Raw genomic sequence first — 115,343 nt, 5'->3', positions numbered from 1 at the left:
GAGAATCTTATTTTGAAGTGAAAAATCGAATTGGTCGTATGCCATTTTTATACGATTTTATAGAACAGCAATCTTTAGATCCGGAAGTCATTATTAATTATGCTGACAACTACTATAATTTTTTAGAAAAAGTGAAGGAAAACCCTTATTCCTTTTCTGAATATGAAAGTAAAGTGTTAACAATGATTTCAAAAGAGTTTTTAAATGGGAAACGAGTCCATGAGTTAATTCTTTTACAACTTTTAACTCGTGATACGTCTGTTACGAAAGAGCAATGGATAGAAGCGCTTCAACAATTTGATACTTATATTGATGCAAATACTATTTCATCTGTTGAAAAAATCTTCACCTTAGAATTTCATGGGCTAAATGATCAAAAGAAGTTTGGTGAAAAACCATTACTTACTTTTGAATCCCATAGCATTCGCTGGAATGAGGAGGTTGCAAGGAGCCTTCAAAATTTAGATTTTAAAGATTTCATTAATGACATTATTCAATGCGGTTTAGAAAAGCATAAAGTATATGATTCTAAAACACCTTTAACACTTTATAAAAAATATTCACGTCGAGATATTTGCCGATTATTAAATTGGGATAAAGATGTGTCATCCACTATTTACGGGTATCGTACACGCCATAACACTACTCCCCTTTTCGTCACTTATCATAAAAAGGATGAACTTGAATCAAGTACAGCATATGGTGACGAATTTTTAGCACCCGATTTATTTAGATGGTATTCAAGGAATCGGTTAAACACGGAATCTAAAGAAGTACAAGTCATTTTAAATCACCAAGACTTGGATAATGATATTCATTTATTCATTAAAAAAGATGATGGCGAAGGGTCGGACTTTTACTATTTAGGGGAAACTCATGTTGTAACAGAAACCGCTAGAAATGAAACAATGCCTGATGGAAAACCTGTTGTGACAATGAATATGGTACTTGAGCAACCTGTCCAATACGACATCTACCACTATTTAGTAGAGGAATAAAATAAAGCAAGGTGTAGCCCAAGTTTGGGTCACACCTTGCTTTTTCTATTGATTATTCTTTGCCCCTAAATATCTCCCGCTTATGCCACTTGAAATATTTCTTGTTCTCTTCTACTCTTGCAACGCGCATTTTTTCGTGAATTCCGTACTTCACGTAATCCATCTGATCAATTTCAGAGGAAATATGGATTTTCCCGGTTCCATCAAATGCAATATAGCCTTGGTCGTATAACGCATCATGATTATGACAAAGTAGAATACCATTGTATGGATCAAGTCGTTCGTCATTTGTTGCATCTTTCCATGGTTTTGAATGGCTTGCGCGTAATAAGCCAGGTAACGAGATGCCGCATAGCGCACATTGATTATCCCATAACGGCATCAGTTGCTTTCTGAATTTTTGCTGGCCTTTACGGATTTTCACCTTTGCTTCGGCTTCTGTTTCTATTAATACAGGCACAAGTGTATTGCGTTCTTTTTGCGCAATGAGACCCATCGCAAATTCCAGCTGCTCTTCATTTTCCTCATAAATATTCCCATCACTCATAAGCTCCAGCAGCTTGATGGCGAGCATTTCATTACAAGGATATAAAAAGCCCTGGTTGCCGTCACCATTATGTTGGAATGGTGAATATTTAACTGGGAGCAGCGGCTCGATTTCATTAAAATGTTCTTTTACCGAAATCGGGAAGTGAAGCTCCTCATACATGGCTGGAAATTGATGCCCCACCTCACCTGATTGATCAAAAGGATTAACCCCTTCTCCACAATCTTCCTGAGCGGTACTGATCGCGACAATTTCACCTTTCACACAGTGAAAAATCGCATCGCCCTTCTTAACTTCCTTCATCCGCTCCCAAGAATGTGGTGTTTGTCCACTATTATCTAAAATCGAGCACCATACGACCTGCTTTTCCTTCGCCTCATCGTATGTACGCCCTTGCATTACTATATAAAAATTCATACGTACACCTTCGCTTCTTTGCTTTCTTTTAGTGTACCATTTCTTTTTTCTTATCATAACTAACATGTCTTATAAATAAATGCCACTTTCATAATATTATCCTTAACTCCTTCCATAAGATTAAATTTCAATCCCCCACTATTTCGCCTCTCGAAAAGCTCCCAAAAAATGTTATAATCCCCATAAGAATCATTTTCACTACTATCACAACCGGTTGCACTCAGTTTTGAGTTGTTTAACAGAAAGGACTAGAAATGCTAGCAAGATTTTTTACGTATTATAAGCCGCATAAGCGATTGTTCATCATCGACTTTTCGTGTGCGGTATTTGTGGCCGTTTTGGAATTACTGTTCCCGATGGCTGTGCAGTGGTTTATCGATGATCTGCTCCCGACAAACGATTGGGGCATGATTACAAAAATCAGTGCGCTTCTTTTACTGACGTATATTTTAAGTACGGCAATGAACTTCGTCGTGAACTATTTGGGGCATAAGCTCGGGGTCAATATCGAAACCGATATGCGCCAGCAGCTGTTCAATCATGTACAGCGCCAGCCTTATACATTTTTCGATAATATGAAAACAGGTCATTTAATGAGTCGTATTACGAATGACTTGTTCGATATCGGGGAGTTTGCGCACCATGGTCCGGAAGATTTGTTCATCGCAATGATGACCTTTATCGGGGCGTTTACGATTATGTTCAATATTAACGCGACACTTGCGACAATTATTCTGATATTCGTTCCATTTTTAATTGCGGTCATGTATTGGAGCAATAGACGGATGAAAAAAGGCTGGAGCGTTATGTACAGTGAAATCGCAAACGTCAATGGCCGTGTGGAAGATAGCTTCTCGGGTATTCGCGTCGTGAAATCATTTACAAATGAAGAATTCGAAACGAACCGCTTCAAAGACCAAAATGCTCTTTTCCGTAAAGCGAAAATCTATGCCTATAAAGTAATGGCCGGTACGCATTCAAGCATTTACTTTTTAACACGTCTATTGACATTGCTCGTGCTTGTTGTTGGCGCGTGGCTTTCATTTAACGACAATCTATCAGCCGGGGAGTTTGCAAGCTTCATTTTATTTACGAATGTATTAATTAGACCAATCGATAAGATCAGTGCATTGCTCGAAATGTATCCAAAAGGAATGGCCGGCTTTAAGCGTTTCTGCGATCTGCTTGACCAGGAGCCGACGATTGTCGACCGTCCAAATGCGATTGATGTTGACCATTTAAACGGCGATATCGAGTTTAAAAACGTCGACTTCAAATATGCGGACAGCAAGCAAGTACTGAACAATCTATCATTTAAAGTGGAAGCAGGAAAAACGGTTGCCTTTGTCGGTCCATCCGGTTCCGGGAAAACGACGATCAGCGCACTCATCCCCCGCTTTTACGATATTACGGGCGGTGCGATTACAATTGACGGGTACGATATCCGTGATTTAACACAGCAGTCACTGCGTAAACAAATCGGGACAGTACAGCAGGATGTATTTTTATTTACAGGTACTATTCGTGAAAATATCGAATATGGTAAATTAGGCGCGAGCTTCGAGGATATTAAAGCAGCAGCCGAGCAGGCAAACTTGCTAGAGTTTATCGAGAATTTACCGGACGGTTTCGAAACGGAAATCGGTGAACGTGGTCTGAAATTATCGGGCGGTCAAAAGCAGCGTCTTGCCATTGCGCGCATGTTCCTGAAAAACCCGCCAATTTTAATATTGGATGAGGCGACATCTGCACTAGATACAGCGACTGAACGAATTATCCAGCAGTCGTTGAATGATTTGGCGAAAAACCGTACGACATTGATTATTGCACACCGTTTAGCGACAATTCGCGATGCGGACTATATTTTTGTTGTCACACCAGATGGTATCGAAGAGCAAGGCACATATGAAGAGCTTGTCGCAAAAGGCGGTATTTTTGCAGGGCTCCATCATGCATAGAAATTAAAGTTAGGATGAGGTGGATGATTGCGGTCATTCACCTTTTTTCCACCAATATGGAGGGGGTTTTTTGATGAGTTTTCCAGTAATTGACCTACATTGTGATGCATTGTGGCGTATGCAGCAGGACGGCCACCGGTTTAACGATGGTCTGCTTGATGTAAATGCAGATAAGCTTCGGGCAGGAAATGTAATGGCACAGGCATTTGCGATTTTTGTTTACCCAACGTTAACATTGGAGGAAAAACGGGCCGCTGCTTTGAAACAAATTGTACATTTCCAGCAGGAAGTGCTAAGTGAACAAGTTGTGCACATTAAAAAGTGGACGGATTTCGAGAAACTTCAGCCAGGACAAACCGGCGCTTTTTTAACGATTGAAGGCGTCGATTTTTTTGGAGGCGATATTGATTTTTGGCATCAATTCCGTGAGCTTGGCGTGTTGTCGATCGGGCTTACATGGAATCATTCAAACGAAGCTGCAGACGGTTTACATAGTACATCACAGATTGGCGTTACACCGTTTGGCAAAGAAATTATTAAGCTGAATAATGAGCACCGGCTGTTCACCGATGTCACCCACCTGCATGAACGAAGCTTTCGGGATGTCATCGAGCATGCCGATTATGTAATTGCTTCTCATTCAAATGCCATGGCTGTTTGCAACCATGAGCGCAATTTGAACGATGCACAAATTAAAGCGATGATAGAAAAAAATGTGCCGATTCATGTTGTGTACTACCCTGAATTTATAAACGGTACAAACACAGCAAGCATGACAGACTTGATTCGTCATATTGACTATATTTGCTCGCTTGGCGGGAAGCATTTGATTGGTCTTGGATCCGATTTTGATGGAATCGATGCGAAGATTCCCCACCTTGAACATTCCGGAATGCATCAAAATTTCGTTAATGAGCTGTTAAAGTATTACAGTGAACAGGACGTGCGTGGTTTTGCATATGCGAATTTCTTGAAGCATTTGCCGAAATAGGCTGTAACATCAGGTCCTCTTCGGTTTCGTGCTATACTAGAGAAACTTATGAATGAGAGGACGTTTTACTATGAACGGCAAAAACCGAAGCGATGTCTATCCAGGCTTGGAAGTGGATATCGTACTAAAACAAGACCAGCGTACAGGCAAAACAACACGCGGTATCGTAAAAGACTTACTGACAAACAGCAGCTCCCACCCACATGGCATTAAAGTAAGACTGACTGATGGACAAATCGGACGTGTGTGTCAGACTTATCCGAAGTAAGTTTTATGCTATCCTCACTTGTTGTGACGCAAGTGAGGATTAAATTTTATTTTTGAGGATTATCTGCAGGTAAGTGAGGATTATCGTTATATAGTTGAGGATTATCCTATTGCAAATGTGGATTATATTTATTCCCTGCTAAAGGGCGGCGTTTTTTTACCGAAACAGCTCATACAGAAAAGGAGCAAAAGATTCCATGACTAAGAATCTCTTGCTCCTTTTCATATGTTTTTATCTTTGAGTATCCAATGTATCCCAGAAACTAGTATCTGCCGTTTCAATTGAACGATCTGCTATCGCTCGAACCGCAGCATCCAATGTTGTAATCGTCTGCTTGATTAAGTAACCATTACTTTTTTGACCGATAACTGCCGATTCATTGAAATGATCGGACATTCCGCGCATTTCAAAAAGGAGTGTCGCAATATCATATTGAACTGCAGCACCATTACGACCGATATTCTCACCATTGCCGCCATTATACTTCGCTAAATGCCCCCATCCCGTTGAATCAACGGCATTAAATACAACAGAACCTAGTTTTTTCGATTTCTCTAATACTTCCGGCTTCACATTTTCATTTGTAGGATAAAGCATAGATCCTGACACAAGTTTCCCGTCACGTCTTGCCTGAGTTCCTTGATGATGCAGGTCAATCATGTAGTCGATATCATACTTTTGTAAAACATTTTTATGAAGAGCCTGCGTTTCCGGGTGCACTTTATCAACATGGTCACGGTTTAAGTCGGCCCCTACCGCATTGTATCGCGTTAAATTACGTCCACCGTCAGCGATATAATCATCAAGAGAAAAGTCGACATCCCCCATTGCACCATCTGCATTTAACATAGGTACAATAAGAATATTGACTTTATCCAGCACACCCTTTGTTTTACCTGTGCCAAGATGTTTAATAAATTCCAATGCGCCTTCAGTCGTTAATTGTTCATTCCCGTGCTGTTGCGTCAAAAATAGGATTGTCGGGTTATTTGGATTTGTAATATATTTTGCCAAGTAAATATCTCGTTTTTTTACCGTTTGTCCGATCACTTCAAGCTGCATTGCATCTTGTTTCGCGTCTTGCTTCTTAAGATAATTCACCATTTCATCGTAAGTATATAGGATTGACGTTTGAATCGATTCATTTCCACCATAATTCGGCCCTTCACCTACAGCATAGGCAGTTAATGAAGCTGGTGCCACAGCGCCCAGTGCCAAAATGCCGGTTAAGGATAGTGCTAATGCTTTCTTTTTCATAAGACCCCTCCATCACGTTAATTTTCTAATTATTGAAGTAATAATTCATACTTTAAGAATATCTATCAATTTGTTAATCGTATATAGAGGGAATCTATCAATTTACTTGCCTCCAACATAGAGCGATTGTTTTAATTTTCCATTAATGGTGTATATTTATTTACTCACTCTTTCGCTGTTTCTTTCACTTTTTATAGAGTAAAAGTCACTTAGCTGTTGTCCGGAAATAAAAAAATGCACAAAAAGCTAATCTGCTTTTTGCGCATTATCTTTATAGGTTCACTTCAAAACTTGCCTCTGTTTTTTCCTGCACTTCCTCCAGTGTTACCCCGTCCTGAAGCTCCACCAGCTGCATCTTGCCATCTTGAAAATCAAAGACCGCCAAATCAGTAATTAACCGGTGAACAACACTTTTGCCAGTCAACGGCAATGAGCATTCACGTTTTACTTTCGACTCACCGTACTTGTTCGTATGTTCCATAATGACGATGACTTTTTTCGCACCGACAACTAAGTCCATCGCCCCGCCCATTCCTTTTACTACTTTTCCGGGAATCATCCAGTTGGCCAAGTCTCCCTCTTCGGAAACTTCCATTCCACCAAGAATGGCCAGATCAATATGCCCGCCGCGAATCATCGCAAAGCTTTCTGCACTATCAAAATAGGTTGCACCTACTTTTGCTGTGACCGTTTCCTTCCCGGCATTGATCAAGTCTGCATCAACTTCTGCTTCTGTCGGGTACGGCCCGATTCCGAGCAGCCCGTTTTCTGATTGCAGCATCACGTTATAATGCTCAGGAATTTCATTAGCGATCAAAGTTGGCATGCCGATTCCTAAATTTACATAGGTTCCATCCTGAATTTCCTTCACTGCGCGTCGGATAATTTTCATGCGTGCATCCATTATGCTTCCTCCCTTACAGTGCGGCGTTCAATGCGTTTTTCAAATGACTCGCTATGGACGATATGCTGCACATAAATGCCCGGCAGATGAATTTCGTCCGGATCCAGTTCGCCTGTTTCGACAAGCTGCTCCACTTCGACAATTGTCACTTTACCTGCTGTCGCACAAAGCGGGTTAAAGTTGCGCGATGTTTTACGGAACACAAGATTTCCGGAACGATCCGCTTTCCATGCTTTTACAAGCGCAAAATCCCCAGTAATCGCGCGTTCAAGCAAGTATGTTTTGCCGTCGAATTCCTTTGTCTCTTTTCCCTCTGCGATTGGCGTACCAACACCTGTTGCTGTATAAAATCCTGGTATGCCCGCACCGCCAGCACGAATGCGTTCTGCCAATGTGCCCTGTGGTGTCAATTCCACTTCCAGCTCGCCGTTTAAATATTGCTGTTCGAATGTTTTATTTTCCCCTACATATGACGCGATGATTTTCGTAATCTGCTTGTCTTGCAAAAGAACACCGAGCCCGAAATCATCGACACCACAGTTATTGCTGACAACCGTCAAATTTTTTGTACCTTTATCTTTTACTGCCTGAATTAGATTTTCCGGAATACCGCATAACCCGAATCCCCCTACTAATAATACAGCTCCATCGTCTATTGCCTGAATCGCCTGTTGTACAGAAGCTACTACTTTATCCATGTCCTTATCCCCTTTCACATCCATACAAAATATTCTACAAAAGGACGGAATTCCCTTTAAAAATCTATTTTTCTTAGGCGGGTGGTGGATTTTCTAATAAACTTTGATATGTTCTAATATAATTTTATTTGTTCTAATAAAATGCCGGTTTTCTAATATATTACCGAGATGTTCTAATAAGTCCACGCTTTGTTCAAATATCCTCGGCGCATTTTCTAATATCCATCGGCGTTGTTCTAATAACCTGCTCAACTGTTCTAATAAAATCGATCCCCGTCTTCTCCTGCCCGGTCATGCGGAAAAAATTGAAGGCATCTTGCCCTGAGTCGAACCCATCTTCTAATAACCTCGCCAGATTTTCTAATAACACCTCAACTTCTTCTAATAACTCATTCAATTGTTCTAATAAATCCCCACCCCCACAAAAAAAGCCAAACTGCCCTAATTGAACAGTCTGACTTTGCTTTTAGTTTTGTTTTTCATGCGGTGCTTGGTAAATGCCGATTTCCTTTGTATTAGGGTCGCGGACAATGCGCTGATCATCTTTTAACGGAATAATATCCGGATCTTCTGCATCACTGCTCCGGCCAAAATCTCCTGCAACAGTTGTATTCGGCAGCGGTTCATACTTTTTCTCAGGTTCAAATGGTACTGGACGTTCATCCATTACCTCTTTGTTAATAAGGTTTGACGGATTGGAACGGTTTGTAATCCAGTCATCGAGTGTATGGCCTGTCCAATCTTCTTCATCAAATGGGTCTGTACCTGTTATGAGCAACTTCCCGCCCTCTTCAATGATTTTTTCGTATTCCAGCCGCTTATTTTCAGGTAAACCGAGGCGGCGAATTTTCTCTTCAATCGGCGATTCATTTGTCAATGCGGTTTTCACTATGCTGCGGACACCATTTGTTGTAATAAGCGATACTTGCTGATCACGTGCGATGGAGTGAAATTCGTCTACATCCTTTGTTAATAAATAAATATGTGTACCTTCCAACTCATTGTCCGGTCTACGTAATTCCTGGAGTTTCTCTAGCAATTCCTGTTTCGTATAGGCAACATCAATTTTCTGCTTCGGCTCATCAAAAAACATTTGCATCCCTCCATTTAAATTATTCGTAAGTACCTTTTCCCCATATCCCCCATACAAAACTTATTTTAAAATAGCATCCGGTCGTTCTACCGCTAAATCAAAATGCATTTTTTCGCTCTTTTTAATACTTATTTACTCAAAAACACCATTTCTCCCTCTCTACTCAACACCTTAAAATATTCTGTTGATTGCTTCATATGTCGATTCATTTTAAACTAAACACAGTAATCAACAAGTTGTTCAATACTTTTTCAGGAGGAATTATATATGAATAAAAAATCAAAAATTATTTTAGCCGCTTCACTTGCCATTATTGCTTTTATGATTGGAAAAGCGTTTATTTTGGATGAGTCCAGCAAGATGTATTTAATCATCTTCTCCTTTGTCGGATTAGGGCTAGCTATGCTGCGCCTCTTTATTAATGGGATGATTAAAAAGATGAAAGGTAAACCTGTCGGAGTAAAAGTATTATTCTTTGCCGTTCTTCTTGGCTGTGGTATTCCGTTTCAAAACTGGTTCCGTACAGATATCCTGCTTTCAATGAACCGCGAGTACTTAGTGCCTTGTATTATCGTAACTGTTGCTAGTGTATTTTTCATGACAGTTCTTTCCGGCGTGATCTCTAACCGTAAACGCGCACCAAAGTCAGAAGAGCTTTCTATTGAAGAAATGGCCATATAAAAACAGCAAAATCCCGTTACAAAGCTACTTTGTACGGGATTTTTTTACATATATCAAGTTAGTGTTTCGATTTTCTCATAAATTTCTTTCAGCATAATATCATAACGATCCCTGTTTAAATAAAAGTTGAAAACATAAATCCCTCTTTTTCTCTCTGCAAATTCTTCCCCTGCCGGTATTTCGTTATGTAAATAAAGTGTTGAATGTGAACCGTTTATAAGTTTTTGAAAATGCAGTGTATCGTACGTTATGTTTTCTTTTGTAAAAGCAAAATGCCCTTTTGCTGCATCATAATAGATGATTGGAATGATTGCCTCTTTATAAACTTGAATGTATTCATCCTGGGATGCCTGTCCAAATACAGTTGGCGTAATAAAAAGTGCATCAAATTGTAACGTGGCATCCGTAACCGCTTCTTCAAGTGCGTCGAATGTAATTTCTACAATTTCTATATTTGTATTGTAATGATCTTGGAACTCCCCTAAAACAGCAATTTTTAACGGCATTCCCTCATACGCGACTATTTCCTCCGAACACCCTGCCAATAATAGAAGCCCGAACAGAAATAATACTCTTTTCATACATATCTCATCCTTTCTAAGATGAATTGTATAATAGGTTGCGATTAATCCATGCAAATTATTCGTCAGGGAATAATTAAAGGAGCTGCCAACACAATGCGGCAACTCCTTTTGCTAAATGCACAAGGAAATCATCGTTTCCTCATGCATTCCATCATATTATTGCCCAAATTCCGTTACGAATTCAGAAAGCTCTTTTCGTGTTCTTACATTTGGCACATTATCGTAATAGCCGAACTGGAACATTGAAATGACACGTTCATGTGGCTTTGCGTTTAATGCTTCACGGAATTTCGGGTTATCTAGGAAGCCCGGTGTTTTCCAGCAAGTACCGATGCCTTTTTCCCATGCAAGTAGCTGCACATTTTGTAAATAGCAAGCGGCTGCCGCATAGTCTTCCAATCGTTCTTTTTGACGAACATCTTCTGTCACAAGCACAAATGCGTATGCACCGGCCAATGTGAATTTTTTCATTTGAATTGCAAGGGCATCTTCTGAAAGCTCCTGCCATTTTGGAACTGCCATGTCTCGTAGCAGTTCATGTACTTTTGGCAGCTGATCCTCTGCACCTACTACAATGCGCCATGGCTGACGGTTGCCGTGGTTCGGTGCCCATTTTGCATCATCCAAAATTTCCATTACTGCCTTTTTGTCAACTTGCTGTCCATTAAATAGTTTAATCGAACGGCGTTGCAATACTGCGTCTCTTACTGATAAAGTCATCGCCAAATCCTCCTTCAATTACTACTATTACATTAGCATGAATGATCTCTATTTAACATATAACATGGTGTGAATTCTATATAAAAAGTTCATTATCAGGCAGGCGATCACAATACGATTAAGTAATGGCCCTAAAAAGCAGAAAAACTCCGCTTATTTCACCGCTCTCACCACAATAAGAACGATCAAAACTGATCCGCTATATGGTAGTAATAATACTGCATATTCGGCGTGTAGGCAGTGGAGTCTTCGTACGTATAGAGGCGATCGCTGCTGTTCGATGTATGAGCATTCACATACGGAACCCCCTGCTTGATACGCGTCACAATTGTGCTGTGATCGATACGGCCGTCCCCCGTAAAATCGTAAAAAATAATATCCCCCAGCTGCAGTTCACTTGCCGAGTTTACCCTTGTCGCGCGAAGGCCCTGTGTGGATGTTTCCAAATACCAGCGTAGGGAGTGTGCAACAGACCAGCTATAACTCCAGCGCTCCGGTTGCCCGATCATCCACCAGCCCTGCCCCCGATTCGGCGCTCCCCGCATTGGTGCCCCTCCAGCACGTAAACATTGGGAAATAAAATTTGTACAGTCATCCCGGAATACCGGATATTCAGGATTAAAGCTGTCCCACCATCTATTTGCATAATCAACAGCAGCCGCCCGATTATAAGTAGACAACGATCTTCTCCTTTTTTCACAGCGTATGTCGATTACTTTCTAATTATGAAAGTGTTGTGAATGTAGAGCAAAAATCCCCTGTTTTTGTAAATGTCTGCTACAATTATTTTATTGAAATTATGAAACGGTTAGGGGGAATTATGAATGACACAACATGCAGAAAGGGAAATTTTTCTTCCTATAGCCCTTTGCGATAAAAAAGGTAATTTAAACCCGGAAGCAATCGGTTTTGCAAGAAGACCTATTATCGACAGTAATTTGTCAGGGCATTTTATGCGCAAGAAAAAGTGGAATTACTGGTGTGTATATGGCGAGGAGATTTTATTTTCCGCGACAATCAGTCATATGGATTACGCAGCTGTATGCTTTGTTTATTTCCTCGAATACGAAACACAACGCTACTTTGAAAAAACAATTTTAATTCCGCTTGGGGCAAAAGTAAAAATGCCGACACAAGTGCTGGAAACAATTCAATATAAAAATTCCGAAATGTCCATACAACTTACATACTTCAACCGCGAGACCCATTTAACCGTAACCGCTCCTGATTTTGACGGTGATCCTTTACACGCTGAGCTGACGATTGCACATCCGAAAGACGATGACTCCCTAAATGTAGTCATTCCATGGAATCGCCGAACTTTCCAATTCACGGCGAAACATCACACATTGCCAACTACGGGAACTGTAAAAATCGGCAATCGTACCTTTACGTTCACACCGGAAGAAAGCTTTGCTGTGCTTGATTACGGCCGCGGTGTATGGCCGCGTGAAGCAATATGGAACTGGGGCATGGCATCACAGCGTGTGCGTGGGCAGCGGATTGGATTAAACTTTGGCGGTAAATGGACAGACGGAACAGGCATGACTGAAAATGCTATCTTTATCGACGGTCAAATGACGAAAATACATGAAGATGTTTTATTTCACTATGACCGCACTAATTTCATGCATCCGTGGACGATCAAAACGAAATTTACCGGTCGCGTCAACTTAACTTTCACTCCATTTTTTGAACGTGTGGCAGAAACAAATGCAAAACTCATCGTTTCCTCGGTTCATCAGATGGTCGGTTATTACGATGGATTTATTCAACTCGATGATGGCGAAACACTGCATATCCAGCAAATGCTTGGCTGCATTGAAGAACATGTTGCAAAGTGGTAGCACGTTAGGGGGGAATTTTAATGACAGCGCAAGATTTTAAGCAGGAACAACAGCGTCTGCACGAAACGATCCATTATATGGACCAGATTTTAAATAGTTCGAAAAAAGATATTGAAACGGCACAGGAAAATATCCGTACTGCGATGGCCAATGTGGAATATTTGGACTCCAGTGACAGCTTCCTCAACATTTTAATGAATACACGTTTTTTCGAGCTTGCCCGTAATCAAAAAGAAGGGTTGGAAGCGATTCGGCAAAAACCGTATTTTGCACGTATCCATTTCCAGCGTGAAAACGAAAATGAGGAGTTTCTTTATATCGGAAAGACTTCACTTTTCCATAGTGAAACCCATGAGCCGATTATTGTTGACTGGCGCTCCCCTGTCGCAAACGTCTATTACGATGGTCGCCTTGGCGATATTTCTTATGATGTCCGGGATGAAACACATTCCGGTCATTTGTTTGCCAAGCGCCAATATAAAATTGAAAACGGCGAGCTGATCAATTATCGCGACGTCGATTTAACTACAAATGATGAACTTCTGCAGGAAGCGCTGGAAGGAAAAGCCGATGTCCGCTTAACGGAAATCGTTTCCACTATCCAAAAAGAACAAAATGAAATTATCCGTGCGCATCTTCGTCAGCCGATTCTTGTACAAGGTGCAGCTGGTTCAGGGAAAACAACGATCGCCCTGCACCGGATTTCGTATTTCCTTTACACGATGGGCGAGCATTTCAATCCAGAGCAGTTGATGATTCTTGCACCAAACCGGTTATTTATCGACTATATTGCCGATGTATTACCGGAGCTTGGCGTCGATAAAATTTGCCAAACAACATATGCACAATATGTGCTGGATGCACTGAACCTGAAACTAAAACTGCAAAATCCGAATGAACAGCTCGAGCAGCTCATTGCGAACCCTTCCGTCCAGCAAGAGAGCGCCATCCTTTCGAAAACAAAAGGCAGTCCATTTTATGAGCAGATGATGAACCGCTATATCGAACACCACGAACAGAAGCTTGCTGCATTGTTTGATGATGTCTTCATTGAAAAATACCGTATTATGAAGGGCGAGCATTTACGAAAGCTATTTTTGGTGGAATTTCATTATATGCCTGTCGAGAAACGGCTTGAACGTATTAAAAAGGTAATCCAAACAGAGGTAAAAAGGAAAACCGCAGCAGTGCTCGCGACATTGAATTCGCGCTATGAAGATGCGATCGGCCGTGCACTAAGCGGCATGCGTGATGCAGATAAACGCCGACGTACAGTGACAAAGCTTATCGATGAACGGGATGCCCGCATTCCAAAAATTAAACAGGAAGCAAAATCCGTTGCAACGGTCTATATGAAAAAATTCCAGAAAGTAAAAGTGAAACAGATGTACCGTGAGCTTTTGACGAATCGGGAATTGCTCGGTGAAGTTGCTCCTGAATGGCCTTTTGAAGAAGTGGCGCATTTTATAAAATCGCATCAGAAAGAACGTTGGGTGCTGGAAGATTTGGCCGCCCTTTACTTTTTACAGGCTAAAATCAAAGGCATCGATGACAAGTGGAAAATGCGCGTCGTCTTTATCGATGAAGTTCAGGACTACAGCTATTTTCAACTTGCTGCCTTAAAAGCCGGTCTCGAAACGGATATGTTCACAATGGTTGGCGATCTTGCACAAGGGATCCACAGCTATCGGTCACTGACAGAGTGGCAGCCGGTACTCTCTCTTTTTCCGCGCGCAACATATGCAACACTTCAAAAAAGCTACCGAACAACAATTGAAATTATGGATGTCGCCAATGAAATTCTGATGCAGATGGATGAGGATTTACCGCTTGTTGAACCGGTTGTCCGTCATGGGAAAGTACCTGAATTTATTGCCGCAGAAAGTTTTGATGCCGCTATTATTCAAGATGTCCTTGGAAAAATTCGCGCCAATCAGCATCAATCCATTGCACTTATTTGTAAAACAACAGAAGAAGCCGTCCAGTTAATCGAACAGCTGGAAAACTCGGATATCCCCGCACAGCTGCTCGATGAAAATTCAGCAATCGATCAGCAAAAGCTTCTCGTTATTCCAAGTCACTTGGCAAAAGGCTTGGAGTTTGATGCGGTCATTCTCACATCCTTTGACACACCTTATGATGACAATCCGCTTGACCGGAAACTGCTCTATGTTGCCTTAACCCGTGCCATGCATGAGCTTTATCTCATCGGTCCATCAAAAGAAGCTTTTTTAATGAAGTGAGCGAGGTAATAACTTAAAAGCACCAATCGCATGCTTTGAATGCGCTTGGTGCTTTTTTAGTAATGACCATCATAACCGTTCTTTTTCTGCATAAAAAAAACGCTCAGGTAATCCTGAACGTTTACTTTGTAAGCAGTTGAATCCAATCTGCTTATGATCCAATATAAATGTAATAATCAAGCTGGGATGACTTCATAAAGCCGGCTTTTTCATATACGTGAAGGGCTGCCATATTTTCGACTTCCACATCAAGTAAAATAGTTTTATCACCTGACCGAAGCGCATAGTCTTTCACTAAATTTAAAATTTGCGTACCGATTCCTTGGCGCTGTCTGTTCGGAGATACCGCAAATGCCGTAATCCACTGTACTTCGCCTTCTTTACGGGTCGTTACTGTTCCAACAACTTCCCCATCCATTTCGGCTGTCCACATAACTAGGCCTTCTGTCGTTGTATTAAATTCAATCAGTTCCAGCGATTCCTCACGAATATCACCAAACGCTTCGCTGAAAATCGAGACAAGTGCTTCTGTGTCCTTTTGCATAAACGGGCGTAAAGTAACAGGGCCTTCTTTTGACAGAACTTCCGCCTGGGCTTCCAATGTGGCTTCGGAAAAGCTGTATAAATACCCGTTCTTTTGAAGAAATTCTTTACCATAATGCGAGCCTTCCATGATTAATGCAAGCTCCCCTTCACTTTCACGCATCATTAGTCCTTCTTTCAGCACGTTCAATATCGCTTTTCCGATTCCAAGTTGACGATACATCGGTGCAACGAGCATTGACCATTCATACGTATTTAACCCCATTAAATCGACTGCAGTACCTGCTCCGACAAGCAAATTCTTTTCATCATCATATACAAGAACATAAAATCCTCGCATTTCATAGCTTTTTGCTATCGGTAAATTCATGACTTGATTTAATAGTACGCCATCACAAACGGCCGCAGTTTTACATAATTGCTGTACTTCTTCATATGTTTCTTCATCTAAAGGAAACGACACTGTTATTGCCGATAAATTCATTCTTTCTACTCCAATTCTAACTACTATAATTTCTTTATTTTAGTAAAGCTATCGAAGTAACGCAATACTCACGCATAAATCCTTTAAAATTCTCTTTCCTTAAATATTATTTTCATTAAAAATAAAACAAATTCATGATACAATTTTTCTAGTAAAGATGCATAATTTTAACTACTTATTACCCAATAATAAGGTATAATAATCCTATGCATGATTATTTTTTACAAATAAAAATTCATCTTAAATGACTAAACGATGTTATTTAATTATAATTGCAATATGAATTAATTAATTAAGGAGACTTAACTTATGACAAAAGAACAAATCTATTCTACTAGTACTGAGCCACTACTAGATACCCCTTTTCCTTCTTTTGTACTTTTACCTAATGGTACACTCGTTCATGGAAATATCCGTCAATTAGACTATCCAACAAAAGATACAAAAGAACTAATCGGAAATTCCATACACGATACGCTATTTTCAGAAGTAGGTGACGATGTCATTGAATCTATTTTAACAAGTTCGGTAGCGTTATGTTTGCACAACATTCCTCTTTCACTGAAAGGTCAATCTTCCAAAACTTGCACTCTTTATACGAAGCCGACTGTCTTTGCAAATGAGCAAGCAATTTCTGTTCTTTGTATTCCAAATGAAGAAGTCCGTTTAATGGATGAAGAACAGCAGCATTTAGTCGACCTTAAAAACGGGATCCACCAATCATTCATGACCGTTACACTTGACCAGGACGGCTTTATTACTCAAACAAATCAGCCATTTTTAACAGCAAGCCGCTGGACACCAAAACGGGTCATCGGGAAAACATTGTGGCAATTGTTTCCGCAAAATCCGGAATCGGAAAAATTAGTCCTGGAAATTTGGAAAACGTTGCAAAATGGGCAAGTTTGGCAAGGTGAAGTTGAGAAATTAACAAAGGATGAGCAGCTTTACTGGGTACACTTAACGGCGATTCCGATGATGGGTAAAACATCTGAAAAGAACGAGTATTTGCTGATTGAGCGGAATATTACAAAAGAGAAAAAGATTCAGTTCCAACTGGAGAAAATTGCATATATCGATACAGAAACTGGAATGATGAATGTCCACCGTCTGGAACAAATCATCGGGGAAATGATTGAAGAAGAGCGCCATTTTTCATTCGTTTACTTAAGTATCGATAAGTTTTACACAATTAAGGATTTACATGATGGCGTAGCCGGAAATTCCCTTATCCTGGAATTTACGAAACGCATGAAAATGTATTTCCAAGATAGTACGATGGCTCGTATTAATGAAAGTGAATTTGTCGTAATTACACCATTACCAGAATGGTTTACACAAGGTTTCCTGAATTACTTACAGCAAAATCCAATCTACAGCGGTAACGTAGCAGTTCCACTTTCATTAAGCGGCGGGATTACACGCTTCCCGGAAGATCAAATGACATTCTCCCAATTGATGAAGGCATCTTTGGCTACGATCGCTTCTGTACGGAGCGCGGGCGGTGACAGCATCGTTTCCTTATCAAAATCTTCGCATGCTGCATTAAACCGCAGATCGATTGTCGAAAAACGATTACTGCTTGCATTAGATCAAAAAAACCTGCATGTTCTCTACCAGCCTCAACTTGATTTAAGAAGCGGTAAAATTACTGCTGTCGAGGCATTAGTCCGTTGGGATGATGAAGAAATCGGCACTGTTTCGCCTGATGAACTGATCCCTATTGCGGAAGAGACAGGTCTCATTAATAATATCGGTTCGTTTATGCTTGAGAAAGCATGTGAACAAGCGGTCCTATGGAAAAATGCGGGCCATCCGATCAAAGTGAGCATCAACTCTTCTGTACGCGAGTTCCGTGATAAAAATATGGCCAAGTCCATTTTGGAAACACTTGAACGTACTGGATGCCCGGCGAATTTACTGCAAATCGAAATTACCGAAAAGTTTGCATTGGAAGCTGAAGCTGAAACAGGCATTATTAAGCAAATGCGGACACTTGAAAATGAAGGCATCGTCTTTGCACTAGACGACTTCGGTACAGGTTACGGTTCGTTCCGCTACATGCAGCTTCTGCCGATTTCGATTTTAAAAATCGACCAGACATTTATCCGCTCGCTGAAATCGGAAAAAAACCAGCAGCTCGTAAACGGTATGGTACAGCTAGGAAAATCAATGAATCTTACGGTCGTTGCAGAAGGTGTGGAAACAGAAGAACAAATGCAGTTCCTGACAAGCATCGGCTGCGAGGTCATCCAAGGTTACTACGTAAGCAAACCAAGCTCTACAGAAGAAATTTCATCATTATTAGGTTAAATAAAAGCTCGTAAGGCAACTGATATTCAGTGCTTTACGAGCTTCTCTTTTTTACTTTTGTAAAAGATTGAATCGAAGTTCTCCCTTTTCTCATTAAGCGCAGGATAATCTGCATCATGACTTCCGCAAATACAAGTCCCATCGCAATTGCGCCCGAAATCATAAATGCCCGGATTCCATTTTCCAGCCCTGCAATATAATCAAGCTCCATCACATTGCGCATCGTACTGTATGCAATGCCCCCTGGTACGAGCGGAATTATTCCGGAAACACTAAATATGATCATCGGCATCCTAAATTTACGCGCAAAGAAATATGCTACTAAAGAAACGACAAATGCCCCAAGAAAGGATGCGCGAACATCATCCAGTCCGCCTTCGAACAGAACATAATATACCGCCCACCCGACAGCGCCGACGAAACCACATGCCGGAATTGTTTTAATCGGGGCATTAAAAATAACACCAAAACAGGCGGTCGCAATAAAACTGATAAAGATTTGAACTAACACATGTTCCACCAACGAACGCTCCCTTCCAATCGATCATACCTTGGAATGATCACACTCCGAATTGATCCAAAAACTTATAGCGAAAGCACAAGTGCAATACCTGAACCGATCGCAAACGCCGTTAAAAAGGCTTCGGCACCTTTTGCCATCCCAGCCGTGAAATGTCCTGCCATTAAATCGCGGACTGCATTCGTAATGAGCAGACCCGGCACGAGAGGCATGACCGAACCGATAATAATTTTGTCTATTTCCGTACCGACATTAAAATGTACTGCGATATATGCAACAGCACCTACCCCTACCGATGCTAAAAACTCGGAGAAAAATTTAACACGTGTCATATTATGAAGAATCGTCACAATATACAGGCCGACACCACCTGCAACAAAGGCTGCCGGGATATCCGAAATCGTCCCTTTAAACAGCAGTAAAAAGGCACTACTCGCTAAACATGCCGCCAAAACTTGAACAAAAATCGGGAGGAAATAATTTGTTTTTTCTATCTTCTTTAACTCGTCATACGCCTGCTCTAATGTTATCATTTGAGATGTAAGCTTACGTGAAACATTGTTTACAAGCACAATTCGATGTAAATCCGTAATTCGTGTTGGAATCGATGTAATTTGTGTAGGCTGCGTTTTACCTAGAGAGAAAATAATACCTGTCGGCGTCACATAGCTTTGTGCATTCATCATATTTTGAGAACGGGCCATTCTGAGCATTGTATCTTCCACTCGATACGTTTCAGCACCGCTTTCAATCATAATACGACCTGCAAGCAAAAAGCAGTCGAGCGCCAGTTCCGTATTTTCAGCATTCATTCAAGGGACCCCCTTCCACTTCTTAGCTCATATTACTTGAAGCAATCGGAAAATAACAGTCTTTTTTCGTACAATTTATGCTGACAGAACAGTGTATTTCCTTAAAATTCACAATGACTTTCATTCTGGAAACAGATAATAGATTATCCCAATTAGAAAGGAACCCGGTACATCATGACAAACCCTTACAGAAAACGGCGTGGTCCTTGGATTGACTTACTTCTTATTGGCGCGATCGGTGTTTTAGGTGCCATTATCGTGTTTTTAACTTTTATAAGCGATGACCCGATTTTCCGGCAAACCGATAAAACATCCGCTAAAGAACATACGATCACAGAGGAAGCATCAAAATTCCCTGGTATAAAAATTGTCACTGATCAGTCAGATGACAAGAAAATGCCCTATACCGTTCAGTATCCGCTAACGGAATATGAAGCTTTTAATAGCGCGGTAACGACATATATAGAACAATCAAAGCAATATTACATAAGCATGATGCGCCTGCAGCAGGACTCAAAGAAGTTAACAGGCGACCTTACGATAACTGTTGAAACATTCGAGCATGATCATTATTACTCCTTTGTTTTAACGAATAATACGGTTTTAACTACCGAAGAGAAGCAAACAACGATCGAAACATTTCTCATTGATTATGAAACAGGCGATTTGATCGATATACGTGCTCTTTTAAATGAGGATTTAGCCAGTCTGAAAACTTTTGCAGCACATGTGCAATCGGAAATGCTTAAAAACCCAGCTTATAAAGAGTATGTATTAGAAAAGGAGCTCGCATTCGCTACCGAGCCAAAATGGCGTTTATTTAAACGTTTTGCTTTGAAAGACGACTCGCTTTTTATTTATTTCAATGAAGGTGAAGTGACAAAACCGGAAGCAGGTGTTCCGGTAGTGGAAATTCCTTTGTCATTCATCAACCCGCTTCTGGCTTCTGATTTCCAAATAGAAATGCAATCTGAAACTACGATTATTCCTACTGATAAAGAATCATCGAAAAAACGGATCGCCCTTACATTTGATGATGGTCCTCATCCGGAAGTAACGAAGCAGATTTTAGCGCTTCTGGAAAAGTACAATGCCAAGGCCACTTTCTTTATGCTTGGAAGCCGGGCGCAATATTATCCGGGCTTAGTACGTGAAGTGCTGGATAGTGGGCATGAACTCGGTAATCATACGTGGTCACACCCTGTTTTAACGAAAATGACTCCAGCTGAAATTGAAAAGGAGTACAATTCTACCGAGGAAGCAATTATCCATGCGACGGGTGAAAATTCAACTGTTTTCCGTCCTCCTTATGGGGCGATTAATGATGATGTGCGAAACACGATTCCATGTAAATCGGTCAACTGGACGATTGATACACTTGACTGGAAGTACCGCGATTCGGAAAAATTGTTCCCGATGGTGAAAAAGGCATTGCATAATAATGCAATCGTTTTAATGCATGATATCCACCAATCTACGGTAGATGGACTGGAACCTGTCCTTGCCTACCTACAAAAGGAAGGCTATGAATTTTTAACGGTTTCAGAGATTTTGCCGTATCATTAAAAGTGACTTAAAAAGAGTGACGATATATAATCGCCACTCTTTTTTGCATAAGCTTGAACTTATTCCTCAATTAAGAGTAATTAATCCTCACTTTTATTGGGTTAATCCTCAAATTCTTACACTTAATCCCCAATTGAGATCAATTAATCCTCACTTAAATGCTTTAACCGCTACCCCCTGCTGTTCCAGTTCCAGACGTGCGCGTTTTGCAAATTGCACGGCATGTTCACCGTCTCCATGTACACAAATACTATGAGCCTGCAATGCCACTTTCGTATGATGAACAGAGGTAACGGTCCCCTCCTTCACCATTTCAATAATTTGAGCAATCGCTTTTGCCTCATCTGTAATGAGCGCATTTGTCATAGAGCGGGATGTTAATGTACCATCCGCCTGATATGTACGATCCGCAAATACTTCATGGATTGTTTGTAAGCCGTATTTTTCACCGGCAGCCGTTAACTGACTTGATGCCAAACCATATAAAAGAAGTCCTGGTGATACATCATGAACAGCCTTTGCAATAGCATCGGCAAGCTCCTCATTTACCGCCGCCATATTATAAAGCGCTCCGTGCGGTTTCACATGCTGCATCTTCACGCCTTTTGCTGTCAAAAAACCTTGTAGTGCACCAATTTGATAAACAACCAGATCATATGCTTCCTGCCATGAGATTTTCATTTCTCTTCTCCCGAAACCGTTTAAATCCGGTAGTCCTGGATGCGCACCGATTTGTACATTATTCTTAATCGCAAGCTCTACCGTTTCACGCATGACAGACGGATCTCCTGCATGAAATCCGCAGGCAATATTGGCGGACGTAATATAACGAAGAATCTCCTCTTGCTCCCCCAGCCTATAACGTCCAAAGCTTTCTCCCAAATCACAATTAATATCTACTTGAAACATAATGTCTCCCCCAACTTTGGAATTATCTGAATGTTATGCTATTATCATGCCATACATAAGGATTCATTCCAATAATGAGGTGACATTTCATGCCGGCACTGCAATTTAAACAACTTAGCGACCAAGCACTGTTCGTTCAGTTCAGTTCGACGATTAATGAACAAACCCACCAGCAAATCCAGCAGGCAATTGCGATTTTACAGGAACATCCATTCCCGGGACTAATGGAAATTGTGCCAAGCTATACAAACTTCTGTGTGTATTACGACCCGTTTACAGTGCGGAAATCTTTGCACCAGGAGCATAATACAACGAGCGCCGAAAAAGTTCAGCATTATATTAAAAGTCTGCTTGAGCATCAACATCAGGAAGCTCCCCATGAAAGCCGGTTAATTGAGATTTCCGTACTTTACGGGGGTGAATATGGACCCGATTTAAACGAGGTTGCGGACATCAACGGCCTAACACCTGAAGAAGTCATTGCAATCCATACATCTCAGGAATATCTTGTCCACATGCTCGGCTTTGCACCAGGTTTTCCGTTTTTAGGCGGGATGGACAAAAGAATCGCAACACCGCGCCGGGCTATACCAAGACTTGAAATTATGGCTGGTTCAGTCGGTATCGCAGGTGAGCAGACAGGCATTTACCCGCTCTCAACACCAGGAGGCTGGCAAATAATCGGTCGTACGACGACACCGTTATTTTTACCGGAACAAAATCCGCCGTCACTACTGCGAGCAGGTGACCGTATACGCTTTGTCGCTATTAAGGAGGGACCTTCATGCTAAAAGTAATCAAACCCGGATTGTTCAGCACTGTTCAAGATGCAGGGCGTACGGGATATCAGCAATACGGTGTTATTGTAAGTGGTGTCATGGATGCAATCGCTTTTCGCATCGGAAATGCCCTACTGAAACAGTACAATAAAGCAGCAATTGAAATGACATTAATTGGCGGCACATTCGAATTTCTGAAAACGACTGCAATTGTATTGGCGGGCGGAAAAATGCACGCAACAGTTAACGATAACCCGGTCCCGATGTATAAAGTAATCCCCATCAGAAGAGGTGATGTATTAAAATGCGGTGCCATTGAAAACGGCGCAAGAAGCTATTTATGTATTGCGGGCGGCTTTTCTGTTGAGGAAATACTCGGCAGTTGCAGTACTTATATAAAAGCAAGCTTTGGTGGTTTTCTTGGACGAACGCTTCAAGTGAATGATTTGATTTCTTATGAAGAATCGTTCAATCCGTATCATACATATCAAGTAAACACAGATCAGTTTTATGAACGAAAGCACATCCGCCTATTAAAAGGGACCGAATGGCATGAATTCAGCCCTCAAATGCAGCAACGCTTCATCGAACAGCACTATACCATTTCGCTTGAAGCCGATCGAATGGGTTACCGGCTGGAAGGACAAAATGTAATTTCACTGGAAAAACCATTTAATTTGCTTTCTGAAGCCGTTACAATTGGGACGATTCAGCTCCCTCCAAGCGGACAGCCTATTTTACTGATGGCAGATCGACAAACAACAGGCGGCTATCCAAAAATCGCTCAAATTATTTCGGCCGATATACATAAAGTTGCACAGCTCAGACCGAAACAGCCACTTCATTTTGAACTGGTCACACTCGAACAGGCAGAACAAGCGTATTTTCAACTCGAACAACAGCTGAGATTATTGGAAACCCTTTTGAAAAACTAGCCATTTCTAAAAATTCACGAGTATAATCGCTATCTTCTATAAGACTTTTGTAACTTTTTTTCATTTTATGTTTTAAAGTGTTGAATAAAGGTTATAAAACACTATCGCGAAATAGTTACAATAAAAAATAGGAGATGAAAATTATGAGTTTTCTTTGGTTTTTAATTATTGGTGGAGTTATCGGTTGGCTTGCAGGAGTTATTTTAGGTAAAGATATCCCAGGCGGAATTATTGGTAATATTATTGCAGGTATTATTGGTGCATGGATTGGTGGTATGCTTCTAGGAAGTTGGGGACCTAAAGTTTCTGATTTCTATATCTTCCCTGCTCTAATAGGTGCGATTATACTTGTATTCATTGTAAGCTTTATCATGAAATCAATGCGTAGAGCTTCATAACAATTATTGAAGCAGCTTAAAGCGGTCCTTCCCAAATTTGGGAGGACCGCTTTTTGCATTCATGAATTTCTGACCACAGTATAGAAACTGTAACTTTTTTGTAACCCTTTCTCCAAAACCATTTCCTATTATTAAGAGGCGATATTATATCCAATAAACCGCTGAATGGAGAGAATTTAAGATGAAAAACTTAACAATTTTAATAATGGCCCTTGTTTTTATCGGGAGCCTTTTTGTCATGAACAATGAAAATGCTCAAGCCGCTGATTTTGAAAAAGCTTTTGCAAAGAAAACAATACTTGTAAAATCTGCACCAGGCGAATCCTATAAAACGCTCGGTAAACTTAAAGCGAAATCTTCTGTAAAAGTATACGGCGGTGTTCCAATCGGTACGGATCAGGAAGACACATCATCAGCTGATCAGTATGGATGGTCAAAAATTAAGTACAATGGCAAATATGCATATGTTCCAACACATGACCTGAAATTTGAGCATCCATCTGCTTGGGCGCCGGGTGTAAAAGCAAAGGCTATCGCGGAAATCAAGGAACAATTCGTTTCGAAAAACGATAAAATACGTTTAGTGTATGATAGAAATTCTTATTATGAACTGTTTATTCAAAAGGATGGCAAAGGCGAGTATCAATATTTAGTCTATATCAATTGTAAAACCGGTTGGTGGCACGGGTGATTTGTATTCGGTCCAGCCCCGCTTCAAGGTAATAAACGGTGTTCCCTCTTGAAAGGAACTTATATTAGAAGAAATTTTGGTTTTTTAGTCAATCCCGACTCGATATTAGAACATCAGAAAGCGATATTAGACAACCGGGGACACTTATTAGAAGAAGCGCGGGATATATTAGAAAATCGAAAATTTATTAGAACAAATAAAAATATATTAGAACATTTAAAGATTTATTAGAACTTTCAGCCGCCCAGCACCAGCTTTTTCCAAATACGTAAAAGGACCAAACAATACTGATGTTTGGTCCTTAAATCCATTCTATAATTCCTGTCTTAACGCCTGCATAACTTCAATTTTCGTTGCTTTACGTGCGGGGCGTAAACCTGAAATCATTGCCACACCAATACTGATCGCTGCTGCAATCACTACAAGCTGCCAAGGAATTGCTGAAAATTGAACATTATTGAATCCATCTTCGCCAGTTGCTGCCTTTAAAATAATCGGCAATAGCGCATTCGATGCAAAGCTTACAACATATGAAATTGCAATTGCAAGAACAGTTCCAATAACCCCGATAAACGTACTTTCCATTAAAAACAGTCGTTGAATCAGTTTCGGGCTGGCACCAATCGCTTTTAATACACCGATCTCACGCGTACGTTCTGTTACCGCCATTGTCATCGTGTTGAAGATACCGATTGATGCAATCAGTACAGCGATTGTTCCTACAAAAACAAGTCCGGCTTTCAATACTAGGAAGAAGACATTCAACTCATCCAACTGTTCGGTAACGGAATACACACCGTAGCCTTTTCCGCGTAATTCTTCTAAAATCGGCTTCACATATTCCAAACTATCCGCATAAATATCGAAGCGCTCAGAAAACAGTTCAAAATCACTGGCAACCTCTAGATCGGCAATTGCTTGGCTATACATATTTTCAATCACTTCACGTTGCTCATCCATCATATAAATTCTGTTTTCAATTGCCCACTCATAAGCCGGCTCAGGCATAACACCGACAATCGTATATGTCTTACGATCTGACAGTACATCTGGCTGTTCATGTGTACTTAGGGTAATTTCCACTTCCTTACCAATAAGCGAATCCTTATACCCTTCTTCAGCACCATCGTAATAAGTGCCTTCTGCTTCTGCTGCCTTTGATTTTTCCTCAACTAATTTGCGGTCCGCTTCATTCAATAATGTTTGGCCGAAATGATAGCCGACAATAATTTCATTTTCGTTTACAGGGTATTTCCCTTCCGATAAAGGTTTCGATACAGCTGCATAATCAGTAAAGTCAACTAAACGCAGTGATGTAGACGTGTCACGGTCTCCCATATAGCCTGCTACATTCGCATCCACACTTGTCGTTTTTAATACCGTCTGGACATTTTCTACCCCTTCGATATCTGCTACTTCCTCTTCAGTAAACAACGCTTGGCTGCCAAGCACTTCAATTTTAGTCACCGTTTCACTCGATAGAATCTCATCTTCAATTGAATCCTGTAAGCCAAAGCCGATCGAAGCAAGTACGATTAAAAATGCACAGCCCATCGTTGCGGCAAGTACCGTCATAAATACACGCAGTTTATTTTTCTTAATATGCTGCATCACAAAATTTACCTGATCTTTAAAAAGCATTGTGTTCACCTTCTTTCACCAATTGACCATCGTGCATGCGATAGCGCTTGTCCGCAATCATCGCAACTTCCTCATCATGCGTAATAATAATGAATGTCAGATCCAATTCACGGTTCAACTGCTGGATCAGCATTAAAATATCCTGTTCTGTTTCTGAATCGAGGCTCCCTGTCGGCTCATCCGCCAACAAAATCGGTGCGTTCGTCACAAGGGCACGTGCAATACTAACACGCTGTTGTTGACCGCCTGATAATTCATTCGGATAATGGTCCGTCACTTCAGTTAACCCGACCTTTTTCATAATCACTTCAACCCGTTTTCTGCGCTCCGATACATTCATCCCTTGCAGCTTTAACGGTAGTTCAATATTTTCAAAGGCCGTCAAACTTGGCATGAGCTGAAAGTTTTGAAAAATAAACCCGAAGTTTTCTAAACGGAATTTTGCACTCTGAACTTCATTAAATGCCGCAATTTCCTGTGCATTTACTACAATCGAACCGTGTTCCGGCTTCATAAAACCCGCCAAAATCTGAAGCAGTGTCGATTTACCTGATCCACTTTTCCCGACGACTGCGACGATTTCCCCCTTCTTTACATCAAATGATACATCTCTCAGTACCGGAACCTGTCTTTCCTTTCCGCGTTTACCGATGGAAAATGTATGTTGTAAATTCGTTACTTTAATCATCATCGTTCACTCCTTTTCACTTAACTTCATTGTAAAGGGCAAATCTTAATATTTAGAAAGGCTAAATATGAAGAAATTCTTAAGAAATCCTGAATACCTCCTTTATGTGAACATGAAAAAACCACAAACACCATTCCACCTGTGCTTGTGGTTGAATCTTCATTAGAAACCTATCACCTTTTGCTTTTTAAATGTTTTCCCGTTGAAGCTCGTCACTTTTGAACGAGACACGGTAAACAGCTCATCATCAATATAAAGAAGACGTTGTACAACATTATACGAATCTTCATATTGTTCACCAGGACGCGCCTTTTCGATCATGTCCGCTGCAAGTTCGATTCCTTTAGGCGTTACTTTGTAAATATAAGCACCTGTTCCTTCGTATTTCAGCTGGTCTTCCTCATCTGTTGGCGAATAAATCGTAACCGGGAAGCCGTAATAGTTTTGACGTGAATCTCTGAACAGTGCTTTATGATCGTACTGTACAGGAGAATAAGTACCACGACCGCCGATTACAACTGCCTGCTGTTCTTTCGGGTTATTGAAATCCGTCACATCAAACAGGCTCAATTTCATGCCTTTTGTATAGACAACCGGCTCTTTTGAACCTTCCTCCATCCGCACTTCCGTATCGTAGCCAATACCTAACAAGTGATTTTCGCCAATTGGATGCAAGTAATTACTGAAGCCAGGAATTTTCAGCTCTCCCAATACTTTCGGCGCTGTCGGATTTTTCGTATCAATGACAAAGAGCGGATCCGTTTCTTTAAATGTTACTAAATACGCTTTGTCACCCATGAAGCGAGCGGAGTAAATGCGTTCCCCTTTCGCCAGATCATTGACCGCACCTACTTGTTTTAAGTTTTCATCCAAAATGAAGAGGTGGTTTTTCGAATTGGCCGTTGTTCCCCATGCACTGCCTTCTGTAGTAGCGATGCGAACATTCCCGTCGTGTTCATCCATTGAAAATTGATTCAAAACAGAACCAGGCACTTTACCTTGCGCTGTCATTTTTACCGCTGTTTTATCAATTGAAATTTTATAAATTGTCGTTTCATCGTTTTGATTTACCGGCATTGTACTGGATACCGTGTCTTCAAGAGACGTGCGCTCCATTAATGGCCAGAAACGGTAATGATTCATCGAAGCAATATAGATTGCGTTTTCCGACATATACATTTGCCCGCTATTCCCTAGGAAGCTCTCTGTTTTCCATGCGTCCGATTTTATATTGCTCACATCGATTGCTGATACGATTAAATAATTCGGTTCATTGCTTTCAGGCAGCATACGAATTTTATCAACCTGCATAACAGTTTCCTTCTCCCCGTCATAAGTAGATGGACGGAGCTCTACATCCGGTGTTTCCTGCAGCAGCCAGTAGTTCGGCATACGACTGGATACAACGTAAAGGTAATTGCCCGCTTTACGGATACTTGTAATATCCCCATCATGCCCTACTTCACGTACTAACGTTGGATTTTTTGCATCTTTTACATCATAAAAGGCAATTTTCGTAACTGATTTCCCGTCATAATACGGTTCTCTTTGTGTTTCCACATACTGTGTGTATCCGACGATCAATGTTTGATCATGCAGCATTAAATGTGATGGATAAATATCTTTGCCGACCTTTAAACGCTTTACTACCTTCATCGTTTTTGCATCAACAATGACTACTTTATTGTCGACAATCGTATAAATCGATTGGCCGTCCGTAATCGTTATATCCCCTTCTTCAATGCCTTCCACCTGGTTGTTCGTTGTAGAGTAACTCGGCCCGCCACTGCCTAAATCTTTGCTTTCCATCGACATCGATGATTCCATTTCTACCATATTATTAGAGCTGCTCGATATCGCATTTTCCTGGGCGATAAATGCCCTAAAGTAATCTTTTAAGTCTTCCGTTGAAGTAAGTTTTTCCACTTTCCTAACAACTTCAAGTGCTACCGACTGTTCCTGCTGCGACTTCGCTTTTTTCGTGTAGGCTGTTTGCTTAATCTGTAGTGTATATTTCCCTACACTAAGCCCATCAACAGACAAAGCAGTCCCGGCTTGATCAACCGATAATTTCACTTTCGCGTTATTGCCGTTTTCATCGACAACAAGAATGGACCCATCCGTTAAACTTTTTCCTGTAATAGGCTGTTTTAATGTAATGGAATACGTTTCCCCTTCGAATAAAATACCCGTTGCCTGCACTTCGGTATTTTTAGCCAACATAAAATAACCGAGCGCAATAACCGCAACAAGCGTAGCGACTAGCCCCATCCCGAAAAGTTTGCCGTTTTTCATGTAAACCCCTCCCTTTCCATACTTTGTATTGAATTAGACTGAGGTAGAGTGCAAAAGTTACAGAATTTTTTAAAATTTATAGAAAGAAAATCTATTTAAATAAGCCTCGCATTTGGATGAATAGATCATCGAAATGCGAGGCTTTTTTGCAGACTGTCATAAAAGCTCATTATTTAAAGAAAAGTTTTAAAATAGGTGTTGTAATTTCTTCAAATGACAAGGAATTCTTCCCTCGCCTGTTATACCACTTACGAACGCTTTCAACTACCGTGATTGGTACAGATTTTCCGTCAATTAAATGATAGTATTGCTCATAACCTTTTTTTAAATGTTCCCATCGAAAATCATTACCGGACATCGTATATTCGGAAACATCGATGATTTTGGCTCTCCCGTTTTGCAGCAGTACATTTTTCAAATGAATATCACGCGGGTTCAGCCCCTTGCTGCGCGCATATTCTCTTGCTTCTTCAACATCTTGTATTACCTGTTCCGGAATATGGATGCCTTCAAGAATGCAGTCAAAGAGCGTTTTCCCTTCCTCGTAACTTAATACAAGACAATTGCCGTTCGAGCCATAGCATGTTGAAAAGAAAGGCGAATTGCCTAACTTCCGGTAAACATCTTCTTCCAACATTACTTTCGCTGCCTTGTCTTTCGCATACAGTTTGAATGCATATGCCGGGGCATTTTCGGACCAAAAAACTGCCGCATCAGTCCCAATCCCTACACATCTTATACCTTCTGCTTCACCAATGATTGTTACTGGCTCATTATTCGGATTGGATATAACATTTATTTTTGAAAGGGAATCCATTACTTTTTCGAAGTCCTTTACCATACCATCTCTCCCTTCATCAGCGTTAAAGAAAACTACATAATCCAATTACTTTTAAAGGGATTCTATATCGCTCATAATAAAATTCGTTTTTTTATATTAACTATATGTTTATTTAATGAGTTTAACATTAAAATCGCTAGTTCATGTAATCTCCCGCTTTGTCCAATATGTAAAAAGCCCTTCACACCATTATGTGAAGGACCTTGCCTATTTATTAACTACGCCATTATTATTTTTACATTTTATTGTACAGGGGAAAGTTCACTTTCTGTTACCCATTTATGATGTGTTACTTCTTCACCTGTTTCGGTATCTTTATAGCTCACCATATACACGGTCGTTTGCTCAGCCGAATCGATTGTAGCTGTCGCGCCATCCATCCCTTCCATATGATCCGCATTTAATATGACCTCTTCACCGGTAGTGAATGGTTCTTCTCCGGCATCCTCAAGTTCTTCATGGACGACCCATTTATGATCTTCAACTGGCTCACCACCAGTTGTTGGGATATAAGTAACCATATAGACAGTTGTATCAAATGCACCGGTAATTGTTGCTGTTGCACCGTCCATACCTCCCATATGATCAGCGTTTATCACTGCTTCACTACCAACAGGATATGTAGGGTCTTTCGCATCAGCCAGTCCTTCTGGTACTTCACCTGAACTTGAATGGTCCATTTGGGTATGATCCATTTGTGAATGGTCCATTTCTTCCTTGGATTTTGAATCTTCTTCATTTCCACCGCAAGCCGCTAAAACAAACGCTGTACATAAAACAAGCGCACCTTGTACTAAACTTTTTCTTTTCATCGCTTCATTGCTCCCTTTTTTCAATTTTATCCCCAACTTATTATACCCCTATAAGGTATGATATAACCTTACAATTTTTTAGGAATTCTTTATGTAAGTTTACCGGACAGAATTAAGGGAAATTTAATGGGGACAAACTGTAATGAGGAGGAATAGGCTATGTCACATGAGCAACATCAACAATTGCTGCAAACTTTACATGAATGTATGGCAGCATGCAATCACTGTTTTGACGCCTGCTTAAAAGAGGATCATGTTCAGATAATGACGGAATGTATCCGTTTGGACAGAGAATGCGCAGATATTTGTAACTACTTGGAACAGGCGATTACTAGAGGTACACCGTTTCTTTCTGAGCTGGCTGCCGTTTGTGCAAAAATTTGTGAAGCATGCGGAAGTGAATGCAAGAAGCACGACCATGACCACTGCAAAAAATGTGCGGAAGCATGCTTTAAATGTGCAGAAGCATGTAAACAAGTTGCCTGAACATATAAAAAGTTGCTCCAGGTTCATTTACCAAAGGAGCAACTTTTTTTGTTTAACTATTAATTTCCACTGAGCACTTTTCACAAATGAATTTACCTTCCAGATTCAGATAAGCTTTGATTTCCGTAAACCCTTTTCGCTTCGGGTAACGCAGTTGGACCAACACTTCTTCATCATCTTTAATTTCATTATTGCATTTCATACATTTTGGAATAATTAGGGCCACCCAATCCCCCTCCTTCATGGATACATATTAGCAAAGCAATGATAAAAATACTCGACATTTTCAGCTGAGAAAAATCGGATTAAATTTGTACAAATTATGACACGCATTGTTTATTCGAGAGGTAAATAGGGTATTCACACTTATTAGTAACATACTTAGCAAAATAGATTGCAGAAATACATGAGAGGAGTTGATACGCAATATGCGGTTGGAAAAAAAGTTAATATTGATATTCAGTTTTATCGCGGCCTGCTTCTTATCTGCTTGTGCGGAGAAGGAAAAGCTTGCCGACGGATCTGAACTGATACATAAAGATCAGTTTGTTTTTGCTGCATCTGGCGAGTTTAAACCATTTAGTTATGTAAACGATGAGGACCTTTCGATGTCAGGCTTTGATATCGAAGTTGGTGAAGCGATCGCAAAAGAACTCGGTCTAAAACCGGTTCAAAAGCGGATCAAGTTTAAAGGTATTGTAGAAGGAGTCAAGACTGGCCGTGCAGATGTTGCGGTTGCCAGCCACACGATCAATCCACAGCGAAGCAAACATGTTGCTTTCTCTACCCCCTACTATTATTCTGGACCGCAGATTTTTACCCGACCAGAAAGTGAAATCAAAAATGTTGATGATTTAGCCGGAAAGGAAGTCGCTGTAGCTAAAGGGTCAACCTATGCTGATACAGCCTCCAGATATACCGATAATGTTAAAACATATGACAGCGATATCACTGCTTTGCAGGCGTTAAACAGCGGTCGTCATGATGCGGTAATCACCGATTTTGTTACCGGAAAGAACGCTGCAAAAGAAGGGTTTAAAGTTGAAGGGCAGCAGTTAATCGAACGCAGTGAGCAAGCGATTGTACTTCCTCAGGATAACCCTAACCTATTAAAGCGAGTAAACGAGGCGCTGGAAAAACTCCGGGAAGATGGAACCCTTACTCGGATTAGCATGAAGTATTTTGGTGAGGACATTACAAAAAAACCTGAATAATTCAATCCTCTAAATAAGAAAGGACGTAGGTACAGTGCCAAGTTTTTCACATTTTCTAGAAGTATTAGTAGATACAAAAGATGTTTTCCTTAAAGCCATGCTCTTAACATTGGAGCTGACGGTTGTATCCATTTTAATCGGTATCGTAATCGGGCTTTTCTTTGCATTAATGAAAATTTCCAAATTTAAAGTATTAGAACTCATTTCAGATATTTATGTCTTTTTAGTTCGTGGTACACCGCTAATCGTTCAAATCTTTATTCTCTATTTCGGACTAAGCGGAATTTTCCTTCTTCCTGATTTCTGGGCAGCTTCACTTGCCTTGGCGCTTCATAATGGTGCATACATTTCTGAAATTCTTCGAGGTACTATCCAAGGCGTTGATAAAGGGCAGATGGAAGCAGGCCGTTCTTTAGGTATGACAAAAGTTCTGACATTAAGAAGAATTATACTTCCGCAGGCATTTCGCCGTGCGCTCCCACCATTGGGCAACCAATTTATTATCGGTTTGAAAGATTCATCGTTAGCTGCATTTATTTCGATGAATGAACTCTTTAACGTAGCGACAACGCTTGGATCTAATAACTTTGACGAAATGACTTATTTACTGATCGTAGCGATTTACTACTTAGTGTTAGTGGCATTATTAACATTCTTAGTAAACCGTTTCGAAAAGAGATTAGCAATTAGCGACAGGTAGGAGGCGTAAACAATGGAAGCAAGAGAAATGATTAAAGTTAATCAATTGAATAAGTCTTTTGGAGACTTACATGTATTAAAAAATATCGATATGACCGTTTTCGAAAGTGATGTTGTTTGTTTAATAGGATCGAGTGGTTCAGGAAAAAGTACGCTCCTTCGCTGTCTTAACTTTTTAGAAAGAAAAGATAGCGGTAGCATTATTATAGGAGGCAAAGAAGTCGATCCTAAAAACGATAACCTTAACAACATACGGGAAAAGGTAGGAATGGTATTTCAGCATTTCAATTTATTCCCCCACAAAACTGTTTTGGAAAATATTATTGAAGCTCCGGTAATGGTTAAAGGCATCGACAAAAAAGAAGCTATTTCAAAAGCCAAACAACTCCTTGTAAAAGTTGGCTTGGAAGATAAGGCCGATGTTTACCCGAATAAACTATCCGGGGGGCAAAAGCAACGAGTAGCGATTGCCAGAGCACTTGCCATGGAACCTGATATCATGCTTTTTGATGAACCGACATCAGCACTTGATCCAGAGCTTGTCGGCGAGGTTTTAACAACGATGAAGGAATTAGCTCAAGAAGGAATGACGATGGTTGTTGTTACCCATGAAATGGGCTTCGCTAGAGAAGTGGCTGACTGGATTGTGTATATGCATGATGGGGAAATTATCGAGCGCGGTGACCCTGATCAATTTTTCAACAATCCGCAAGAAGAGCGAACAAAAGAATTTCTAAAAACGACAATGCTTAAATAAATGAACGAGGGTCCTGTCTAAATATTTAGACAGGACCCTCTTCTTGCGGAGTTTTCCAATTATATAGGCAAATATTAAAATATGGATTCCTTCTATTATATAGGGTGGAAGAATCAGCTCGGTACAGAACTGAATTGATCAATCCACTGTATTGTTAATAAATTCGGCAATGTCGATATTTCATGGTGAATCTGAATATATTTTTTACACTTTACCGTTGCGACACATTCAATATAAGAATGGCTATCTTCAATCAATACTTTATAATTACCTATATCAGGCAGAGAATAATTCGGTAATAAACCATTCTTTTTACAATACTTAGTTTGATAAAAGTCGCCCAAAAGGCTGGGCAGTTCTCTAAGTTTTCGTTCTTTTAAGTGCTTTCGTATTAAAGATGAACTGATTTTTTGATTATTCCATTTCAGTTCTTCTACAACAGTCAGTCCTACTTGTTGTTCGGCCGCATAAACTGCTAATGTTTCAACCGTACCACTGGCTTTTGTTCCATATGTGTAGTCAAAACCGCAAATAATCTCTTTTGCATTTAAACCTATAATATAATCATTTAAGAAATCGTTAGCTTCTACTTTTGCTAATTTCTTTGTAAACTCTACAATATAAAAAATGTCTACTTCAAGATTTTTAAGTTTTTCAATCTTTTGATCTAGTGGTTCCAGATAGGAAACTTCTACGTCAGAAAATATCACACTTTTAGGATGCGGAAAAAATGAGAGAACCGCCAATGATAAATTCTGTGCATTTGCTTTTTCTTTAGCTGTTTGTATTACTTTTTGGTGTCCTAAGTGCACACCATCAAAATAACCAAGTGCCATTGCAACATGGGGAGCTGATTGTTTAATCTCTTGTAAGTTATTAGCATTCACATAGACTACCTTCATGCGATCCTCTCCTTTTTCTTATCTTGTTAGATTTTGTGCTACTTCATAAATTAAATCTTCTTGACCACCGACTGCTTTCATTTGTCCAATTCTCATTAAAAGATCCCGCTCATCGACACCGAATTGTTTTGCGGCTTTTTGTGCATGTAACAGGAAGCTTGAATAAACACCTGCATATCCTAAAGTTAAACTGCTGCTCGTTATTTCTTGGGATTGCTGCATGAGCGGTGCAATTACATCATTTGCTAAATCCATTAATTTATACAAATCAATACCAGTTTCATAGCCTAGTCGTTCTAAAACCGCTACCATCACTTCTGTTTGCGTATTGCCGGCACCAGCACCTAAAGCTCGCATACTTCCATCAATATAAGTCGCTCCAGCTTCTACCGCTGCAACTGTGTTCGCCATTGCCATCGATAGATTATTATGGGCATGAAAACCAATATCACACTGTAAATTTTGCTTAAGAGCCTTAATTTTTTCCGTTACATCATTAGGTAACATCGCTCCTGCAGAATCCGTTACATACACAATTTCTGCTCCATAGCTTTCAAATAACTTTGCTTGCTCTACAACTTTTTCAACACTTGCCATATGGCTCATCATTAAAAATCCGGCAGTTTTCAATCCTAGGTTCCGCGCTAGTTCGATATGTTGTGCCGCTACATCTGCTTCGGTTACATGAGTTGCTACACGAACCATTTTCGCTCCTAATTTCGATGCATTTTCTAAATCTTTTTTTGTACCGATTCCAGGTATCAACAACACGGCAACTTCAGATGTCGTACACTCTGAAACAGCAACTTCAATAAGCTTCAGTTCATCTGTTGCAGACAAACCGTATTGTAAAGAAGATCCTCCCAAACCATCTCCGTGTGATACCTCAAAATAGCGTACACCTGCTGCATTTAAACCTTTTGCAGCAGCCCGGACCTGTTCTTCCGTAAATGAGTGACGTACCGAATGGCTTCCATCTCGTAATGATACATCTAATATATTTAAGGTCATAAGATGACCTCCTTTTCAAGTTGTAAATGGTGACGTGCGATTTCATTGCCGACTTGGACTGCGGCTGCCGTCATAATATCCAGATTTCCAGCGTATGCAGGCAAATAGTCAGCTGCACCATTTACTTCAACAAATACAGATACTTTTTTGCCTTCAAAAATTGGTGATGCTTTTAATGTATATCCCGGTACATAAGACTGTACTTCCTTTACCATTTCCAAAATCGATTTTTGAATTGCTTCTTCGTGGCCTTCTTTTTCTACTAAAACATGAATTGCATCACGCATAATAATCGGCGGTTCTGCAGGGTTTAATATGATAATGGCTTTCCCTCTTTTTGCGCCTCCAACTACTTCGATTGCTTTTGATGTTGTACTTGTGAATTCATCAATATTTGCTCTTGTACCTGGACCTGCAGAAAGACTCGCAATCGTTGCGACAATTTCTGCATAGTCTACCGGCACAATACGGCTGATCGCATGAATTATCGGAATAGTTGCTTGACCGCCGCAAGTGACCATATTCACATTTGGTTTTTCGATATGTTCTTTTAAATTTACTGGAGGAACAGTAAATGGTCCGATTGCAGCTGGTGTCAAATCGATCACTTTCTTGCCTTTCGCCGTCAATAAATCGCTATTATGCTTATGGGCATAGGCACTTGTTGCATCATATACGATATCGACTAATTCAAGGCGTTCCATTAACCCTTCAATTCCATTTGAAATAATATTATAGCCGCGTTTTTCCGCACGTTTTAATCCATCAGATTCCGGATCGATCCCTACCATAACACTCATTTCCAATAATGGACTGCGCTCAATTTTATACATCAAATCTGTTCCGATATTTCCGGATCCCAGAATCCCTACTTTAAGTTTTTTCATTTTTTCACCACTTCCTTCGAAATGACAGCGTTTACTTTTCCAAGCACTCCAAAATCAGCCTCGAATTCATCGCCTGCTTCGAAAGGAACCGCTTTCGACAAAGCTCCTGATAAAACAAACATGCCCGGCTTAACAGAAATGTCATATTCACTCAGTTCATTTGCCAACCATACAACTGCATTGAGCGGATTCCCTAATACAGCCGAACTTGTCGCTTCATCTAACAACTCTCCGTTTTTCTTTACAACCATTCGTATATTTGCAATATCCTCTATATCTTTAAGCAAAGTTCGTTTTTTCCCTAAAATTGCACCTGCCGATGAACCATTGTCTGCTACTGTATCTTCAAATTTTATTTTCCAGTCTGCAATACGGCTATCGATTACTTCTATTGCCGGTACGACATAAGCCGTTGCATCAATTACATCCTGCACCGTCACATTCGGCCCTTTTAATTCTTTATTTAAAATAAAAGCAATCTCAAACTCTACTTTTGGTTGAATAAATAAGTCAGTAGATAAACCTTCGAATTCATCATACAGCATCGTGTCCAGAATAAAACCGTAATCCGGCGTATAGACATTTAACATTTCCTGCATCGCCTTACTTGTCAGACCGATTTTCAGTCCTTCTATTTTCGCGCCGGCGTCAACCTTTTTGCGGATTTGTGATAATTGTACTGAATACGCATCAGCAACAGTAATATTTCCGTATGTTTCAGTTAATGGTGCAATTGGCTGTTTTGTATGTTCCGCCTCTGCCAATGCATTAGCCATTGTTTGTATATTCATAGGTTACTCCCCCTTTATGACTCTACCGTTTCCAATTCAGTTAGTTTGCGGTACTTGCCTCCAAAGAATAATAAAGGATCTTTTTCTTCAAGGCGTAAATCTACTACTTTACCGATGAATAATGTATGATCCCCCTCAACATGTTCCGATACAACTTCACATGTGAGTTGAGCAATAGCCCCTTTCAATACCGGTTGTTCAGCTAATGTTTCAAATTCCACTGCATCCCCCGGTCTGCCGGCGAAGTGGCGTGAATAGTGCTCTTGATCTTCTGCTAATATATTTACTGTATATTTTTTCGATTGTGATACTTTCTCCAAAAATTTTGCCTTTTCACCAATTGAAATTACAACAAGCTTTGGGCTCAATGAAACTGACATGAAACCGTTCGCTGTCATACCATGAATTTCTCCCTCATTTTCTGTCAGTAAAACTGTTACTCCTGTAGCAAACTTCCCCATTGCATCTCTAAATAGACGATCATCCATCTCCATTCCTCCATCCATAACTGATTAATTCAATCATAAAGGAGTCCACTTAAAATTATCATTACGTTTTTTATTGAAAATTCTGATAAAAACAATAAAAATTACATGTTACCTCAGTTGTGTAATTTATAAATAATTTTTATTAAAATTTCAGCTTTATCAGTATTTGATTAGTTCATCAACCTGGAAATTATTATTCTTTTTTCTCTAAATTTTGTTTTATATTTTCTCGAAAATACATTTAAGCAACATTTTTTTATCTTGTAAAACTATTTTTTTTCACATAGAATTCTTTTCATGAAAGGTTCGGATTCGAATTTTTCTATTAGGCACATAAAAAAATGCCTGGAAATTTTGTAGAAGGTACAAGCATTTAAAGTATTTTGTAAACGCTATCACTTGTCTCGTATTTACCGGAAAGAAGAAAATAGCCCCATTTTCAGTTTAGTATGAGGGCGAATGGAGGTGGGAAATTGTCCTAGCAGTTTATCGAACTTACTAGTGTTTTGTCTGTTAACAAGGTGATGGAAAATAAGACAATACAAGGGGGATTTTCACATGCGTTGGGTTGTATTAGGATTTTTATTCTTACTTTCTGTTTTAAACTATACGGATAAATCTGTTCTAGGATTAGCTGCAGAGCCAATAATGTCCGAACTGAATTTAACTTACGACCAGTTTGGATTAGTCGGAAGCAGTTTCTTTGCTGCATATGCTATCGGAAGTATTGTTTTAGGAACATTAACGTATCGCTTCAATTCGAAATACCTTCTAATGATGATTGCAGTTGGATGGACGGTTTCATTAGCAAGTGCTTATTTTGTAGAAACATTGACGCAATTAATTATTCTGCGTGTTGTTTTAGGTTTCTTTGAAGGTAGTACGCTTAGTATGTGTCTCGTCCATCTTGCACGGTGGTTTAATAGTTCACAACGGGGGCTCGCTACTGCCATTATGACTTCCGGTACAACGGTTGGTACTTATTTAGCTGCTCCACTGTTAGTTATGGGGATTACAAACTTTGGCTGGCAACATACATTCGCATTGTTAGGGGTAGCAAGCTTAATATGGGCCATTTTCTTCTTCTTTATGAGAGACGAACCAAAGCAACCACTAGTAGAAGATGTTAAATCGCTGGCTTCAAACAAAGAAGTGCCTTTCAAGCATATTTTAAAAGTATTCATTAATCCTTATGTACTATCAATTTTAGTGGTAGGTTTCGTATCGATGTGGATTACTACTTGGGTGCTTACATGGGCACCTACTTACCTGACTCAGATTGTCGGCCTTGAGCCGAAAGATATGAGTCTAATATTTGCCGGTATGGGTATTACCGGGACAATATTTGCAATTTGCGCAGGTAAATTTACAGACTTTTTATTTAAGAGAAATAAAAGTCTCATTAAATCATATGACCGTGTATTAGTTACCGTATTAATTGTCGGTGCAGCTTCCTACGCGATGACAACAATTGTATCATCTCCTATTTTAGCATGTGTTTTCTTAGGCATTGGTTTAATAATGAATACAAGCTTACTGCCGTTGAATGCCGCGATTAAAACACTAATCATTCCGAAAAACTTAGTAGGATCTATAACTGGTATTTCATTGTCCATCTCTAGTATGGCAGGAATCATCGGACCATGGATAACGGGTTACTTAATTACAATTGCAGGAGATGATGTCCGCTCAGGCTTCAATGCAGGGGTAATTGTTATCGTCAGCTTATATGTTGCAACTGCAATCATACTGCTAGCTACACGTAAATTAAAAATTACAGCTACCGAAAAAGAAAATGAAAGCAGAATGGCTGAAGAACAGGCAAAATTGGAAGTCGCTATCGATTAATAAAGTATACTAGATTGATCACATAGAAAAAGACTGTAAAGAAGCTCAAAAATGAGTTTCATTTACAGTCTTTTTTATGCGCAGTTACCAAATAAATTCTTATCTTTAACGTTCAAATTCTTCAAAATTTAAGGAATCTGATAGTATTAAAGCCTGAATGACTAATAAAGTATAGGCTGCAGTTGAGGCATTTTTCAGAGAAATTTGCAGTTGATCCTCGATTTGCTTTATACGATATTGAATACCGCCAATCGATAATGCCAATTCATCCATCGTTTCTTTTAAGCGCTGACTGTTTAATAAATAAACGTAAAGTGTATGCAATAATTCTTTCTTGCGGGAATCCTTGAAGTTATACAACTCTTTCAATGTCTTTTTCGCCATTTCATGTAACTGCTCAATACTCATATGTTTTACAATATCTCCAAGCATTCCTAAATGCTCGTATGTCGTTAGTAGCTTTTGGTTTGGGAAGCGCTGCGCTGTACGTGCTTCCTGCAAAGAGCCTTCAAAATCTTTAAAATTACTGAATGTCCTGCTGAGACCTATTGAGTATTTATACTCACTGTTCTGTTTTTCCATTTTATTGAATATTTTTGTTATTTTCTTTTCCCATCCTTGCTTGTCACTACTTAGCGAATTGAGGATTGCAATATCTTCTCCAAGTACTGCAAAAATACAGGGCAAGTCCCATTCTTTTGCCAGCATCGACAGCTGTGTAAGCTGATCGTGAATATCAATAATCTCATTGTTTTTCTTTTTCTTTTTTACACTAATGATCCCTGTTGAAAATGGCGGCTGAAATTTAAAGGGTAAAAATTTATAGTAAGATTCAATATCCTTAATATTACGGTTATGGATTAAGCGTTCCAATAACGAACTGCGCATCCGTTGCTGTTCTTCAAACTGCGCTTCTTCGTATAAAATGCATAATGCCACTACTGTGGAAATACGTTCTAAAAATAAATGGTCATTTTCCTCTATATGATTTTCACCAAAGTAAAAAAGTGAACAAGTAGCATAGTTTCTTTTATTTATCAGAACGGGTGCTGTCAGCTTCCAATATTGATCCCCTTTATACTGTGAAATATTGTGTTTACTATCGAACTCCGATAATTTCACTTTATCATTTTTTATTAAGAGTTTCTGTTCTTCTTCAAAACCTGTTTCAGATAAAGGATTACCGTGAATATCTTCGATTAAAATCGGAATGTTCAACAAGTCATAAGCAGTCTCTATAACTTCATTCAATGAATGTTTTTCAGTTACTTTTTGCGTAAGTTGACCGTGAAACTTTGATATTTTTTCAAGAACCTGTTTATGATGCAAAAGCGAATCATACGTCATTTCGAGCTCCGATAAAATATTATCATTTTGATAAAGGTTGATCAGTTCTTCTTCCTCTTCCATCCAGTCACGTTCCAGACGGACTTTAAATTCACAGCATGGATCCCCCTTTGCCATACACTTATATTCAACAGCAATAATTGATTCACCATATTCATACGTCAATGCACCACTTGCAAAACCGCACAGCATATGACAGACACATTCATCTGCCACACCGTAATTTTTAAGATGCAGTGCTGCTTCAAATGATTCTACCCATTGTCCCCATGTATTATTACATTCAATTGTGCCGTCCGGATGAGTTATAATTTCCCCCATGAAAATAACATCTTTAACATGACCTAAGCGCGAATGTCTTTTACCGACAAGATCTTTGGAACCTTTATTCTGAAGGGTACTTTTTGCGGATTCCATCCCAAATTCTTTACCGAAACGGAATAAAAAGCCTTTCGTTTTATGGGACCCTATATTGTTTACTAAATTGTTTTTTAATGTGTGGAAGGCATTTGCCGACATTAAAATATCTTTTGTTTTACTAGAATCGAATGCAATTTCACTCATTAAATTCACATCCCCTTTGATTTTCTATTCCTCATATTACAAAAATAAACTTTGTTTTTCAATAAATTTTAAAGATTCTTACTATTCATTCAATAAAAATCGCTATGACTTTTAAAATTTTTAACAGGTATACTCAAAGCAGAAAATAACTACTTATCAGCACAAGGGGGTAAAACAATGACAATTTTTGAAGGATTTCATAATAGTTACGTATTAGCAAATGGTGTACGTACACATTATTCCTGGGCCGGAACAGAAGGACCGGCAGTGATATTACTACACGGGGCAGGACCTGGAGCTTGTGGCGCGGCTGGATGGCGCTTTATGCTGCCGGCTCTGGCAAAAGCAGGTTTCCGCGCATATGCAATCGATCAATTATCAATGGGTTTCACAGATGTACGCCCTCATGCATGGCCAGTAAACGGACATCAAAGTTTAGTAGATCATGTACATGATTTTATTGAAGCCCTATGTCTGGATGAAGTATCACTTGTCGGTAACTCACAAGGTGCTTACGTTGCAGCCAAATATGCAATCGACCATCCCGAAAAAGTAAATAAAGTAGTTTATATCGGCAGCAATACCATTTATCAGGCGATGCAAGAAGTACCTGAAAGAAAGCTCCGTTCGTTCCTGGAAGTAATTGGTTACGATTACACGGAAGAATCATTACGCAAATTTATGTATCGTAACTCGAATGAAGACACAGTCATTCCGGAAGAGTTGATTCAACTGCGTCATCAAGCCGCAACACGCCCAGGCGTAAGAGAATCCAATCAAGCATTTGATGCATACTTGGCAAGAATGAATGAGGAACCGAAACTTTGGGATCGCTACTGCATTAAAGATTCATTACCAAAATTAAAAATTCCTGGCTTATTTATCTGGGGGAACCAGGATGCTGTTGCACCAGTTGAGACAGGTTATAAACTTGAAAAACTATTGCCTAGCATTAAATTCGTATATATCGAAAACTGCGGTCACCAGGCACAAACTGACCAGCCGGAAATCGTTAACAAACTGGTCACAGATTTTTTAGCAGTTGAAACAGGACAAAAGGTTACAGCCCAATAAACTATCTTTGAAAGGACTGATTAAATGGTTACAGTAGTTGAAAATAAAGATCTTTATGAAGAAATAATGCAAAAAGCAAAGCGTATTGGTGAAGCTGCAGAGCTGGAAGCAATTGAAGCAGATCACAACTCGACAATTTCTCCCCGTATAGCTGATATTATCCGGGAGGAGGAAATCCACCGTTTAATTTTACCTAAAGAGTTTGGCTACCCACAGCTTGATTGGCGCACATTCGTTGATATGGTAAGTACAGTTGGTTACCACAATCTTTCAGCTGCATGGTTAACGTACTTTTTCTCGGCTCATAACGCTTGGGTGTGCTACTACCCTAAACATATCCGTGATGAAGTCATCAATCAGGGCGGTTTTGTAGCGGACGTATTTGCCCCAATCGGCAAAGTTGAAAAGACAGAAGGCGGTTATCTCGTTTCCGGCAAGTATAATTTTGTAAGCGGTATCAACTATTGTGATTGGGTGGGCATTGGTGCAATGATGAAATTTGATGACAGTGAAAAACCAGAACGTGTAGGGATTTTACTGAAAGTTTCTGATTTGGAAGTTGTAAAAACGTGGGATTCACTTGGACTTCGTGGATCGGGCAGCAACACGTTAATCGTCGATAACATTTTTGTAAAACCTGATGCCATTTTACGTTTCAGCAAAATAATCGAAAACAGCCAGCCGCCATATGAAGATTTTGACCAGAATTATTTATACTACAATACACCTTTCTACCCTGGATTCTATGTTGGTTTTGCAGCGATGGCTGTCGGTGGTGCCGAGCGTGTGCTTGATGAATTCGAAAAACATACAGCGGGACGCGTACGCTTTTCTGGTGTAAACGAAAAAGAGTCCCCTACGAGCCAACGTGTGCTTTCAGAGCTGAAGCTTGAATTACTTTCTGCCAAAACACTATTAAATGAATATATCAATATGATGCAGACGGATAAAGGCGGTTCCTACGAAGGGGCCAAATATAAAGCGATCCGTGCAAAAGTTATCGATAAATGTACACAGATCGGTGTAAAGTCATTGCTTACATTAGGCGGTCATGCGTTATTAAAAGGTCATCCTGTAGAGCTATTCACTCGTGACTTGATGGCGATTGCGACCCACATTACTTCTCTTTATGAAGATGGAATTTTAGGTTACGGCAGACACCTATTCGGTGTTCATACAAACATTCAAGGCTAATAGGCAGGATTGAAAAAGAAAAGATTCAGATTACCCTTTTAAAAAACAAATATCTTATGAGGTGAATATAAATGGAAAAATTTCTTTACGCACCGGAAATCGCAAAATTAGGGCATGTTGCTTTAGTATCAGAAGACCTTGAAAAATCTTTATGGTTCTTCCGTGACACAATCGGCTTGGAAGAAACAGAAGTTGTAGATGGTGTACACTATTTGCGGGCTTGGGGCGATTTCGAACACCATACATTGTCAATTACTGCCGGTGAGACATCTTATATCGACCATATCGGCTGGCGCACAAAACGACGCGAGGATGTAGCAACATTTGCCCAGTTATTAGAAGATGCAGGTACTGAAGTACGCTGGATAAAAGCCGGTGAAGAAGTTGCACAAGGTGAAGCCATCCGCTTTGAACTACCAAGTGGCCACCGTTTTGAACTTTACTATGATATGGAAAAGACGCCTGCGGATGAATCACGAAAATCCGTACTTAAAAACCAAACGTATAAATCATGGGCTAAAGGGGTTTCTCCACGTCGAATCGATCACGTAAATTTGCAAACTTCTCATGACAATGCTGAAATTGTGCAATATTTAAAAGAAGCTTTAGGCTTTAATTTGCGCGAATATTTCGTCAATCCGGATGATGTGCAAGTTGCAAGCTGGTTATCGGTGACAAACTTAGTTCATGACGTTGCAGTTATGTCTACCCCACGCTCAAAAGAGCCAAATGAAATGCACCATATAGCCTACTGGTTAGATAATGCTCAAGACTTGCTGCGCGCTGCCGACATTTTATGCGAATCTGACGTACAATTCGTAGGTCCAGGAAAACATGGGATTTCACAGGCAATGTATATTTACGTTAAAGACCCAGGAAGCGGTTTACGCCTCGAAATCTTTACAAACGGCTACTTAATCTTCGAACCGGACTGGGAGCCAGTAAAATGGACTTATGAAGAATACCTTAAAAACGGTTCCGCATATTGGGGAGACCGCCGTCGCGACGATGTTGACCGTGAGGCACAAGTAAAAGAATTAGCGAAATCATAATAACTGTACCACCAGTATTCATAATAATGAAAGCTGGTGGTTTCTTACTCATAATCATAGCTATGCATACTTCTATAGAAAGGGGTGTTACTGTTGAAGGCAATGCTAAAGGTATTAATTTTATCTTTAATCGGGGGTTATATTTTTAACCTGCTACACATCCCTATTCCATGGATGCTCGGCCCGATCGTTATCGTCATGCTAGCACAATTCATTTATAAAGGGCCGCTCAAATGGTCTGGTCAAATGCGCGATGCAGGTGTCGTCATTGTAGGTACCGTGATCGGTGTACAATTTAACACTAATCTGTTCGGCATGATAGGTTCTATTATATTTTATATGTTGCTGTTAAACGTTATTTTAATAGGCGGCTCAATCGGGATTGCTTATTTAACAAGCAGATGGGCAAAAATCCCGATAAAAGCTGCAATTCTGGGCGCTATCCCGGGAGGTTTAGGTCAGATTGTCATATTTGCTGAAGAGGAAAAGGTTCAGGAAATCGGCGTAATTTCATATTTTCAAGTAATCCGGCTATTATTAGTTGTTGTATTTGTTCCATTTATCGTTGCTGGTCAGGTAATAAGTAAACCTTCCACAGATGCTACGCTGACAATCAGTTTAATATTGTTAATTGCGCTGGCTTGGGCATGTTCCCATTTAATGAAACGCGTCCATTTACCCGTTGCATTTTTTATTACACCTATTATATTACTAATTACACTGCAGCTCACTACACCACTTGCCATGCCACAAGTACCAGGTATTGTTATGGATGTTGCTCAGCTTCTTATTGGTGCGCATATTGGTTTAATGCTCAAGCCACACATGATAAAGCTGCCAGTACGTGTACTCGCAGGCGGTATTTTCAGTGCATTGGCACTAATTGCGCTAACATTCGGATCAAGTTTCTTAATGTCATTGGCATTGGATACGACATTTGCCACAAGCTTCCTAAGTACGGCTCCAGGCGGTCTGGATCAAATGGTGTTATTAGCCGATGCTGTTAATGCTGCGGTCTCGCTTGTTTCAATGTTCCAAACCTTTAGGCTACTATTTATTTTTATTATAATCATGCCTTTAATGAAACTATTTTACCGTTGGCGAGAAAAAAAAGAGATTGCCTACAATCAAGAAAACGGTGTTGTAAAGTATTGATATATATAATAGAAGAAACTACAACTGTTATATTGAGAAATCAACGAATAAGCAAGTCATACAGGTGTTGAATTTGGATGTACAGGAAAAGATCGGCACTTTCCTGCACATTCAAATTATTCCCCACTTTTATTAATTTCCCGTTCATTTATCGGCTGAACAGGACGGTGGTTATCCGGAAAAATTTGCTGGAATGCTTTTATTTGTGCTTTTGACATTTCAATCGGCTGTTCAAAAACAATCCACTGTACTTCTTCGGTACAAGGCGGTGTCGTTAATGAACCGGAGTATTGGAAAGTCGTTTCATTTTCAGGCAGTAGAGCCTGTAAGTCAATTACATGCTTTTCGGAATCACCTTTTGCCGTTTTATCTGTCGGTAATTCATTCCACATTGAAGCAAGCAGTTTGTTTTCATTTCCTTCTTGAATCATCAATCCAATAACAGCCAGCTTTCCATTCTCGTCACTATGTACTAGATGAAGTTCCATATCATAGTTTTGACCGTTAAACTGGTGCTCGCTTGGTGTATGGAAATGAAATTGTGAAAGCTTGTACTCATTATTTTCAATAATAATGTGATTGCTTTCTGTTACCGCATTCGCTTGTATCGTATGGCCATTATTTTCTAATGTAAACGGTGTTGGTTCATAGTGAATCTCATTCCCTTTTAAATTTTCATCTGCTTTTACTTCAGGAATTTCAACATTAATCGGCGATTGTTCGCTTCCATTCACACATGTTAAATTTTTGGGATCAAGTTTCCCCCAGTGTTCAGGTCCAGTCGATTCCTCATAAGACCAGTCACTCTGATTAGCACTTGTTGTAATTACTTCTTTTTCTTCACTTTTTTCTTCCGCGCATGCAGCAAGCATCAAACTTGAGAACATCGCCAAAAATAAGTATCTATGTTTTTTCATCTCCTGTAGCTCCTTTAATCTCTAGAATAATAAAATTATTCCATATATAATTATTTTATCCAAATAAATATACTGGAATATTAAAATTCGGTTAATATAACCTATTCTTTATCCGTATATAGAATCATAACCTACACTTCTTTTAGTCATTTATATTTCATTTAGCATTCGCTCTTTTAGCTTATTTATAACTTCGAATGGCAAATTTGCTTCATAAAAAAAGAGCAAGCTCAGTATACTAAGCTCACCCTTTTCACTCTATAAATGCCCAAAGACGCTCCGTTATTTTATTAAAGCTTGCATCTTTCAATCTCAGCAGCACCGGAAACATTGCATAATCAAAATCTGCAAGTGGAATGTAATCTACCTCTTCTGATTCACTCGAAAATAGGTGCATATTCGGTACAATCGTTGCACCAAGCCCCTTTTCCACCATTCGGATTGCGACTGCAATATCTTTACACTCCATAATTGTTTGCGGCTTAATTTTTTGTGCAGAAAAATGATGCTGTAGCTCATGAGTTAAATAAAAGTCCTTCATTTCACCAAGAGCAATAAATGGGTGTCCATGGAATTGGCGCACGTTCACCTCATTGCCCCAGTTCCAGCTTTTCGGCACAACGGCTACACAATTTTGTTCACGTAAAACTTTATAATCATAGAGCGTTACATTTTGCGGCTTTAGCATGAATGCGATATCAACTGCCCGTTTTTCTAATTGTTTTCGAATATTTTCAGAAGGGCTAGTTGTCAACAGTACTTTCACATTTGGAAATTTTTCTAAAAATGCTGCGTAATAATCGATAAACAAGTGTACACACGATGTAGCAACACCGATGCGAATCGTTCCTGTAGCCCCGTTCTCTAACTCGTTAATTTGGTTCGCCATAAAGCTGAAATTATTTAACGTCGTGATCGCGTAGTCATAAAACAGCTTCCCCGCCTCCGTTAAATCCCATTTCTTCCGGTAACGTTCGATGAGGACAGTACCTAAATCATCCTCCAGCTTTCTCAGCAGCTGACTTAGCTGTGGCTGTGCGATATGTAGTTTTTCGGCCGCCTTTGAAATACTGCCGTGCTTCACAATTTCAACATAATACTGTAAGTGCTGATGATCCATTTTCGTCCTCCTTTTATAACAAATTTATTATACCATTATAAAATTTTATATATTATTTCATATAAGTAAAACATGATAGACTAAATTAATTAGCATTGGAGGTATTTATGAATCAAATCACAAAACGTATTTTTATTTACATACTAGGTACATTTTTGCTTGGCATTGGCGTAACCTTTTCAATTAAGGCCGATTTAGGAGTCTCACCCGTGTCCTCGCTCGGTTATGCAATTGCGCTCATTACGTCCATTTCTGTAGGGACTGCCGTATTTTTATCAAATCTCGTCTTTATTGCCGTTCAATTTTTGCTGTCAGGGAAATTTGAAGCAAAGAATTATTTGCTTCAACTCATAAGTTCAGTGCTTGTTAGTGTATTTATTGATGCGACATTAGCACTCGGTATCTTTTTACCAGACGCGACAAACTGGACATTAAAAATTGTTTATTTAGTAATTAGCCTGTTCATCATTGCACTCGGTGTCTTTTTATATGTAAACGCACGTTTGCCTCTCGCGTCTTATGATGCACTAATTCCGATTGTCGGTGAAAAATTGAAGAAACCGTTCGGTAAAGCTAAAACGATAAGCGACCTCGTTAACATAACCATTTCTGCCCTGATCTGTTTACTGTTTATCCAAACATTCGGTTCAATTGGCATCGGTACACTTATTGCCGCATACTTTACCGGCAAAATTGTTGGGGTCATTATTAAATATTTCAAAGCGCCATTATATAATTGGCTCGGCTTTTCACTTTAACATTAGAAACCATAGCACCTGCTCAGCTCCTGCAAGACGTTATTTTGAGGGGCTGGTGCATGTATGAAAAATCTAAAGAATAACGCCCGCAAAACTGCCCTTTAATACTTCTTTTCCATCCTGATTTTTGCAGGTGAACGTTGTACCAATTGATGTTCTTTTCTTACTTTCCGCCCATTCAAAACTCTGAATTTCCACTTCGCATTTGATTGTATCCCCGGTAAAAACAGGTCTTATAAATTCAAAATTCATTGTCCGAGCCAATACATTGGCATCCCCGCCAATTTTCGTCGGCAACGTCGCTGTAAGCAATCCCTGAATTACAAGCCTTCCCTGTTCATCCGGTGTAATATGATGAACACCTTCATCACAAGAAACTTCTGTAAATACGTCTTTAGTTGTAAATGTACGTTCAAATGTAATGATATCGCCTATTTTCAAAGTTATTCCCCCTGATTTTTATATTTCCAGGCTAATCGTTTTTCCACTTGTTCCACCATTTCGTGATTCTCTGAATGCATTGCGTTATAAAAGTCACTACGATTATCATAATCCCTAAAATCCATACAAATATACCGGGTAGCCTTCAGTACTTGGTACAAATCTGCAACCTCCTCCTCCGAAAGCGGTGAACCACTCGCATAATCCATAAGATAGAACTTCGTATCATCCAATCTGTCTTGCCATTCGTAATGTACTGTACCTCCACTGAAAAACAGATCCGTTACATCTCTAAACTCTTTAGCAAGTCTATTGAAATCCTCTTCATTTTCATCAGTTAAAGGTTCACTAAAGTCGTATTCAAGCAGAGCTTTAACCGTATCTCTCAATAGAGGATTTGCGTATGTATATTGCAAACTTATTTGTTCTTCCAACTCGTTTACCCTGTCTTGTGCCGGGTGGGCAAACCAAACTACACCACATAAAACGACCGCACCCAGCACTCCCTTACTATTTTTCCAGCTTACCATTCCTATCACTCTCCACTGAAACTAAAGCAACTGCCTTAATTCTTCCGTCATTTCCTCCACTAATTCCGGTCTTCCATGAAACTGTGCCGGAGTATTTTGAAATAGCTCCACTTGCCAGCTGTTGTTCATTTTCACCGCGACCAGTGTTTGATGGGCGTTTACGGCAGGCTCAATATCCGATTTTCCGGGAGGAATCATTCCCGCAATCGCATATAAAATTGCTGTATCTATTCCAAGTGACCGTATCTCTTTTACTTTCGTTATAAAAGGAGCTGTTGGATGATCTAAAAAAATAGGCGTAAGATGCGCCAAAATTTCTTCTTTGCCAATTAACTTACTGCCATCAAATCCAATTGGGACTCCCTGATCGGCAAATTGATCAGACATCCCTTTGGCATCACGTCTATTCCAGGCATCAATTAGTTTAGTGTAAAGGTTTTGAACTTCAGTATTCATATTAAATTCTCCCCCTTGATTTTACTGACAAAGCTACACATTTAATACCATTCGCACTGTTTTTAACGTATGGCCCTCAAATTGATCATCGAACTCTTTCAATACTTGAAAGCCTTTTGCGTCATAAAAGCTCTTGCCAATTTTATTGTCCTTTTCAACATTTATATATATTTCTTTTATGCCGTTCAGCTCATTAATTCCTTTTTGCAATAAAGCCGAGCCAACCCCTTTTCCCTGGTATTCCGGATAAAGGTAAATAGCCCCTAATTCAGCTTTCCCTTCTTCATTAACAGGAGAAAAATTCGCGAACCCTATAATATTACTTTCGATTTCAGCTACAAAAAGAAAAGAACGTTCCATTCGCTGTTTCATCCGTTCAGCATTGTAGGCCATCTTTAGGAACTTTTCTTGGATCTCCACAGGAATAATCCCCTCATATGTTGCATTCCAAGATTTTTTCGCCACATCCTGAACTTGTGGAATATCTTCAGCATGCATTGTACGAATTATTGCCATTTTAATCTCTCCTCCTTCACTCTGTTTAGTTATATAAGTCAATATTAACATGAATTCCCAAAATATAACGACACCTTAATGTATTAGCCAGTTTCTAGATGGTTTTCGCCACTTAGACTTACTTATTCGTCAACTTCTTTTCCTTATTCGTCATTTCACTATACATATTCGCCAACTCCAGCTACATGTCCGCCAAGCCTCATCCAAAATAACCGAATCACCAGTCCCCCGCTTGCAATACAAAAAAGCGAAAGGTCACTACAACCTTTCGCCTCATCAAATTATTCAAACGGCCAGCTTGGCAGCATACAGCGTAACTTCTTATCTGCACGTTTGCCAAGCACATAATCTGCCTGCATCATTGTATGAATTTCGCGTGTCCCTTCATAAATGACCGGTGCTTTGGAATTCCGTAAATAGCGGGCTACCGGATATTCATCGGAATAACCGTATGCCCCGTGGATTTGAACCGCATCATCTGCCGCTTTATTCGCAAAGTCACACGCCTGCCATTTGGCGAGCGATGTTTCCCTCGTGTTGCGTACGCCTTTATTTTTCAGCTCTCCTGCGCGATACACGAGCAGACGACTCATTTCATAGCCGGCTTCCATTTTTGCGAGCATTTGACCGACCAGTTGATGTTCACCGATCGGTTTGCCGAATGTTTCGCGTTCTTTGCAGTACTTGACGCTCGCTTCGATACACGCCTGTATTAAGCCGACAGCCCCTGCAGCAACAGTAAAACGGCCGTTATCGAGTGCGGACATTGCAATTTTAAAACCTTCTCCTTCTTCCCCAAGCAAGTTTTCTACCGGAATTTTGACATCTTCAAAGAACAGTTCACCTGTATTTCCTGCGCGAATACCGTATTTGCCCTTAATCGCCTTTGAGCTAAAACCAGCCCATTCACGCTCAACGATAAAAGCGGAAATACCGTGATGTGCTTTTTCCTTATCTGTATAGGCAAATACAAGGAAATGATCTGCGATATCACATAAAGAAATCCACGTTTTTTGACCGTTCAAAATATAGTGGTCCCCATCACGTTTCGCAAATGAACTCACCGCCGCTACATCCGAGCCGGCACCAGGTTCTGTCAGACCGAATGCGCCGATTTTCTCGCCCTTTGCCTGAGGCAGCAAATATTTCTCCTTCTGCTGCTCTGTGCCCCATTGCATGAGCGTCATACTATTTAAGCCCGTATGCACGGAAACGGCCGTACGAAACGCCGTATCCCCGCGCTCAAGCTCCTCGCATACAATTGCGAGCGAATTATAGTCCATTCCTGCTCCGCCGTATTTTTCCGGTACACAAACGCCCATCAAACCAAGCTCGGCAAGTCGCTTCCATAATTTCGGATCAAAACCGCCGCCCGCATCCCAATCGGCAATATAAGGGATAATTTCCGCATCAACGAATTGCCTTACTGTTTTTCGTAAAAGTTTCTGTTCTTCTGAAAATTCGAAGTTCATACCCTCACTCCTACCACTTTACAATCATGGATGAACGGTGTGATGTTTCTTTAATATCAACACCACGCTTTGCCATTTCCTGAATAAACTCACGACCTGGCACAACTGTTTCCGGTGCAAATACACCGCGCTCCCCAATCAGCCCCTTGCCAACCATTTGAGCCACGATTGAAATCGTATTTGCCGTTGCGCGGGCCATCGCCGTCACGTTATGATCTGTATCTTTTCGTACGACCATTTCATATTCATACGTAATTTGTTCTTCCGACTTTTCACCTGAAATAATTGCACGTAATAATACGGCATCGACATTATCGCCGATATCCAGTTTTTTCTGCAATACTTCCCTCGTTACTTCCCGGACATTTACTTCACGACCGCCAGCTTCAACGGTATTATTTTTATCAAGGAAGCCTAAATCGGCAAGCAATTTAAACTGCTCCGCGTGACCTTTATAGCGGATCGTTTTGTATTCAAGTGTTTTCACATGCGGGAATGTTTTATATAACGTTGAAATACCGCCGGATGTGTAGAAGGCCTCCAATACTCCGAACTCGTCAAAGTAGATCGGCTCAAGTCCTGTTAAAGACTCAACTTCTGTCAGCACACCTTTTTGGATCATTTTCGAAGGCTCTGTATAATGGTCAAATACCCCATCCAGCGAGAACACACGAATATAATGCAATGGAGGCTGCGGTGTTGTTGGAATACCACCTACATAAAGTTTGATCGAATCGACAGAATCAAACTTTGTCGCCCCGTAACCCGTCAAAATATTGATCATTCCCGGTGCTACACCTAAATCCGGAATAATCGTCACGCCATTATCGACTGCCTGACCGTGCAGCTCGAAAATAGATTCAGTAATTCCGCCAATATGGCCGCCTAAATCTACTGAGTGCACCCCTGCATCAATTGCCGCTTGGGCAACTCGTTTATTGAATTTATAGAACAGCGCATTCACAACTACATCACCGCGGCCGATGACATCACGCAATGCTTTGTCATCTTCTGCATCAAGCTGCACTACTTCAACCTTATCTGTATTCAATGTATTGACGAATTCCTTTGCAGGACCTGTTGAAACATCGGCTAAAAAAATCTTTTTCACATCTTCACTTTGGACTAAATCGCGCGCTACTTCTTTCCCCATCAACCCTGCACCTAACACTACTACTTTCATGTAAACATCCCCTTTTTTATTAAGTCAATTACGCATCATGCGTGATTGCGTCCAGAATTTTGAGATGCGATGATTCGAATAGAGGAATCATCAAGCGTTATTATCGATTTGGGCACGTTGCAATTTGCCGCTGTAGTCTACGTAGACACTCTTCCATTCCGTATACACATCAAGCGCTGCCTGACCTGAATCGCGGTGACCGTTTCCGGTGCCTTTTGTCCCGCCAAACGGCAAATGAATTTCCGCGCCTGTTGTTCCGGCATTTACATAGACAATCCCTGTATCAAGCAACTGCTGTGCTTTGAAAATTTTGTTGACATCTTGTGAGAAAATCGAGCTTGACAAGCCAAACTTTACACCGTTATTCACTTCAATTGCCTCTTCCAAACTGCTGACTTCAATCATACTAATGACAGGACCGAAAATTTCCTCTTGTGCAAGAATGCTTGATGCCTCCACATCGGTGAAAATGGTCGGGGCATAGTAATAGCCTTTTGCCAATTCACCTTCAGATAAAATTTCTCCGCCAATCAGCAAATTTGCACCTTGCTGCTTACCGATCTGTACATAATGATTGATTTTCTCCAGTGCAGCCTTATTGATGACAGGTCCTACTTTAACCGAAGGATCCAATCCGTCTCCGATTGTCAGCTGCTTCGTCGCTTCCACAAGACGTTTTTCCAACTCCTGTTTTACATTTTTATGCACAATTACACGGCTGCATGCGGTACAGCGCTGCCCTGCCGTACCAAATGCGCTCCATAAAATGCCTTCAAGTGCCAAGTCAAGATCAGCATCATCCATTACAATGACCGCATTTTTCCCGCCCATTTCAAGCGAAACTTTTTTCAGATGTTTTCCGCCGAGTTCGGCTACTTTGCTGCCTGTCGTTGTTGACCCCGTAAAGGAAATGACACGGATGTCCGGATGCTCGACAATCGCTGTTCCGACTGTAGGACCCGAACCAAATACAACATTGACGACACCAGGCGGCAAGCCGACCTCCTCAAATATTTTTGCAAGCTCGTAAGCCATAAAAGGTGTTTCGTTGGAAGGCTTCCAGACAACCGTATTACCTGCAACAAGTGCAGGGAAAGACTTCCATGTCGCAATTGCAATCGGGAAATTCCATGGCGTAATAAGTCCTGCCACCCCAATCGGTGCGCGTACACTCATCGCAAACTTATTCGGCAATTCCGACGGGACCGTTTCTCCAAATAAACGTCTACCTTCTGCTGCCATATAAAGTGCCATATCGATTCCTTCTTGTACTTCTCCGCGTGCTTCTTCAATGACCTTGCCCATTTCCTTCGTTAATATTTGCGCGAGATGTTCTTTCTTTTCTTTCAGTTTAAAAGCAATTTCATATAAATACTCCGCACGTTTTGGTGCCGGAACAAGCGCCCAATCTTTTTGGGCCGCTTTCGCCTTTTGTGCAGCGAGTTCGACTTGGAATTTTGTCGAAAGTGGTATCGTTCCTAACTGTTCACCATTTGCAGGATTAATCACAGGCATCGTTTGCAATGAATTGTCTTCTATCCATTCTCCACCAATAAAATTTAACAGCTTCATTTCTCCACCTCACAAATTCTCATTTACCTTTTAATTATTCGACATTCTCTACTTTATTCCCTTTTTTTCTCAAAAAGAATAATAGAGTAATATTATTCGGTGATAAATATTATTTTCGTCATTTTGAAACTTTTGGAATCTTCAAGCGTATCTATTATTGTGAATATAAAATTGAATTGTAAGGAGATAAAAAAATGAAAAATCATGAAATCGACTATGTCTTACACGGCGATGATATGCAGTTTGTAGAGGTGGAGCTTGACCCGCAGGAAACGGTTGTGGCGGAAGCCGGAAGTTTAATGATGATGGAAGATCAAATTGAGATGGAAACCGTTTTCGGTGATGGCTCGGCAAATCATGGCTCCGGTTTAATGGGGAAATTACTTGGTGCAGGAAAACGTTTAATTACAGGCGAAAGCTTATTCATGACGATGTTTACAAATAACGGCATGGGCAAACGTAAAGTATACTTTGCTTCCCCATATCCAGGTAAAATCATTCCGATGAATTTAAGCGAATTGGACGGCAAAATCATCTGCCAGAAAGATGCATTTCTAGCTGCTGCAAAAGGTGTATCGGTCGGCGTAGAATTCCAGAAAAAATTAGGTACAGGATTCTTCGGTGGTGAAGGGTTCATTATGCAGAAGCTTGAAGGAGACGGTATGGCTTTTGTACATGCAGGCGGAACAATTTACGAACGCAAACTTCAGCCCGGTGAAAAATTGCGTATTGATACAGGCTGTTTAGTCGCGATGACACAAGATGTAAATTACGATATCGAAATGGTAAGCGGTATTAAAACAGCTTTATTCGGTGGAGAAGGACTATTTTTTGCAACGCTATCCGGTCCTGGTACAGTTTGGGTACAATCATTGCCATTCAGCCGTCTCGCAAGCCGTGTGTTTGCTGCAGCACCAGTTACTCAAGGTGGTGGCGGTAAAGACGCAGGTGAAGGCGGTATCGGCGGATTATTTGACCTGTTCAACAAGTAAGCACAAAAAAGGGGCGGTCCCGAATTCAGGACAGCTCCTTTTCCTTTTTATACAGCTAAAACAATAATTAAGATTAGTGCCAGCACGATTCGGTAAATCGCAAATGGCGTTAATTTTACTTTTGAAATCAGCTTCAGGAAGAACTTAATCGAAATAAGTGCAAATACAAATGCGCTCACAAAACCGACTACATAAAACCAAAAGTGATCGGCATTAATTTGATCCCAGTTTTTAACTAGCGACAAACCGCTTGCCCCCGCCATAATCGGCACCGCCATTATGAACGTAAAGTCCGCAGCTGTTTTATGATCCAACCCAAGCAGTACCCCGCCTGAAATCGTTGAGCCTGAGCGTGAAAACCCTGGCCAAAGCGATAAACATTGGATAAACCCTATTTTCAATGCTTTACTGTATGAAATATCATCCAATGACGTAATAGCCGGTCTTCTCGGACCAAACTTATCGGCAATAATCATAAAGATGGCCCCGATAATTAATCCTACAATGACAGTTTTGATACTGAATAAATTTTCATCGATAAAATCTTCAAACAGCAAGCCGAAAATACCTGCTGGAATGATACCGACGATTACATGTCCTAAATTAAAACGCGTTTTTTTCTGTCCTTCTATTTTATATAATCCAACTAGACTCAGTAATCGTTTCCACATAACGAAAACGACCGCCAATATCGATCCAAGCTGAATTACAATTTTAAATGTATTTGCCGAGCCGGAACCTAAAAATTCCTTTGTTTGCAGCCACATATCATCAACGATAATCATATGTCCTGTTGAAGAAACCGGTGCAAACTCGGTCATCCCTTCGACAAATCCTAAAATTAAAGCTTTTAAAAGCTCAATCCATTCCATTTCACGTTCCCCTTTTTCCTATCCTATTCGCTAAATTTCACATCTATAACCCATAATTCGGATCGACTGCCAAGCCGTGTCGGAGGCCCCCAAAAACCAAAGCCGCTCGAAACAAGCGCGTGCATCTGCTCTTTTTCAACCAGGCCATAATCCAACTCAAAAACTCTTTCCGTTATGAGATGGTTTGGCCACATTTGACCGCGATGCGTATGTCCGGAAACATGAAAATCCACACCTAAATTGGCTGGCTCATCCAAATCCAGCGGTGTATGGTTCATGACAAACCAAGGCAAGTCAACATTTTCTGGCTGTATTTCATTTAAGGCTAGGCGGTTCTTGTTCGTCGCATCTTCACGCCCTGTTAAATAAAAACGATTTGCCACTAAAATGGTTTCATCCATTAAAATTTTAACATTCGCCTCAGCCATTTCCTTCTTAAATTCCGGAATTTCATTGCCGTAATATTCATGGTTACCCAGTACTCCGTATACACCATATGTCGCCTTCAAATTTTTCATTACTTCGCCCATATCTTTTTCGACAAAGCGCTTTGGACTATCATCGACAATATCACCCGGAAGAAGCACTAAATCGGGATTTTGTTCATTGGAAAGCGCGACAAACTTGTCCAAATGCCCTTTCCCTGACAACAAACCGAGGTGGAAATCCGATGCCATCACGATACGCATATCGTCTCCAGGCTTATCGATGTTTATCGTAGCTTTTCGAACTACCGGTGAATATGCAAAATATGTACCTGCAATCAATAAAATGATCAGTAAACCAACCACTCCTGTACCGACCATTCTTGTTGTAAGCGGCGTAAACTTAATGATCAAGTTTGCCACGATACAAAGGATGAGCCCGTACTGCAAAAAGAACATCCAATAACTGCCGATCACCGTAAATGGCGTTAACAGTGGATGGAGCTTTCCAATAAAATAGCCGTATGAAACAAGAAACAGCACTGTCCAATAAATAATCGGCCAGCGGAATTGCTGAATCGACAACAGCCATGCTCTAAAATTCCATCCAAGATAAAATGTAAGACCACTATATATCGCTAATGCTACTATGCCCCAAAGTATACGCATCGTCATGTTGCTCCTAACCTTATTTTGTCATCTGCAATGTTGCCATTTTACTATATTTTGAGTAAATGGCGTTAGTCAATAAGCTTTTACATTGTGACTGTGGGTGGGGTTTTCTAATAAAATCTGTTTTTGTCTAATATAACATTCAGTTGTTCTAATAAATCCTTGAGTTTCTAATATCCTGGCCCGTTCTTCTAATATGTGTGTAACATTTTCGAATAACCGGTTCACATCTTCAAATATCCGGTACACTTCTTCTAATAAAAACTTTTTTCTTCTAATAAGTACTCGCCTGCCCCCGCCCCAGCCAAAACAAAAAACTGCAGCAAGGTAATCTCCCCTCGCTGCAGTTCAATCATTATTTTTCTGTTGGAATACTAACCGTTACTTTAAACAGATCCCCATCAACGGCGATGTCCAATTGTCCGTCATGCAAATCAACGATCGACTGTGCAATCGCTAGCCCTAGCCCTGAGCCTTCTGTATGACGTGATGTATCGGCACGTTTGAAACGCTCGATTAATTGGGACGCTTCCTCGTTCAGTTCGTATTTCGCCACATTTTTTACAGTCAACTCCGCATTTCCTTCATAGGACTTTAAATTGACGTAAATACGTGTGCCCTCCAACGAATATTTCCTTGCGTTAATAATTAAGTTATCAATGACACGCCACCACTTTTGCCCGTCCACATAAGCATAAATCGGCTGCTCCGCGATATTGATACGTAAATCCAAATTGGCTGCTGTAAAGTCTTCCCCATGCTCACCGACCGCCTGCTGCAACAGTTGTGCTAAGTCGATGCGCTGTTTCGTAATTTCTACATTGCCGCTTGCCATTTTCGATACTTCAAATAAATCTTCTATTAATGTTTTCAAACGATTCGATTTCGCATCTAAAATTTCGATATATTTTTTTCGCTCTTCCTCTGAGATCGATGGATTTTTCAGTAAATCCGTATACGTAATGATCGACGTAAGCGGTGTACGCAAATCATGGCTGACGTTCGTAATCAACTCCGTTTTCATCTGCTCACTTTTCGCCTGTTCATTCATACTGTTACGGACACCTTCACGAAGACCATTTAAATTTTCTGCGTGTCTCGCTAAAGGAGATTTTCCTCTTACCTTTAAATCCTTTGTAAGACGGCCATGTGCCATGTTCTCAGTATGCTGCATAATACGGTTCAGGTAGCCCATACGACGCATAAAAATGAAGAGCGCCGGAATGAAGAACACTACAAATAAAAACATATAAAACAGGAAAATACCGAAACTTGCTGCTGCCATTACAACTGCAAATCCAAAACCACCAAGGAAAACAACAACTAACAATATTAGTGACTGCATTCCGATTGAACGATTTTCAAACATTGAGATGGCACCATCTACGAACTTCGCCGTAAATGTCTCCGGCCAGATTTTCTCCAGATCATGCTGCCCTTTTAAGCTTACCCATATGGAGACAACCATAAAGACGACCGCGGCAATAAGCGCAAAACTGATAACACCAGTTACGATGAAATCGATTAAAAAGTCGAAACGATTATCGGTAAAGTAATAGATTAGCCCATGGATGGATCTTGTAAAAGAACCGTTAAATATAAACGCGAAGTATGTTGCAATAAGCGTTGCTACGATGCGAATATCAACCGGGAAACGTTCAAATATTTCACGTAGCTGGAACTTACGATTGAATTGCTCAAGCGTTGGTTCTAAAGACGTCATCAATAAAATGAAACTGATAACCCCTGCAAGAATAATCCCATAATAAACATATTTCGTAATGATAAATGCACTTTTTTCATTGCTATGATTGTTTTCGATCCAACTAACCGGGACTGTTACAACACCCGAAATATCCGATAAATCCTGCTCAAGTGTGTAGCTGTCTTGCAGAATCCCCATGGTATCTTGCTCATAATAATTAAGCGGATAGAGACCCAAGAGGTTTTTCCCTAAGTTGTTAATTGTTTTTTTAAAGACGCTCTTTTCACTAATATCGCCATTGCGGTAAACTTCCCCGGTTTTCTCATCTTTAAATTCATAAGCAAAGTAATCATATTTGCTCAAAGTTTCTTTTTTATCTCTTTCAATTTCTTTTAGCTTCTGCTGAATCGCTTTTTTCTTAATTGCTAGAATTTTTTCTTTTACATACTCATCATCTTCAAAGTTTTTCTTAATGTCGGCAATTTTGGCATCACGTTCTTGTTTGATTGCCTCGATAACTTCCTGATCTTGTGTTGAGTCTATTTCGCCTGCATACTGCTCTTTAATATTTTGAATTTGCTCAGCAAGGGAACCGTAATATGTACGGTAATCGTCCATTTCCTCATCCGATACTGTTAAAGCCCCTTTAAATTCTTCTTCCGTCGGCGTATTAAACACATACTGCGAAAACTCAAATACTAAGTTCTCCGCTTCGTTGTTATAATTTTGCGATTCATAAAAAGTTTTTCCTAAATAACGACCGCCATTCGTAAAAATTAAACTGACTGCCGTTACGACTACAAATATAAGAAAAAGCTGGAGGTATAATTTATTGTTTTTCATTTTTCTTCCTCCTCACTTAGTTATCAATTACGCCTCGGCGTAATTGCGTCCAGATTTTAGACCCACAGGACGTGGGTCAGTTCAGTCAGCCTTTGTCGCACGACGCGACGTTTTTAGGCTGACATCCTCCCCTTTGAAAATCTGTGACATCCGCCAGGGGCATATCTTCATTCAGCAGGCTATTGAAGTAACCGCTTCATCAAATAAAACAAGTATTCCTTACCCACTTACATAAAGGGTTGTATTCCGCTGAATGAAGATAGAAAGTATAGAAATTGCTTTACTAAAGGCACAAAACGTCCTGTCAAATAGTCGATAAAATATGTCCCGAGAAAATAAAAACCGAATGCCGCGCCGAGTGCTCCAACCCAAGAGAAAATCTTACTTTTCAATTTTGTAACCTAGTCCCCATACGACTTTTAAATAGCGGGGGTTTTTCGGATCTGCTTCAATTTTTTCCCGGATTTTTCGGATATGCACGGCAACAATATTTTCGGCATTATAAGCGGGTTCATTCCATACGAGCTCATAAATATCGCTGATCGAATAGACGCGCCCCGCATTCCTTAATAGAAGCTCGGTTATTTTATACTCAGTCGGTGTCAGTTTGACAGGCTCTCCGTCCACACGGATTTCCCGCGCCGCAGCATCCAGCTCGAGTCCTTCAACAAGCGGAGCGGATTCCCCTGCCGTACCGAGGTTCACATAGCGTCGTAGCTGCGACTTTACGCGTGCCATCAGTTCAAGAGGGTGGAACGGCTTTGTAATATAATCGTCCGCCCCTACTGAAAGCCCGTGGATCTTATCGGTTTGTTCCGCCTTTGCACTCAGCATAATAATCGGGATATTGCGTTCTGCACGAATTTTGAATGTGGCGGTAATCCCGTCCATGTTCGGCATCATAATGTCTAAAATAATGCAGTGTACTTCATTTTGTTCAAGCAGTTCGATTGCCTCAAGCCCGTCTGCCGCTTTTAACACCCGGTAGCCTTCATTTTTCAAATAAATTTCTATGCCGTCCCGAATGTCCTGATCGTCATCTGTAACGAGCACCGTCAGCTGATTCATCTTGCTCACCTCACAACTTTTTCTTATAAGTTTATAATAAAGCCCATTTCTTAACATCTCACTACTGTAAATCTGAAGAAATTCTTAAGATTTCTTATTTGAATTAAAAGAGATTCTACTTTATATGTGATTTGTTCTACTTTCTTTGCGTAAGGTTCTACTTTTCATTCAAAAAGTTCTACTTTTCCCGCTCAACTTTCCACTTTATGCACAGTTTGTTCCACTTTCATCGCGGACTTATGGCAATAAAAAAACTGCCTCCTATGAAGCAGCTTTCTTTGTGCCGAATGTTAGCACTATTATTCCACCTAATAATAAACTAACACCGATCCATGCAACAAATGTTAAATGTTCCCCTACTAAAAACACACCGAGTAATGCGGCTGTTAATGGTTCGGCTAGGCTCAATGTGACGGCGGCTGACGAACTGATTTTCTTTAAGCCGCCTAAAAATAATATGTATGCCAAACTTGTAGCAGCAAGTGCCATAAAAAGAATCTGCCAAATATTCACGCCTTCTGTCAGCCAGCCAAAACCGTCTTTTGCTGCGAGCGGCAACAATAACAATGCGCAAATGGAAAAAGTCATTGCAACAGCAGGCAATGTTTCTTCCCGTTTCATCAACTGCTTGCTCACATTCGTATAAAGCGCAAACATGGAACCAGCTGCCAATGCCAACCCTATACCAAGCGGGTTGATCGCCGTCTCACTTTGGTTCATAAACAACAGCAGGCAGCCGGCAATGGCGAGCACTGTGGCGATTGCCCATACGAGTGTTGGACGGACTTTCCAAAAGACCCACTCGATGAAACCCGCAAATACCGGCGCACTTCCGATTGTCACAACCGTCCCTACTGCAACTCCTGTAAATCGGACGGATGTGAAAAACAGGCTTTGGAATAAAGCAATCGCGATCGCCGCTAAAATGGTCCACTTCCATGACCAGTTACGGAACGAGATTTTCCGCATGGCCAAAACCGCCAGCAGCAACACCCCGCCGCCAATACCAGACCTTACACCCGCTACCGCAAAGGAGGAAACCCCTTCCGATAAAAAAGTTTGCGTTGTCCCGACCGTCCCCCATAGCATTGCGGCCAGCAGCACAAACAGATACGGTAAAATATTCACGTCCCACACCTCATTAAATTATATTAATTATGCTATCATACGTTGTAAGTCTATTCGAGATGAAGTTTTATTAAAATCGTTTTATAATAAGGTTAACTAAAACTAAAAAGGAGGCATCATGATGTATAAAACGGTAGAACAAACTGCAGCAGATATAGGCATGCCTGAACATCAGGTTTTACAGTACATTTATGCCGGTCGCATTAAAGCAGTGCATGATGGTGAACACTTTTTAATTAATAGTGCGCAATTTGAAACATACCATCAGCAACTCGAACGAATCAAAGAAGAGATCGAGATCTGGAGGAATACACCAATTCCAGAAGATGTCGATATAAAAGATGAAGACTAAGAACAAAATTGTTAAAGCGCCCGTTTAACTCCGTCAGTCATTGGAGTGCCCGACGCAAAGTAAACAGAAAAGAAGCGAATTCGTTCATCGAGTTCGCTTCTTTTTTAATCTCTTCTTATTATATAGTTACTGTAAACCCCGCGCGTTTACCGATAATTTCAGCGTAATCCTCTACCATTACACTTGCAGTCGGATACATTCCCGCTCCCGGGCCAATTACAGATAATGTTCCGATGTAGTTTGTCTCCATCGTTACAGCATTGAACACATCGTCCACAGGATAAAGCGGATGTTCATTGTTCACCAATAGTGGTGCCACTTTTGCCTGAATCGTACCATCTTCGAGTTTTTCCACTTCCGCCACATGACGATAACGCAATCCTTGTGCTGTTGCTTCCGCTACTTGCTCCGGTGAGATTGTATCAATGCCGATTACTTCCACATCCGCCCAATTTGGCTGTTCTCCAAATGCAAGGCTCGATAAAATCATCAGCTTTTTGAATGCGTCCTGCCCCGATACATCGTTAAATGGATCCGCTTCTGCATAGCCTAATTCCTGCGCTTCTTTTAATGCCTGTTCAAAGCTCCAGCCTTCCGCACGCATCTTCGTCAAAATATAGTTCGTTGTTCCATTTAAAATTCCTTGAACACAGCTTACTTCATTGACTAGAAGAATGTTTTTCATTGTTTTGATAATCGGCACACCGCCTGCTACTGTCGCCTCGTATCCTACAAACACACCATTTACTTTCGCCAATGCTTCGAGCTCCTCGCCCCGTTTCGCAAGCATTACTTTATTTGCTGTAATGACATGGCATTTCGCCTCAACAGCGCGCTTTAAATAAGTAAATGCAGGTTCTTCATTTACAATCGCTTCAAAAACAACTTGCAGATTATTTTCTGCCAGTACGTCATCCATTGATTCCGTCATTAAATGCTTTGTCCCCGGTACACGCTCACGGCTTGCATCGGTAACTAAAATCTTCGCGACCTCCAGTTCAACACCTAGCTTTTCGCGAAGCTCCTGCCTCTTCTCATTTAAAATATGGTAAATTCCCTGACCTACTGTGCCAAATCCTAAGATCGCTGCCTTGATTGTTGCCATTGCCTTTCTCCTCCAAATTCTTAACACGCATATATTAACGAATAATTCAAAAAATTTATCTTAAAGCAAATTCTATCTTATATAATACATGAAAACAAGGGAAATCTCGCCTAGAAGGACATTTGTTTACTGTAAACGGTCAATATTCATCCAAATTTTATTTTTTAAGAGCTATTTTAGGGTGGAGGGCGTAAAGATTTCCAGTCATTTCTTGTAGTTGAGGCTATGTAGTGAGGGCGTTTTGTTATTTTCTAATATATTCGGAAATCATCTAATATATTTTAAAATGTTCTAATAAAATTGCGATCTTCTAATATATCCGGCCAATGTTCTAATATGGATGCAAAACATGCTAATATCCGAGCTCAATGTGCTAATATCACTCACACTTCTTCTAATATCCCACTCCATTGTTCTAATAAAACCGGCATACCGGTTTTTGCATCCATTTTTCGGCTAAAAAAGCACGTACCCAAACCACGATTCCCCTCAAATTCTAATAACATCGCCATTTCTTCTAATATTCCCAAAACTTCTTCTAATAACCTTCTTAATTCTTCCAATAAAACCCATACATCACATCACCCGCAAAAATCTTCAAAATAAAAAACACTAGCAAGGGGGCTCGCTAGTGTTCCGAAATTATTTTATACTGCCACGTTTATATCATTAAAAGCCCGTAAACGATAGGCAGTTAAAATTTTGGTCATGACGATTTCCTCTTTTGCCGAGTAGTCAGGAACCGCGTATGGGCGCTCCACTAACTGAAATTCCCCGTACTTTAAAAACCATTCTCTTGCTGGCGATAAAATATGGGCTGTACCATGAATTTTGTATGCTTCGGCTACTTCTTTTACAACATAACCTTCTGTGGAAAGATCGTGAGCTTGTTCTGAGAAAGCATTGTGTCCAAAAACATGCTGCCACATCGTATTCACATCGGCCAAAATTTGCTGGATAGCGCAAGCGTTCACAAATTCCTTTACGTCATTAAGTTCATAAATAATATAGGCTGCAATGTTTTGTGCACTGTATACTTTCCCCATGTTGAACAACTCCTTTTCTTCCAATGATGCTGCAACATCATTTTAAATTTTTCTGGTTGGTATTTTATTATCCCCATTGTATTACTAGGTTTTATATTTGTCAATAAAACTTATAAAAATAGTAGGGATTAATTTTCTAAAAATTGCTTAACTTCTCGAATGGGAGAAGCTAAGCCTTTCATCACATTTATACGTTTGTTTCTACGCCTACTTCAGCCGCAACTTTTGCTAGTGCCTGTTCTAAATCAGCGATAATATCTTCTGCTGCTTCTAACCCGATCGATAAGCGAATGAGCTCTTCCGATACGCCGGCAGTTTTTAATTCTTCAGCAGATAACTGTTGATGTGTTGTGCTCGCAGGGTGGATGATCAATGAACGGGCATCCCCAACGTTCGCTACATGAGAGAACAGTTCCACGTTATCGATTACTTGGCGGCCTGCTTCACGCCCACCTTTAATACCGAATGTAATGATCGATCCGAAGCCATTTTTCAAATACTTCTTCGCTAGATCATGTGTCGCAAAATCTTCAAAGCCGTTGTAATTTACGTATTCCACAAATGGGTGGTTTCTTAAATACTCGGCTACTTTTTGTGTATTTTCATTGTGTCGGACAATACGCAAATGAAGCGTTTCAAGTCCTTGCAGGAAGTTAAATGCCGCGTCAGCAGATAATGTTGGACCAAAATCACGCAATAGTTGAACACGAAGCTTTGTCGCAAATGCAGCGCCTGCTGTGTCAATTCCGTAGCGTAGACCATGGTAGGAAGTATCCGGTTCTGTAAATCCTGGATGTCTTCCTTGCGTCCAATCAAACTTCCCTGCATCAACAACAATCCCGCCGATCGTCGTTCCATGACCGCCAATCCACTTTGTTGCAGAATGAATGACAACATCCGCGCCGAATTCGATCGGATTACTTCCGTATGGGGAAGCAAATGTGCTGTCGATTAATAAAGGAAGACCATTGTCATGAGCAATGTTTGCTACCGCTTCAATATCCAGTACTTTTAAGCTTGGATTTCCGATAATTTCAGCGAAGATTGCCTTCGTTTTATCCGTGATTGCCGCCTGGAAGTTTGCAGGATCTGATTCATCCACAAATTTTACTGTAATGCCGTAGCGAGGCAATGTAGTTGCGAATAAATTGTAAGTCCCGCCGTAAAGAGAGCCTGCCGCAACAATTTCATCCCCTGCACCGGCTACGTTTAAAATAGAAAATGCTACTGCTGCTGCGCCAGATGAAAGCCCTACTGCAGCTGTACCCCCTTCTAATAAAGCAACCCGTTCTTCAAATGCCCCGACTGTCGGGTTCATAATACGGGAATAAATATTGCCTGTCTCCTGTAATGCAAATAGACGTTGCGCATGAGCAGTGTCGTTAAATGCATAAGCCGTTGTACGGTAAACCGGAACAGCGATTGCTCCTGTTTCAGGATCTGGTTTTTGACCCCCGTGTAATAATAATGTTTCTGGTCTTAAATTTGTCATTTTATTACCCCCAAAAATTTAATCGATGGTGAAATCGGTGTTTTTTGAGGAGGATTTTTTAAATGAAAAAAACCCTCTTCAGTTAAGAAGAGGGTTGCGCATGAGCAAGTTTGCCTCCTCTTATCTTTCAAAATGATTGTCCATTTTGTAGGATTTAGCACCTTAGTCAGTTCATCACTTACTGGTTGCCGGGCATCTCAGGGCCTATTCCCTCCGCCGCTCTTGATAAGAGTTATGTGATTTGTGTTCCATCGTTGTGTCTCAGTATAAAACATACTAATCCGATATGTCAATACAAAAAATTTAAAATTTTCAGATTTAATTCTGATTGCTCTTATCTGTATTTAACGATATGCAAAAATTCCCTCACTAAGAATTGAACAGACGCTAATAATCGACTTCAAGTAAAATATTGACTAAAATAAGCATGAAGGATACACCATTAAGTTTTATTACATAAAAGGGAGATGTTCACGTGAATACAAAAGAATTATTACGCAGTCATACATCTGTTCGTAAATATACAGGTGAGGAAATTTCAAAAGAAACGGTCATCGATTTAATCGAAACGGCACAAATGGCAGCAAGTTCGCATTTTGTCCAGGCATACAGTGTCATTTGGGTAACGGATGAAGAAAAGAAAAAGAAGCTTGGGGAACTGTCTAAAAACGAATTCCAGTTCAAAACAGCAGGTGCCTCTTTCTTGTTTTGTGTAGATTTCAAACGTTTGCAAGTAGCGGGTCAAAAGCATGGGGTTGATATTTCTGCTGACTCTGCTGAAAATGTTCTTGTAGGGGTAGCAGATGTTGCGTTATTTGCCCAAAACTTCGTTATTGCAGCTGAATCAATGGGTTATGGCATTTGCTATATCGGTGGTGCCCGTACTAATCCTAAAGAAATCAGCGAGCTTTTCAATTTACCGGAATACGTTTTCCCGTTGTTTGCGATGACAATCGGTACACCGACAAAACGTAACGAAACAAAGCCGCGTTTACCGGTAGCTGCGGTGTTGCATGAAAACGGTTATGACGTTGATAAGTATGAAACACTTCTGGATGAGTACGATGGAATTATGGAAGACTATTACAGCAGCCGTTCTTCAAATCAGAAGACTGCGACATGGACGAAACAAATGGCTGATTACTTAGTTCAGCAAAACCGTCCGCATATGAAAGACTTCCTTGCTTCACGAGGCTTTACTTGGAAGTAATCCAATTAAAAAGGAGTATGCCTCAAAATGGCATACTCCTTTTGTTTATTTCAACCCTTCAATCTGCAATGTTTTTACAGGTTGGAAGTCTTCTCCTGTTTTTGCATACGTAATCGTCGCCTGGTCACCTTCTTGCAAGTAGATTGCAAATGGTGCAACTTCTGTAGATACGATGAAGTTTTCGCCTGTGTTCGCCAGGAATGATACGATCGTGAAATCACCTACACGTTCTTTATAAACACGCACGACTTTTACTGTCGCTTTAGCTTCTTCAGCATTCGAAGTACCATCTACCGTACTTCCACCACGGCTTAGCGCTGTTTTATAAAGTCTTAATGCTTCATTTGGCGTCGTACCAAATGCCGAAATTTCAGGATTTGCTGCAGAGACGATGAAGTAATTTTGCAGGAATCCGTTCGCATCCAGTACAGCTGACAGCCAGCTCGCTTCACCATAGAAGTTGTAAAGGATCGGCATTTCGCCTTCCCATTCTTTTTCGATGAACTTTTTCTCGATAATTTCAAGAGCCCCTTGGGAATCCATATAAGACTCTTCCAGATTTCCGGTATAGTACGTTGCTTCACCCGTACGTGCATGTGTTAATGCATAACCAAGCATCGAGTCAACGCCCTCTTTAGGACTTGTAAAGTCAGTGAAGTAATACATTTCCCCGTCTTCCATAAAGATCGGGCTTACATTTGCTTCCGTACCTTCATCACTCGGCAACTTAACATCCTTTTTGCCGACTAGACTATTCCAGAAGCCGTGTACATAGTTACCGTAATAACTATTCTGCAAACTTACTGCTTCCGGTGATACAGCACCATCAATAAATTCCGGTACATCCGCAATCGCAATTTTTTCTGTAGCACCCGTCTCCGCATCAACAAGTACAATCCCTTTTACATCAAAGCCGTTACGTGCCGAAATAAATTCGCCGTAAGAACGGATGTAATACGGTTTTCCCTCTTCATCAATTTCCAGCTGCGGATCACCATAGAAAATTAATGATGGATTTTGAAGACGAATATGACGCTCCAGATTTTTATTTAAATAAGCTGATGGAACATAGCTCATTTCAGCCTTCACAAACTTTGGATTATCGCTTGAGTCTGTTGCACTCATCGTGAAATAACCAGGTGTTGTTTTTCCGTTGAACCACTTAAAGAATCCTGAAAACTCTACAGGTGCAATGTAAACATAGTTACCATTTACTTTTTGAATTTGCAGGTTTCCTAATTCATAATAGCTTGTGTTTGGCACTTGTCCAAACGCTTTTTTCATTTTATTTTTAGCGAACTTTGGTGGTACACTTGCCGGTGTTTTCGTCTCATCAAACGGCGAAATTTCCGTTTTTTCCTTCATCTCTGAAGACTTGAATTTTTCATCTGCATTTAAAAATGGCGCACTTACTAAATAGCCGATCCCAATAATGCTGACAAGCACGATTGCCGATTTAACTTTTTGCTCCTTACCGACTGCAAAAATTGCTCCGATAATTGCTACAACAGGTATTACGTATAGAAAAATCGTCCAGTTCAGATCGATTTTAGAAATATATACAGTTAAAAATACTGAAATAAAACTTACTATAAATGTTGTAATAAATAAGCTCGTAAATGTTTTTGATGAAAGCTCCTTATTGCGTACCTTTTTTGATAACGGCATTAATAATAATGTGATCAAAAGTGATCCAATTGCCGTTATTAGCAATAATTGTCCCATAACTATCACCCTCTCTTACTTATTATGTACGAATAACCTTCCAAAAAGATTCATAAACAAGTAAAACCGCATAATTTCTGGCATAATAGAACATATATTGAATTTTCTTGAAATCATAGTTTTGTTATTTAGTAATTATATATAAACATTTTTATTTAGGGGGTTAATGGATGGCACGTAAAGTTCTGATTTTACTGTTCTTTGGGCTTGGCTTTTACTATGTATTCTTTTTTGAAACGATCGATAGTTCTCTAAAAATGGTCTTTAAGCTTTTGCCAATGATTTTGCTTATAGCGCTTGCCTTTTTAACAAAAGTTCAAGTGAAATCTCCGTATTATTGGCTCATCTCAACCGGTTTAATTTTCTGCGCTGTTGGCGATTATACATTGCAGTGGTTCATCGTGGGACTTAGCTTTTTCCTGATCGGTCATATTTTCTATATTTTTGCTTTCCGTTCAACAAACCACCAGAACACACCACTATATGTAAAAGTTATTTTAGCTTTATTCGGTGTAGTTATGATGTTCTGGATTGCGGGAAGCCTGCTGCAAAAAGGAGATACGGTACTTGCCATTGCAGTGACTGCCTATATTTTCGTTATTTTAACGATGGGGTGGACATCATTCCGAACAGGCAGTAAGTTTGCTGTCATCGGTGCTATCCTCTTTATCATGTCGGACTCGGTATTGGCGATCAACCGCTTCATGTTTGATGTTCCCGCTTCCCATATTCTGATCATGTTCACGTATTACGGCGCACAGTTTCTCCTCATGCTCAGCATAATGGATTATGACAAAATTAGTTCAAAAACCGAAATAAAAAGTGTAGAATAAAAGCAATAAGTATTAGGAGGTCTTTTTCGGATGAAAGAGAAAGTAATTGAACGTTTAGTACGCTATGCAAAAATTGATACACAATCAGATTTCAACTCTGACACAACCCCTTCAACAATGAAGCAATTCGATTTATTACATGTATTAAAAGATGAATTGGCAGCAATCGGTTTAACAGATATTACACTTGACGAAAACGGCTACCTTTTTGCAACACTTGAATCAAATACAGATAAAGACGTACCGACACTTGGCTTTTTGGCGCATGTTGATACGACATCGGATTACACAGGAACAAATGTACAGCCTCAGCGCATCGATAACTATGACGGTGAAGCGATTACATTAAAAAATGGTTTAGTGATGGCACCGGACTACTTCCCGAACTTGAAAAACTATGTTGGCCAAACGTTAATTACAACAGACGGCAATACATTGCTTGGTGCGGATGATAAAGCCGGCATCGCTGAAATTATGACGGCGATGGAATACTTAGTGAACAATCCGGAAATTAAGCACGGGAAAATTCGTGTAGCCTTTACACCGGACGAAGAAATCGGGCGCGGTCCACACAAGTTTGATGTCGAGAAATTCGGTGCGGATTATGCGTACACAATGGATGGCGGTCCACTTGGTGAGTTACAATACGAAAGCTTTAATGCAGCTGGCGTAAAGGTAACGACACGCGGCACGAACATTCACCCTGGTTCTGCAAAAGATAAAATGGTGAACTCGATTACAATGGCGATTGAATTCCAAAATGAAATGCCTAAAGATGCAGTTCCTGAAAAAACGGACGGCTATGAAGGCTTTATCCACTTAATGCATTTCAACGGCGGAATTGAAGAAACAACAATGTCATATATTATCCGTGACCATGATCGCGCAAAATTCGAAGAGAAAAAAGAGTATATGGCAAAGGTCGGCAAAGCGTTACAGGCAAAATACGGGGAAGAGGCAATTACTGTAGCAATCGATGATCAATATTACAATATGGGCGAAAAAATCGAGCCTGTGATGGAAATTGTCGATATAGTAAAAGAAGCGTTTGCCAAGTTCAACATTACACCGATTGTCGAGCCAATCCGCGGTGGTACTGATGGTTCCCAACTTTCATACATGGGCTTGCCGACACCGAATATTTTTGCAGGCGGCGAAAATATGCACGGTAAGTATGAATTTGTATCAGCAGAAACGATGGAAAAAGCGACGGAAGTCATTATCGAAATCGTTCAGTTATTTGAACAACGTTAGACCAAAAGCGCTAAAGCGCCCGTCTAACTCCGAGAGACATTGGAGGGCCCGACGCAAAAGTAAACGCTTTACCACTTTTGCACGGAGGGACCTAATGGTGCGAGGAGTTGGCGCTTTAGCCTAGACGGTGAAATTATAATGACTGAAATTAAATGGGGCGATTACTTTCGCTCCATTTTTTTTGTATACTTAATAGACAGAAAATTCAATACAATCAAGTGAGGTGTGTGATGAAGGAAATACTGATTGGCATTTTAGCTGCCTTATTTTTTGCGGTTACTTTTGTATTGAATCATTCAATGGAATTGGAAGGCGGCAGCTGGCTATGGAGTTCTTCACTCCGCTACTTTTTCATGCTCCCCTTCCTCATTGCCATTGTCGCCATACGGGGAAAAGGCGGTTTTCGTTTATTATCAAATGAAATGAAAGAACATCCGGGTGCATGGCTCGTTTGGAGCTTTGTCGGGTTCGTATTATTTTATGCACCACTTACATTTGCCGCGGCATTCGGTCCAGGCTGGCTCGTATCGGGTACATGGCAGTTTACGATTGTAGCAGGTGTTTTGCTGGCCCCCTTGTTTATTACAACTATCGCCGGAAAAGATGTCAGGGCAAAAATTCCGCTTATTTCACTAGGCATCTCGGGCATTATTTTAATCGGGATTTTACTAATCCAAATTCCGCAGGCACAGTCAGTTTCTATGAAAACTCTGCTTCTCGGTATACTGCCTGTAATCATCGCAGCTTTTGCCTACCCGCTAGGTAACCGGAAAATGATGGAGCTATGCAAAGGAAGAGTCGATCCGTTTCAACGGGTTCTAGGCATGACAATTGCTTCTCTGCCCGCATGGATTTTGCTCGCCGTCTATGCATTACTTACGGTCGGCCTGCCCTCTGCGAGCCAAGTGTACCAATCACTGCTTGTTGCGGTTTCTTCCGGTGTCATTGCGACAACCCTTTTCTTTATCGCAACAGACCGGGTGCGCCACGATCAAGGAAAGCTGGCGGCCGTTGAAGCGACACAATCGACAGAAGTTATTTTTGCGATGGTCGGTGAAATGATTTTACTAAGTGTTCCGCTCCCGCAGCCGATCGCGCTAATCGGACTGGCGGTTATCATTATCGGCATGCTGCTACATAGCTATCACACAGTACTAATGAATAAAAGATTGCAAGCAGCACATGAAAAGAACTGGGACATAAGTAGAATAACCGATAAATAACAGGAATCCTTTATTAAGAAACGGATATTTTGCAAAATTGATTGGAATGCAGGGCGACTCCTGCGGGAATAGCGTGACGCCTGAGACTACAGGCTCAGGCCACGCCCGCGGAAAGCGTCCCGGAATGGAAATCAATTTTAATGCTCAGCAAAAAAATGATATTTTTCTCTGAGAGAAAAATATCATTTTTGGGTTATGTCCCGGCCTCTTTTGCTACATTCCCCACTGCCAAATGCCAGTCGGATCTTTATACATTTTAAATACATATTCTCCTACTGCTTCACGGTCATACTGGTAGCGTATTTCCACTTCTGTATCGGATAAATACGTAATATTTCGGTAGGATGCTTCCAAAAACAACTCGCCTAAACGGTTCGAATGTGTAAATGGAAGATCGCTTGCCGATAATCTTTCACTAATTGACCCATCTCCAAAAATCTGATCGTACAAATAAAGATCAAAATATTGTTCGGGTGTATAGTCATTTTCCAACTCCAAATAAATGGATGTTGTTGTACTTTCCTCTGCCAGAGCTACGACTTCCCCGTAAATTTTATGCACAGCGGTAATTGTACCTGCCTGCATTGTATTTTTTGCCGGGAAATGATTTACCAAAAAGTATTCACGCGCATTTAATAACTGATCGTAGCCTCCTGCAATCGTATTGCCGTTTTCCTCATACATTTCCTTTAATTCCGATCTAACAGGCTTCCCATTTACCGTTAACTTGCCGTCCTGCAAAACGACACGGTCTCCTGGTACAGCGACTACTTCATAATAGGCGTTTTCGTAAATTGGTAAATGACTGCTCGTATTCGTCATTGTTCGTACAATATCGCCTGCTTCATACACGGCTTCATCAAATAGATTTTCCTGACGTTCTATCACTGTATGGTAAAGTCCCTTTTTCCCTGCAAGTGTAAAGGTTTCTTTATCTACATATTGTAAATCCGATAATTGTTCCAGCACTGGTAGCTGTGCAAAAGAATCATAATCGATTGTTGATAATTGCTTCTTTTTTTGAAGAGTAGCAATTTCCGCTAAATCATCAAGCGGATCATAAGGGGCACCCCGCCCTTCATTTCCCGAATTTTGCGTAAAAGGAACGGCCGTCATAAATAGAAATACCGCAACTGCTGCAACAGCTGCCGTTACTAATTGAACATGCCACGAACGTTTCTGTTTTCGGGGGGCCGGAGTCAATTCGGATTTCACGCGCTGCTTAATACGACTTTCCTGCAAGCGTGTATCACCCATCATTTCATCCAGTTGTTTTTTAAATGGATCCATGCATCATTCCTCCAATCCCTCTTCGCTAAAAAACTCTTTCAATTGTTGCTTTGCTCGGCGCAAACGTGTTTTGACCGTATTTTCATTCAGTTGTAAATACAGGGCAATATCGGCAATGGACTGTTCGTCATAATAAAATAAAATGAGCGGCTCACGGTATTTCAGTGGTAGCTGGAATAACTTCTGTTCAAGTGATGCAAGATGCTCTTTTTGTATAACTTCCTCGTCCGTACCTTTTGTTTGAGCAAAGATCGTTTCAAAAACAACATCCTTTTTATGCTTCCATGAGCGTAAATAATCTTTTGCGCGATTGGCTGTCATTTTTGTTAAATACGTTTTCAATGACGACTCATTGCGAAACTGGTCGCTCTTTTGAAAGTATGTTACAAACACTTCCTGTACGATGTCCTCGGCGGTAGCCCAATTTTTAACGTACAAATAAGCGATGCGTACTAAATAACGCGTGTGCTCATCAACAATTGCATCAAATTCTCTCATGTAACGATTTACACCTTCTTATATCCTTAAGACCAGCCCACCCCCTTTACAAAGGACGTGAACTGTTCAAATGTATTATTTTCAGTTATACCGAAACGATTGACCTCATAATTTGATTGATGCATATTCGCATAGCCTTTATTTGTCGTAAAACCGATTAACAGTCCGACTTCCTTCATCGCTGCGATCATATCTTCATCGTAATGACCGAATGGATACGCTAAAGAAGTCGCATTCGTCAGCATATTAACATTTTGCTGCAAATCCTTCGCAATGTCATCAGCTGAAAGTTCTAATGCGGATCCCTGCCCCATTGCTGAACTGATGCAAATTATGTGTATGCGCTTCGTACTGAAACACATCCGTCATTTGCTGCATCTCTTCGGCTGTGAAAAATTGAAGCGGTCCTTTCGCATCAAAAACTTGTTCACCTTCGAAACGTTCTGTACGAGAAGATATAATATGCTGTACGGCAGAAAATCCATGTTCCTTTAAAATCGGATAAGCATAGACCTTTGTCGATAGTAAACCATCATCAAATGTAATGAGTATTGAATTAACCGGTAAAATTTGGCGACCTTCCAAATAATCATAAAGCTGCGTTGTCGAAATTGTTGTAAATTGCTCTTCAGCTAAAAAGGCCATTTGCTGTTCAAATGATTGTACAGAAACCGTACTTGCATTTGTCACCATTTCTTCTTTCGGCAAAATATGATGATACACTAAAACTGGAATTCCTTCATCTATTTCAACTGATGTTTTATGTATATAACCGGCACGTTCTCCTACTTTAATGACAAACCACTCATCAATCTCCCCCACTACCGGGTAGCGGAACCCTTGTGAAAGCTGCATCAGTGCACTGCTCTTAAGGCTTTTTTCTTCATATACAATTGTTTTTTTTGTCGTTTTAATTGAATTTGTTATTTCTGTATTTACCAATGTCTCAAGCGGACGTTTTTCTACAGCAGCACTTCCCTTTTTAATAAAGGCCGAAATTTTCCCGAATCGCAGTTCATAATAAAGTTCATCTTCCCCAACAATCGCAAATGAAGTATTCGCATGAACAACTCCAATTTCAGTGAGCGCATTTCCTTTTATATAAATCGGCTGCTCCTCATTCAGGACAATAACTTTTTCAAATAGATGTGTAGCTTGTTCGATTGGGTTTCCATTTTCCAGACCCGCCAAATCCTTTTCATTTGCAACGGCCCGTTCAATCTTTTCACTTGAACCTCTATATTCAATTGTCAGGAATAATACGCAAACAGCGATAAACCCTACAGCAATTAACTTTTTCATCATTTCCTCCGCCTATCTTTTTTGCTTAAGCAACGTACAGACGGAGAAATTCAAAATAAGTTTCAAAAAAGTTTAAGAAATTTTTTGCACACAAAAATACCCGTATCTGTAAGCGACACGGGCAATGGGTCTCCCAATTAAGGAAGAAAAACTAAAAGAAAAATATAAAGGGTGAAAAACTAAGTGTCTGACACACAGTCAAACTTACATTCTAAATGAGGGGGTTTAGAACGCTATGGCTGAGCTAACAAACTCCTGGAGAAAAGTTGTTAGCCCAGACTTATTTGTACTGTATTACAAATAAGCTCTTGCTACAGTTATAATGATAATGATTATCAATATCATTGTCAACCCATTTCCAATATTCTTCTTAAGAATTTTTTACTGTTCGACGATATTGGTATTGTTTGAATTGAAATAACATAAAGCATCCAATGCAAAAACCTAAAATTGCGACAAAGGATGCAACAGCCACCATAATCGTAAAGCTGTATGCAACGACCGGCCAATTAAAGGCAAACCCTACTATTCCGCCCGCCAGACAAATGCTCGCAATCGCTGAATTGAACTTTTGCTGTCCGATATCTTCAGGAATATAAGATTTGATGTCTTTTGTTAAAAATATTTTCGCAAAGCGCATTATCGGATTAAACCCGGTGAAAATCCCAAGTAAATTTGCAATTAACGGAATCGCCAAAATCCAGTACTGTCCTGTCACCCATGTGATAACGACTGATAAAAATATAACCCACTGATTTACACGCACTAATGGTCTTGGTACAGAAATAGGTTTCGCCATAAATACCAACCTTTCTTATATGTTTAATTTATTATAGCGTTTTTCACCTCGTTTAGGAAGAGAAATGGTATAGTAAATATAAAGTAAAACTTCAATCAGCGGGATGTGTTCCTCCCCCAACGATTGTTAGTCGAACCAATCGGGCATTAACAGGTCGTTCTACTACCGGTTAATGCGGGATAAATATTTTTTAGAAAAGGTGATACATATGCCTGCACTTTCTTATGATCAAGTACGACAATTAAATTCCTATAGTATTTTTACCGAAGAACCGGACCGCCCATTATTTACATTGGCGAATCTACATAAAGACTTTTATTTGACGGATTTTCGCAATTTGATGATGGGTATTACAAATGCTGCTACGGAAGCTGCGGCCATCTCCCACTTCGGGCGTCGCTACGGCATGTTTGTGGCGATGCAGTTTTATATGCTGACGACGTATGATGAAGTTTGGGACGGCAAGCCGGAAGATCTGCGTTTTGCTATTGTTCAGGAGTTCGGTATTCATACACTCGGGATGTATATAAACCCGAATGATTTCCGCTATGTGGAGGATGATGAACGCGAACGAGTAATGACGGATATTTTATACAAGACATCCGTTGTTATTGGCCAGTTACGGAAAACAACATCCATTTCACCGCTGACTTTGTGGGAAAATATTTTCGGATACATGCTTTGGCACTTCCATACTTTACTTGAAAATCCGGCATTGGCTGACCGCGCTTTCGAGGATCTGGACATGCTCGAAGATAAAAATGTTTGGCGTTACTTCTCGGATAAATCGCTGTTTTTAAAATACACAGGCGGGAAAAGCCCTTCCGCTCTCATCAATCAGCCTGTTCGGAAAAGCTGCTGTTTTTCAAAGGATATCCCCGGCTTAATGGCGTGCGGATTTTGCCCGATGAAGTAGGGTTTTGTTTTGTAAGTGCCGCTTAATAATAGCGGCACTTTTTTGTATGGCTGAGGTTGGTTGTCCGGGGGGAGATTTTCTAATATATAGCCCACTTGTTCTAATAAAGTTTGAAAAGTTCTAATAAATTCCGGATCTTCTAATAAAGTAGGCCGATGTGCTAATAAAAGTTACAGAAGTTCAAATATAGGTATCCGATTTTCTAATATGTAACCCGGTTTTTCTAATATCGCTTAAAAAGTTCTAATAAACCGGTGAACTTCCTGAAAAGGTCCGGTGCACAGTCACAGCATTTTTAGGCCAAGGGGAGATTTTCTAATATATCGCCCAATTGTTCTAATAAAGCTTAAGAAGTTCTAATAAACTCCGGATCTTCTAATAAAGTAGACCGATGTGCTAATAAAAGTTACAGAAGTTCAAATAAAGGTACTCAATCTTCTAATATGTAACCAGGTTTTTCTAATATCGCTGAAAAAGTTCTAATAAACCGGTGACCTGCCAGAAAAAGTCCGGGGCACAGTCACAGCTCTTTTAGGCCGGGGGAGATCTTCTAATATATAGCCAGCTTGTTCTAATAAACCTTGAAAAGTTCTAATAAATTCCGGATCTTCTAATAAAGTAGGCCGATGTGCTAATAAAAGTTACAGATGTTCAAATAAAGGTATCCGATCTTCTAATAAGTAACCCGGTTTTTCTAATATCGCTGAAAAAGTTCTAATAAACCGGTGACCTGCCAGTAAAAGTCCGGGGCACAGTCACAGCTCTTTATAGGCCAAGGGAGATCTTCTAATATATAGCCCACTTGTTCTAATAAACCTTGAAAAGTTCCAATAAGTCTCCCCGGTTTTCTAATATCCGGTCAAACTTTTCTAATATCGCAGCGCCGCTTCAACTACAACTAAAACCACACAAAAAAACGATGCTACCAACTACATAGCATCGCCCACCATCTTATTTCATTGCACTGTTTTTCAATGTTGCTGCCATTACTTTGGCGCCATCGATTAATGCCTTTGCATCAAAGGTCATTTTCGGGTGATGGAGTCCCGGACCAAGATCTGCACCAACACCGATCATCGTCGCCTTCAACTCTGTATTTTTAATCGTATAGAAGTGGAAATCATCACTTCCCGGTGTTATTACTGCCGGTGCCAGACTTTTCTCTCCAAGTGCTTCCACAATCGAGCGTTCTGCAATTGCTGCTGCTTCCGATGATACTTCCGCACCTGGTGTAACGTCCATCCAGTCCCATGCAACCCCGATATCGAACATTTCTGCAATTTGTTTCAAGCCTTTATCCACATCACGTTGCACTTGCGCCAATACTTCATTTTTCTGTGCACGTACATCAATCGAGAAAGTTGCATTGCCCGGAATAATATTGACGCTTCCGCCATCCGCTACAATCTTCGTTAACTTCGCTGAGTACACTTCAAACGGATCGACGTGGATGTTTTTCAGCATTTGCTGAATCGCTACCACAACATCGATTGCATTTTTCCCTTGGTGCGGACGAGCGCCATGTGCATCAATGCCAGTAATTGTCCCAGTTAAGAATGCTGCTGCGCCATGATAAATTGCAGGTGACACTTTCCCTAATGGCAGCTCTTCCATCGGACGTAGATGAACACCGAATAAATGCGTAACATCTTCCATAACACCGCGGTCAATCATTGCCAATGCCCCGCCACCTGTCTCCTCAGCCGGTTGGAAAATAAAACGGATTTTCTTATTTAATGATTCATTTTTTAATGCATAAAGCGCACCTAGTACAATAGATATGTTTGCATCATGTCCACAAGAGTGGTTTGCCTGCATAACGCCATCCACTTCCTGCCATAGTGCATCTATATCAGCGCGAACCGCTATTATCTCTTCGCCTTTTCCGATTTCCGCGACAAGGCCCGTTACATCATCAAATTTTTTATAGCTGACGCCCATATCATCTAAGATTTCTGCTAATTTTGCTGTTGTTTTTAATTCTTTCCAGCTTACTTCAGGGTTTGCATGGAAATATTGAAACCAATCAAAAATCATTTGTTCTGTAGAGTTAACCGCTAACATGAAACGCACCTCAAATATTATTTAGTACTTCTATTATACAGTACAATTTTTGCATACTACATTATTAGTGCCTAAAAAAACGACATCTATCCAATCAGTTTTGTTGGATAGACGCCGTAATAATTTTATTTTCATTTTAAAGACTCCTTTATAAGCTTGAGAAAAACCCTTGCGGATATTGCGTGCGTTCTTCGCTTTCCGTTACCTCTTGCTGCTCGGCTAACTCAAACTCCACCTCTTCATCAAATAAGTATGTTTCAAACGTCGACTTTAAAAGTGTTGACATATCATTTCTCCCCTTTTAATTATTTGAATTTTTAGTTAATTTAAATAATATAATGGTTTTTCAAGAAAATCAACAAATAATTGCGTTTAATGCATAAAAAGTATTAAATCTATCTATTTCTGAGATCAATAGGAAAAAGCGCCTAAAATAAATTTCAGGCGCCTTCATTTTTATGAAATGGCCACTTTGGATCCATTTCCTTTATTTCTAGTAATATATTGAATCACGAACATAACACCAAATACAATAAGTCCAATTGTATCTGATAATGATTCAGGGTAAATCATTGCTAAACCTGCACCAAGTAAAACAATACGTTCAATCCAGCTTACAGCACGGTACCAGTAACCAATAACTCCGACACCTATAGCAATCATACCCATGATTGCAGTGAACACTACCCATAAAATTTGCCATATCGTCACATCAATCATAAGCAGTGCCGGTGAGAAGATGATCATATACGGGATAATGAATGCCGCAATAGCAAGTTTCGAGGAATTCACACCAGTACGAATCGGGTCTCCTCCTGAAATACCGGATGCTGCAAAGGCGGCGAGCGCAACAGGCGGTGTAATATCCGCAATAATACCGAAATAGAACACGAAGAAGTGTGCTGATAAAACAATAACAAGCGGTGCTGCACTTGCTGGTACATCAGGCGCCAGTAACGCGATGATTGCTGGTGCAGCAATCGTTGATGTAATAACATAGTTTGCTGTTGTCGGTGCACCCATACCTAAAATTAACGAAGCAATCATTACAAAGAATAATGTAAGGAGAATGCTTCCTCCTGCTAATTTAACTAAGCTGTTTGCAAGAGACAGCCCTAATCCTGTCTTTACAACAACGCCGACGATAATACCCGCACAAGCTGTTGCAGCAGCAACTGCCAATGCCGAGCGTGCACCCTCAACCATCCCGTCGATAATTTCTTTAAAACCGAATTTAATATCCGGGTTAATGAATCCTACAACTATACAAGAAATAATTCCGTATAGTGCCGCGTGGATTACCGGTACACCTGACATCATCAGAATGATAATCAGTACAATCGGAATAAGTAAGTAAATTTTCTTGAATACTTTCGAACGATCAGGCATTTCCTCGTCTTTTAAGCCGCGTAATCCTAAACGTTTTGCTTCAAAGTGTGTCATGATCCAAATACCTGTAAAGTATAAAATTGCCGGAATGGCAGCAGCCTTGGCAATATCCCAATATGTGACGCCACGACCAATAAACTCAACCATTAAGAACGCTGCAGCACCCATGATCGGTGGCATTAACTGACCACCTGTAGATGCCGATGCCTCTACAGCACCTGCGAAGTTTTTGTTGTAACCGAGACGTTTCATCATCGGAATTGTATAGGAACCGGAAGTTACTACGTTCGCTACAGAACTTCCTGAAATTGTCCCTTGCAGTGCAGAAGAGAAAATCGCAACTTTTGCAGGACCACCCGTTAATTTTCCGGCAATCGCAATTGCTAAGTCATTGAAGTATTCTCCTACCCCTGTTTTTACAAGAAACGCCCCGAATAATAGGAACGCGAAAATAAATGTAGAAGATACTGCTAATGGTGTCCCTAAAATACCGTCTGTCGAGAAGAACATTAAGTTCACAATACTATCCAAGCTTTGACCACGGTGTGCCATAAAGTCCGGCATGTATGGACCGAAAAATGCGTAAAGTAAAAACAGCCCGGCAATAATAGTGATTGGTAAACCGACTGCTCTACGGGCACCTTCCAATACGATAATTACCGCCAGGATTCCAATATAGAAATCCATTGTTTGTAGTTGACCTAAACTTTGAACAAGCCGGTCATAATTGATTACCCAATAACTTCCCACAACAATAGCAATAATCGCTAAAATATAGTCGTAAAACGGTATTGTCCGTTTCGATAGCTTACGACTTGCCGGGAAGAGTAAAAATACAAACGTTAAAGCAAATCCTAAGTGAACCGTACGCTGAATTTGCGCAGGAAACTGTCCGAAAATTGCTGTGTATACTTGGAATAGTGTAAATGCCAGCAAACCAAAATAGATGATATACTTCATGAAATTTTGCGGGTTACGCTGATTTGATTCCAAATCATATTTTTCAAGTAATTCCTTCTGCTGTTCCAAAGTCAGTGATTCGTGTAAAGCTCCCGGATCTAAAGTCTCTTTTTTGTCAGCCACCTAAATCGACTCCTTTCAATTTGTCATATAAAGACAACTTTTGAATTGTTACTGTATACGATTTCCCTCGTATTAAATGCTTTTTTAAAGGAATGATTTTCCCTTTATGTTGCAGATTTAATTTATAGTCGACATTCCCAATATGTAACGTAAATTCTTCTAATTTTGCATCGTTATATTGAAGTGTATAAACACCATCTTCGTAATGCAGTGTCTGCCCTTCTTCAGCATGACCCGGCATCCCTATTGCCACATCCGTGTACTCCATTGCAAGCAGCTGAAATTCATTTGTAGGCAGCACTTTATAACTCTCTGTCACATCCGTTAAATGTATGGAATGTGTAAAAACAAGCTGGAACTCATTTTCATCCTTTAACGGCAAAAAATGTTGGACAGGCTTTTGAACTCTTGTCTCGGTAAAAGTGATACTCCGTTCAAAAGGAATAAACAACACAATAACACCTAGAAAAACCAGGATAATAAAAATCCACTTTTTCATTTGGAAGATCACTCGCTTAAATTGAAAATACAACAAAGGCCTCTGAAGCTATCTTTGCGACAGAGGCCCTTCGTTTTCCCTAATTACTTTACTTCGTCAAAGTATCGTTGTGCACCTGGGTGTACGTCAATACCGATTCCGTCTAAGCCTGTTTCAGCTTTAATAAATTCGCCTTTTGCGTGACCAATTTTATCTGTATTATCATAGATTGCTTTTGTCATTGCATAAACTAAATCTTCTGGCAGGTCTTTATTTACCGCTAACATTGCACCTACAGAAACTGCAGGAACTTCTGCTTCCAAACCGTATGTGCCAGCAGGGATATTATCCACAGCATAGTATGGGTATTTCTCGATTAACTCTGCCGCTTTGTCTGCTTCAACCGGAATGATGTGTACACCATTTGTTGCGTTTAAAGCTTCTACAGCACCAGTTGGGTAACCAGCTGTAATGAATGCAGCATCAATTTGTCCTGATTGAATACCATCAGTAGACTCACCGAAGTCTAAGTTTTGTGCTTGAATATCAGTTTCAATTGATAATCCGTGGATTTCCAATAATTGTTCAGCGTTTGCATAAGTACCAGAACCTGGTGCACCTACAGAAACTTTTTTACCTTTTAAATCTGCAAATGTTTTAATGCCTGAATCAGCCAATGTTACTAATTGAACTGTCTCTGGATATAAAGCACCTAATGCTACTACAGAGTCAATTTTTTGACCTTCGAACATTAAAGTCCCTTGAGTTGCATAGTAAGCGATATCTGTCTGAACGAATGCAACTTCTCCGTCACCTGCAGCTAAAGCTGTCATGTTTGCTGCAGAAGCTTGTGATACTTCAGCAGTTGTTTTTACCCCTGTTTCCGTTGTGATTAAATCTGCAAATGTTCCCCCTAATGGGTAGTAAGTACCTTGAGTTCCACCTGTCAAAATACTTAAGAACTTAACATCACCGAAATCCGCCTTTTCAGAACCAGAATCTGTTGTGTCTGTACCAGTAGATGTTTCGGCTTCGTCGTCTCCGCCACATGCAGCCAAGACTAAAATGAAAGCACTAAGTACTAGTAAAAAAAGCATATTTTTAGTTTTGAACATAAATTTTTCCCCCTTTTTACCTCATTATAAATTTCATTTTACATACACGAATATTCAAAAGTCAATTAATATCTTACAAATCTAATTATTAAGCTAACTATAATATTCTATAAAAATCATAAAAGTGCTATAAAATGATGTTTTTCACTAAGGGCCTTCGATTGCAAAATCCTTCTTGCCCTTTAAAGGCTGTAGCAAAATGCATAAAAAATGAATAAAATTATTTTTCTAATATATATAATGTTTTTGAATAATCTGTAAATTAATAACTCAAAAATATTATTCAAAAAAAGAAAAAACACCCTTCCCCACTATGAGAAAAAGGTGTTTTTCATATTTTCCGTTTCTTGCTTTTGCGCTATTACTCGACTACCCCACACACAATTCGCGCACCTGAATTTCCTGATGGATCTGTTTTATAGTCATCGGCTTTTTCATGAATAACAATTGACGTGCCATCTGCATCAAACAGTGAATTTTCTTTTCCTTTTTCCAGTGTAAAATCGGCTGTCACAAAATTTAATTCCACTTCACCTGATTCATCCGCAGTAATATTCGGTAAATCACCTAAATGTGGTCCTTCTGGATTCTTCACACCATGCTGCTTTTTCGTAGGATTGAAATGACCACCTGCCGATTCAAAGCTAGGGGGTTCACATTTCCCTACTTCATGAAGATGGATTCCATGATCACCCGGCGGTAAACTATTTAATACAGCAGTCAGTTCGACTCCTTTAGAGGATTCCTTAAATAAAATCTCACCAACTAGATTGTTTTCTGTATCATACATCTGCGCCTTCGCAGATAGTGTTTCCGGTGCACTTACCGGGACGGTTTCCTTTTGAAATAAACCGCATCCGCTTAACAATAGTACACATAAAAATAAGCTAAATACTCGCACACTATCCCCTCCTTACAGCTAGTATTTCAATAAAGAAGGCTGAATATACAAAAAGCCACCCAAAATTGAGTGGCTTCTTTTCGTATTAGTCTAGAATTTTTACTTGCACTGTACGACGGCCCCATTCATAGGCATTACCTAGGTCTGGAATAAATACATCAATTTTATTGCCTTTAATTGCCCCGCCTGTGTCAGCTGCAACTGCTTCTCCATATCCTTCAACCCAAACTTTTGTCCCTAATGGAATGACACGTGGGTCTACCGCAATTACTTTTAAATTTGGATTGGCGCGTAAATTCGTACCGTTTGCTGTTGTCCCTGAACAACCCTCACAATAGGCTGTATACGCTGTCGCTTCAACAGTCAGTGTTCTTCCTGAATCAGGAGCTGAACTTGTTGAAGTTTTTGCCTGTGTGCTACCTGAAGCGCTTTTCACTTCACTCTTAGAATATTCCTGATGTGGACCGGATACAGTAATCGAATCACCCGGGAAAATTAAGTCCGAGTTGATATTGTTCCATTTTTGCAGCTGGTCTACAGTGGCATCATGAGCCAATGCAATATGGAATAATGTATCGCCTGGTGCAATCGTATATACTTTCTCATCATGACCGCCAACTTTTAATGTATCTCCAACATAAATTGTATTACTCGTTAAATTATTTAATTCCTTTATCTCTTCCACTGATGTTTGGAATTGTTTACTTATTTTATAAAGTGTATCTTCAGGTTGGATCGTATAAGTATCTGCAGAAGCTTGAGATGCAAATAGCCCCCCTGTAGCGAATACTCCTGCTAATAGAACTGCCATTAATTTTTTCTTTGTCAAATTTCTGTCCCTCCATAATCCCAAATAAATTTAGGTTTTTTAGACTCTGCCTATAACCTTACAGCAAATACATTGCAACACGATGACGCGGATATGAACCCTCCATTACAAGCACATTGCAGAGCTTTTGGATAATTATTACTAAATTTGAAGCGATTTATACATAGATTTACCATTTTTTTGCGGAGAGACAGGAAAGGAGCAAAAAATAATTGGAAATCCGTTGTCAGACTTATTACAAATCCCCTTATTCCTTTAATAATTCTTTCTATTTTGACGATATAAAGTGCAACTTTAAACAGTGGTATTCTTCCAAATCCACTATTTGAAGGAACACAAGTTAAATCGTCATACCTGTGTCCGTTAATGCGGGATACATGAAAAGGAGGGATTACTATGGAATTAAACGCCATTATGTCAGCTCAGTTGGCATCGTTGCAGCAAACTGTCCAGATGAGTATTTTAGACAAGGCAATGAATACCGGTGTGGCAACTGCTGTTCAAATGATTGAAGAGATGCCTCAGCCACAAGCAACTCCAGCACCCCATCCTTATAAAGGACAAACGATTGATATCCAGGTTTAGAATCTAAAAACGAAAGGACGCTCACAATTTCACGTGAGCGTCCTTTCTGTTTTTAAATATAAGTATTTCGACTGGGCGTCTGTTATTGGCAATTTGAATTACATATGAACAATCGAAGGAGACATTTTAAAAATTTTACATACTATATTAGATGAACGAATTTATATGAGAAAATTGAACGTAATTTTTGGCATTCTCCCTTATGTAAACGATGTGTTAAATTTCAGTTAAACACTTTTAAAGAAACATTTTTCGGGTATAACTAATAGTATACTGATGATAAAAATGTAAAGGAGTGATTATTATAGGTATTCATACATTTTTTACAAGTTTAAATGATTTAGAGCGCATCATCCGCTGTCCCGGTCGCTTTAAATTTGAAGAGCATAATGTGGCAGCACACTCATGGAAGGTTTCTCAGTACGCGATGTTCTTTGCAACATTGGAAGAACGTGCAGGCAGTAAAATCGACTGGAAATCGTTATACGAAAAAACGATTAATCACGATTTTGCCGAAGTATTTATCGGAGATATTAAAACACCTGTCAAACATGCAAGTGTCGAACTAAAGCAGATGCTTTCACATGTCGAAGAAAAAATGATGGAGAAATTCATCCGAGAAGAAATTCCACTTGATTTACAAGACGTATTTTTTGACCGCATGAAAGAAGGCAAAGACGAAACAATAGAAGGAAGGCTGCTTGAGTTTGCCGATAAGCTGGATCAGTTTTACGAGTCATTCTCAGAGCTGAAGCGCGGAAATACCGACAAAGAGTTTGTTCATATGTATGAAACAGCACTCAGCAAGTTACTTTTAATCGACCTCCCGGTATCTGTGGACTATTTCCGTAACGAAATTTTATCTGATGTTGTAGCGGAAAAGACGGTCATCGATATAGCAATTCTAACGGAAAACATTTTACAACAGCATACAGAATAATAACAGAAGGCTTCCGACTTATAAGGAAGGCTTTTTTATTTTGGAAATAATTCCAGCATTTTATTCCGCAAAATCTTCAATAATCCCATTCAAATCATTTGACTTTTTTTTAAAAACATACTTTATTGCAATCCGATTTAACTTACTATAAGATAACAATAAGGCTACGTTGTACGTACGAATATTAAGTTTTAACCTTTATACTTATACAGGGAGTTTTACATCGATGTTGGAATGGCGTGCCTGGACTCTTTTGACTTCAGGATAGACAGGATAGCATTTGCGAACACCCACTTTGAGGAGTGGTGGTTTAAAACTTTCTATAATAACTACGGCAATGTGGCTGCTTACATAACAGCCTATAACAGTTATACTTACAAGCACTTTCACTGAAATGGTGAAAGTGTTTTTTTGTGGGTAAAAAAAAATTCCCATTGAATAACCGCTAGTTACTCAATGGGAAAACAGACTACCCTTTATAAATTAATGATTCTTTTTCAAGCAGAATCGGCCCAGTACCCGTCCTTACGATAAAAGAAGAGTGTTGTAAATAATCGGCTAAAACAACCGCTCCAACGCCTAAAATCTCCACTTGGACATCCACACGGTGCTCACTCTTTTGCAGCTGTGCAAGAATAGGTTTCAACTGATCCAGCTGCTGCAGTTTTTCACAGTACATGACAATGTCAATATCACTCTTTTCATGGCACACATTGATTCCCGTTGCCATGGAAAAGCCGACACTTCCTCCAATGCCCCATTTAAAACCATCCAATACCTTTTCAATGTGAGCAAGTGATTGAAGATGCGTCTTGGGATATGAATTTCCTAAAATATCAAACGGCCGAATTACACGTTTAATATTCGAGATTGTTGTAACCGCTGCAAACCGTTTCGAGCGATTATTCCCCCGGAAGCCTATCGCCACTTTCCCATCCTCTACTTTCATACGTCTTACAACAGCAATGCCTTGAGCCATTTCATCCTCACTCAACCAATCCGGATATTCACCGAAATACTCGATTTGATCCATGGCCTTCAAATAAACTAAATCATGTACAGTTAGTTCCATTGCTGTGTGATCTTTTCACGTACAGCAATCGATGCTTTACGGCCGTTTTCAACCGCTACTTTTGATTGAATTCGATTTGCTAACGTTCTGTCTCCAGATTGAATAATATCTTCTTTTGCCATTACAATTGTATGAAGAACTTTTCGAACTTGTTCTTTAGATGGTTCGTCTGCGTTAATACCGTCGATCAACTCATGTAATGCGCCAAGCGTTTGGAATGAATGGACATCATACGCCATCGATGGAACAGATTTTGCAAATTCGTCCAGCTCTTCAACAGTACGCATTGTAACAAGCGCTGCTGATTTTTTTGACATTACATGTACTTGCACTTCTGAATCATCAAGCGAAATAATACGGTTACCTTGCATACCGTGTGCTAAAAATGCTCCTGAAATCGCTTTACCTACAACACATGTAACGATTGGATGTCCGCTTTGTCGCGCAACTGCATACGCTTCAACACTTGCTGCACAAGCTAAGTAAATACCGAATAATTCTTCGTGATAGCCGAATGCCTGACCTGGAACATCGACAATAGGAACGATTAATCTTTTAACCGCTGAATTTTTATCTTCTTCAATTGCCTGACGAATATATTTCGCAACAGTCCATGCTTCCTGCAGACCAAACTCCCCATTGCGGGCACGGTAAAATTTACTTTCACTGTTTGGCACGACAGCGATAAAACGCGCTTTTTCTCCATTTAATTCAGCATCAGCCACTAAGACTGATGGTGTCTCTGAGATCGATGGTGCATTATTTGTAAATGCATTAAACCATGTACGGCCTCTGCTTGGATTTTCCCCATCCGCCACCGTTGCTTCAGCATTTGCCAATTCAGCTCGGTTGCTCAAAATTTCCTGTGCTTCTTCCGTACTGATTTTTTCTTCAAACTGTAAGTGCTTCAGCATATTTAAAAATGTATCGTACTCTGTTGTTCTTTGTTTGAAGCTGTTTTTTGCCCATAAGTCTTCCAGCGTATCTAAGTAGTTTACGACATCATCTTCAACGATTGCATCCACTAAGTTTGAATTATGGCGCATTGACCCGCCAATCATTTTCCAGATAAACGGCTTTTGTTTTGCATTCAGCTCTTGGATACCCGCTTCCTGCTGAACTACTTCAGGACCGTTCATACCAAGACGCCCTTCTCGTGTCATAATTAAAGCGGAACAAAGACCTGCTGTTAATGACATCCCTCCGAAAGAACCGACTTTCCCAGGAATGATACCGATGACAGGTACATATTTTTTCAAAGCGACAATCGCTGAACTAATTTCAGCAATCGAAAGAAGTCCGTAGTTCGCTTCTTGCAGACGAACGCCGCCTGTATCGTAAATGATAACCGGATAAATAAGTTCTCCTGCTTCACATGACGCATATGCACGCTCTAAAGCCCCTGCAAATTTCGCGCCGGAAACTTCACCGATTCCTCCGCCTTGGAAACTTCCTTCTATTGAAATAACTAATGAACGACGGCCACGGATGGTCCCTTGCATGATAATCATTCCATCATCACTTTGCGGAACGATATTTTGCGCTTCTAGATGAGGTGATTCAAAAAAGTCGAATGGACCTAATATTTCATGTGCTGTTCCTTCATCTAATAGTAAAAGTGCACGTTCTCTAGCCTTACTTTCTACTATACTTACAGGTAATGTAATAGAATTATTCACCGAAAACCACCTCCGCTGCCTGTGCAAGTCGTATCGATACGACACCTGGTGTTGCACCGAAATCATTAATCTTAATCGAAGCCAATATATCCTGCTGAGAAACAAAGCGCTCCACTACTTTTTGCCAAGTTTCAGCATAACCTGTAATTCCTGTACGAACTTCTACTTTTGTTTCCGAGCCTTCGATTGGCTGGATCAGTATTTCTAAATCCCCCGATCCTACAACCCCGATATGCGCCTGCTTAGTAACCGGACGATTTGCCTGAAACGTGTAATTCAACTTTTCCATGCTGTGCACCCCTTTTCAGTTTATCTGACATATTAATTACGAATATTGTGGCTGCCAACAAATCAGCCGAACCCCCTGGAGATAACCAGTGCTTAATATACAATTCATCAAGTTTCTTCATATTTGAAATTGAAAAGTTAGTCAGCAGTTTTTTCGCTTCCCGCTTCGCCATTTCCAATCCTTCAAGACCGCCTCGATGAAGTAAACAAGTGTCGTTTAAATTTGCGATCAGTACTAACAATGTCGTAAGCTTCGCATCTCTTAGCGACATCTTCTGTGCCGCCTGTAAAAACGCTGGCAAACTATATTTTTGAATGTGAGGGAATGCCTGTTGGGCTTCTTCTCTCGCACCCGGAATTCCATAATTCTCTTTTACTTTGCTTCCGTTCGTTTTGGACTTTGGAATATATTGATCCGGAAGATTGGCCAATTCTGCAGCATCATTAAATACTTGCGGAAAAAGTACTTGGCCCTGTCTTCTTGCAATTGCAGAGCAAAGTAATCCAATCGACCAGATCGCCCCTTTGTGCGTGTTACTATTTTCAGTAACCGCAAACATTTCCTTTTCGCCATTCCGTCCTATTGCCCCAAATTGTTCCCTTATTTCTACTGTCGGCTGTCGGTTGAAACTCAGCATTGCCATTTGATAAAACGTATTGTGCAATGAATGGGCTGAATTTTGCATTTTTGTTAAAGATAAATCATGATGTGCACCATTATTGTCTGTATCTACTAAACCAGGCTTTGGTGTTAATTGAACTTCTTCGATTAATGCTGCAACTGCCTCATCAGCAATCCGTTTACAAATTACATGCTGTTTCATTCCTTCAGCTCCTTACCAACTTTTGAATTTCGTTGGTGGCTCATATAATCCACCAGACCATTGAACAAGTTCATCAATATTTTTTGCCGCCAATAATGAACGGTTCGCTTCACCGCGTAAAATATTCAAGTCTTCCGGCATTGCCACTAAACCGCGCTCGCGAAGTGATTTTGTACGCTTCACATCATTTTCCATTCCTAATGGTGTTACCCCTGCAATCGAAGCGATCATTTCTCTACGTTCTGCCGGGCTATCTGTTTTATATAAGTAGGCAATCCCTTCTTCTGTCACAACATGTGTAACATCTTCCGCATAAATCATAACCGGAGCAACTGCCAAGTTCGCCTGTTTCTTTACGTCAATCGCATCTAGGCGTTCAACAAAGACAGGTGTATTGGCATCCTGGAATGTTTCTGCTACTTGAACCACCAGTTTTTTCCCGCGAGCCAATTCATCCTGACTCGTCATCATGTTGTACCAAGCTTCCGTTGAGTGACGGCGTCCGCCTGGATCATGTCCCATATTCGGTGCACCACCATAACCTGCAACGCGCCCTTTTGTTACTGTCGAAGAATTTCCGTATGCATCCATTTGCAGTGTCGATCCGATAAATAAATCTACTGCATACTGACCTGCAAGCTGTGCCAATGTACGATTCGAACGAAGGCTGCCATCTTTCCCTGTGAAGAAAATATCGCGACGTGCCTCTACATATTTTTCCATCCCTAGCTCACCGCCAAAACAGTGAACACTTTCTACCCATCCTGTTTCAATCGCCGGGATCAGTGTCGGGTGCGGATTCAGAACCCAGTTTTTGCATATTTTCCCCTTCAAGCCTAATTGCTCACCATAAGAAGGTAACAGCAGCTCGATTGCAGCGGTATTAAAGCCAATCCCATGGTTTAAAGATTGAACGCCGTGTTTTTCATAAATACCTCGAATACACATCATCGCCTGTAAAATCTGGATATCCGTAATATGGCGTGGATCACGAGTAAATAACGGCTCCAGTTCATACGGCTCATCCGCTTCAACGATGAAATCTACCCAAGAACCCGGAATATCGACACGTGGCAATTCATCCACAATTTCATTTACTTGAGCGATTACAATTCCGTCACGGAAAGCCGCTGCCTCTACAATTGTCGGCGTTTCTTCCGTATTTGGTCCTGTATATAAGTTTCCGAAGCGGTCTGCTTTATCCGCCGCGACTAACGCAATATTCGGAATTAAATCGATAAAAAGTCTCCCATAAAGCTCAACATATGTGTGCAGATCCCCTAAAATCAATCGGCCATCTTCGATCATCTGTGCGATACGTAAACTTTGAGGCCCTGCAAAACTTAAATCGATTTTCTTTGCGATTCCTTCTTCAAAAATATCTAAATGTTCCGGACGCGACACACTGGACATAATCATATGTAAATCATGTACACGCTCTGGATCGACCTTCACTAGCGCTTGAGATAAAAATGACGCCTGCTTTTGATTGTTTCCTTCAAGAACAACCCGATCCCCCGGTTTAATAAGCAATTCAAGTACGTCTACAATTTTTTCTGTAGGAATTGTTACACCATTCACTAGATGCTCCACTTCCGCCAATCTCTTTTTCTTTCCTTCTAATCTTGTTGACCAAGAACGCTGTTGTTGTATTAATACCATATTTACACCCCTTCATTTTTTGCTAAATATAGACAATCATTAAATCCGTTCTTTTCCACACTATAGCTATCCGCTTCCGGAAACGCATTTTTGGCAAGTTTTTTTAATACATCTCCTGGCGACATTTCAATAAATTGACGAACACCATTTTCGAATAAAATCGAAGTCGCATCATGCCACCTGACAGGTAACGCAATACTTTCAGCCAAATCCTGAATAATACGGGAAGGCTGGCGAAGTACTCGTGCATTTCGATTTGAAATCAACGGAAATTTCGGCCTTTGGAGCGTTATGCTCTCCATCTCTTTTGCCAATCGGTCCTGAACCGGTAAAAACAAAGGACAATGGGATGGTGTAGAAACATTCAGCATCTTTGCTGAACTTGCGCCCTTTCCTGCTACGTAATCCAATACATTTTGCATGGCTTCTTTATGCCCTGATAAAGTCAACTGCTGCGGTGCATTGCGGTTGGATACATAGACCGGTTTTTCATCCGTATGGAATTTCTGAGTTATTTCTATAAGAGTTGATTCAGGTAACCCTACAACAACTGCCATTCCATACGCCTCATCCTGTAAAGATTCCATCAGTTCTCCCCGAAGTGAGACTAAACCCAGGGCATCACTAAATGTTAGTACTTCGCTCGTCACTGCAGCGGCAAATGCCCCTACCGAGTGACCCGCCAAATAGTCCGGTTTTGCTCCTTCATTTAAAAAGGCTCGGGCTGTTGCAACACCGGCTGCCAGCATTGTAATCTGGACGTTTTTGGTACTCATTAGTTTTTCTGCTGTTGCGAGCAGCTTAATGTCTGTTTTTAAAACATCCGAAGCTTCATCCAAAGTTTCTTTAATAGCAGGGTGTGTAGGAAGTGACTCCAAAAAACCGCCATATTGCGAACCTTGCCCTGGAAAAAGCCATGCCTGTTTCATCGTTAACTTCCCCCTCCCTTTGTTTTACAACTGCTTATTACGGACACTGAAGATTACATCCTCTGTATGCTTTCTTAAAATGGACTTCAGCTGATCCAAATCATCATTCTTTAAACATTCGTAAATACTTGTATGCTCCAAAATCGACTTATCAATAATTTCGTTATTTGAAAAGTGGATTACTTGAATTCGTAATAATGGGATAGCTATTTTACTGTACATATCATTTAGCACTAAGCTATTACTTAATTTGAATATGAGAAAGTGAAATTGATAGTTTAAGTGCGTATATTCTGTATAGCTTTTTGTTTTCGTCATCTTCGTTAGGACGGCTTTCATTTCTTTCAGAGTGCCTTTTTCTTTACTCGGATTTTCGATACGTTCTGCTGCCAGCATTTCCAAATGGTTTCGCACATCCAGTAAATCTTTCATATCATCCAATGTATAGCCTTTAATGAATGCCCCTTTTCGAGGGACACGTTCAATAATTCCTTCAGTAGCTAATAAATAAATCGCTTCTCTTACAGGAGAGCGGCTCGTTTCGTACTGTTCTGCATAAATGGATTCAACGACTTGATCTCCAGGTCTTAACTCACCATTCAATACTTGTTCGAGCAAGTTATTGGCAATTCTAATTGATAAGGCATTGTCCAATGCTCTTTCAAAATAATTCATTTAACCTTCTCCTTCTATAAGAACTTGGTCGACTGTATACAATTTATAATATATCTTTAAAACATAAATTTCAATCGTATTATCTACTTTTCTCTAAAAAAAATAATATTTTTCTTGATTATGTATTTATTATTGTTTATTCTATATTCAGAATACAGTCGACTGTTCTAAACAATCAAAGGGGTGTAATTATGGTTATATATGGTGTTGCCATTTTAGCTGGGTGTTTCTTATTTGGGATGTTCTGTGGTGAATTAATCGGAGCTTTAATGGGGATTGATTCGAATGTGGGTGGCGTAGGTATTGCGATGTTACTATTAATTGTGGTGGTTGATAAGTTGCAGAAGAGCGGGAAAATCAGTATAGCTGCCCAAAGTGGCTTAGCTTTCTGGAATGCAATGTATATCCCAATCGTTATCGCAATGGCAGCAAGTCAAAATGTATTAGGTGCATTAACTGGAGGTCCTCTAGCGATTATCGCAGGAATTGCAGTCGTACTTATTAGCTGGTTAGTTGTTCCATTGTTAAGCGGGAAAAAGGCGAAGGAATCTGCCATTGAGTTCAATAAAAATCACCCGGCAACAGGGGAGGTAAACTAATATGTGGGAAGCTCTAAAAACTGCACTAGAATCGAATGGTTTAATTACGGGATTCGTTATTGTCGGGATTACAATGTATGTCGCTTACTTGATTTCAAATAAGTTAACAAAGGGGCTTATTCATGGGTCGGCTATTGCGATTGTTCTCGGTTTAGTATTAGCTTATTTCGGCGGTGTTTACAGTGAAGGTACAAAAGGTTTAGCTGATGTTTCGCTATTTGCAGGTATCGGTCTTTTAGGTGGCAGCATGCTTCGTGACTTCGCTATTGTAGCTACATCATTCGGAGCAAACTTTGACGAAATCAAAAAAGCTGGTATTCGCGGGATTTCATCACTATTTATCGGTGTTGGATTATCGTTTGTAGTTGGTATTATTTTTGCACTTATTTTCGGTTATACAGATGCTGTAAGTCTTGCTACAATCGGTGCCGGTACAGTTACTTATATTGTTGGTCCAGTAACAGGAGCTGCATTAGGTGCTAGTTCAGAAGTTATTGCAATCAGTATTGCCGCAGGGTTAGTAAAATCGGTATTAGTAATGGTAGGAACACCGTTTATCGCACGATTCATCGGTTTAAACAATCCATTAACAGCAATGGTTTACGGTGGTTTAATGGGAACTACTTCCGGTGTTACGGGAGGATTAGCTGCAACGGATGTACGATTGGTCCCGTATGGCGCCGTTACAGCTACTTTCTACACAGGTTTAGGCTGTTTACTATGCCCTACCCTGTTATTCATCTTAACAGATATGATTTGGTAAGTTAATCATTCATTCTCGATATATAGGGTGCAATTTCATATTTTCAAAAAGGTGTCACATTTTTCTCTATAACATTCCCCCAGAATTTTATAAGATAAATTCCACCTTCCGAAAATTGAATTGGCATAGATAAAACGTGAGTACATTTCCGTACTCACGTTTTTGTTGTGCTATTCAATAAAATCCTGTTCTAAATTAATAAACTCCTAGGGTAAATATTTTTAATTCCAGTAATTTTATGCCAATATTTAGTGAAACACATATATTTGGAGGAGACGGCTATGAAAAAAATTCTTTGTATTGGCGAATTGCTCATCGATTTTTTTACAACTCATACGGAAGTGTCCATTATCGAAGCGAAATCGTTTGAAAAGCAGGCAGGCGGTGCTCCGGCAAATGTTGCGGCAACGATTGCGATGCTTGGTGGACAGGCATATTTTTGCGGAAAAGTAGGCGATGATGCATTTGGTCACTTTTTAAAACAAACGTTGGAGCAAGCTGGTGTTCATACAGATCAATTAATAATGGATCCGTCTGCACCGACTACTTTAGCCTTTGTTTCAAGACAAAAAGATGGGGAGCGGGATTTTATCTTTAATCGTGGTGCCGACGAATTGCTCACTGTTGAAGATCTGGACCTGCAACAGCTCATGACGCTGGATATGATTCATTTCGGCTCTGCTACAGCCCTTTTAAGTGAACCTTTCAGTAAAACGTACGAACAGCTAATGCAAACTTTACATCTTCAAAATCATTTTATTTCATTTGATCCAAACTACCGGGCAGACTTATGGAAGGGTGATTCCGATTTGTTCATCCATAAATGTGAACCATTCCTTGAAGCTGCAAATTTCATTAAGATGAGTGATGAAGAACTGTTATTATTCGCTAGGACTGATAATTTCGAACAGGCAATCGAATGGCTGACACAGTTTAGTGATAAAACTATCGCCATTACACAAGGCGCTTCCGGTACAATGCTTATCCGTAACGGACAAATTACAAATGTTCCGGCATTTCCTGTAAAACCGATTGATACAACCGGTGCAGGTGATGCTTTTGTCGGTGCCGTTATGTATCAGTTAAGTAAATATGCAGATACAAATATTTCGTTCAATGAATGGGTAACCGTTATCGAATTTGCCAACCAAGCTGCAGCAAAAGTATGCGAAAAAGTCGGTGCAATTGATGCCCTCTCTTCCTTAAAAGAACTTTCGTAATAAAACGGGCGCGCTAAAAGTTTCATTCCACTTTTAACGCGCCCTTCTTTTATTGGACATTTAAAACAACTGTTACTTTAGTTCCTTTTCCAAGCTCACTTTCAATAGTAAACTGTCCCCCATGACGGTTCACGATTTCTGTTACAATCGCCAAACCTAACCCGCTGCTTTGACTCGAGCGTGAAGGGTCTACCCGGTAAAATCGTTCCTTCACCTTTTCAAGTGCTTCTTCCGGTATACCGATCCCTTTATCTTTTATCGTTACAAAAATCTGATTATCCTTTTTACTGCATGTGACAATAATTTTTCCTTTATCTTCACTGTAGCGAATAGCATTTGACAACAGATTGTCCCAAACTTGTTCCATTAACTGTTCATCTGCAAAAACTTCAACCGGTTCCAGTTCATATACAAGCTCCATCTGCTTATCATCCAGTTTCCAACGCTTTGCAAATAGCCGTTCCTTCAACTGTTTATCTAACGAATAGTTTTTCTTTTGAACCGGTAAATTCTTCTGGTCAAGCGAGCTCAGTAACAGCAACTGCTTTGTTAATGCGGAAAGGCGCTTCGTTTCCTGCTCAATAATCTCCAAATATTGCACACGTTCTTCCTCTGTATTGTCCGCGTCCTTCAATACATTTGCATAGCCTTGAATGTTGAGCAACGGTGATTGGAAATCGTGTGACACATTATTTATGAAGTCTTTCTTAATCTGATCATTTTCCGCGAGGCGATTGGCCATCTTTTGAAATTGAGTTGCAAGCTGACCGAGCTCATCATCACGATCAATCGATAACTGGATATCATAATTTTCAAGAGCGATTTGCTTTGTTGCCTGCTGCAATTGCTTCAATGGTCTGACAAGCTGACGGGCAAGTAGAATCATTGTCAATAAAATAACTAAAGCCGTAATAATAATGAAGCTAACGATCAATAAATGCATTTCAGAAAACAGTGTCGCATTTTCCTGACGAATGAAAAATGCATAGCTTTCATCATTTAGTTGAAATGATATACCGATTGTATTTCGAATATCATTTGCGAAATGATTCATAAAGTAGGAAGAACCATTATAGTCGCGAATGCCGTGATACACATCATCGGTACCGACGATATCTAGCATCTCAGGTGTGAGCTTTGTTTTTTTAAACTCACTTCCGTATGAAGTTAAGCTACCATCAGGATAAATAACCCCTATTTGGTAGCCAAGCTTTGCTATTGACTGAAAGTAGGCATCCGCACTTTCTTTCGGCATTGCTTTTAAAATTTGCTGTACTTCCTGGGCTACCCCATAATTTTTGGCGTCTGTATCAGGTCGAATTTGCGATTTATAAATTTGTCCGATTAACAGCATCGACATTGTAATGCTTATGACGATGACAGCCAATGTCACGACAATATATTGCCTGTATAATGTTTTCATTTCAGTTCCTCAATTTTATAGCCGATTCCGCGTACGGTTTGAATTTTCACCTGTGCATTCACTTCTTCCAACCGGCTGCGCAGACGCTTAATATGTGTTGTCAGTGTAAAGTCATCCCCGTCATAATCATAGCCCCATACTTGTTCCATTAACTGGTCTCGCGTAAATACGACTTCCGGTCTTGAACATAAAATGCCCAATAGCTCAAATTCTTTTAAAGGCAGCAGTGATACTTGCTCCCCTACTTTTACTTCATATGTTTGCCGATCAATGAGCATATTGGCAATCTTTATTTGACTTCGTTCCACTTTTTGAAAGCGCCGTAAAATCGCCCGTACTCTAAACAGCAGTTCTTTCGGTTCAAATGGCTTCACCATATAGTCGTCCGCGCCCGCCAAAAAACCTTTTTCCTTATCATCGAGTGTTGTTTTGGCAGTCAGCATCAATACAGGTACACCGATTTCAGCGAGATTTTTCGTCAAGCTTATGCCATCCATTTTCGGCATCATTACATCGACAATCGCCAGATCGACCGGCTCCTGCTGCAATAAATTTAATGCTTCCATTCCGTCACTTGCAAACAGCGCTTCGAACCCTTCTTTTTTCAAATGAATGCCAATTAATTTCCGTATAAATGCATCGTCATCTACAACTAATATCCGCATTGAAATCACCGCCTTATCTATTTTTAAGGAACTCCTATCTCTCAAATACTGTTCCTTATTCTATCCATAAAAAGAGACATCGAATTACTCGATGTCCCTTCATCTAACCATTACTTCTTGTCTTTTTCAAATGTTAATATCAGCATCGGCAATAACATACCGCGTACTAGGAATGTATCAATCAAAATACCTACTGCAACGATAAAGCCGAATACGAACAGATCGGCAATTGGCATTGTCATTAATGCCGCGAAAGTTGCTGCAAGTATAATCCCTGCTGACGAAATAACACCGCCTGTATTACGGATAGCAATTTCAAGCGCCTGTTTCACTGTTGTGTGTTTGCGCTCTTCAAGGAATCGGGACACTAAAATAATATTGTAGTCTATACCTAGCGCAACAAGGAATATGAATGCATAGACAGGTACACGAGTACTGATTGCATCATAGCCAAATAATACATCAACTAGGAATAATCCTAATCCCAATGCCGATAAATACGACACTAAAATGGTTGCCATCATGTAAATCGGCATTTTCCAAGATTTTGTAAGGACAAATAATAATACTAAAATTAAAATTGTTTCTAAAAGGACAATTTTAATAATATCAGCATTGTTTACATTGCGCTCATCCAGCAATTTCGCTGTTGTTCCCGCAAAGTGCATCTCACCGTCAATTCCGGCTGCCGCTAAGTAATCCGCACTGTTTTCACGCATTTCTTCAAGCTTATCGATTGCTTCCGGATCATATGGATTTAAATCAAAAGCCATTGTTAATTTCATTTTTGTTTCGTCTTCTGAAACAGCTGACGGGCGAACAGATGCAATTTCATCTTCTGCTAATAATGCTTCCGTTAAATCTTGCTTTTGCTGCTCTGTTAATGCCTGTTCACTTTCGACTAAAAGTGATGTAGGAGCAAGTTCCCCTTTATCAAAGCGTGACTCGACAATTTCATAGCCGACACGTGATGGCAATTCTTCAGGGAAAGATTTCACCGTATCAAACTCATAATCTAAGTTGAACACATTTAATGAAGTAATAATCATGAAAATCAGGACTAATCCACCTGATAAATAAGGTTTGTTTACAACAAACTTGGCAATTGCTCCCCAAATTCCATGTTTTACTTCTTTTGTCTCACCAAATTTCGGTACTTTCGGCCAGAATGCTTTACGGCCAAACAAGGCAAATAACGCCGGAACTAATGTAACTGAACCTAGCATAATAACAAATACTGCTGTACCAAAGATTGGCGCGAAGTTTTGATAGTCACGGAAATCGGCCAAGAATAGGACAAGCATTGCCGCCAACACGGTTCCGCCTGCAAAGAATACTGGCTCGCCAGTTGCACGCATCGCATACTTCATTGCTTCATATTTGTTTTCGTAATGGTTCAGTTCTTCACGGTAACGCGAGAACACGAATAATGAGTAATCGATTACTGCAGCAAACAAAAGGATACTCATAATCGATGTGGTAGAGTTATTAATTTCTAAACCAGCTGCCCCCATTAAAGCAACCGACTGATTTACTACTTGATAAACAATTACCGTTGCAAGTAATGGAATAATCGCTAATAGCGGTGAACGGTAAATGATAATTAATAGAACTAAAATAATCCCGATTGTCGCAAATAATAGCTGTAAGTCTGCTTGTTCAAACAGTTTTACAGTATCGCCGGCAATCCCTGCTGGACCAGTAATGTAAAATTGTGTATCCCCTGTTTTTTCAGCTGCTTCATTTCCGATTTCAGAAGCAAAATCGTTAATTTCCGCATAAGCCGAATTTCCAAGACCTTGCTCAAGCGTCATCGGTACGATCATCGTCGATTTATCTTCCGACGTAAATCCTGCTAAAGCTTGTGGCGGCAAGTTTGAAATGTCAACAATCTGGTCAACACCTTCAATATTTTCCGCAATTACTGCATTTAAAATTTCTTTTACGCTTTCGACGTTAATTTCCCTGTTTTCATTATGGAAAACCAATATACCTGGTGTTCCTTCATCATTCGGGAAGTACTCGCTTAACTTATTTTCAACGATAATTGATTGTGCATCATCTGGCAGTGATTGGAAGTTGGTCACTTTATATTCACTTAGCATCGGACCGGCGCTTAAGCCAATCATCAACACAAGCCAGACAATAAGTGTAATCCAGGCACCGCGTTTTGTTGAGACCCAATCTGTAATTGGATTTAAAAACTTATTCATCGATATCCTCCTTTTTAACACATCTGCAGTATAAAGGAGCTATATGAACTTCATATAAACTTCTATTAAATCAAATCAATAGAAAAGACCAATATGTCGACTTTCCGACATTTTGGTCCTGTGACTAACTCATCTATAGTTTCTATTCCGTTATGAATACACTGTTCAAAAGCTGTTTTTTATCAATTTTACCGACGACGGTTTTCGGAAGTTCCTGCAGAAAGTAGATTTGCTTCGGCACTTTATAATTGGCAAGGCGTTCTTTACAGTACTTTAACAGTTCCGATTGAAGCTGTTCGGACGGGTTCTCGGAAATTACAAACGCCACAACACATTCGCCCCATTTTTCGTTCGGAACTCCAAGTACGGATACTTCCTGCACCGCTTCATGGGCAATTAAACATTGTTCGACTTCCTGCGGATACACATTCTCTCCGCCCGTTATAATCATTTCCTTTTTCCGGCCGACAATATAATAATCGCCGTCCTCATCAAACTTTGCCAAGTCACCTGTTTTTAACCAGCCATCTTCAAAAGTTGCGCTCGTTGCCTCTTCATTTTTCCAGTAGTGTGAAAAAACATGGCTGCCTTTTAAGCAGAGTTCGCCAACTTCCCCTTCTGCACATAGCTGACCTTCTTTATTGATGATTTTTACTTCATTAAAAAGCATACTTTTCCCGATAGCGCCCTTTTTGTTCATCGCCACTTCTGCATCGATGGAAAAGTTATTCGGACCTGCTTCAGTTAACCCGTATCCTTCTTTAAAAAACAGTCCTCTTTTTTGGAAACATTCATAAATAGGCTTCGGACAAGGTGCCCCACCCGATAAAAACACCTTCACAGTGGGGAAACTGGACTGTTTAAAATACTCCGTTTCAATAATCGACTGGTACATTGTCGGTACAAATAAGGAAACCGTCGTTTTATATTCATCAATGGCCCGAACCGCTCTTTCCGGGTCAAATTTCCGGCCGATTACTACTGTTCCCCCTGCCATTAAAATCGGCAATGCAAGTGCATTGATTCCGCCTGTATGGAAAAGGGGCATATAATTCAATGTACAGTCCTTATCGTTTAACCCCCAGCTAATGACCGTATTCACCGCATTCGTAGTGACCGCTTCATATGACAGGACAACACCTTTTGGTTTACCTGTCGTCCCCCCGGTATAAATAATCATCCACGGAAGCTGAGGTTCATCACGCCACTTATATGTAGTAGGCTCAACTAATTCAGAGCTACCGCATGTTAAAAATTTGGCTGGCGAAAGCTGCATTGCTCGTTCACAATGCGTATCATCCGTAATTAATAAAGCAGGTGAGCAATCGGATAAAACCGTCTCTAATTCGGATATAGACAATTTTGTATTCAACGGAACATAAATCAGTTCGTTTAAACGACAGGCGATTAAAATGGCAAAGCTTTCAATTGAATTTTCCATCAACGTTACAACTCGGTCTCCCTGCTGTAACTGCTGTTTGGAAAAAGTTCGGCTCCAGCCATACGCATGCTGCATCAGCTCTTTATATGTCCACGTTTCACCTGTTTCTAACTGAATTAAGGCTGTTTTATCCGGTGTTTGGCCTGCTCGTTTCGCAATCCAAAAGTCCAGCTGTTGCATTAGCCATCCCACCTTCTACATCATAATGCCGCCATCTACTTGCAGAACATGACCTGTAATATAACTCGATTCATCCGATGCTAAAAATAAATAAGCATTTGCGATATCTTCCGGTTTTCCTAATCGTTGGAGACTTGTAATGCCCTCCATTTGCTGAAGCACTTTTTCCGGCATTTTTTCGACCATTGGTGTTGCCGTAAATCCAGGCGCAACAGCATTTACATTGATTCCTTTACGACCGAGTTCCTTTGCCCAAGTTTTTGTCATTCCGATAATGGCCGCCTTTGTTGCGGCATAGTTTGTTTGACCAAAATTACCGTATACACCACTTACCGATGAAGTACTGATAATTTTGCCTGACCCCTGTGCGATCATATGAGGTGCTACTGCTTGAGTACAGTAGTAGACACCATTTAAGTTAATTTGAATGACCTTCTCAAAGTCCTCTTCGCTCATTTTTACAAGTGTTGCATCACGGGTAATTCCCGCATTGTTTATTAAAATATCGATTTTGCCGAAACGATCAACAACTTGTTGTACCATTTCCTTTACGTCCGCCAGTTTCGATACATCAACTGCAAAGAAGGCCACATTCTCCCCCAGCTCTGCTTCGATTTTCTCGCCTTGCTGCTTGTCATAGTCTACGATGGCTACTTTTGCGCCTTCTTCCAAAAAACGCTTTACCGCTGCAAGGCCAATACCGCCCGCACCACCTGTAATAATTGCTACTTTATTTTCTAAACGCATATAGCCCCGACTCCTTTTAAGATAAAATAAATTCCTCGATTGCCTCTTTCGTTTCATCCAGACAATCGACTAGCGGTGAGTGTCCGCAGTTTGCCAGCTTCATAATTTGGGCCCGGCCCCCAAAATCCTCGATAATTTCGGTTGTCATTACCCCGTTCACTACAAAGTCACGGTCGCCGTATAAAACAAATACAGGAATGTGAATATCTTTCACCTGGTTCGTTCCTTTTGCGATTTCATTATCGACCGCACTTATATTGAATGTATTTAATGCATGGTACACATCGGCCAAATTACGCTGTGTCAGCATGTCGTCCACATATTGCTCATAGCGCGCCTCGTCCGGCTGTTTCTGCGTATAAATAGCACTGTTCCATACAAATTTCAGCCCGTCGCGATTTTTCGTATCATACATTTGCTGCATCGGAATTGTTTTGACAGGGTCCTGCTCAATTTGCTCGATTGTTGATAAGCGCTTTGAAAGATTCGGTGTGCCGTCCGCATTTGAACTATAAAATGGATACCCGCGTGTTGAACCGGAAGCAAATAAGACGAGCTTTTTACTGTAGCCCGGGTAATCTGCACAAAACTGCATCGCCACATTACCGCCTGTAGACCAGCCGACAATTGTAAAGTCCCTCAGCTCAAGGGCATCAACGAAAAGCTTAATATCATCGCTGAAATCTTTGATCGAAGTAATCCGTTTGTTATACGTCGATTCCCCAAAGCCGCGCATATCGACCGCATAAATGGTGAATCGTTCATCCATTGATTCCATCAGCAAATCCCAATGCTTCGAACTTGTCATATTGCCATGAACTAACAGAACAAGTTCATCGCCGCCTTCTCGTTTCCGATACGATAAAGTTTCACCATTCGATAACTCCACTTTTGCTAAAACATCCAGTTTATTCATATTAAGCCCCCCACTTTACTGTAATGGCACCCCATGCATAACCGATACCCGCACTCACTAATGAAACAATTTGCCCTTCTTGCAGCTTCCCTTCCTTACGCGCGAGGCAAAGAGATAAAATCTGATCAATTTGCCCGATATGACCGTAACGTGATAGATAAATCGAATTTTCTTCTGAAAGGCCGAGCTCTTTTAACACATAGTCATGTGCAGACTTTTTCATATGGAGCATCGCAACATAATGTAAATTATTTTCGCTATATCCACTTTTCTGCAGTGACTGGCGAATCACCTTTAAAAAATTGCTTAATGATTTCTGCTCCAAACGAAGCTTCATACCATCAGGATCGAGAACGTCCAATATATAGCGCCCTTCCCGAATATGATCAACCGTCAACGGTTCCTTTGTACCTCCAACCGGAACAACGACATCTTCCGAAAATGAACCGTCTGTAATGAGCGAGGCTTCCAGTACTTCGTGTCCGCCCGCATTCTTTTGTAAAATCATCGCACCTGCACCTGCGCCTAAATTGAACATAAAACGTGTCCGCTCATTTTCATAATCGATAAAATCATGGTTGCGGTACCCGCCAGCCAATAGCACGGTTTTGACGGAATCATCGGCCAGCATTAAGCTTTTCGCCACTTTCATCGCCATAATGGCAGTACCGCAACGAAGCTGGACATCGAACGCCCAGGCATTCACCGCCCCGATTTCTTCCTGAATTTTAATCGCAGCCGTCCATAACGGGTACTCTTTATGCTCTTCCCCGATATAAATGACGACATCAATATCTTTTGCATCCACTTGCGCTTCGGAAATCGCTTCCTTTGCCGCTTTGACACTCATTTCAACCGGATGATCATTTGGACCGGCAACGACCTTTTCAATAATGCCCATTTTCGTTTCAACGACAGCTGCTGGGATATTTGCCTTCTCCGCAATTTGGGCACCGGTCATTCTTCCTTCAGGTAAATACATTCCTAATCCAGTTATTCCGATCATCGTTGTATCTCCTTTTCACGAAGCTTTACAGACGCCTTTGTTTTTTGCCCCTTTTTCATCTTCCACTCATGGTAGCGCATTGAGACTGTACCGACGATGCCTCGCGGGAAGAAGATAACCGCTAAAATGTACAGAATACCGAAGAAGATAATCCAGCGTTCAAAAATCGGATAGTCTCTTGCAAGACCTGATAAGTAATGCTGAGCAAACTCGATGACGCCTGCACCGATGATCGGCCCGATTAACGTTCCGACTCCCCCGATAATCGTCATCATCAGTGCGTCGAGTGTAATGTCCATCGTCAGAACACTCGTATTGACGAAACGCAGCGATATTGCATACAGCGAACCTGCCAAACTTGCAACGGCACCTGCAATAACGGAAGCGATGATTTTATAGCCTAAAGTTTTAAATCCGAGCGAGCGTGTACGTTGCTCGTTTTCACGAATCGCAACGAGCACTTTCCCGAATGGTGATGCCACAATTCGTTTCAGTAAAATGAAAATGACAACGAGGCAAATGAGCACTAAAAAGTAAAAATACAGTCGCTCACGAAACAGTTCCGGTGCACGGAATGTAAACCCGTCATTCCCTTTCGTTACCGTACGCCATTTTTCCGCCAGCACTAAAAACAACCCTGAAATCGCTAACGTAAACATTGCATAAAAGTGACTTTTCAAACGGAGCGTCAATGCACCGCTTATTACACTAATAATTGCGGATAGCACGATACCGACTACAATCGAAGCAGCGAATATACCGATTGACGGACCGAAATCGCTCAGCATGATCGCGGTCGTATACGCACCAATCCCGAAAAACATCGCATGACCGAATGAAATAATGCCCGTGTAACCTAGTAAAATATCGTAACTCATCGCAAGTATTGCAAAAATACAAAACTGCGTTAATAAAATCGTCATCGTTCGAGAATCGAGTACAAACGGTAATACAGCCATGATTCCTACTGCGACTGCATACACTAAATTTGATTTTGATAAAATTAATGGCTGTTTTAACATAGAATCACCCCTTCGCAACCGTGAATAAGCCTTGTGGACGGAAAATCAGAACACTTGCCATTAAAATCATATTGACCGCAACAGATAGAAACGGCACATAGTACGCCATAAAACTTCCGGCAAGCCCTACTAAAATCGCTGCCATCAATGAACCTTGGAAACTTCCCATTCCACCGATGACTACAACGATAAATCCTAAAATCGCATATTCCATGCCCATTTCCGCATACACAACCCCTGAATACGGAGCCATCAGCATTCCGCCTAATGCCGCCAATGCCGCACCGCACATAAAGACAAGTAAAAATACGCGCTTAATATTGATACCTAGTGCCTGTGTCATTTCCCGATTCATAACACCAGCCCGTACAATTAACCCTATTTTCGTACGATTTAAAATGAAATACAGAACACCGAATAAAGCAAACCCTACAACGATAATGAAAATCCGGTATTTAATAATCGTCAAATCGCCAATTTGCCAGCTGCCCGCCAAGTAAGAAGGAACTTTAACAGGTACACCGTTTGGCCCGAATACGACCTTGATCATTTCCTGCAGCACGAGCATGAACCCGAGCGTAATCAGAATCTGCTGTACGTGATTTCCGTAAACCGGCTTAATAATAAGCTTTTCTGTAATAAATCCAAGAACAAGACCTGTAAGAATCGCAATTATAATTCCGACTATAAAACTGTTGCTCCATAAATAGGTGAACACCCCTGTATAGGCACCCCATACGAACAGTCCACCGTGCGCAAAGTTTAGTACGTCCATGAGCCCGAATATAAGCGTCAATCCGGCTGCCAGTAAGAAAATAAGCATCCCTGTCGCTAGTCCATTGATTGTTAAACTGATTATTAGTTCCACCCGCTTCCCCTCCTTATCCGATTCCTAAATATTTACGCTTAAGCTGTTCGTCTTCGATTAAACTTTGCATTTCCCCTGATTGCACAGTCCGCCCGTCATCGATCAATGTAAATGTATCGCCGATTTTACTCGCCATCATAAAGTTCTGTTCGACAAGCACGATCGATGTATGTTTTTTCATTTCCGTAATAGCTTCCATTACTTTCTCGATCACAATTGGTGCAAGACCTTTGGATGGTTCGTCGATCAATAGCAGCTTGCTGTCGTTGACAAAAGCCCTTGCCATCGCAAGCATTTGCTTTTGACCACCAGATAAATTGCCACCTTGCTTTTTCCAGAATTTCTTCAAATCCGGGAATAACTCTAAAATGTACGCCTGCTTTTGGATTGTCGCGTCCGTTTCTTTTCGGATCGCCACTTTCATATTTTCTTCAACTGTCAGCTGCCCAAAAATGCCCTGATCCTCAGGCACATAGCCAATACCGCTATTCGCAATATCATATGGCGTCATTTTCGTAATATCTTTCCCATCGAATTGAACCGACCCTTTTGCTGCCGGCGTTAATCCCATAATCGTGCGGAGTGTCGTCGTTTTCCCAGCACCGTTCCGCCCCAGTAAAACCGAAACTTCCCCCGCCTTCGCTTCAAAGTTGATGCCCTGCAAAATATGATATTGAGAAATAAAGGTCTCCACACGCTCCAGCGTTAAAATATTACTCATATGCAAGGCCTCCTAAATACGCTTGTTGTACTGTTTCATTGTTCATAATTTCTTCCGGCGACCCGTCTGCTAACAGCGTACCGTTGAACAGCACCATAATCGAATCGGACAGGTCGATAATCATATCCATTTTGTGCTCGATCAGTAAAATCGTTTTATCGCCGCGCTCCTTAATCGAACGAATCACATCCAATATTGCAGGGACTTCTTCCAATGACATACCGGCTGTCGGCTCATCCAATAGTAAAATTTCAGTATCAAGTGCCAGTAACATTCCGATTTCCAGTTTCCTTTTTTCACCGTGGGAAAGCTGATTCGCCACCTGATGCATTTTGTCGGTTAATAGCACTTGTTCCAAAATTTCAACCGCTTCATTTGTAATCTCTTTATATTTCAAAAAATGATTAAGCATATGGAAGCGCACTTTTCGTTTCGATTGCACAGCAAGGCGCACATTTTCCAGCACCGTTAAATTCGGAAACACATTCGTAATCTGAAATGACCTTCCAATCCCTAATCGCGTGCGGTCTACCGATGACTTTTTTTGAAGTGATTGCCCTTTAAAGTACACATCGCCTTCTGTCGGCTCCAGCTCACCGCTAATTAAATTGAAGAAAGTCGTTTTCCCCGCACCGTTTGGCCCAATAATCGATTTAAAATGCTTTGCTGTCATTTCAAAATTAATACCGTCCACCGCTTTATGCTCGCCGAATTTGATCGATAAATTGTTCGTCTTTAAAATCGGTTCCATCATCTCACCCTCTCGTTGTTGATTTCCTAGTGCTTCTTATAACAAAAGGCTGTCTTGAAAGTTCAACACTTTTTAGACAGCCTCACTTATTTACTAGTTTAAAATAGGAGGTTCCGTTTCTTCTGGCAGTAATTCACGTAGCAATACCGGTACCGGATAGTCAAAATCCGCTACTTTTTCAAGGCGAATTGCGTACATTGTCTGCAATGCCTGGTGGTCTTCTTCACGGAATGTCATCGTTCCTTTCGGTGTTTCAAATGACATACCTTCCATTAATGGAATTAACGTATTCCCATCCGCATCTCCACCTGATGCTTTCAGTGCTTCTACAATCGCAACTGCCGCCGTAAATCCGCCCGGTGTAAATAAATCAGGCACTTCACCGTTGAAACGTGCTTTATGTTCCTCTACTAGCCAATCATTCACTTCATTTTTCGGTAGTGTATGGTGGTATACAGAGAACCCTTCCATTCCAACTAATGGCTCCATAAACTGAAGTGCAATAATGTCCGGTGCACCCGTTGAAATTTTAATGCCTTTTTCCTGCAGTTTTAAATCCGCAATTTGATTCCAAGGAGAGTTCGCACCCGCCCATACTACGAATAAGAAATCCGGTTTCGCATCAATAATTTTTTGCAAGTTTGACGTGAAGTCTGTTGCAGCCGGATCTGCATATTCTTCTAATACAATTTCAGCACCTAAACCTTCAGCTGCTGCTTTAAATGCCGATACACCATCCCAACCGAATGAATAATCCGGTGCGAACGTTGCAATTTTTACACCTTCTCCAGCAATTGCCGCTGCTGCTGCATAGGCATCCTGTGAAGAGTTACGCGCCGTTCTGAAAATGTACGGGTTAAATTCTGAACCTGTAATACTGTCAGCTACTGCTGGTTCTACAATCATAATTTTCTCGTATTCTTCTGCTAGTGGAAGTACCGCCAATGTGTCACCTGAACTTGATGAACCAACTAAGAAATCAACCGCGTCATCCTCTAATAGCTTCGTTGCCTTCTGAACAGCTACTTCAGGCTTCGTTTCTGTATCTTCCCAAACGACTTCGATTTTACGGCCTTCCACTTCCATCGTGCCGTCAGTCGCATATTCAAGACCTAACTCGAATCCGTTTTTCGTCTGCTTCCCATATGATTCAAGAGCTCCCGTCAACGATGCAAGTACACCGACTTTAATCGGGGTTGTGGATGCAGCTGTCTCCGTTGTTCCGCTCTCACCTTGCTCAGCTGAATTTGTAGTTGATGAATCATCGCCGTCTGTTGAATCACTGTTACATGCAACCAATAAGAAAATCGATAATACCGCAAAAATTAACCATAAACGCTTTTTCATTCAATGTCCCTCCTAGCAAAATTTTCAGCATAGCTATCTGCTTAACGGTAATGTAACATCGCGAAGTTACAAATGAGTTACATTTGAGGAGGGGGGCCTGGGAAGCGCGAATTGCTGGGGTTAGTTCTAATAAAAGCCGAATCGTTCTAATGGAGGTTGGTTTCTTCTAATAAAAATGTAATTGTTCTAATATAAATTTATTTGTTCTAATATAATTGCGATTTTCTAATATATCGTTCAGTTGTTCTAATATCTCTTCGAAATGTTCAAATATCGGTGCTCAATCTTCTAATATCCAATCGCCTTGTTCTAATAAGCGGTTCAATTGTTCTAATAAAATTTCGGTAAGGAATTTTTCCGCCTCATTTACAGGCAATCCAGGCTTCATTTCAGTTCCATTTCAAACATCTTCTAATATGTTCTTCATTTCTTCTAATATCCCTCGAACTTCTTCTAATAACCCGCTCGAATGTTCTAATAAACCCGCGCTGTCACCGCAATAAAAAAGCCATGTTGACATGAATCTTCAACATAGCTCTCCATCTATTTATTTACATCTTCAAAACAAGCTCATACAGTCGCTCGGTCGGTTCCATCGGCGTGATCTTATATTGGTCGTCCAGTACATCTACACAACGCTCATAATATTTGATCGCTTCCCGGCGGTTCCCTAAATAGTAATGGCCGAGCATTAATAGCCGGTATCCTTCTTCATGACCATCATCCAGCGCAATAATTCGGTCTGCCCAACGGATCACTTTCTCAAACTGCTGCAGACGAACGTAGTTTTGGGCGACACGCTCTAAAATGAGCAGTATTTGTTCATTATAATGCGCCTGAACAGGTTCCAGCCATTCCCGTTCCATATCAGAACAGAACTCTCCATCCACAAGCCGCATCGCCAGCTTCAGCCATTCATTTGAAAGCTTGGCTGTCTTCTCTTCCAGTCCGCGCTGCACATAATACGTAAAATGGGCAACATCACTATGAATCCAGCGATCTTCCAGTTTATATAAATGCTGATGGCGTTTAATAAAGTTGCTTTCCTCACGCGCCGATCTTGTCGGCTCCAATGTTTTTACCATTGCATTAAAGACAACTTTAAAATCCCGCTGCATCGCTTCTTCGTCCTGCTGCCAGATCGCATCGCAAATTTGCTGGCGCGATACAAACTGCTCCCGGTGAATATATAAATACAAAAACAGTTCCTTCGCTTTCAACCGCTTCCACTCTTTATCCGGAATCATTTCATTTTCACGATAAATTTGTACAGGACCAAATAACGTCAACGATAGCTCCGTACTTGGCGCTACATTTACATTTAACTGGCTAAATACGTGTGCCTCCTGCTGCAGCTGTTTTGCGAGTTGAACAAATACGATTAAATAACGCGGTCCGAAAAGGGTTTTTTTCTCCATGAAAAACGGATAGTAACTCACACATAATTCCCAAAATCGATGATGATATATTAATGCGTTTTCCTGATCATTTAATTTGGCATAACAATACGCCAGCCAAAATGAACAGATCATCTGGCCATACGTATCCTCACTGCGCTTATAATAAGACAGTGCCTGTTTTGCCGTATCAATTGCTTCTTCAAACTGACTGTTTTCTGCCAGCACTTTCGTCAATGCCGTCAGCAGTAACGCCGACATCCAGAAATCCTGTACTTTATTCGTTTCCCTCAGTCCGATTTGTGCATGTCGCTTCGCCTCAAATACATTGTCGCGATGATATAAAATAAGCCCCATATAACACTCGGCAGTAATGCGCTTTACATGAATGAGATTGAGGAGCTCAAGTGTTTCATCAAAACAGCCTTTCGCACGTTCAAAATCTTTCATCTCCATATTCAGCAATGCCAGCCCTTTACGCAGCTTTGTCAGCGCAAGTGTATATGGCATATCGACGAGTGCTTCTTTTCCGCCTTCAATAATTCGGCTATAGGCCTGCGTATTTTCACCCATCAATACATCGATTAAAACAAGAAGTAGATCGGTCGTGCGGTGTGCTTCTTCCCATTGGAACGGCTTGGAAACACGCATATTCAGCAACTCTTTCGCTTTATCCAGCTGACCGTGGCGCAAATAAAGACGCGCATCGATATTGTTAATGCTTAACTGCAGGTTTTGCGACTGGCTCCAGCGCAGTGCCTCCCCCGCTTTCCCTAAGTTAATCAGGTTTTCGGTATATAAACTATTAATCAGATGCCGTTCTGTCTCACTCACTTCTACTTCATTCAATAAAGTAATAGCCTGCTGTAGATGATGTTCCGCAAAAACCGGCTGAAGTGTATCCAAATAAATATTGGCCAGCCCAAACTGTGAACGCATTAAAAATAACCGGTCCTGCTGCAGCTGCGCTTTTATAAAGCATTCATTGTATGCATTCTTTGCCCGTTCATATTGTGCGCGGTAACGCTGACATTCCCCTTCATAATAAAGAAGCTGATAAGGTTTTTCTTCAATCGCAAAATCCTTCAGCCGTTCAAGTAAAAATTCAAATTGCCCTGCTTCAATAAACTGTGGCGCAAATTGCATCAGTAACTCGATATAGTACCGGTTGTTTTTCAGCTGGGTTGCATGTGTAACAGCCAATACACCTAAATTTTCATCGGCATAATACCGTGCCGCCTGTTCATGAAATTCCTCATGCAGATCCGGATAATATTCACTCAGCCGCTGCTGTAGAAACTGTTGGAACAGTGCATGGAAACGGTATTTTGTTCCCCCTGCCAATGGTGTGATAAATGCAAGCTCCTCCAACTTCGGCTTCACCTGCTGGATCCATTCCGTTCCATACAGCTCTGTAATGACATCGAGCGAAATCACTTGATGAATGCCCAACTTAAGAAGCTGAAGCTGCAGCTGCTCATCCAGCTTATCGAATACTTCAGCGGAAAGGTACGCAAAGAAATTCCCGACCGATCCTTCTGCGATATCGATGAGCCGTTCCTGACTATATTTCGCTTTATAGCCAAGCAGCATAATCGCCATCGCCCAGCCTTCCGTCATTTGCATAATGAATTCGCTTTGTTCATCCGTTATTTGCCGGTCAAAAAAAGCTTCAAACAAGTATTGAACATCTTCTTCCGCAAAAGTAAATTCCGGTTCCAAACATTCTATCAGCTGATTATTCATACGTAGCGTCAACAAACAGCTCCACTCAGGCATTTTCCTCGTTGCGACAATGATATGGAGGTTGGCAGGTAAAAATTGAAGCAGCTGATTCATAATGTAGTTGATCGGAAAGACGTGTGACACATGATGATAATCGTCCAGTACAATTAAAAAAGGTTCTTTTATACGATGAAGCTCATTGGCGATTTGTTTTGAAAGCTGCAGTAACTCTTCCATATTATGAAACTTTAATGTCTCATCCCACCCTTTTAACTTTTCGCCGAACGATGGGAAATGCTGCTGAATACTATAGATAAAATGACGTAAAAACGGAAATATTGAGTCATCATCCGGCGTAATCTGATACCAGGAGGATTTTGTTTTCTGGTCGTTCAAAAATTGACTAATAAGCGATGTTTTCCCGTAACCTGCGCTACTATGTAAAATGGTACACTTTGCATGCGGCCAATCCGAAAGCTTTTTCATTAATTTTGCTCTTCTTAAATAGTTGTTGACTGGTGTCGGAGGTATAAGTTTCGAGACAAAAATATGTTGCTCCATGCTTCCCACCCCATCTGTAGTTAATTACAAATATATTAACATAAAGCAGAAAATTATTCTTAAAAATACAGAATTTAGATAAAACGTGATTAATATATAGTATATTAATCTTTCGTGTTGAATATTATATCTACTTAAGAAAATAAAAAATCCTCCAGGTTATCCTAGAGAATTTTGTCCAATAGTATTAGTAAAATCATTATAGTAGCAGCAATCGCCATGAAACCGAAGAAAAAATAGCCGATTATCCGAATCGGTTTGGGCATTTGCTTCATATTATAAGAAGTTGGAGAACCTACATGCTTTTGATAATGCTCATCCGCATCATTGAACGGCTTTTTCTCCATCAAAATCACTCCTTCCCCTTTTCTTATATATACCATTTTTCCGTACAGAAAGTTTCAAAAATGTCACTGCTATATTCTTCATCAGATAGCTATTTATGTATGAAAACCTGTATGAAAATAAATTAAATATATCATTTTTATATAGAAATGAAAGCGAAACCAATGCCTATAAATATAGATTTCACGGGATTTATTGCAATTCCGACAAGATGTTACCTCTCAAAAAAACACTTTACTTAATTTTCTGAATATTTTATAATTATGAAAAGGAGTTGATACACATGCCAAACTATACTTACAT

At 40.4% G+C, this 115,343-nt stretch carries 111 protein-coding genes, 1 other RNA gene, 1 pseudogene and 1 riboswitch (1 of these 114 running past the window's edge); of the genes and pseudogenes, 36 read left to right on the top strand and 77 right to left on the bottom strand.

Annotation, left to right across the window (positions count from 1 at the left end; translation table 11 throughout):
- On the top strand, nucleotides 1-998 hold the end of the coding sequence (locus tag MKY27_RS01950) for a DEAD/DEAH box helicase (RefSeq protein ID WP_339197312.1). The gene continues 1,861 nt to the left of window position 1, outside the view; the window shows 998 of its 2,859 coding nt (coding positions 1,862-2,859); its start codon lies off the left edge, out of view; its stop codon occupies nucleotides 996-998.
- A gap of 52 nt (nucleotides 999-1,050) precedes the next feature.
- Here the strand turns inward: MKY27_RS01950 and MKY27_RS01945 are convergent, their stop codons facing one another.
- On the bottom strand, nucleotides 1,051-1,962 hold the full coding sequence (locus MKY27_RS01945; protein ID WP_339197309.1) for an HNH endonuclease: 912 nt from the start codon (nucleotides 1,960-1,962) through the stop codon (nucleotides 1,051-1,053).
- Between the two features lie 254 nt (nucleotides 1,963-2,216).
- Between MKY27_RS01945 and MKY27_RS01940 the strand changes: the two genes are divergently transcribed.
- The 3 genes from MKY27_RS01940 to MKY27_RS01930 all read left to right on the top strand — a co-directional run bounded on the left by MKY27_RS01940 (nucleotide 2,217) and on the right by MKY27_RS01930 (nucleotide 5,179).
- Nucleotides 2,217-3,920: an ABC transporter ATP-binding protein gene (locus MKY27_RS01940; protein ID WP_339197306.1), complete on the top strand. Its 1,704-nt coding sequence runs from the start codon at nucleotides 2,217-2,219 to the stop codon at nucleotides 3,918-3,920.
- A 73-nt stretch (nucleotides 3,921-3,993) separates the two neighbouring features.
- Complete coding sequence (locus MKY27_RS01935) at nucleotides 3,994-4,911, top strand: dipeptidase (protein WP_339197303.1); 918 nt, start codon at nucleotides 3,994-3,996, stop codon at nucleotides 4,909-4,911.
- Nucleotides 4,912-4,981: 70 nt separating this feature from the next.
- On the top strand, nucleotides 4,982-5,179 hold the full coding sequence (locus MKY27_RS01930) for a YwbE family protein (RefSeq protein WP_339174973.1): 198 nt from the start codon (nucleotides 4,982-4,984) through the stop codon (nucleotides 5,177-5,179).
- Between the two features lie 231 nt (nucleotides 5,180-5,410).
- Here MKY27_RS01930 and MKY27_RS01925 read toward each other — a convergent pair whose 3' ends face one another.
- The 5 genes from MKY27_RS01925 to MKY27_RS01905 form a co-directional block, all read right to left on the bottom strand.
- Nucleotides 5,411-6,436 (bottom strand): M14 family zinc carboxypeptidase, encoded by a 1,026-nt coding sequence (locus MKY27_RS01925; protein ID WP_339197301.1) that lies wholly within the window; start codon nucleotides 6,434-6,436, stop codon nucleotides 5,411-5,413.
- Between the two features lie 271 nt (nucleotides 6,437-6,707).
- Nucleotides 6,708-7,343 (bottom strand): 3-oxoacid CoA-transferase subunit B, encoded by a 636-nt coding sequence (locus MKY27_RS01920; protein WP_339199588.1) that lies wholly within the window; start codon nucleotides 7,341-7,343, stop codon nucleotides 6,708-6,710.
- The gene (locus MKY27_RS01915) at nucleotides 7,340-8,038 is read right to left on the bottom strand and encodes a CoA transferase subunit A (RefSeq protein WP_339197298.1); all 699 of its coding nucleotides are present in this window, start codon (nucleotides 8,036-8,038) and stop codon (nucleotides 7,340-7,342) included. The genes MKY27_RS01920 and MKY27_RS01915 overlap by 4 nt, the downstream gene beginning before the upstream one ends.
- Before the next feature lie 193 nt (nucleotides 8,039-8,231).
- Nucleotides 8,232-8,435 (bottom strand): hypothetical protein, encoded by a 204-nt coding sequence (locus MKY27_RS01910; protein WP_339197295.1) that lies wholly within the window; start codon nucleotides 8,433-8,435, stop codon nucleotides 8,232-8,234.
- A 69-nt stretch (nucleotides 8,436-8,504) separates the two neighbouring features.
- Entirely contained in the window at nucleotides 8,505-9,131 is a 627-nt protein-coding gene (locus MKY27_RS01905) for a general stress protein (RefSeq protein WP_339197293.1), read from the bottom strand.
- 267 nt (nucleotides 9,132-9,398) lie between these two features.
- Between MKY27_RS01905 and MKY27_RS01900 the strand changes: the two genes are divergently transcribed.
- Nucleotides 9,399-9,812: an MFS transporter permease gene (locus tag MKY27_RS01900; RefSeq protein ID WP_339197291.1), complete on the top strand. Its 414-nt coding sequence runs from the start codon at nucleotides 9,399-9,401 to the stop codon at nucleotides 9,810-9,812.
- Between the two features lie 53 nt (nucleotides 9,813-9,865).
- On the opposite strand, the gene MKY27_RS01895 is transcribed toward MKY27_RS01900, so the two are convergent.
- From MKY27_RS01895 to MKY27_RS01885, 3 genes are all read right to left on the bottom strand, one after another.
- The gene (locus MKY27_RS01895; protein ID WP_339197289.1) at nucleotides 9,866-10,393 is read right to left on the bottom strand and encodes a hypothetical protein; all 528 of its coding nucleotides are present in this window, start codon (nucleotides 10,391-10,393) and stop codon (nucleotides 9,866-9,868) included.
- A gap of 159 nt (nucleotides 10,394-10,552) precedes the next feature.
- Entirely contained in the window at nucleotides 10,553-11,116 is a 564-nt protein-coding gene (locus MKY27_RS01890) for a nitroreductase (RefSeq protein WP_339197287.1), read from the bottom strand.
- Between the two features lie 185 nt (nucleotides 11,117-11,301).
- Nucleotides 11,302-11,796 carry an amidase domain-containing protein gene (locus MKY27_RS01885; RefSeq protein WP_339197286.1) on the bottom strand — a complete coding sequence of 165 codons (495 nt, stop codon included), beginning with the start codon at nucleotides 11,794-11,796 and terminating at the stop codon, nucleotides 11,302-11,304.
- A gap of 144 nt (nucleotides 11,797-11,940) precedes the next feature.
- Here MKY27_RS01885 and MKY27_RS01880 point away from each other — a divergent pair, with 144 nt between their 5' ends.
- Both MKY27_RS01880 and helD read left to right on the top strand, forming a co-directional pair.
- A complete protein-coding gene (locus MKY27_RS01880; protein WP_339197285.1) occupies nucleotides 11,941-12,963 on the top strand; it encodes a DUF2804 domain-containing protein in 1,023 nt (340 codons plus the stop codon).
- Between the two features lie 20 nt (nucleotides 12,964-12,983).
- Nucleotides 12,984-15,206 (top strand): RNA polymerase recycling motor HelD, encoded by a 2,223-nt coding sequence (gene helD / locus MKY27_RS01875; protein WP_339197283.1) that lies wholly within the window; start codon nucleotides 12,984-12,986, stop codon nucleotides 15,204-15,206.
- Between the two features lie 151 nt (nucleotides 15,207-15,357).
- Here the strand turns inward: helD and MKY27_RS01870 are convergent, their stop codons facing one another.
- Complete coding sequence (locus MKY27_RS01870; protein ID WP_339197280.1) at nucleotides 15,358-16,233, bottom strand: GNAT family N-acetyltransferase; 876 nt, start codon at nucleotides 16,231-16,233, stop codon at nucleotides 15,358-15,360.
- A gap of 309 nt (nucleotides 16,234-16,542) precedes the next feature.
- Between MKY27_RS01870 and MKY27_RS01865 the strand changes: the two genes are divergently transcribed.
- On the top strand, nucleotides 16,543-18,546 hold the full coding sequence (locus MKY27_RS01865; protein ID WP_339197277.1) for an EAL domain-containing protein: 2,004 nt from the start codon (nucleotides 16,543-16,545) through the stop codon (nucleotides 18,544-18,546).
- A 34-nt stretch (nucleotides 18,547-18,580) separates the two neighbouring features.
- Here MKY27_RS01865 and MKY27_RS01860 read toward each other — a convergent pair whose 3' ends face one another.
- Nucleotides 18,581-19,066: a threonine/serine exporter family protein gene (locus MKY27_RS01860; protein ID WP_339174946.1), complete on the bottom strand. Its 486-nt coding sequence runs from the start codon at nucleotides 19,064-19,066 to the stop codon at nucleotides 18,581-18,583.
- A 65-nt stretch (nucleotides 19,067-19,131) separates the two neighbouring features.
- The gene (locus MKY27_RS01855; RefSeq protein WP_339174945.1) at nucleotides 19,132-19,878 is read right to left on the bottom strand and encodes a threonine/serine exporter family protein; all 747 of its coding nucleotides are present in this window, start codon (nucleotides 19,876-19,878) and stop codon (nucleotides 19,132-19,134) included.
- Between the two features lie 174 nt (nucleotides 19,879-20,052).
- Here MKY27_RS01855 and MKY27_RS01850 point away from each other — a divergent pair, with 174 nt between their 5' ends.
- On the top strand, nucleotides 20,053-21,444 hold the full coding sequence (locus tag MKY27_RS01850) for a polysaccharide deacetylase family protein (protein WP_339197274.1): 1,392 nt from the start codon (nucleotides 20,053-20,055) through the stop codon (nucleotides 21,442-21,444).
- Nucleotides 21,445-21,594: 150 nt separating this feature from the next.
- On the opposite strand, the gene MKY27_RS01845 is transcribed toward MKY27_RS01850, so the two are convergent.
- Entirely contained in the window at nucleotides 21,595-22,353 is a 759-nt protein-coding gene (locus MKY27_RS01845) for a 5-oxoprolinase subunit PxpA (RefSeq protein ID WP_339197271.1), read from the bottom strand.
- An 89-nt stretch (nucleotides 22,354-22,442) separates the two neighbouring features.
- Between MKY27_RS01845 and pxpB the strand changes: the two are divergent.
- The 4 genes and pseudogenes from pxpB to MKY27_RS01825 all read left to right on the top strand — a co-directional run.
- Nucleotides 22,443-23,142, top strand: a pseudogene (gene pxpB, locus MKY27_RS01840) (5-oxoprolinase subunit PxpB); the annotation flags it as partial.
- Nucleotides 23,138-24,067, top strand: coding sequence for a biotin-dependent carboxyltransferase family protein (locus tag MKY27_RS01835; protein ID WP_339197269.1), 930 nt, complete (start codon nucleotides 23,138-23,140; stop codon nucleotides 24,065-24,067). The pseudogene pxpB and the gene MKY27_RS01835, both read left to right, overlap by 5 nt.
- Nucleotides 24,068-24,210: 143 nt before the next feature.
- Nucleotides 24,211-24,465, top strand: a complete 255-nt coding sequence (locus MKY27_RS01830) for a GlsB/YeaQ/YmgE family stress response membrane protein (RefSeq protein WP_339174940.1) — start codon at nucleotides 24,211-24,213, stop codon at nucleotides 24,463-24,465.
- Nucleotides 24,466-24,646: 181 nt separating this feature from the next.
- Nucleotides 24,647-25,156, top strand: coding sequence for an SH3 domain-containing protein (locus MKY27_RS01825; RefSeq protein ID WP_339197267.1), 510 nt, complete (start codon nucleotides 24,647-24,649; stop codon nucleotides 25,154-25,156).
- Between the two features lie 312 nt (nucleotides 25,157-25,468).
- On the opposite strand, the gene MKY27_RS01820 is transcribed toward MKY27_RS01825, so the two are convergent.
- The 5 genes from MKY27_RS01820 to MKY27_RS01800 form a co-directional block, all read right to left on the bottom strand.
- Nucleotides 25,469-26,797, bottom strand: a complete 1,329-nt coding sequence (locus MKY27_RS01820) for an FtsX-like permease family protein (RefSeq protein WP_339197265.1) — start codon at nucleotides 26,795-26,797, stop codon at nucleotides 25,469-25,471.
- A complete protein-coding gene (locus MKY27_RS01815) occupies nucleotides 26,787-27,485 on the bottom strand; it encodes an ABC transporter ATP-binding protein (RefSeq protein ID WP_339199584.1) in 699 nt (232 codons plus the stop codon). Before MKY27_RS01815 ends, MKY27_RS01820 begins: the two co-directional genes overlap by 11 nt.
- Nucleotides 27,486-27,647: 162 nt before the next feature.
- Entirely contained in the window at nucleotides 27,648-29,780 is a 2,133-nt protein-coding gene (locus MKY27_RS01810; protein WP_339197262.1) for a beta-propeller domain-containing protein, read from the bottom strand.
- A 169-nt stretch (nucleotides 29,781-29,949) separates the two neighbouring features.
- Nucleotides 29,950-30,621, bottom strand: a complete 672-nt coding sequence (locus MKY27_RS01805) for a serine/threonine protein kinase (protein WP_339197259.1) — start codon at nucleotides 30,619-30,621, stop codon at nucleotides 29,950-29,952.
- Nucleotides 30,622-30,863: 242 nt separating this feature from the next.
- The gene (locus tag MKY27_RS01800) at nucleotides 30,864-31,433 is read right to left on the bottom strand and encodes a YdhK family protein (protein WP_339199582.1); all 570 of its coding nucleotides are present in this window, start codon (nucleotides 31,431-31,433) and stop codon (nucleotides 30,864-30,866) included.
- A gap of 159 nt (nucleotides 31,434-31,592) precedes the next feature.
- Between MKY27_RS01800 and MKY27_RS01795 the strand changes: the two genes are divergently transcribed.
- A complete protein-coding gene (locus MKY27_RS01795; protein WP_339197257.1) occupies nucleotides 31,593-31,919 on the top strand; it encodes a four-helix bundle copper-binding protein in 327 nt (108 codons plus the stop codon).
- A 52-nt stretch (nucleotides 31,920-31,971) separates the two neighbouring features.
- On the opposite strand, the gene MKY27_RS01790 is transcribed toward MKY27_RS01795, so the two are convergent.
- Nucleotides 31,972-32,145 carry a Fe3+ hydroxamate ABC transporter substrate-binding protein gene (locus tag MKY27_RS01790; RefSeq protein WP_339197255.1) on the bottom strand — a complete coding sequence of 58 codons (174 nt, stop codon included), beginning with the start codon at nucleotides 32,143-32,145 and terminating at the stop codon, nucleotides 31,972-31,974.
- Nucleotides 32,146-32,347: 202 nt separating this feature from the next.
- Between MKY27_RS01790 and MKY27_RS01785 the strand changes: the two genes are divergently transcribed.
- The 3 genes from MKY27_RS01785 to MKY27_RS01775 are packed head-to-tail and all read left to right on the top strand — an operon-like array spanning nucleotide 32,348 to nucleotide 34,589.
- Nucleotides 32,348-33,133 carry a transporter substrate-binding domain-containing protein gene (locus MKY27_RS01785; RefSeq protein ID WP_339197253.1) on the top strand — a complete coding sequence of 262 codons (786 nt, stop codon included), beginning with the start codon at nucleotides 32,348-32,350 and terminating at the stop codon, nucleotides 33,131-33,133.
- Between the two features lie 34 nt (nucleotides 33,134-33,167).
- Nucleotides 33,168-33,833: an amino acid ABC transporter permease gene (locus tag MKY27_RS01780; protein WP_079523821.1), complete on the top strand. Its 666-nt coding sequence runs from the start codon at nucleotides 33,168-33,170 to the stop codon at nucleotides 33,831-33,833.
- 12 nt (nucleotides 33,834-33,845) lie between these two features.
- Nucleotides 33,846-34,589 (top strand): amino acid ABC transporter ATP-binding protein, encoded by a 744-nt coding sequence (locus tag MKY27_RS01775; RefSeq protein ID WP_339197247.1) that lies wholly within the window; start codon nucleotides 33,846-33,848, stop codon nucleotides 34,587-34,589.
- A 113-nt stretch (nucleotides 34,590-34,702) separates the two neighbouring features.
- Here MKY27_RS01775 and MKY27_RS01770 read toward each other — a convergent pair whose 3' ends face one another.
- The 5 genes from MKY27_RS01770 to MKY27_RS01750 are packed head-to-tail and all read right to left on the bottom strand — an operon-like array spanning nucleotide 34,703 to nucleotide 38,668.
- Nucleotides 34,703-35,491 (bottom strand): FAD synthetase family protein, encoded by a 789-nt coding sequence (locus MKY27_RS01770; RefSeq protein WP_339197245.1) that lies wholly within the window; start codon nucleotides 35,489-35,491, stop codon nucleotides 34,703-34,705.
- Nucleotides 35,492-35,509: 18 nt separating this feature from the next.
- Nucleotides 35,510-36,502 carry a 4-hydroxy-2-oxovalerate aldolase gene (gene dmpG / locus MKY27_RS01765; protein WP_339197242.1) on the bottom strand — a complete coding sequence of 331 codons (993 nt, stop codon included), beginning with the start codon at nucleotides 36,500-36,502 and terminating at the stop codon, nucleotides 35,510-35,512.
- The gene (locus tag MKY27_RS01760; RefSeq protein WP_339197239.1) at nucleotides 36,499-37,389 is read right to left on the bottom strand and encodes an acetaldehyde dehydrogenase (acetylating); all 891 of its coding nucleotides are present in this window, start codon (nucleotides 37,387-37,389) and stop codon (nucleotides 36,499-36,501) included. Before MKY27_RS01760 ends, dmpG begins: the two co-directional genes overlap by 4 nt.
- On the bottom strand, nucleotides 37,386-38,180 hold the full coding sequence (locus MKY27_RS01755) for a 2-keto-4-pentenoate hydratase (protein ID WP_339197236.1): 795 nt from the start codon (nucleotides 38,178-38,180) through the stop codon (nucleotides 37,386-37,388). The genes MKY27_RS01760 and MKY27_RS01755 overlap by 4 nt, the downstream gene beginning before the upstream one ends.
- Before the next feature lie 14 nt (nucleotides 38,181-38,194).
- Nucleotides 38,195-38,668 carry a flavin reductase family protein gene (locus MKY27_RS01750; RefSeq protein ID WP_339197233.1) on the bottom strand — a complete coding sequence of 158 codons (474 nt, stop codon included), beginning with the start codon at nucleotides 38,666-38,668 and terminating at the stop codon, nucleotides 38,195-38,197.
- Nucleotides 38,669-39,226: 558 nt separating this feature from the next.
- Between MKY27_RS01750 and MKY27_RS01745 the strand changes: the two genes are divergently transcribed.
- Entirely contained in the window at nucleotides 39,227-40,516 is a 1,290-nt protein-coding gene (locus MKY27_RS01745) for an MFS transporter (protein ID WP_339197230.1), read from the top strand.
- Between the two features lie 105 nt (nucleotides 40,517-40,621).
- Here the strand turns inward: MKY27_RS01745 and MKY27_RS01740 are convergent, their stop codons facing one another.
- Nucleotides 40,622-42,427: a V4R domain-containing protein gene (locus tag MKY27_RS01740; protein ID WP_339197228.1), complete on the bottom strand. Its 1,806-nt coding sequence runs from the start codon at nucleotides 42,425-42,427 to the stop codon at nucleotides 40,622-40,624.
- 177 nt (nucleotides 42,428-42,604) lie between these two features.
- Here MKY27_RS01740 and MKY27_RS01735 point away from each other — a divergent pair, with 177 nt between their 5' ends.
- The 4 genes from MKY27_RS01735 to MKY27_RS01720 all read left to right on the top strand — a co-directional run bounded on the left by MKY27_RS01735 (nucleotide 42,605) and on the right by MKY27_RS01720 (nucleotide 46,902).
- Nucleotides 42,605-43,501 (top strand): alpha/beta hydrolase, encoded by an 897-nt coding sequence (locus MKY27_RS01735; RefSeq protein ID WP_339197225.1) that lies wholly within the window; start codon nucleotides 42,605-42,607, stop codon nucleotides 43,499-43,501.
- Between the two features lie 24 nt (nucleotides 43,502-43,525).
- Nucleotides 43,526-44,695 (top strand): acyl-CoA dehydrogenase family protein, encoded by a 1,170-nt coding sequence (locus MKY27_RS01730; protein ID WP_339197222.1) that lies wholly within the window; start codon nucleotides 43,526-43,528, stop codon nucleotides 44,693-44,695.
- Between the two features lie 71 nt (nucleotides 44,696-44,766).
- Complete coding sequence (locus MKY27_RS01725; protein WP_339197219.1) at nucleotides 44,767-45,747, top strand: VOC family protein; 981 nt, start codon at nucleotides 44,767-44,769, stop codon at nucleotides 45,745-45,747.
- Nucleotides 45,748-45,849: 102 nt separating this feature from the next.
- A complete protein-coding gene (locus MKY27_RS01720) occupies nucleotides 45,850-46,902 on the top strand; it encodes an AbrB family transcriptional regulator (protein WP_339199580.1) in 1,053 nt (350 codons plus the stop codon).
- A 116-nt stretch (nucleotides 46,903-47,018) separates the two neighbouring features.
- Here MKY27_RS01720 and MKY27_RS01715 read toward each other — a convergent pair whose 3' ends face one another.
- A complete protein-coding gene (locus MKY27_RS01715; RefSeq protein WP_339197216.1) occupies nucleotides 47,019-47,819 on the bottom strand; it encodes a carbonic anhydrase family protein in 801 nt (266 codons plus the stop codon).
- Nucleotides 47,820-48,072: 253 nt separating this feature from the next.
- On the bottom strand, nucleotides 48,073-48,939 hold the full coding sequence (locus tag MKY27_RS01710) for a LysR family transcriptional regulator (RefSeq protein ID WP_339197215.1): 867 nt from the start codon (nucleotides 48,937-48,939) through the stop codon (nucleotides 48,073-48,075).
- Nucleotides 48,940-49,046: 107 nt separating this feature from the next.
- On the opposite strand from MKY27_RS01710, the gene MKY27_RS01705 reads away from it, so the two are divergent.
- Nucleotides 49,047-49,697 carry a DUF6198 family protein gene (locus tag MKY27_RS01705; RefSeq protein ID WP_339197213.1) on the top strand — a complete coding sequence of 217 codons (651 nt, stop codon included), beginning with the start codon at nucleotides 49,047-49,049 and terminating at the stop codon, nucleotides 49,695-49,697.
- A gap of 72 nt (nucleotides 49,698-49,769) precedes the next feature.
- Here the strand turns inward: MKY27_RS01705 and MKY27_RS01700 are convergent, their stop codons facing one another.
- From MKY27_RS01700 to MKY27_RS01670, 7 genes are all read right to left on the bottom strand, one after another.
- The gene (locus MKY27_RS01700; RefSeq protein WP_339199577.1) at nucleotides 49,770-50,144 is read right to left on the bottom strand and encodes an enoyl-CoA hydratase; all 375 of its coding nucleotides are present in this window, start codon (nucleotides 50,142-50,144) and stop codon (nucleotides 49,770-49,772) included.
- Complete coding sequence (locus tag MKY27_RS01695) at nucleotides 50,141-50,668, bottom strand: hypothetical protein (protein WP_339197211.1); 528 nt, start codon at nucleotides 50,666-50,668, stop codon at nucleotides 50,141-50,143. The genes MKY27_RS01700 and MKY27_RS01695 overlap by 4 nt, the downstream gene beginning before the upstream one ends.
- A gap of 21 nt (nucleotides 50,669-50,689) precedes the next feature.
- The gene (locus MKY27_RS01690; RefSeq protein ID WP_339197209.1) at nucleotides 50,690-51,124 is read right to left on the bottom strand and encodes an SgcJ/EcaC family oxidoreductase; all 435 of its coding nucleotides are present in this window, start codon (nucleotides 51,122-51,124) and stop codon (nucleotides 50,690-50,692) included.
- A 33-nt stretch (nucleotides 51,125-51,157) separates the two neighbouring features.
- The gene (locus tag MKY27_RS01685; protein ID WP_339197208.1) at nucleotides 51,158-51,640 is read right to left on the bottom strand and encodes a GNAT family N-acetyltransferase; all 483 of its coding nucleotides are present in this window, start codon (nucleotides 51,638-51,640) and stop codon (nucleotides 51,158-51,160) included.
- 281 nt (nucleotides 51,641-51,921) lie between these two features.
- Nucleotides 51,922-53,112 (bottom strand): acyl-CoA dehydrogenase family protein, encoded by a 1,191-nt coding sequence (locus tag MKY27_RS01680; protein ID WP_339197205.1) that lies wholly within the window; start codon nucleotides 53,110-53,112, stop codon nucleotides 51,922-51,924.
- A 10-nt stretch (nucleotides 53,113-53,122) separates the two neighbouring features.
- Nucleotides 53,123-54,295, bottom strand: a complete 1,173-nt coding sequence (locus MKY27_RS01675) for a saccharopine dehydrogenase C-terminal domain-containing protein (protein ID WP_339197203.1) — start codon at nucleotides 54,293-54,295, stop codon at nucleotides 53,123-53,125.
- A gap of 90 nt (nucleotides 54,296-54,385) precedes the next feature.
- Entirely contained in the window at nucleotides 54,386-55,867 is a 1,482-nt protein-coding gene (locus tag MKY27_RS01670; protein ID WP_339197201.1) for an aldehyde dehydrogenase family protein, read from the bottom strand.
- Between the two features lie 194 nt (nucleotides 55,868-56,061).
- On the opposite strand from MKY27_RS01670, the gene MKY27_RS01665 reads away from it, so the two are divergent.
- The gene (locus MKY27_RS01665; protein WP_339197199.1) at nucleotides 56,062-56,859 is read left to right on the top strand and encodes a TIGR00266 family protein; all 798 of its coding nucleotides are present in this window, start codon (nucleotides 56,062-56,064) and stop codon (nucleotides 56,857-56,859) included.
- A gap of 47 nt (nucleotides 56,860-56,906) precedes the next feature.
- On the opposite strand, the gene MKY27_RS01660 is transcribed toward MKY27_RS01665, so the two are convergent.
- The 5 genes from MKY27_RS01660 to MKY27_RS01640 form a co-directional block, all read right to left on the bottom strand.
- Nucleotides 56,907-57,731, bottom strand: coding sequence for an undecaprenyl-diphosphate phosphatase (locus tag MKY27_RS01660; protein ID WP_339197198.1), 825 nt, complete (start codon nucleotides 57,729-57,731; stop codon nucleotides 56,907-56,909).
- A 23-nt stretch (nucleotides 57,732-57,754) separates the two neighbouring features.
- On the bottom strand, nucleotides 57,755-58,825 hold the full coding sequence (locus tag MKY27_RS01655; protein WP_339197196.1) for a metallophosphoesterase: 1,071 nt from the start codon (nucleotides 58,823-58,825) through the stop codon (nucleotides 57,755-57,757).
- Between the two features lie 358 nt (nucleotides 58,826-59,183).
- A complete protein-coding gene (locus tag MKY27_RS01650) occupies nucleotides 59,184-61,376 on the bottom strand; it encodes a histidine kinase dimerization/phospho-acceptor domain-containing protein (RefSeq protein ID WP_339197194.1) in 2,193 nt (730 codons plus the stop codon).
- A 381-nt stretch (nucleotides 61,377-61,757) separates the two neighbouring features.
- On the bottom strand, nucleotides 61,758-62,444 hold the full coding sequence (locus tag MKY27_RS01645; protein WP_339197193.1) for a response regulator transcription factor: 687 nt from the start codon (nucleotides 62,442-62,444) through the stop codon (nucleotides 61,758-61,760).
- 261 nt (nucleotides 62,445-62,705) lie between these two features.
- Complete coding sequence (locus MKY27_RS01640) at nucleotides 62,706-63,572, bottom strand: EamA family transporter (protein ID WP_339197191.1); 867 nt, start codon at nucleotides 63,570-63,572, stop codon at nucleotides 62,706-62,708.
- A gap of 121 nt (nucleotides 63,573-63,693) precedes the next feature.
- Between MKY27_RS01640 and MKY27_RS01635 the strand changes: the two genes are divergently transcribed.
- Complete coding sequence (locus tag MKY27_RS01635) at nucleotides 63,694-63,924, top strand: DNA-binding protein (RefSeq protein WP_339197188.1); 231 nt, start codon at nucleotides 63,694-63,696, stop codon at nucleotides 63,922-63,924.
- A gap of 118 nt (nucleotides 63,925-64,042) precedes the next feature.
- Here the strand turns inward: MKY27_RS01635 and MKY27_RS01630 are convergent, their stop codons facing one another.
- The 4 genes from MKY27_RS01630 to MKY27_RS01615 form a co-directional block, all read right to left on the bottom strand.
- Nucleotides 64,043-65,029 carry a homoserine dehydrogenase gene (locus tag MKY27_RS01630; protein WP_339197185.1) on the bottom strand — a complete coding sequence of 329 codons (987 nt, stop codon included), beginning with the start codon at nucleotides 65,027-65,029 and terminating at the stop codon, nucleotides 64,043-64,045.
- A 383-nt stretch (nucleotides 65,030-65,412) separates the two neighbouring features.
- Entirely contained in the window at nucleotides 65,413-65,592 is a 180-nt protein-coding gene (locus tag MKY27_RS01625; RefSeq protein ID WP_339197183.1) for a hypothetical protein, read from the bottom strand.
- An 84-nt stretch (nucleotides 65,593-65,676) separates the two neighbouring features.
- Nucleotides 65,677-66,075, bottom strand: coding sequence for a hypothetical protein (locus MKY27_RS01620; protein WP_339197180.1), 399 nt, complete (start codon nucleotides 66,073-66,075; stop codon nucleotides 65,677-65,679).
- Between the two features lie 187 nt (nucleotides 66,076-66,262).
- On the bottom strand, nucleotides 66,263-67,567 hold the full coding sequence (locus MKY27_RS01615) for an O-acetylhomoserine aminocarboxypropyltransferase/cysteine synthase family protein (RefSeq protein ID WP_339197177.1): 1,305 nt from the start codon (nucleotides 67,565-67,567) through the stop codon (nucleotides 66,263-66,265).
- A 117-nt stretch (nucleotides 67,568-67,684) separates the two neighbouring features.
- Nucleotides 67,685-67,799, bottom strand: a riboswitch (SAM riboswitch).
- A gap of 243 nt (nucleotides 67,800-68,042) precedes the next feature.
- On the opposite strand from MKY27_RS01615, the gene nfsA reads away from it, so the two are divergent.
- Nucleotides 68,043-68,777, top strand: a complete 735-nt coding sequence (nfsA, locus tag MKY27_RS01610) for an oxygen-insensitive NADPH nitroreductase (protein WP_339174900.1) — start codon at nucleotides 68,043-68,045, stop codon at nucleotides 68,775-68,777.
- A gap of 45 nt (nucleotides 68,778-68,822) precedes the next feature.
- On the opposite strand, the gene MKY27_RS01605 is transcribed toward nfsA, so the two are convergent.
- Nucleotides 68,823-70,502 (bottom strand): hypothetical protein, encoded by a 1,680-nt coding sequence (locus MKY27_RS01605; RefSeq protein ID WP_339197174.1) that lies wholly within the window; start codon nucleotides 70,500-70,502, stop codon nucleotides 68,823-68,825.
- A gap of 170 nt (nucleotides 70,503-70,672) precedes the next feature.
- Between MKY27_RS01605 and MKY27_RS01600 the strand changes: the two genes are divergently transcribed.
- From MKY27_RS01600 to MKY27_RS01590, 3 genes are all read left to right on the top strand, one after another.
- Complete coding sequence (locus tag MKY27_RS01600; RefSeq protein WP_339197171.1) at nucleotides 70,673-71,335, top strand: lysoplasmalogenase; 663 nt, start codon at nucleotides 70,673-70,675, stop codon at nucleotides 71,333-71,335.
- A 30-nt stretch (nucleotides 71,336-71,365) separates the two neighbouring features.
- On the top strand, nucleotides 71,366-72,589 hold the full coding sequence (gene pepT / locus MKY27_RS01595) for a peptidase T (RefSeq protein WP_339197169.1): 1,224 nt from the start codon (nucleotides 71,366-71,368) through the stop codon (nucleotides 72,587-72,589).
- A 230-nt stretch (nucleotides 72,590-72,819) separates the two neighbouring features.
- Nucleotides 72,820-73,812: a multidrug resistance efflux transporter family protein gene (locus MKY27_RS01590; RefSeq protein ID WP_339197167.1), complete on the top strand. Its 993-nt coding sequence runs from the start codon at nucleotides 72,820-72,822 to the stop codon at nucleotides 73,810-73,812.
- A 213-nt stretch (nucleotides 73,813-74,025) separates the two neighbouring features.
- On the opposite strand, the gene MKY27_RS01585 is transcribed toward MKY27_RS01590, so the two are convergent.
- From MKY27_RS01585 to MKY27_RS01565, 5 genes are all read right to left on the bottom strand, one after another.
- Complete coding sequence (locus tag MKY27_RS01585) at nucleotides 74,026-75,102, bottom strand: S26 family signal peptidase (RefSeq protein ID WP_339197165.1); 1,077 nt, start codon at nucleotides 75,100-75,102, stop codon at nucleotides 74,026-74,028.
- 3 nt (nucleotides 75,103-75,105) lie between these two features.
- Entirely contained in the window at nucleotides 75,106-75,600 is a 495-nt protein-coding gene (locus tag MKY27_RS01580) for a sigma-70 family RNA polymerase sigma factor (RefSeq protein WP_251690566.1), read from the bottom strand.
- A 26-nt stretch (nucleotides 75,601-75,626) separates the two neighbouring features.
- Nucleotides 75,627-75,914, bottom strand: coding sequence for a hypothetical protein (locus tag MKY27_RS01575; protein WP_339197164.1), 288 nt, complete (start codon nucleotides 75,912-75,914; stop codon nucleotides 75,627-75,629).
- Nucleotides 75,880-76,905 carry a polysaccharide deacetylase family protein gene (locus MKY27_RS01570; RefSeq protein WP_339197163.1) on the bottom strand — a complete coding sequence of 342 codons (1,026 nt, stop codon included), beginning with the start codon at nucleotides 76,903-76,905 and terminating at the stop codon, nucleotides 75,880-75,882. Before MKY27_RS01570 ends, MKY27_RS01575 begins: the two co-directional genes overlap by 35 nt.
- 367 nt (nucleotides 76,906-77,272) lie before the next feature.
- A complete protein-coding gene (locus MKY27_RS01565; RefSeq protein ID WP_339197161.1) occupies nucleotides 77,273-77,701 on the bottom strand; it encodes a DUF4395 domain-containing protein in 429 nt (142 codons plus the stop codon).
- Nucleotides 77,702-77,909: 208 nt separating this feature from the next.
- On the opposite strand from MKY27_RS01565, the gene MKY27_RS01560 reads away from it, so the two are divergent.
- A complete protein-coding gene (locus MKY27_RS01560) occupies nucleotides 77,910-78,617 on the top strand; it encodes a Fe-S oxidoreductase (RefSeq protein WP_339174892.1) in 708 nt (235 codons plus the stop codon).
- Nucleotides 78,618-79,568: 951 nt separating this feature from the next.
- Here the strand turns inward: MKY27_RS01560 and MKY27_RS01555 are convergent.
- From MKY27_RS01555 to MKY27_RS01525, 7 genes are all read right to left on the bottom strand, one after another.
- Nucleotides 79,569-80,681, bottom strand: a complete 1,113-nt coding sequence (locus MKY27_RS01555; protein ID WP_339197159.1) for an amidohydrolase — start codon at nucleotides 80,679-80,681, stop codon at nucleotides 79,569-79,571.
- A 148-nt stretch (nucleotides 80,682-80,829) separates the two neighbouring features.
- Nucleotides 80,830-80,967 (bottom strand): hypothetical protein, encoded by a 138-nt coding sequence (locus tag MKY27_RS01550; protein WP_014824892.1) that lies wholly within the window; start codon nucleotides 80,965-80,967, stop codon nucleotides 80,830-80,832.
- Between the two features lie 170 nt (nucleotides 80,968-81,137).
- Entirely contained in the window at nucleotides 81,138-83,153 is a 2,016-nt protein-coding gene (locus tag MKY27_RS01545; protein WP_339197158.1) for a TRAP transporter permease, read from the bottom strand.
- Nucleotides 83,146-83,652 carry a DUF1850 domain-containing protein gene (locus tag MKY27_RS01540; protein WP_339197156.1) on the bottom strand — a complete coding sequence of 169 codons (507 nt, stop codon included), beginning with the start codon at nucleotides 83,650-83,652 and terminating at the stop codon, nucleotides 83,146-83,148. The genes MKY27_RS01545 and MKY27_RS01540 overlap by 8 nt, the downstream gene beginning before the upstream one ends.
- 83 nt (nucleotides 83,653-83,735) lie before the next feature.
- On the bottom strand, nucleotides 83,736-84,746 hold the full coding sequence (locus MKY27_RS01535) for a TAXI family TRAP transporter solute-binding subunit (protein ID WP_339197154.1): 1,011 nt from the start codon (nucleotides 84,744-84,746) through the stop codon (nucleotides 83,736-83,738).
- A gap of 361 nt (nucleotides 84,747-85,107) precedes the next feature.
- Complete coding sequence (locus MKY27_RS01530; protein WP_339197152.1) at nucleotides 85,108-85,647, bottom strand: superoxide dismutase family protein; 540 nt, start codon at nucleotides 85,645-85,647, stop codon at nucleotides 85,108-85,110.
- Between the two features lie 85 nt (nucleotides 85,648-85,732).
- Nucleotides 85,733-86,476, bottom strand: coding sequence for a LysM peptidoglycan-binding domain-containing protein (locus tag MKY27_RS01525; protein WP_339197150.1), 744 nt, complete (start codon nucleotides 86,474-86,476; stop codon nucleotides 85,733-85,735).
- A 396-nt stretch (nucleotides 86,477-86,872) separates the two neighbouring features.
- On the opposite strand from MKY27_RS01525, the gene MKY27_RS01520 reads away from it, so the two are divergent.
- The 3 genes from MKY27_RS01520 to ssrS all read left to right on the top strand — a co-directional run bounded on the left by MKY27_RS01520 (nucleotide 86,873) and on the right by ssrS (nucleotide 88,351).
- Complete coding sequence (locus tag MKY27_RS01520; protein WP_339174884.1) at nucleotides 86,873-87,061, top strand: YjfB family protein; 189 nt, start codon at nucleotides 86,873-86,875, stop codon at nucleotides 87,059-87,061.
- A gap of 295 nt (nucleotides 87,062-87,356) precedes the next feature.
- Nucleotides 87,357-88,001: a YfbR-like 5'-deoxynucleotidase gene (locus MKY27_RS01515; protein WP_339197147.1), complete on the top strand. Its 645-nt coding sequence runs from the start codon at nucleotides 87,357-87,359 to the stop codon at nucleotides 87,999-88,001.
- A gap of 158 nt (nucleotides 88,002-88,159) precedes the next feature.
- A non-coding RNA gene (gene ssrS, locus MKY27_RS01510) (6S RNA) lies at nucleotides 88,160-88,351 on the top strand.
- A 119-nt stretch (nucleotides 88,352-88,470) separates the two neighbouring features.
- On the opposite strand, the gene MKY27_RS01505 is transcribed toward ssrS, so the two are convergent.
- From MKY27_RS01505 to MKY27_RS01475, 7 genes are read right to left on the bottom strand one after another with little or no spacing between them, the layout of a single operon-like run.
- Nucleotides 88,471-89,073 (bottom strand): malonate decarboxylase holo-ACP synthase, encoded by a 603-nt coding sequence (locus MKY27_RS01505; RefSeq protein ID WP_339197145.1) that lies wholly within the window; start codon nucleotides 89,071-89,073, stop codon nucleotides 88,471-88,473.
- Nucleotides 89,064-90,752, bottom strand: coding sequence for a biotin-independent malonate decarboxylase subunit beta (locus MKY27_RS01500; protein WP_339197143.1), 1,689 nt, complete (start codon nucleotides 90,750-90,752; stop codon nucleotides 89,064-89,066). Before MKY27_RS01500 ends, MKY27_RS01505 begins: the two co-directional genes overlap by 10 nt.
- The gene (locus MKY27_RS01495) at nucleotides 90,745-91,041 is read right to left on the bottom strand and encodes a malonate decarboxylase subunit delta (RefSeq protein ID WP_079523867.1); all 297 of its coding nucleotides are present in this window, start codon (nucleotides 91,039-91,041) and stop codon (nucleotides 90,745-90,747) included. The genes MKY27_RS01500 and MKY27_RS01495 overlap by 8 nt, the downstream gene beginning before the upstream one ends.
- The gene (locus MKY27_RS01490; protein WP_339174879.1) at nucleotides 90,995-91,864 is read right to left on the bottom strand and encodes a triphosphoribosyl-dephospho-CoA synthase; all 870 of its coding nucleotides are present in this window, start codon (nucleotides 91,862-91,864) and stop codon (nucleotides 90,995-90,997) included. The genes MKY27_RS01495 and MKY27_RS01490 overlap by 47 nt, the downstream gene beginning before the upstream one ends.
- A 12-nt stretch (nucleotides 91,865-91,876) precedes the next feature.
- On the bottom strand, nucleotides 91,877-93,526 hold the full coding sequence (gene mdcA / locus MKY27_RS01485) for a malonate decarboxylase subunit alpha (protein ID WP_339174878.1): 1,650 nt from the start codon (nucleotides 93,524-93,526) through the stop codon (nucleotides 91,877-91,879).
- A 2-nt stretch (nucleotides 93,527-93,528) separates the two neighbouring features.
- Nucleotides 93,529-94,455, bottom strand: coding sequence for a malonate decarboxylase subunit epsilon (locus tag MKY27_RS01480; RefSeq protein WP_339197140.1), 927 nt, complete (start codon nucleotides 94,453-94,455; stop codon nucleotides 93,529-93,531).
- 24 nt (nucleotides 94,456-94,479) lie between these two features.
- Nucleotides 94,480-95,130, bottom strand: a complete 651-nt coding sequence (locus MKY27_RS01475; RefSeq protein ID WP_339197137.1) for a GntR family transcriptional regulator — start codon at nucleotides 95,128-95,130, stop codon at nucleotides 94,480-94,482.
- Between the two features lie 191 nt (nucleotides 95,131-95,321).
- On the opposite strand from MKY27_RS01475, the gene madL reads away from it, so the two are divergent.
- From madL to MKY27_RS01460, 3 genes are all read left to right on the top strand, one after another.
- Nucleotides 95,322-95,729 carry a malonate transporter subunit MadL gene (madL, locus tag MKY27_RS01470; RefSeq protein WP_339197134.1) on the top strand — a complete coding sequence of 136 codons (408 nt, stop codon included), beginning with the start codon at nucleotides 95,322-95,324 and terminating at the stop codon, nucleotides 95,727-95,729.
- A 1-nt stretch (nucleotide 95,730) separates the two neighbouring features.
- A complete protein-coding gene (madM, locus tag MKY27_RS01465; RefSeq protein ID WP_339197132.1) occupies nucleotides 95,731-96,492 on the top strand; it encodes a malonate transporter subunit MadM in 762 nt (253 codons plus the stop codon).
- Nucleotides 96,493-96,773: 281 nt separating this feature from the next.
- Nucleotides 96,774-97,712, top strand: a complete 939-nt coding sequence (locus tag MKY27_RS01460; protein WP_339197130.1) for a carbohydrate kinase — start codon at nucleotides 96,774-96,776, stop codon at nucleotides 97,710-97,712.
- Between the two features lie 49 nt (nucleotides 97,713-97,761).
- Here the strand turns inward: MKY27_RS01460 and MKY27_RS01455 are convergent, their stop codons facing one another.
- From MKY27_RS01455 to MKY27_RS01390, 14 genes are all read right to left on the bottom strand, one after another.
- A complete protein-coding gene (locus MKY27_RS01455; protein ID WP_339197127.1) occupies nucleotides 97,762-99,135 on the bottom strand; it encodes a HAMP domain-containing sensor histidine kinase in 1,374 nt (457 codons plus the stop codon).
- Nucleotides 99,132-99,800, bottom strand: a complete 669-nt coding sequence (locus MKY27_RS01450) for a response regulator transcription factor (protein WP_079523876.1) — start codon at nucleotides 99,798-99,800, stop codon at nucleotides 99,132-99,134. The genes MKY27_RS01455 and MKY27_RS01450 overlap by 4 nt, the downstream gene beginning before the upstream one ends.
- Nucleotides 99,801-99,910: 110 nt before the next feature.
- Entirely contained in the window at nucleotides 99,911-102,013 is a 2,103-nt protein-coding gene (locus tag MKY27_RS01445) for an MMPL family transporter (RefSeq protein WP_339197126.1), read from the bottom strand.
- Between the two features lie 142 nt (nucleotides 102,014-102,155).
- Nucleotides 102,156-103,634, bottom strand: coding sequence for an AMP-binding protein (locus tag MKY27_RS01440; RefSeq protein ID WP_339197123.1), 1,479 nt, complete (start codon nucleotides 103,632-103,634; stop codon nucleotides 102,156-102,158).
- Nucleotides 103,635-103,649: 15 nt separating this feature from the next.
- The gene (gene fabG, locus MKY27_RS01435; RefSeq protein WP_339197120.1) at nucleotides 103,650-104,381 is read right to left on the bottom strand and encodes a 3-oxoacyl-ACP reductase FabG; all 732 of its coding nucleotides are present in this window, start codon (nucleotides 104,379-104,381) and stop codon (nucleotides 103,650-103,652) included.
- 16 nt (nucleotides 104,382-104,397) lie between these two features.
- Nucleotides 104,398-105,297, bottom strand: coding sequence for an alpha/beta hydrolase (locus MKY27_RS01430; protein WP_339197117.1), 900 nt, complete (start codon nucleotides 105,295-105,297; stop codon nucleotides 104,398-104,400).
- Nucleotide 105,298: 1 nt separating this feature from the next.
- The gene (locus tag MKY27_RS01425; protein WP_339197114.1) at nucleotides 105,299-106,303 is read right to left on the bottom strand and encodes a 3-oxoacyl-ACP synthase; all 1,005 of its coding nucleotides are present in this window, start codon (nucleotides 106,301-106,303) and stop codon (nucleotides 105,299-105,301) included.
- Nucleotides 106,300-107,325, bottom strand: coding sequence for a branched-chain amino acid ABC transporter permease (locus tag MKY27_RS01420; RefSeq protein ID WP_339174864.1), 1,026 nt, complete (start codon nucleotides 107,323-107,325; stop codon nucleotides 106,300-106,302). Before MKY27_RS01420 ends, MKY27_RS01425 begins: the two co-directional genes overlap by 4 nt.
- A gap of 4 nt (nucleotides 107,326-107,329) precedes the next feature.
- Nucleotides 107,330-108,193, bottom strand: coding sequence for a branched-chain amino acid ABC transporter permease (locus MKY27_RS01415; protein ID WP_339197111.1), 864 nt, complete (start codon nucleotides 108,191-108,193; stop codon nucleotides 107,330-107,332).
- 13 nt (nucleotides 108,194-108,206) lie between these two features.
- Nucleotides 108,207-108,914, bottom strand: coding sequence for an ABC transporter ATP-binding protein (locus MKY27_RS01410; protein ID WP_339197108.1), 708 nt, complete (start codon nucleotides 108,912-108,914; stop codon nucleotides 108,207-108,209).
- A complete protein-coding gene (locus MKY27_RS01405) occupies nucleotides 108,907-109,665 on the bottom strand; it encodes an ABC transporter ATP-binding protein (protein ID WP_339199574.1) in 759 nt (252 codons plus the stop codon). The genes MKY27_RS01410 and MKY27_RS01405 overlap by 8 nt, the downstream gene beginning before the upstream one ends.
- 93 nt (nucleotides 109,666-109,758) lie before the next feature.
- On the bottom strand, nucleotides 109,759-111,012 hold the full coding sequence (locus tag MKY27_RS01400; protein ID WP_339197106.1) for a substrate-binding domain-containing protein: 1,254 nt from the start codon (nucleotides 111,010-111,012) through the stop codon (nucleotides 109,759-109,761).
- A gap of 551 nt (nucleotides 111,013-111,563) precedes the next feature.
- Entirely contained in the window at nucleotides 111,564-114,695 is a 3,132-nt protein-coding gene (locus MKY27_RS01395) for a BTAD domain-containing putative transcriptional regulator (RefSeq protein WP_339197103.1), read from the bottom strand.
- Nucleotides 114,696-114,859: 164 nt separating this feature from the next.
- Entirely contained in the window at nucleotides 114,860-115,042 is a 183-nt protein-coding gene (locus MKY27_RS01390; protein ID WP_339197101.1) for an amino acid transporter, read from the bottom strand.
- Between the last annotated feature and the right edge of the window lie 301 nt (nucleotides 115,043-115,343).

Origin of the sequence: Solibacillus sp. FSL R5-0449, assembly GCF_037975215.1 — a bacterium.
Lineage (GTDB): Bacteria > Bacillota > Bacilli > Bacillales_A > Planococcaceae > Solibacillus.
Note: the sequence above shows the minus strand (reverse complement) of the source record. Positions and strands in the feature narration are given on the sequence as shown.

What these genes read in the sequence shown, in the direction of transcription:
- MKY27_RS01475 (WP_339197137.1), bottom strand. Translation starts at nt 95,130, where the DNA reads ATGAATTATTTTGAAAGAGCATTGGACAATGCCTTATCAATTAGAATT.
- mdcA (WP_339174878.1), bottom strand. Translation starts at nt 93,526, where the DNA reads ATGGTATTAATACAACAACAGCGTTCTTGGTCAACAAGATTAGAAGGA.
- MKY27_RS01805 (WP_339197259.1), bottom strand. Translation starts at nt 30,621, where the DNA reads ATGGTAAAGGACTTCGAAAAAGTAATGGATTCCCTTTCAAAAATAAAT.
- MKY27_RS01770 (WP_339197245.1), bottom strand. Translation starts at nt 35,491, where the DNA reads ATGAAGGTAGTCTATGTGAATGCTAATAACTTACAAGAGATTAAACAA.
- MKY27_RS01735 (WP_339197225.1), top strand. Translation starts at nt 42,605, where the DNA reads ATGACAATTTTTGAAGGATTTCATAATAGTTACGTATTAGCAAATGGT.
- MKY27_RS01690 (WP_339197209.1), bottom strand. Translation starts at nt 51,124, where the DNA reads ATGAATACTGAAGTTCAAAACCTTTACACTAAACTAATTGATGCCTGG.
- MKY27_RS01445 (WP_339197126.1), bottom strand. Translation starts at nt 102,013, where the DNA reads ATGAATAAGTTTTTAAATCCAATTACAGATTGGGTCTCAACAAAACGC.
- MKY27_RS01505 (WP_339197145.1), bottom strand. Translation starts at nt 89,073, where the DNA reads ATGGAACTAACTGTACATGATTTAGTTTATTTGAAGGCCATGGATCAA.
- MKY27_RS01720 (WP_339199580.1), top strand. Translation starts at nt 45,850, where the DNA reads ATGCTAAAGGTATTAATTTTATCTTTAATCGGGGGTTATATTTTTAAC.
- MKY27_RS01615 (WP_339197177.1), bottom strand. Translation starts at nt 67,567, where the DNA reads ATGACAAATTTAAGACCAGAAACATTATTATTACACGGGGGTCAAAAA.
- MKY27_RS01455 (WP_339197127.1), bottom strand. Translation starts at nt 99,135, where the DNA reads ATGAAAACATTATACAGGCAATATATTGTCGTGACATTGGCTGTCATC.
- MKY27_RS01660 (WP_339197198.1), bottom strand. Translation starts at nt 57,731, where the DNA reads ATGGAATGGATTGAGCTTTTAAAAGCTTTAATTTTAGGATTTGTCGAA.
- MKY27_RS01620 (WP_339197180.1), bottom strand. Translation starts at nt 66,075, where the DNA reads ATGGGGAAAGTATACAGTGCACAAAACATTGCAGCCTATATTATTTAT.
- MKY27_RS01695 (WP_339197211.1), bottom strand. Translation starts at nt 50,668, where the DNA reads ATGGTAAGCTGGAAAAATAGTAAGGGAGTGCTGGGTGCGGTCGTTTTA.
- MKY27_RS01535 (WP_339197154.1), bottom strand. Translation starts at nt 84,746, where the DNA reads ATGTTCAAAACTAAAAATATGCTTTTTTTACTAGTACTTAGTGCTTTC.
- MKY27_RS01600 (WP_339197171.1), top strand. Translation starts at nt 70,673, where the DNA reads ATGGCACGTAAAGTTCTGATTTTACTGTTCTTTGGGCTTGGCTTTTAC.
- MKY27_RS01850 (WP_339197274.1), top strand. Translation starts at nt 20,053, where the DNA reads ATGACAAACCCTTACAGAAAACGGCGTGGTCCTTGGATTGACTTACTT.
- MKY27_RS01670 (WP_339197201.1), bottom strand. Translation starts at nt 55,867, where the DNA reads ATGAAGCTGTTAAATTTTATTGGTGGAGAATGGATAGAAGACAATTCA.
- MKY27_RS01540 (WP_339197156.1), bottom strand. Translation starts at nt 83,652, where the DNA reads ATGAAAAAGTGGATTTTTATTATCCTGGTTTTTCTAGGTGTTATTGTG.
- MKY27_RS01495 (WP_079523867.1), bottom strand. Translation starts at nt 91,041, where the DNA reads ATGGAAAAGTTGAATTACACGTTTCAGGCAAATCGTCCGGTTACTAAG.
- fabG (WP_339197120.1), bottom strand. Translation starts at nt 104,381, where the DNA reads ATGCGTTTAGAAAATAAAGTAGCAATTATTACAGGTGGTGCGGGCGGT.
- MKY27_RS01520 (WP_339174884.1), top strand. Translation starts at nt 86,873, where the DNA reads ATGGAATTAAACGCCATTATGTCAGCTCAGTTGGCATCGTTGCAGCAA.
- MKY27_RS01775 (WP_339197247.1), top strand. Translation starts at nt 33,846, where the DNA reads ATGGAAGCAAGAGAAATGATTAAAGTTAATCAATTGAATAAGTCTTTT.
- MKY27_RS01835 (WP_339197269.1), top strand. Translation starts at nt 23,138, where the DNA reads ATGCTAAAAGTAATCAAACCCGGATTGTTCAGCACTGTTCAAGATGCA.
- MKY27_RS01865 (WP_339197277.1), top strand. Translation starts at nt 16,543, where the DNA reads ATGACAAAAGAACAAATCTATTCTACTAGTACTGAGCCACTACTAGAT.
- madL (WP_339197134.1), top strand. Translation starts at nt 95,322, where the DNA reads ATGGTTATATATGGTGTTGCCATTTTAGCTGGGTGTTTCTTATTTGGG.
- MKY27_RS01820 (WP_339197265.1), bottom strand. Translation starts at nt 26,797, where the DNA reads ATGCTTTTTAAAGATCAGGTAAATTTTGTGATGCAGCATATTAAGAAA.
- MKY27_RS01715 (WP_339197216.1), bottom strand. Translation starts at nt 47,819, where the DNA reads ATGAAAAAACATAGATACTTATTTTTGGCGATGTTCTCAAGTTTGATG.
- MKY27_RS01490 (WP_339174879.1), bottom strand. Translation starts at nt 91,864, where the DNA reads ATGAAACAGCATGTAATTTGTAAACGGATTGCTGATGAGGCAGTTGCA.
- MKY27_RS01480 (WP_339197140.1), bottom strand. Translation starts at nt 94,455, where the DNA reads ATGAAACAGGCATGGCTTTTTCCAGGGCAAGGTTCGCAATATGGCGGT.
- MKY27_RS01895 (WP_339197289.1), bottom strand. Translation starts at nt 10,393, where the DNA reads ATGAAAAGAGTATTATTTCTGTTCGGGCTTCTATTATTGGCAGGGTGT.
- MKY27_RS01575 (WP_339197164.1), bottom strand. Translation starts at nt 75,914, where the DNA reads ATGGGGCAGGGATCCGCATTAGAACTTTCAGCTGATGACATTGCGAAG.
- MKY27_RS01905 (WP_339197293.1), bottom strand. Translation starts at nt 9,131, where the DNA reads ATGTTTTTTGATGAGCCGAAGCAGAAAATTGATGTTGCCTATACGAAA.
- MKY27_RS01705 (WP_339197213.1), top strand. Translation starts at nt 49,047, where the DNA reads ATGAATCAAATCACAAAACGTATTTTTATTTACATACTAGGTACATTT.
- MKY27_RS01425 (WP_339197114.1), bottom strand. Translation starts at nt 106,303, where the DNA reads ATGATCGGAATAACTGGATTAGGAATGTATTTACCTGAAGGAAGAATG.
- MKY27_RS01410 (WP_339197108.1), bottom strand. Translation starts at nt 108,914, where the DNA reads ATGAGTAATATTTTAACGCTGGAGCGTGTGGAGACCTTTATTTCTCAA.
- MKY27_RS01825 (WP_339197267.1), top strand. Translation starts at nt 24,647, where the DNA reads ATGAAAAACTTAACAATTTTAATAATGGCCCTTGTTTTTATCGGGAGC.
- MKY27_RS01635 (WP_339197188.1), top strand. Translation starts at nt 63,694, where the DNA reads ATGTATAAAACGGTAGAACAAACTGCAGCAGATATAGGCATGCCTGAA.
- MKY27_RS01845 (WP_339197271.1), bottom strand. Translation starts at nt 22,353, where the DNA reads ATGTTTCAAGTAGATATTAATTGTGATTTGGGAGAAAGCTTTGGACGT.
- helD (WP_339197283.1), top strand. Translation starts at nt 12,984, where the DNA reads ATGACAGCGCAAGATTTTAAGCAGGAACAACAGCGTCTGCACGAAACG.
- MKY27_RS01630 (WP_339197185.1), bottom strand. Translation starts at nt 65,029, where the DNA reads ATGGCAACAATCAAGGCAGCGATCTTAGGATTTGGCACAGTAGGTCAG.
- MKY27_RS01585 (WP_339197165.1), bottom strand. Translation starts at nt 75,102, where the DNA reads ATGGATCCATTTAAAAAACAACTGGATGAAATGATGGGTGATACACGC.
- MKY27_RS01940 (WP_339197306.1), top strand. Translation starts at nt 2,217, where the DNA reads ATGCTAGCAAGATTTTTTACGTATTATAAGCCGCATAAGCGATTGTTC.
- MKY27_RS01750 (WP_339197233.1), bottom strand. Translation starts at nt 38,668, where the DNA reads ATGGATGATCGTCTATTTAGAGATGCAATGGGGAAGTTTGCTACAGGA.
- MKY27_RS01580 (WP_251690566.1), bottom strand. Translation starts at nt 75,600, where the DNA reads ATGAGAGAATTTGATGCAATTGTTGATGAGCACACGCGTTATTTAGTA.
- MKY27_RS01945 (WP_339197309.1), bottom strand. Translation starts at nt 1,962, where the DNA reads ATGAATTTTTATATAGTAATGCAAGGGCGTACATACGATGAGGCGAAG.
- MKY27_RS01830 (WP_339174940.1), top strand. Translation starts at nt 24,211, where the DNA reads ATGAGTTTTCTTTGGTTTTTAATTATTGGTGGAGTTATCGGTTGGCTT.
- MKY27_RS01405 (WP_339199574.1), bottom strand. Translation starts at nt 109,665, where the DNA reads ATGGAACCGATTTTAAAGACGAACAATTTATCGATCAAATTCGGCGAG.
- MKY27_RS01400 (WP_339197106.1), bottom strand. Translation starts at nt 111,012, where the DNA reads ATGAAAAAGCGTTTATGGTTAATTTTTGCGGTATTATCGATTTTCTTA.
- MKY27_RS01420 (WP_339174864.1), bottom strand. Translation starts at nt 107,325, where the DNA reads ATGTTAAAACAGCCATTAATTTTATCAAAATCAAATTTAGTGTATGCA.
- MKY27_RS01390 (WP_339197101.1), bottom strand. Translation starts at nt 115,042, where the DNA reads ATGGAGAAAAAGCCGTTCAATGATGCGGATGAGCATTATCAAAAGCAT.
- MKY27_RS01650 (WP_339197194.1), bottom strand. Translation starts at nt 61,376, where the DNA reads ATGAAAAACAATAAATTATACCTCCAGCTTTTTCTTATATTTGTAGTC.
- MKY27_RS01900 (WP_339197291.1), top strand. Translation starts at nt 9,399, where the DNA reads ATGAATAAAAAATCAAAAATTATTTTAGCCGCTTCACTTGCCATTATT.
- MKY27_RS01870 (WP_339197280.1), bottom strand. Translation starts at nt 16,233, where the DNA reads ATGAATTTATCGGCAATAACAGTGTCGTTTCCTTTAGATGAAGAAACA.
- madM (WP_339197132.1), top strand. Translation starts at nt 95,731, where the DNA reads ATGTGGGAAGCTCTAAAAACTGCACTAGAATCGAATGGTTTAATTACG.
- MKY27_RS01590 (WP_339197167.1), top strand. Translation starts at nt 72,820, where the DNA reads ATGAAGGAAATACTGATTGGCATTTTAGCTGCCTTATTTTTTGCGGTT.
- MKY27_RS01565 (WP_339197161.1), bottom strand. Translation starts at nt 77,701, where the DNA reads ATGGCGAAACCTATTTCTGTACCAAGACCATTAGTGCGTGTAAATCAG.
- MKY27_RS01855 (WP_339174945.1), bottom strand. Translation starts at nt 19,878, where the DNA reads ATGAATGCTGAAAATACGGAACTGGCGCTCGACTGCTTTTTGCTTGCA.
- MKY27_RS01570 (WP_339197163.1), bottom strand. Translation starts at nt 76,905, where the DNA reads ATGATGAAAAAGTTAATTGCTGTAGGGTTTATCGCTGTTTGCGTATTA.
- MKY27_RS01755 (WP_339197236.1), bottom strand. Translation starts at nt 38,180, where the DNA reads ATGAATATACAAACAATGGCTAATGCATTGGCAGAGGCGGAACATACA.
- MKY27_RS01460 (WP_339197130.1), top strand. Translation starts at nt 96,774, where the DNA reads ATGAAAAAAATTCTTTGTATTGGCGAATTGCTCATCGATTTTTTTACA.
- MKY27_RS01890 (WP_339197287.1), bottom strand. Translation starts at nt 11,116, where the DNA reads ATGACTTTATCAGTAAGAGACGCAGTATTGCAACGCCGTTCGATTAAA.
- MKY27_RS01655 (WP_339197196.1), bottom strand. Translation starts at nt 58,825, where the DNA reads ATGCGTATACTTTGGGGCATAGTAGCATTAGCGATATATAGTGGTCTT.
- MKY27_RS01810 (WP_339197262.1), bottom strand. Translation starts at nt 29,780, where the DNA reads ATGAAAAACGGCAAACTTTTCGGGATGGGGCTAGTCGCTACGCTTGTT.
- MKY27_RS01930 (WP_339174973.1), top strand. Translation starts at nt 4,982, where the DNA reads ATGAACGGCAAAAACCGAAGCGATGTCTATCCAGGCTTGGAAGTGGAT.
- MKY27_RS01915 (WP_339197298.1), bottom strand. Translation starts at nt 8,038, where the DNA reads ATGGATAAAGTAGTAGCTTCTGTACAACAGGCGATTCAGGCAATAGAC.
- MKY27_RS01680 (WP_339197205.1), bottom strand. Translation starts at nt 53,112, where the DNA reads ATGAACTTCGAATTTTCAGAAGAACAGAAACTTTTACGAAAAACAGTA.
- MKY27_RS01605 (WP_339197174.1), bottom strand. Translation starts at nt 70,502, where the DNA reads ATGGGACAATTATTGCTAATAACGGCAATTGGATCACTTTTGATCACA.
- MKY27_RS01785 (WP_339197253.1), top strand. Translation starts at nt 32,348, where the DNA reads ATGCGGTTGGAAAAAAAGTTAATATTGATATTCAGTTTTATCGCGGCC.
- MKY27_RS01550 (WP_014824892.1), bottom strand. Translation starts at nt 80,967, where the DNA reads ATGTCAACACTTTTAAAGTCGACGTTTGAAACATACTTATTTGATGAA.
- MKY27_RS01745 (WP_339197230.1), top strand. Translation starts at nt 39,227, where the DNA reads ATGCGTTGGGTTGTATTAGGATTTTTATTCTTACTTTCTGTTTTAAAC.
- MKY27_RS01740 (WP_339197228.1), bottom strand. Translation starts at nt 42,427, where the DNA reads ATGAGTGAAATTGCATTCGATTCTAGTAAAACAAAAGATATTTTAATG.
- MKY27_RS01560 (WP_339174892.1), top strand. Translation starts at nt 77,910, where the DNA reads ATGCCTGCACTTTCTTATGATCAAGTACGACAATTAAATTCCTATAGT.
- MKY27_RS01395 (WP_339197103.1), bottom strand. Translation starts at nt 114,695, where the DNA reads ATGGAGCAACATATTTTTGTCTCGAAACTTATACCTCCGACACCAGTC.
- MKY27_RS01675 (WP_339197203.1), bottom strand. Translation starts at nt 54,295, where the DNA reads ATGAAAGTAGTAGTGTTAGGTGCAGGGTTGATGGGGAAAGAAGTAGCG.
- MKY27_RS01760 (WP_339197239.1), bottom strand. Translation starts at nt 37,389, where the DNA reads ATGAAAAAACTTAAAGTAGGGATTCTGGGATCCGGAAATATCGGAACA.
- MKY27_RS01800 (WP_339199582.1), bottom strand. Translation starts at nt 31,433, where the DNA reads ATGAAAAGAAAAAGTTTAGTACAAGGTGCGCTTGTTTTATGTACAGCG.
- MKY27_RS01925 (WP_339197301.1), bottom strand. Translation starts at nt 6,436, where the DNA reads ATGAAAAAGAAAGCATTAGCACTATCCTTAACCGGCATTTTGGCACTG.
- pepT (WP_339197169.1), top strand. Translation starts at nt 71,366, where the DNA reads ATGAAAGAGAAAGTAATTGAACGTTTAGTACGCTATGCAAAAATTGAT.
- MKY27_RS01430 (WP_339197117.1), bottom strand. Translation starts at nt 105,297, where the DNA reads ATGAATAAACTGGATGTTTTAGCAAAAGTGGAGTTATCGAATGGTGAA.
- MKY27_RS01440 (WP_339197123.1), bottom strand. Translation starts at nt 103,634, where the DNA reads ATGCAACAGCTGGACTTTTGGATTGCGAAACGAGCAGGCCAAACACCG.
- MKY27_RS01710 (WP_339197215.1), bottom strand. Translation starts at nt 48,939, where the DNA reads ATGGATCATCAGCACTTACAGTATTATGTTGAAATTGTGAAGCACGGC.
- MKY27_RS01665 (WP_339197199.1), top strand. Translation starts at nt 56,062, where the DNA reads ATGAAAAATCATGAAATCGACTATGTCTTACACGGCGATGATATGCAG.
- MKY27_RS01815 (WP_339199584.1), bottom strand. Translation starts at nt 27,485, where the DNA reads ATGATTAAAGTAACGAATTTACAACATACATTTTCCATCGGTAAACGC.
- MKY27_RS01450 (WP_079523876.1), bottom strand. Translation starts at nt 99,800, where the DNA reads ATGCGGATATTAGTTGTAGATGACGATGCATTTATACGGAAATTAATT.
- MKY27_RS01730 (WP_339197222.1), top strand. Translation starts at nt 43,526, where the DNA reads ATGGTTACAGTAGTTGAAAATAAAGATCTTTATGAAGAAATAATGCAA.
- MKY27_RS01685 (WP_339197208.1), bottom strand. Translation starts at nt 51,640, where the DNA reads ATGGCAATAATTCGTACAATGCATGCTGAAGATATTCCACAAGTTCAG.
- MKY27_RS01555 (WP_339197159.1), bottom strand. Translation starts at nt 80,681, where the DNA reads ATGTTAGCGGTTAACTCTACAGAACAAATGATTTTTGATTGGTTTCAA.
- dmpG (WP_339197242.1), bottom strand. Translation starts at nt 36,502, where the DNA reads ATGACCTTAAATATATTAGATGTATCATTACGAGATGGAAGCCATTCG.
- MKY27_RS01880 (WP_339197285.1), top strand. Translation starts at nt 11,941, where the DNA reads ATGACACAACATGCAGAAAGGGAAATTTTTCTTCCTATAGCCCTTTGC.
- MKY27_RS01795 (WP_339197257.1), top strand. Translation starts at nt 31,593, where the DNA reads ATGTCACATGAGCAACATCAACAATTGCTGCAAACTTTACATGAATGT.
- MKY27_RS01935 (WP_339197303.1), top strand. Translation starts at nt 3,994, where the DNA reads ATGAGTTTTCCAGTAATTGACCTACATTGTGATGCATTGTGGCGTATG.
- MKY27_RS01725 (WP_339197219.1), top strand. Translation starts at nt 44,767, where the DNA reads ATGGAAAAATTTCTTTACGCACCGGAAATCGCAAAATTAGGGCATGTT.
- MKY27_RS01645 (WP_339197193.1), bottom strand. Translation starts at nt 62,444, where the DNA reads ATGAATCAGCTGACGGTGCTCGTTACAGATGACGATCAGGACATTCGG.